The sequence below is a fragment of the Xanthomonas nasturtii genome, from assembly GCF_001660815.1.
Classification (GTDB): domain Bacteria; phylum Pseudomonadota; class Gammaproteobacteria; order Xanthomonadales; family Xanthomonadaceae; genus Xanthomonas; species Xanthomonas nasturtii.
In genome coordinates, this window is sequence record NZ_LYMI01000014.1 from 1 (window position 1) to 86,069 (window position 86,069).

At 65.3% G+C, this 86,069-nt stretch carries 55 protein-coding genes, 2 pseudogenes and 1 riboswitch; of the genes and pseudogenes, 25 read left to right on the plus strand and 32 right to left on the minus strand.

Annotated features, from left to right (window positions below; all coding sequences use genetic code 11):
• Positions 1–148: pseudogene (locus A7D16_RS22380) on the plus strand (IS110 family transposase); the annotation flags it as partial.
• Positions 149–561: 413 nt separating this feature from the next.
• The gene (locus A7D16_RS06850) at positions 562–1,884 is read left to right on the plus strand and encodes an L-fuconate dehydratase (protein WP_064631099.1); all 1,323 of its coding nucleotides are present in this window, start codon (positions 562–564) and stop codon (positions 1,882–1,884) included.
• Between the two features lie 304 nt (positions 1,885–2,188).
• Here the strand turns inward: A7D16_RS06850 and A7D16_RS06855 are convergent, their stop codons facing one another.
• Together A7D16_RS06855 and fucP are read right to left on the minus strand one after the other, a co-directional pair.
• Positions 2,189–2,548 (minus strand): L-fucose mutarotase, encoded by a 360-nt coding sequence (locus A7D16_RS06855; protein WP_064631101.1) that lies wholly within the window; start codon positions 2,546–2,548, stop codon positions 2,189–2,191.
• Positions 2,549–2,550: 2 nt separating this feature from the next.
• On the minus strand, positions 2,551–3,852 hold the full coding sequence (fucP, locus tag A7D16_RS06860; protein WP_064631103.1) for an L-fucose:H+ symporter permease: 1,302 nt from the start codon (positions 3,850–3,852) through the stop codon (positions 2,551–2,553).
• Between the two features lie 179 nt (positions 3,853–4,031).
• Between fucP and A7D16_RS06865 the strand changes: the two genes are divergently transcribed.
• Entirely contained in the window at positions 4,032–4,781 is a 750-nt protein-coding gene (locus A7D16_RS06865; RefSeq protein WP_064631105.1) for an IclR family transcriptional regulator, read from the plus strand.
• A 613-nt stretch (positions 4,782–5,394) separates the two neighbouring features.
• Positions 5,395–5,568, plus strand: a riboswitch (yybP-ykoY riboswitch).
• Between the two features lies 1 nt (position 5,569).
• Positions 5,570–6,151 carry a manganese efflux pump MntP gene (locus tag A7D16_RS06870; RefSeq protein WP_064631189.1) on the plus strand — a complete coding sequence of 194 codons (582 nt, stop codon included), beginning with the start codon at positions 5,570–5,572 and terminating at the stop codon, positions 6,149–6,151.
• A gap of 181 nt (positions 6,152–6,332) precedes the next feature.
• Here A7D16_RS06870 and A7D16_RS06875 read toward each other — a convergent pair whose 3' ends face one another.
• The 3 genes from A7D16_RS06875 to A7D16_RS06885 all read right to left on the minus strand — a co-directional run bounded on the left by A7D16_RS06875 (position 6,333) and on the right by A7D16_RS06885 (position 14,073).
• Positions 6,333–9,782, minus strand: coding sequence for a hybrid sensor histidine kinase/response regulator (locus A7D16_RS06875; RefSeq protein WP_064631107.1), 3,450 nt, complete (start codon positions 9,780–9,782; stop codon positions 6,333–6,335).
• A 506-nt stretch (positions 9,783–10,288) separates the two neighbouring features.
• Complete coding sequence (locus A7D16_RS06880; RefSeq protein ID WP_064631109.1) at positions 10,289–12,688, minus strand: GH36-type glycosyl hydrolase domain-containing protein; 2,400 nt, start codon at positions 12,686–12,688, stop codon at positions 10,289–10,291.
• A 2-nt stretch (positions 12,689–12,690) separates the two neighbouring features.
• Positions 12,691–14,073, minus strand: coding sequence for an MFS transporter (locus tag A7D16_RS06885; RefSeq protein WP_064631111.1), 1,383 nt, complete (start codon positions 14,071–14,073; stop codon positions 12,691–12,693).
• Positions 14,074–14,229: 156 nt separating this feature from the next.
• Here A7D16_RS06885 and A7D16_RS06890 point away from each other — a divergent pair, with 156 nt between their 5' ends.
• Together A7D16_RS06890 and A7D16_RS06895 are read left to right on the plus strand one after the other, a co-directional pair.
• Positions 14,230–14,814: a gluconokinase gene (locus tag A7D16_RS06890; RefSeq protein ID WP_064631113.1), complete on the plus strand. Its 585-nt coding sequence runs from the start codon at positions 14,230–14,232 to the stop codon at positions 14,812–14,814.
• A 695-nt stretch (positions 14,815–15,509) separates the two neighbouring features.
• Positions 15,510–17,243, plus strand: a complete 1,734-nt coding sequence (locus A7D16_RS06895; RefSeq protein WP_064631114.1) for an outer membrane protein assembly factor BamB family protein — start codon at positions 15,510–15,512, stop codon at positions 17,241–17,243.
• Positions 17,244–17,426: 183 nt separating this feature from the next.
• On the opposite strand, the gene A7D16_RS06900 is transcribed toward A7D16_RS06895, so the two are convergent.
• The 8 genes from A7D16_RS06900 to glyQ form a co-directional block, all read right to left on the minus strand.
• A complete protein-coding gene (locus A7D16_RS06900) occupies positions 17,427–17,654 on the minus strand; it encodes a hypothetical protein (protein ID WP_064631115.1) in 228 nt (75 codons plus the stop codon).
• The gene (locus tag A7D16_RS06905; RefSeq protein ID WP_064631191.1) at positions 17,635–18,084 is read right to left on the minus strand and encodes a hypothetical protein; all 450 of its coding nucleotides are present in this window, start codon (positions 18,082–18,084) and stop codon (positions 17,635–17,637) included. Before A7D16_RS06905 ends, A7D16_RS06900 begins: the two co-directional genes overlap by 20 nt.
• Before the next feature lie 10 nt (positions 18,085–18,094).
• Positions 18,095–18,523, minus strand: coding sequence for a hypothetical protein (locus A7D16_RS06910; protein WP_064631116.1), 429 nt, complete (start codon positions 18,521–18,523; stop codon positions 18,095–18,097).
• Between the two features lie 229 nt (positions 18,524–18,752).
• Positions 18,753–19,286, minus strand: coding sequence for a hypothetical protein (locus tag A7D16_RS06915; protein ID WP_064631117.1), 534 nt, complete (start codon positions 19,284–19,286; stop codon positions 18,753–18,755).
• A gap of 47 nt (positions 19,287–19,333) precedes the next feature.
• Entirely contained in the window at positions 19,334–23,188 is a 3,855-nt protein-coding gene (locus A7D16_RS06920; protein ID WP_064631119.1) for a translocation/assembly module TamB domain-containing protein, read from the minus strand.
• Positions 23,185–24,969 (minus strand): autotransporter assembly complex protein TamA, encoded by a 1,785-nt coding sequence (locus A7D16_RS06925; protein WP_161945024.1) that lies wholly within the window; start codon positions 24,967–24,969, stop codon positions 23,185–23,187. Before A7D16_RS06925 ends, A7D16_RS06920 begins: the two co-directional genes overlap by 4 nt.
• Before the next feature lie 349 nt (positions 24,970–25,318).
• Positions 25,319–27,583 carry a glycine--tRNA ligase subunit beta gene (glyS, locus tag A7D16_RS06930; protein ID WP_064631121.1) on the minus strand — a complete coding sequence of 755 codons (2,265 nt, stop codon included), beginning with the start codon at positions 27,581–27,583 and terminating at the stop codon, positions 25,319–25,321.
• A gap of 300 nt (positions 27,584–27,883) precedes the next feature.
• Positions 27,884–28,792, minus strand: a complete 909-nt coding sequence (glyQ, locus tag A7D16_RS06935; protein ID WP_064631123.1) for a glycine--tRNA ligase subunit alpha — start codon at positions 28,790–28,792, stop codon at positions 27,884–27,886.
• Positions 28,793–28,882: 90 nt separating this feature from the next.
• Here glyQ and A7D16_RS06940 point away from each other — a divergent pair, with 90 nt between their 5' ends.
• Positions 28,883–30,697 (plus strand): GspE/PulE family protein, encoded by a 1,815-nt coding sequence (locus A7D16_RS06940; protein WP_064631125.1) that lies wholly within the window; start codon positions 28,883–28,885, stop codon positions 30,695–30,697.
• 379 nt (positions 30,698–31,076) lie between these two features.
• Here A7D16_RS06940 and xopAD read toward each other — a convergent pair whose 3' ends face one another.
• Positions 31,077–39,647, minus strand: a complete 8,571-nt coding sequence (gene xopAD / locus A7D16_RS06945; RefSeq protein ID WP_153043139.1) for a XopAD/skwp family type III secretion system effector — start codon at positions 39,645–39,647, stop codon at positions 31,077–31,079.
• Between the two features lie 470 nt (positions 39,648–40,117).
• Here xopAD and A7D16_RS06950 point away from each other — a divergent pair, with 470 nt between their 5' ends.
• Together A7D16_RS06950 and A7D16_RS06955 are read left to right on the plus strand one after the other, a co-directional pair.
• Positions 40,118–40,870 (plus strand): glutamine amidotransferase, encoded by a 753-nt coding sequence (locus tag A7D16_RS06950; RefSeq protein WP_064631129.1) that lies wholly within the window; start codon positions 40,118–40,120, stop codon positions 40,868–40,870.
• Positions 40,871–40,929: 59 nt separating this feature from the next.
• The gene (locus A7D16_RS06955) at positions 40,930–41,829 is read left to right on the plus strand and encodes a BPSS1780 family membrane protein (protein WP_064631131.1); all 900 of its coding nucleotides are present in this window, start codon (positions 40,930–40,932) and stop codon (positions 41,827–41,829) included.
• Between the two features lie 148 nt (positions 41,830–41,977).
• On the opposite strand, the gene tatC is transcribed toward A7D16_RS06955, so the two are convergent.
• The 4 genes from tatC to A7D16_RS06975 form a co-directional block, all read right to left on the minus strand.
• The gene (tatC, locus tag A7D16_RS06960) at positions 41,978–42,733 is read right to left on the minus strand and encodes a twin-arginine translocase subunit TatC (protein WP_064631133.1); all 756 of its coding nucleotides are present in this window, start codon (positions 42,731–42,733) and stop codon (positions 41,978–41,980) included.
• Positions 42,730–43,341 (minus strand): Sec-independent protein translocase protein TatB, encoded by a 612-nt coding sequence (gene tatB / locus A7D16_RS06965; protein ID WP_064631135.1) that lies wholly within the window; start codon positions 43,339–43,341, stop codon positions 42,730–42,732. The genes tatC and tatB overlap by 4 nt, the downstream gene beginning before the upstream one ends.
• Positions 43,342–43,356: 15 nt before the next feature.
• Positions 43,357–43,584, minus strand: a complete 228-nt coding sequence (gene tatA / locus A7D16_RS06970; RefSeq protein ID WP_006449086.1) for a Sec-independent protein translocase subunit TatA — start codon at positions 43,582–43,584, stop codon at positions 43,357–43,359.
• Positions 43,585–43,656: 72 nt separating this feature from the next.
• Positions 43,657–44,565, minus strand: a complete 909-nt coding sequence (locus A7D16_RS06975; protein ID WP_064631137.1) for a lipid-binding SYLF domain-containing protein — start codon at positions 44,563–44,565, stop codon at positions 43,657–43,659.
• Positions 44,566–44,718: 153 nt separating this feature from the next.
• Between A7D16_RS06975 and hemH the strand changes: the two genes are divergently transcribed.
• Together hemH and A7D16_RS06985 are read left to right on the plus strand one after the other, a co-directional pair.
• A complete protein-coding gene (gene hemH / locus A7D16_RS06980; protein ID WP_064631139.1) occupies positions 44,719–45,684 on the plus strand; it encodes a ferrochelatase in 966 nt (321 codons plus the stop codon).
• Positions 45,681–46,547 carry an alpha/beta fold hydrolase gene (locus A7D16_RS06985; protein ID WP_082925748.1) on the plus strand — a complete coding sequence of 289 codons (867 nt, stop codon included), beginning with the start codon at positions 45,681–45,683 and terminating at the stop codon, positions 46,545–46,547. The genes hemH and A7D16_RS06985 overlap by 4 nt, the downstream gene beginning before the upstream one ends.
• Positions 46,548–46,999: 452 nt before the next feature.
• Here A7D16_RS06985 and A7D16_RS06990 read toward each other — a convergent pair whose 3' ends face one another.
• The 4 genes from A7D16_RS06990 to ttcA all read right to left on the minus strand — a co-directional run bounded on the left by A7D16_RS06990 (position 47,000) and on the right by ttcA (position 50,574).
• Positions 47,000–47,785, minus strand: a complete 786-nt coding sequence (locus tag A7D16_RS06990; RefSeq protein ID WP_064631144.1) for a YgjP family zinc-dependent metalloprotease — start codon at positions 47,783–47,785, stop codon at positions 47,000–47,002.
• A gap of 522 nt (positions 47,786–48,307) precedes the next feature.
• Positions 48,308–48,613, minus strand: coding sequence for a hypothetical protein (locus A7D16_RS23500; protein ID WP_161945025.1), 306 nt, complete (start codon positions 48,611–48,613; stop codon positions 48,308–48,310).
• A 74-nt stretch (positions 48,614–48,687) separates the two neighbouring features.
• Positions 48,688–49,593 carry a recombination-associated protein RdgC gene (locus tag A7D16_RS06995; RefSeq protein ID WP_064631146.1) on the minus strand — a complete coding sequence of 302 codons (906 nt, stop codon included), beginning with the start codon at positions 49,591–49,593 and terminating at the stop codon, positions 48,688–48,690.
• Between the two features lie 63 nt (positions 49,594–49,656).
• Positions 49,657–50,574 carry a tRNA 2-thiocytidine(32) synthetase TtcA gene (gene ttcA, locus A7D16_RS07000; protein WP_064631148.1) on the minus strand — a complete coding sequence of 306 codons (918 nt, stop codon included), beginning with the start codon at positions 50,572–50,574 and terminating at the stop codon, positions 49,657–49,659.
• A 624-nt stretch (positions 50,575–51,198) separates the two neighbouring features.
• Here ttcA and xylA point away from each other — a divergent pair.
• The gene (xylA, locus tag A7D16_RS07005) at positions 51,199–52,536 is read left to right on the plus strand and encodes a xylose isomerase (protein ID WP_064631150.1); all 1,338 of its coding nucleotides are present in this window, start codon (positions 51,199–51,201) and stop codon (positions 52,534–52,536) included.
• A 218-nt stretch (positions 52,537–52,754) separates the two neighbouring features.
• Here xylA and A7D16_RS07010 read toward each other — a convergent pair whose 3' ends face one another.
• Positions 52,755–53,822 (minus strand): LacI family DNA-binding transcriptional regulator, encoded by a 1,068-nt coding sequence (locus A7D16_RS07010; RefSeq protein ID WP_064631152.1) that lies wholly within the window; start codon positions 53,820–53,822, stop codon positions 52,755–52,757.
• A 176-nt stretch (positions 53,823–53,998) separates the two neighbouring features.
• Here A7D16_RS07010 and A7D16_RS07015 point away from each other — a divergent pair, with 176 nt between their 5' ends.
• The 6 genes from A7D16_RS07015 (at position 53,999) to A7D16_RS07040 (ending at position 65,380) form a co-directional block, all read left to right on the plus strand.
• Positions 53,999–56,194, plus strand: a complete 2,196-nt coding sequence (locus A7D16_RS07015) for an alpha-glucuronidase family glycosyl hydrolase (RefSeq protein WP_064631195.1) — start codon at positions 53,999–54,001, stop codon at positions 56,192–56,194.
• Positions 56,191–58,155 (plus strand): sialate O-acetylesterase, encoded by a 1,965-nt coding sequence (locus A7D16_RS07020; RefSeq protein WP_064631154.1) that lies wholly within the window; start codon positions 56,191–56,193, stop codon positions 58,153–58,155. Before A7D16_RS07015 ends, A7D16_RS07020 begins: the two co-directional genes overlap by 4 nt.
• A gap of 11 nt (positions 58,156–58,166) precedes the next feature.
• Positions 58,167–59,426 carry a D-mannonate dehydratase ManD gene (manD, locus tag A7D16_RS07025; protein WP_064631157.1) on the plus strand — a complete coding sequence of 420 codons (1,260 nt, stop codon included), beginning with the start codon at positions 58,167–58,169 and terminating at the stop codon, positions 59,424–59,426.
• Positions 59,426–61,120 carry a glycoside hydrolase family 43 protein gene (locus A7D16_RS07030; RefSeq protein WP_064631197.1) on the plus strand — a complete coding sequence of 565 codons (1,695 nt, stop codon included), beginning with the start codon at positions 59,426–59,428 and terminating at the stop codon, positions 61,118–61,120. The genes manD and A7D16_RS07030 overlap by 1 nt, the downstream gene beginning before the upstream one ends.
• A 2-nt stretch (positions 61,121–61,122) precedes the next feature.
• Positions 61,123–63,798, plus strand: coding sequence for a glycoside hydrolase family 3 protein (locus tag A7D16_RS07035; RefSeq protein ID WP_064631159.1), 2,676 nt, complete (start codon positions 61,123–61,125; stop codon positions 63,796–63,798).
• Between the two features lie 109 nt (positions 63,799–63,907).
• Positions 63,908–65,380: a mannitol dehydrogenase family protein gene (locus A7D16_RS07040; RefSeq protein ID WP_064631161.1), complete on the plus strand. Its 1,473-nt coding sequence runs from the start codon at positions 63,908–63,910 to the stop codon at positions 65,378–65,380.
• Positions 65,381–65,608: 228 nt separating this feature from the next.
• On the opposite strand, the gene A7D16_RS07045 is transcribed toward A7D16_RS07040, so the two are convergent.
• Complete coding sequence (locus A7D16_RS07045; RefSeq protein ID WP_095522293.1) at positions 65,609–65,965, minus strand: bleomycin resistance protein; 357 nt, start codon at positions 65,963–65,965, stop codon at positions 65,609–65,611.
• Positions 65,966–66,605: 640 nt separating this feature from the next.
• Positions 66,606–67,025, minus strand: coding sequence for a hypothetical protein (locus A7D16_RS07050; RefSeq protein ID WP_064631163.1), 420 nt, complete (start codon positions 67,023–67,025; stop codon positions 66,606–66,608).
• 214 nt (positions 67,026–67,239) lie between these two features.
• Between A7D16_RS07050 and A7D16_RS21375 the strand changes: the two genes are divergently transcribed.
• The 3 genes and pseudogenes from A7D16_RS21375 to A7D16_RS07060 all read left to right on the plus strand — a co-directional run.
• Positions 67,240–67,398: a DUF2256 domain-containing protein gene (locus tag A7D16_RS21375; RefSeq protein WP_082925751.1), complete on the plus strand. Its 159-nt coding sequence runs from the start codon at positions 67,240–67,242 to the stop codon at positions 67,396–67,398.
• Between the two features lie 330 nt (positions 67,399–67,728).
• Entirely contained in the window at positions 67,729–68,178 is a 450-nt protein-coding gene (locus A7D16_RS24325; RefSeq protein WP_064631165.1) for a hypothetical protein, read from the plus strand.
• Between the two features lie 320 nt (positions 68,179–68,498).
• Positions 68,499–69,377 (plus strand): annotated as a pseudogene (locus A7D16_RS07060) (Kelch repeat-containing protein); the annotation flags it as partial.
• Positions 69,378–69,460: 83 nt separating this feature from the next.
• Here A7D16_RS07060 and A7D16_RS07065 read toward each other — a convergent pair.
• The 6 genes from A7D16_RS07065 to A7D16_RS07090 all read right to left on the minus strand — a co-directional run bounded on the left by A7D16_RS07065 (position 69,461) and on the right by A7D16_RS07090 (position 78,404).
• Complete coding sequence (locus A7D16_RS07065) at positions 69,461–70,498, minus strand: SMP-30/gluconolactonase/LRE family protein (protein WP_064631167.1); 1,038 nt, start codon at positions 70,496–70,498, stop codon at positions 69,461–69,463.
• A 73-nt stretch (positions 70,499–70,571) separates the two neighbouring features.
• Positions 70,572–71,756, minus strand: coding sequence for an endo-1,4-beta-xylanase (locus tag A7D16_RS07070; protein WP_064631169.1), 1,185 nt, complete (start codon positions 71,754–71,756; stop codon positions 70,572–70,574).
• 50 nt (positions 71,757–71,806) lie between these two features.
• Positions 71,807–74,569 (minus strand): beta-galactosidase GalB, encoded by a 2,763-nt coding sequence (gene galB / locus A7D16_RS07075; RefSeq protein WP_064631172.1) that lies wholly within the window; start codon positions 74,567–74,569, stop codon positions 71,807–71,809.
• 41 nt (positions 74,570–74,610) lie between these two features.
• Positions 74,611–76,026 (minus strand): glucuronate isomerase, encoded by a 1,416-nt coding sequence (gene uxaC, locus A7D16_RS07080; RefSeq protein ID WP_064631174.1) that lies wholly within the window; start codon positions 76,024–76,026, stop codon positions 74,611–74,613.
• A 59-nt stretch (positions 76,027–76,085) separates the two neighbouring features.
• On the minus strand, positions 76,086–77,078 hold the full coding sequence (locus tag A7D16_RS07085; RefSeq protein WP_064631175.1) for an endo-1,4-beta-xylanase: 993 nt from the start codon (positions 77,076–77,078) through the stop codon (positions 76,086–76,088).
• Between the two features lie 9 nt (positions 77,079–77,087).
• Positions 77,088–78,404: an MFS transporter gene (locus A7D16_RS07090; protein ID WP_064631177.1), complete on the minus strand. Its 1,317-nt coding sequence runs from the start codon at positions 78,402–78,404 to the stop codon at positions 77,088–77,090.
• Between the two features lie 462 nt (positions 78,405–78,866).
• Between A7D16_RS07090 and A7D16_RS07095 the strand changes: the two genes are divergently transcribed.
• From A7D16_RS07095 to A7D16_RS07110, 4 genes are all read left to right on the plus strand, one after another.
• Positions 78,867–81,800 carry a TonB-dependent receptor gene (locus A7D16_RS07095; protein WP_064631179.1) on the plus strand — a complete coding sequence of 978 codons (2,934 nt, stop codon included), beginning with the start codon at positions 78,867–78,869 and terminating at the stop codon, positions 81,798–81,800.
• 241 nt (positions 81,801–82,041) lie between these two features.
• Complete coding sequence (locus A7D16_RS07100; RefSeq protein WP_064631181.1) at positions 82,042–83,529, plus strand: MFS transporter; 1,488 nt, start codon at positions 82,042–82,044, stop codon at positions 83,527–83,529.
• Between the two features lie 33 nt (positions 83,530–83,562).
• Positions 83,563–84,597, plus strand: a complete 1,035-nt coding sequence (locus A7D16_RS07105) for a glycoside hydrolase family 43 protein (RefSeq protein ID WP_064631183.1) — start codon at positions 83,563–83,565, stop codon at positions 84,595–84,597.
• A gap of 338 nt (positions 84,598–84,935) precedes the next feature.
• Positions 84,936–85,469 (plus strand): lipocalin family protein, encoded by a 534-nt coding sequence (locus A7D16_RS07110; RefSeq protein WP_064631185.1) that lies wholly within the window; start codon positions 84,936–84,938, stop codon positions 85,467–85,469.
• Positions 85,470–85,547: 78 nt separating this feature from the next.
• Here A7D16_RS07110 and A7D16_RS07115 read toward each other — a convergent pair whose 3' ends face one another.
• Positions 85,548–85,901 (minus strand): ribonuclease E inhibitor RraB, encoded by a 354-nt coding sequence (locus A7D16_RS07115; protein ID WP_064631187.1) that lies wholly within the window; start codon positions 85,899–85,901, stop codon positions 85,548–85,550.
• Positions 85,902–86,069 lie beyond the last annotated feature (168 nt).

Here is an 86,069-nt window from a genome sequence, read left to right on the forward strand (position 1 = left end):
CTTCAACCCGGCCCTGCGCGAGTTTTACCAGCGGCTACGCACGCAGGGCAAAGCGGGCAAGGTCGCCCTCGTGGCGGCGATGCGCAAATTATTGGTCATCCTCAACGCCAAGATGCGAGATCAACTGGCGGCTAGCGCCGCCAGTTGATCAAGACAGTTGCTCTCCCCTCGGGAGAGGGGTTGGGGTGAGGGTACGTAGCGATGTGTTCGAGCAGCTGTTCGCGATGTCCTTTGTTTTTAGGCCTGGCGTGTCGGCACGTGTGTCGATGTGTCATACGCATTTAAGCGGTGTGCGGGTACGTGGAACGTCCAGACGCTATAGCGCTTCGATGGCGATACGCAGTTGGTCGTTTAATCGATTCAGTGATTTGAGTTGCATCCGCTTGAATCACTGCAGCGCTTCAACATCTTCAGCGCTAAGCGTTCGTACCCTCACCCCAACCCCTCTCCCGGTGGGAGAGGGGCTCAAGCGCGCTTCACTGCTGGCGTTTTCTTAACCCGTAGTGCTTCCACCTATTTTATTCCGCCGTTTCACTTCCCGCTTCCATCGCCAGGACTTTCATGAGCACCATCATCGCCCTCGAGACCCACGACGTCCGCTTCCCCACTTCGCGCGAGCTCGATGGGTCGGACGCGATGAATCCGGATCCGGATTACTCCGCCGCCTATGTCGTGCTGCGCACCGATGCGCCGGATGACCTGGCCGGCTACGGCCTGGTGTTCACCATCGGCCGCGGCAACGATGTGCAGACCGCTGCGGTGGCCGCACTGGCCGAGCACGTGGTCGGCCTGCGCGTGGATGAGGTCATCGCCGACCTCGGCGCCTTCGCGCGCCGGCTCACCAACGATTCGCAGCTGCGCTGGCTGGGCCCGGAAAAGGGCGTCATGCACATGGCCATCGGCGCGGTGATCAATGCCGCCTGGGACCTGGCTGCACGCGCCGCGAAAAAACCGTTGTGGCGCTACATTGCCGAACTCACGCCCGAGCAGTTGGTCGACACCATCGACTTCCGCTACCTCACCGATGCGCTCACCCGCGACGAAGCGCTGAGCATGCTGCGCGCTGCCGAACCGCAGCGCGCGCAACGCATCGCGCAGTTGATCGAACAAGGCTACCCGGCCTACACCACCTCGCCCGGCTGGCTCGGTTATTCTGACGAAAAGCTGGTGCGGCTGGCCAAGGAAGCGGTGGCCGATGGCTTCCGCACCATCAAGCTCAAGGTCGGCGCCAACGTGCAGGACGACATCCGTCGCTGCCGCCTGGCACGCGAAGCGATCGGCCCGGACATCGCGATGGCAGTCGATGCCAATCAACGTTGGGACGTGGGCCCGGCGATCGACTGGATGCGCCAGCTGGCCGAATTCGACCTCGCCTGGATCGAAGAACCCACCAGCCCGGACGATGTGCTCGGCCACGCCGCCATCCGCAAGGGCATCACCCCGGTGCCGGTCTCCACCGGCGAGCACACCCAGAACCGCGTGGTGTTCAAGCAGCTGCTGCAGGCCGGCGCGGTGGACCTGATCCAGATCGACGCCGCCCGCGTGGGCGGGGTCAACGAAAACCTCGCCATCCTGCTGCTGGCTGCCAAGTTCAACGTGCGCGTCTTCCCGCACGCCGGCGGTGTCGGTCTGTGCGAGCTGGTGCAGCATCTGGCCATGGCCGATTTCGTCGCCATCACCGGCAAGATGGAAGACCGCGCGATCGAATTCGTCGACCACCTGCACCAGCACTTCCTCGACCCGGTGCGTATCCAGCACGGCCGCTATCTGGCACCCGAAGTTCCGGGTTTTTCCGCAGAAATGCATGCCGCCTCGATTGCGGAATTCAGCTATCCGCACGGACGTTTCTGGGTCGAAGACCTGGCTGCCAGCGCGAAAGGCTGAGCCTACGACCCCTCATCCGCCCTTCGGGCACCTTCTCCCGCGCGCGGGAGAAGGTGCCCGAAGGTCTGGGGATGCGCAGGCCGGCCATGGCCGGGCGGGATGGTGAGTCAGCAGGCTTGGCGCTGCGGGTCGGCGCTTCTGGGGCCAGGTCTTGGGCCTGGCGGAACAACGGGTGGCTGACACGCAGCCCGCTACAGACACCAAGCAGGTGGGGTGCATGGCGCAGACGCACCACCGCCCCGGTGCCAACGCCGAATACGCCCTTCTCCCGCCTGCGGGAGAAGGTGCGTATGAGGGCGCGGGCTCAGCGCTGCGCCTGGATCGCTTCGCTCAATGCAAAGATGCGCCCGGCCTCGCGCCACTTTTCTCCAGGCGCACTGCCCGGCAGCGCTTTCTGGAACCGCCACATCAGGTCTTCCCACGCCTGAATCCGTGGGTCGGCGGCATCGCGCGCCGCCTTGGCCCTAGGGTCGTAGTCGTCGCCGACGTCCATCAGCATCACCAGCCGGTCGCCACTGCGAAAGATCTCCAGCTCACGAATGCCGGCCTGCTGCAGCGAGGCCACCACCTCCGGCCACACCTTGCCGGGCTGATGCCAGCGCTCGTATTCGGCAATCAGCGCGGCATCGTCGTGCAGGTCCAGCACATAGCAAAGACGCGGCATGCTCAGGCTCCTGCAATTACAGGCGCAGCGCGACGTGCGCGCAACGCGAACACCAAAATCACCGCGAAGCAGGCGCCTGGCACGACCATCGCCCAATGGATGCCGGCCATGTCCGACACCGCGCCCATCACTGCGGTGAGCAGCGCGCCGCCAATGATGGACATCACCAGCAACGAGGACCCCAGCTTGCGGGCATCGTCATGCATGCCGTCCAGGCCCAACGCGAAGATGGTCGGAAACATCACCGACATGAACACGCTTGCAGCCACCAGCGCGTACAAGCCGGTCCAGCCCGGCAACGCGATGGCAACGGCGCACAACACCAGATTGATCGTGGCAAAACTGGCCAGCAATTTGGCCGGCGCCAGATAGCGCAACAGCGCAGTGCCCACGAAGCGCCCGGCCATGAACAACACCAGCGAAATGGTCAGATACGTGGCGGCGGTTTTTTCCGGCGTACCGGGAACGGCATCCTGCAGATAGCGGATCAGGTAGCTCCAGATGCCGACCTGCGCGCCCACGTAAAAGAACTGCGCCACCACCGAAAACACGAACAGCCGGTTACGCAGCAGTTCGCTGAAGCGGGCGCGCCTGGGTGCCACGCCGGCATCGGCCTCCGGCGCGCCGGTGGGGAAGCGCACCAGCGCGATCAGGATCGCCCATAGCACCACCACCACGCCGATGATCAGGTACGGCATCTGCACGGCCGACGATTCGGTGGCGAAGAATGCCTCGCGCGCCGCCGGCGCCATCGCCGCCAACTCGGCCGGGGTGTGCTCCACGCCGGAGAAGATGAAGTGCTGGCCCACCAGCACGCCAGTGATCGAGCCGAGCGGGTTGAATGCCTGCGCAAGGTTCAGCCGCCGCGCCGCGCCGTCGGCGGGCCCCAGCACGGTCACCAGCGGGTTGGCGGTGGTTTCCAGAAACGCAAGACCGCTGGCGATCACGAACAACGCCAGCAGGAACAGCCAATAGGTATGCACCTGCGCGGCCGGGTAAAACAAGAACGCCCCGCAGGCATACAGCAGCAAGCCGAGCACCACCGCGGCCTTGTAGCTGTAGCGGCGCATGAACATCGCCGCCGGCATCGCGAACACGAAATAGCCCATGTAGAAGGCGCTTTGCACCAATCCGGCCTGCAGGTCGGTCAGTTCGAAGGCCTTCTTGAACTGCTTGATCAGGATGTCGTTGAGGTTGTTGGCCATGCCCCATAAAAAGAACAGGCTGACGATCAACAACAGGGGAACCATGGCGGTACGCGCCAGGTTGCCGCGCGGTGACGCGGTAATGTCACTGTGATGCATGCGACCGATCCCCTCCCAAGGCTGTGGCGCTTGCGTTGCAATCCGGCGAGCGTACTGCGCACGCCGACGCCATGCAAATATAAAATCTTTGTTTATATTTGCACGCACAGCATCCCCCTGACCCCTGCCGCGCTGCCTGTACCCTGGCGCACCGCAGCCTTGCCTGGAGCCGCAAACGGATGAGCACCGAACCCGCCAAGTACCGGGCGCCTGCGTTGGACAAGGGCCTGGACATCCTCGAACTGCTGGCCCGCCAGGCCCAGCCGATGAGCATGGGCGCGATCTCGCAGGGCATCGGCCGTTCGCGCGGGGAGATCTTTCGCATGCTGCAGGTACTGGAAGAGCGCGGCTATCTCACCCGCGATGGCGAAGGCGACTATGTGCTGACCAACCGGCTGTTCATGCTCGGCATGCAGCAGCCGCAGGTGCAGAGCATCAGCGAAGCGGCCTTGCCGGTGATGCGTCGGCTGGCCGATGCGATCTATCAACCCTGCCACCTGGTGGCGCCGTCGGGCGACCAGATCGTGGTGATCGCGCAGATGGACGTGCCCAGCGACCTGGGCCTGGTGGTGCGCCCGGGCCACCGCCGCCCGTTGACGCATTCCAGCTCCGGGCTGGTGCTGTTCGCCTTCCAGCAGCCGGAGGTACAGGCACGCTGGCTGGACATGCTCGACGCCAGCGAGGTGCCGTTCGAGCGCGCGCAGTTCCTGGCCGCTGCCGCGCAGGCGCGCAACGATGGCTACGCCATGCAACCCAGCGAGGCGGTGGTGGGCGTGGTCGACCTGACCGCACCCATCCTGCAACGCGGCAGCGCCACCTATACGCTCACCGTGCCCTTCATCGCACGCCGCCCGGAACTGGTTGGCCCGCAAGCGGCCTTACAGGCCTTGTGTGCGGCCACTGCCGAGATTTCCGCCGCGTTGCTGTAGCCGCGGCGCGCGCCGGGAGTCCGATTCGGCGCGCTAGCAGCTTGCGTCGGCGCTGGTTGTTGCGGTTGCCCGCGTCTGGCGGCTGACTCCTGGTGTCTACCTGCTGCGCGGCTGGCCGTTCGCTTACAGCACTGCCTGATCATTCCGCCATGCTGCGATGGCAACCTGGGCATCGCACTCGACTCCACGGCTTCGCAAGCACCCCCTGCGACATCGCAAACCGCGCAAACCGAAGCGCTGGGGGAGATCGCTGCATCGTTGCTGGTGGCTGCATCGACGGCTTGAAAGTCGGCACCGAAGTGCTGGCTCTTGCACGCGCGGCCACACATGAAATGCCATCGTGCACTGCTTGCAGCACACCCCCACATCGGCGGCTTTTCCCGCGCTCATCGCTGCTTGCATCACCGGCATGAAATCCGTTCGTCACTATAGCCAAGGCTATCGCACGCCACATCGGTCCGTTGCGTGGACGTGTTTCCCCGGCTTTGACGCGTTTAAAAAGGCAAAAAACTCCATCAACCCGCGTCGCAATAGCCACGGCTATAAAGATCAGACCGACCTTCGCGTGCAGTGCAGACGCACCGAACGCTGCAATGCGTTGGTACACTGCGCGCCCCCTTGGGGAGTAGCCTGCTTTCGTCCATCGGAAGCGCCTGCATCAACATACTCGGCCGTTGCGCCGTGGTGCAGGCAACCAATCGTGGTTTGGCGAGACCAGCGGCATGCGCGCACAACAACGGTTGGCGCGGGCGCATGCCGGTGTGACCGTGCCCAACCCGAGAATGGCGATGTCCCCTTATTCCATTGTGTTGATCGGCTTTGCGATGTCCACCGATGCGTTTGCCGCAGCGATCGGCAAGGGCGCGGCGATGCGCAAGCCGCAGTGGCGCGATGCGCTGCGCGCGGGGCTGATTTTTGGCTGCATCGAAGCGATCACGCCCGTGATTGGCTGGCTGTTGGGCCGCGCCGCCTCCAGCCATTTGCAGGCGTTCGATCACTGGATCGCCTTCGGCCTGCTGGGCGCCCTGGGCGTGCACATGATCGTGGCCGGCCTGCGCGCCGATCCCGATGACGCCAACGACCAAGACGATGCGCCCAAGAAAAACGGCATGCTTGCACTGGCTGCCACCGGCTTTGCCACCAGCATCGATGCGATGGCAGTGGGCGTCAGCCTGGCGTTTCTCGATGTGCATATCGGCGTGGTGGCGGTGGTGGTGGGGTTGTGCACCTTCAGCATGGTCACCGCAGGCGTCATGCTGGGCCGCGTGCTCGGCAACCTGATTGGCAAGCGCGCCGAAATCCTCGGCGGTGTGATCCTGGTGATCGTCGGCAGCGTGATCCTGTACGAACACCTGCGCGGCGCGGCATAGCGCAAGGCTGTTTTGCGTAGGAGCGCGCTGGCGCGCGATGAAGCGTGATCGCTAAGCCCAATCGCGCGTTAGCGCGTTCCAACAATGCATGGCCTTGCTGTGCACGCGAAGAGGCATTGCCGCATTTTCAAGCAATGCCGCGTGCATCCTGCATCTCCCGGTGATGCACTCGATGCACCCGTCAGCGCTTCTTCGCATCGTGGTACGCACTCAAAAACGCGCGCAGCGAAGCCGGCTTCACCGGTTTGGTCAGCAGGCGGTAGCCGCGTTCGCGCGCAAGCTGCTTGAGCTCGTCGCGACCGTCGGCGGTGAGCAGGGCACCGGCGATCGGTGCGGTTGCCGCGGCCTGCACGGCGTCGAGCGTATCCAGGCCATCCAGGCGGTCGTGCAGGTGGTAATCCACCAGCATCACATCCGGTTGCTCGCGCGCGCAGGCCAGCGCCTGATCCACGGTGCTGGCGGTGATCACCTCCACCTGCCAGCGGCCGAACAGCGCGCGCATGCCATCGAGGATTTCGCGGTCGTTGTCCACGCATAGCACGCGCAGGCCGGCCAGCGACTCACCATTGGGCCGCACACGTGCGGCCGGCACCGGCAACAACGGCGCCACCGGCACCGGCGCCACGCGCGGCAACAGAATCGAGAACATGCTGCCGCAACCGACCTGGCTGCGCGCACTCAGATCGTGATCGAGCAGGCGCGAGATGCGTTGGCAGATCGACAAGCCCAACCCGAGGCCCTGCTCGCCCCAATCGAACGGCTGCTGATAGCGACGGAACTCTTCGAAGATCTGCCGCATGTGATGCTCGGGGATGCCCGGGCCGGTGTCCCACACCTGCAGTTCCACATGGTCGCCGCGCCCGCGCATGCCCAGCACGATGCGGCCCTGGCGCGTGTAACGCAGCGCATTGGCCAGGAAGTTCTGCATCACCCGACGCAGCAAACGGCGGTCGCTGCGCACCCAGATCGGCCGGCTATGCACCTGCAAACGCAAGCCGCGGCTGGACGCCACCGGCGCGTATTGCGCGGCCAATTCGTGCATCAGCGCGCTGGCATCAAAGTCTTCGACCGTAGGGCGCAGCCCGCCGGCGTCCAGCCGCGAGACGTCGAGCAGGCCGTCAAGCAATTCTTCGGCCGCACGCAGCGAGGCATCCACACGCTCGGCCAGGTGGCGCTGCTCTTCGTTGTGCTGATGGCTCTCGCGCAATGCGGACGCAAACAGCCGCGCGGCATTGAGCGGCTGCAGCACGTCGTGGCTGATGGCGGCCAGAAAGCGCGTCTTGGACTGCTGCGCCAGCTCGGCTTCACGTGAGCGATCAGCCACGCGTTGTTCCAGGTTTTCGTTGGCGTCCAGCAGCGCGCGCTCGGCGCGTTTGTAGTCGGTGATGTCGTTGTAACTGGTGACATAGCCGCCGCCGGGCAGCGCCTGGCCACGCATTTCGATCACCTTGCCGTCGCTGCGGGTGCGCTCGAACACATGTGGCGAGCCGGCACGCATGTGGCGGATACGGCGGTCGATCTGGTCTTCGATATCGCCTTCGCCCAACTCGCCACGCTCGGCGTTGTAGCGGATCAGGTCGGCCACCGGGCGGCCCACATACAACATGCCATCGGGATACCCGAACAGCTGCTGGTAGCGGCGATTCCACGCGGTCAGGCGCATTTCCGGGTCGACCACGCTGACCGCGGCGCTGATGTTTTCCAGCGTGGTAGAGAGAATCTCGCGATTGAAGCGCAGCTCCTGGCCGGCTTCGTCCAGCACCGCCACCACCTCGCCCAGTTCCATGCCCGAACCGCGCAACAGGCTGGTCAGCACCAGCCGTGCGGAGGCGGCACCGATCGATGCGGCCAGCAGGCGCTCGGTGAACTGCACCCAGGCGCGGTCGGCCACCACGGTCGGCTGCAGCTCGCGCTCCAGCAGCAAGGCCTGGTCGACGAAGGCGCGATGCGCATGCCGCTCACCCACCACGCGCTCGGCCAGGGCTTGCAGATCGGCCACGCGCACATGCCCAGGCCAGTCGCCAGCCACTGCCGGACGCTGCGCATATGGGTCCAGAAACGGTGCTGCACGCAGCCGCTCGTCCACACCCGGACGCCAGCGTGCGGAAACCAGCATCATCGCGCCGACGTTGATCAGCAGCGACCAGAACGTGCCGTGCGCCAGCGGGTCCCAGCCGCGCATGCCGAACAACTGCTGCGGCTGCAGCCACGCGATGCCGAATGGCCCGTCCGCCAGCCACTCCGGCTGCAGCCAGCCCGCATGCGTAGCCGCCGGCAGCAGCAGCGTATAGATCCAGGTCATGAAGCCGAGCACCATGCCGGTTTCCACGCCCTTACGGCTGGCACCGCGCCAATACAGCCCGCCGATCACGCCCGGCGCGAACTGCGCCACTGCCGCAAACGCCATCAAGCCATAGGCCGCCAGCGTGGTGCCGTTGGCCACGCTGCGGTGATAGCCGTAGGCGACCAGCGCCAGCAGCAAAATGGCGACGCGGCGGATCCACAGCACCCGCGAAGCCACCGCCGCCCGCGCATCGGCGCTGACGCGGCGGCGCAGCAGCACCGGCATCACCAGGTCGTTGCTGACCATGGTGGCCAGCGCGATGCTGGCCACGATCACCATGCCGGTGGCCGCCGAAAAACCGCCCACGTAAGCCACCAGCGCCAGCACCGTGTTGCCCTGGCTCAGCGGCAGCGCCAGCACCACCGCATCGTCCACCACCGCACTGCCCTTGCCGAACAGCGCGATGCCGGCCGAGGCGATCGGCACCACCATCGCCGAAATGATCACCAGGTACGCACCGAACAACCAGCGCGCGCGGCGGATGTCGCCGACATCGCTGCATTCCACCACCGCCACATGGAATTGCCGCGGCAGGCAGATCACCGCCAGAAAGCTCAGCAGCGTCTGCGAAATGAAGCCCACCGACGGCGTGTGTTCGAACAAGGTGCGCGCCGAATCGGCGATATGCAGCTGGTGGTCGCTCAACCACAGCCAGGCGAACAAGCCCACCGCCACGATGGCGATCAACTTGATCACCGACTCCAGCGCAATGGCCAGCATCATGCCGTGATGGTGTTCGGTGGCATCCACCTGGCGGGTGCCGAACAAGGTGGCGAACAAGGCCATCAACAGCGCCACATACAACGCCGGGTCGGCGAAGATGCCGCGCCCGGCACTGCTATGCCCGGTCAGCACCTCCAGGCTCATTGCCACCGCTTTGTACTGCAGCGCCAGGTACGGCACGATGCCGACCAACGCGATCACCGCCACCAATGCGGCCAGCCGCCGCGAGCGGCCATAGCGCGATGAAATGAAATCGGCGATGGACACGGTGTTTTCGGCCCGTGCGATCAGCGCCAGCCGCTCGATGATGCGCCAGCCGAACAGCAGCAACAGCAGCGGGCCGAGATAAATCGGCAGATAGCCGATGCCGTTGCGCACTGCCGAGCCCACTGCGCCGTAGAACGTCCACGACGAGCAGTACACCGCCAACGCCAGGCTGTAGACCGCCGGCCGCAGCCAGGGCCGGTCCGGATACATCGGCCGGCGGTCGCCCCACCACGCCACGCCAAACAGCAGCGCGGCGTAGCCGAGCGAAACCAGCAGCAGGATCCAGCTTGATACCAAGGTGCATTCCCAGGCGGTGCGATGCGAGCCTGGAGTTTACGCAGTGGAATTGGGGATTGGGGAATCGTGCCTGACTGCTTGGCGGAGGATGAGGCTCTGGAAGTTCCTGCCGTCTTGCAGGAGGCGTGGTGTCGTCATGTAGGCGGTCCGCGCTGCCGGGACGCCGGTGCTTTGAATCAGCCCCTGACCAGGGGCATCGGGCTGAGGGTCAAACGCTCCCCATCCGCCCTTCGGGTACCTTCCCCCGCGGGCGGGAGAAGGTACCGCGGTTGCGGTGTGCCACGCACCGGCCTGTCGCATATCCGGCCCACCAGGCCAGCCATGCGGCAGGAGGCGTCTGCCGCATGGCTGTACGAGATTGTGCACGGTCGGTCCACATGCACCGTTACGGTCGGGCGACGCTGCGCCGTTGTCGCGATCAGCCGATGATGCGGCGGCTACCCGGTGTTGGCCGCTCCCCTCTCCCGCCTGCGGGAAAGGGTGCCCGGAGGGCGGGTGAGGGCCGCTCAGCCCGGCAGCCGCACCTGCACCCGATACACCCGACCGGCGGTCACCGAGTGCACGTGCTGGTCCGCGCTGACCACGCCATCCACCAGCACCTCCGTCGCCACGCGTCCGGCTTCGCGCTGCAGCTGTACTTCGAACTGCGCACCACGGAACTGGCGCGTCACCTGCGCGTGCGGCCAATGCGACGGCAGCTGCGGGCGGATCGCCAGTGCGTCGCCCTCGCCGACCAGCCCGAACAAACCTTCCAGCACGCAGCGATACACCCACGCCACCGTGCCGGTGTTGAACAACTGGCTGGACCGCCCGGCGGTACGCGGGTACTGATGCCACGCGCCACGGTAGTAGTTGGGCAGCGACACCGGCAGATGGCCGCGTTGCAGCACGTCCTCGCGCGTCGGGCCCGGCAGCATCGCGCGCAGGATCTCCCACGCGCGGTCGGCCTCGCCGATCTGGTACAGGCTGTACAGGTAGAACGCCACCGCATGGTTGTAGACCGCCCCGTTCTCTGCCGCGCCCGGCCACTTCTGGGTCAACCGCCCCACGTCGTCGCGCATGTGGGTGTAGGCCGGCGCCAGCATCACCGGTCCATACGGCGTATGCAGCTGCTCGCGTACCGCCTCCAATAGCGCCGCGCGTTGCTGCGCATCCGCGGTGCCGGCCAGCAGCGCAAAACTCTGCGGATTGAGATAGATGCGCCCCTCCACATCCTCGGCGATGCCGAAACGCACACCGTCGTCGGTGATGCCGCGCGCATACCAGTTGCCGTCCCACAGCTCACGGTTGGCGTCGGCATTGACCGCGGCCACCGCCTGGCCAAATCTTTCCGCCTGTGCGCTGCGTCCGTGCGCAGCGCAGATGCTCGACCACAGCCGCAGCGCGTAAGCCGTCGCCACGGTCAGCCAGCCGGACACGCCCTTGCCGCGCCAGCCGACCATGTTCATCGGGTCGTTCCAGTCACCCTGGGCGATGAAGCTCAACCCGCGTGCATCGCGTGCGTCCAGCAACCATTGCATGGCCGCATCCAGCCGCTCGGCCACGGTGAGCGCCTGGCCGTCCTGCGTGCGGACCACTGCCTCCAGCACGCTGGCATCGCCGGTTTCGGCCAGATACGCGCTCAGGAAGATCGGCAACCACACGCAGTGGTCGGTATGCGGTACCTGGTTGATGTATTTGAGCTCGGCGCCTTCCACCAGCAGGATGCCGTCCGGCATCGCCCCGCTGGGTTCCTGCTGCGACAGCGCATGCAGCAGCGCCGCACGCGCGGTGGCCGGCTGCAGATAGGCCATGCCCATGTGGTCCTGCAGATAATTGCGCGTCTGCGGATCGGTGCTCAGGCGATTGACGTCGCCGTGATAGAACACCTGACGCGGCAGCCAATGGTTGACCAGGTTGTCCAACGCTGCATCCGGCGTGGCGATCTGCACGCAGCCATGGCCGGCCTGCAGGTACTGCGCATACTCACGCGCCGCTTGCGCAAAGCCTGCTTCCGACAGGTAGCGCGCACGCAGTGCGGCAATTTCTGCATCGTCCTTGGCCGGCCCGAATGCGAAGCGGTACACGCTGGCCGCATCGGCCTCCAGCTGCAGACGATATTGCAACGCGGCGGCCGGTGTTTCGTAATGCGCCTGGCTGTTGCCCAGCTGTTCGGCCTGGATGGCAGAGGGCGCATGCAACCCGCCCTCGCCTTCGAAGGCTAACTGCTGCGCGTCCCACGCTACCGGCGGCTGTTCGTGCAGCAGGAAGGTGCAGTCCTTGAAATCGCGCTGGCGAAAGTAGTCGTCCACTTTTTGATACGGCGCCACGCTACGGCAGACGATGCCGCCCAGCGCCGGCTCGTAGCCGCCGGCCTGATGCATCCAGGACATGTAACCCACCGGGAAATACACATATAGGCTCAGCCTGCGCGCGCGCCCGGAACCGTTGTGCACACGGCATTCCCACAGTTCCACCGCATCGTCGGTGGGCAGGGCCACGCACAGCTCCACCACGATGTCGTCATGCTGCACGCGCCAACGCACATCGTGCTTGCCCGCAGAAAATTCGAATGCCTGCGGCTGCGCGCGCACCGGCTCGTGCGGCACCGAGTACAGGGCACCGCTATCTTCATCCTTGAGATAGAAAAAGCGCCCGGGATGGTGCGCGTAATAAGGCTGTTCCGGCATCATGAAATTGCGCGCTTCCAGCACCGGCGCATGCGCGTACTTGGATGGCTCCGGCTGCATGAACTGGCCGGTGGCATAGCCACGGCAGGTGAGCTGCAACATCATGCGGCGGTTCCACAGGAAGCCGCCGGCAGTGGGCATGGCGGTGGGGCTGTAGAGCGCGTAGCGCGTGCCGTCGGCGCTGGGCGCCAGCAAGGTTGAAAGATCGTCGGACGCAGCAGTGGGCAGTGCAGACACAGTCAGGGGTGCTCCGGTTCGTCGCGCTTGCGCGCGGCCAGTTCAAGCTGGATGCGGCTCAACAAGCCATCGTCCAACGGATAGAAACGCATGGTCCAGGCGGCAAGCAGCGCGACCACACCGGGGATCACCGTCAGCAGCAGCACGATGCCGGTCAACGACCCGCTGGACTGCGCGCTGTTGGCCACATAGCCCATGCCGGCCAGAACCCAGGCGATACCGGCCGAGGCGAGCGCGCCGCCAAGCTTCTGCGAAAACGTGGCCGCCGCAAACGTCATCGCGGTCGCACGCCGGCCGGTGCGCCATTCGGTGTAGTCGGCGCTGTCGGCATACATCGAAAACGCCAACGGCGACTTCGGCCCCAATGCAAGGCCGATCAACATGTTCAACCCGAAGATCGCCCACACCGCATCGGCAGGCACGAAGTACATCGCACAGCTCAGCAGGCCAACGATCACCATCAGCCCGCACATCAGCTGGCGCTTGTCCCAGCGCCGGGTCAGCAGCGGCGTGATCGCCGCACCCACACCCAACGCCACCGAATAGCAGCCCAGGAACAGGCCGACCAGATCCGGGCGCTGCACGTAATACTTGAGGTAGTACACGCCCGAACCGCCGCGCATGGTGATGGTGATCATGATGATCAGCGACAGCACGAACAGCACGCACCACGGCTTGTTCTGCAACAGGTCGGCGATATCGCGGCGCACCGGCGTGCGTTGTTGCGGCGGCGGCTGCACGCGCTCGCGCGTGGTCAGGGCCACACCGACGAACAGCGCCACCGCGATGGCGCCATACAGCATCATCGTGCGCTGCCAGCCCAGCGCATCGTTGCCGCCGCCGAACCAGCGCACCAGATCCATCGTGAAGTAATTGACCAGCGTGGTGCCCGCAAACGCGCCGATGAAACGCAGGCTGATCAGCCCGGTACGCTGCTGGCTGTCGGCGGTGATCACGCCCGACAACGCCGAGTAGGGAATGCTCACCACCGTGTAGGCCAGCATCATCACCAGGAAGGTGATCGTGGCCCACACCATGCGGCCGGTCTGATCCAGCTCCGGTGTGGTGTAGGCAAGCACGCCGGTCAGCGCCATTGGTATCGCGCCCCACAACAGATATGGGCGGAACTTGCCCCAGCGGCTGCGGGTGCGGTCGGCGATGGCGCCCATGGCCGGGTCGGCGATCGCATCGGCGATCTTGGTCAACAAAATCATCGTGCCGACCGCAGCAGCCGGCAGGTGCAGGGTGTCGGTGTAGAAGATCAGCAGAAATGCCGAGATGTTGGCCCAATAGAGATTCAGGCCCAGATCGCCGGCGCCGTAGCCGAGCTTTTCGCGCCAGCGCAGGGGCGCCGATGCGGGAGACGTTGCGGGTGGTGACGTCATCGGCAGACCTTCGCATGCGTTGTACCCGGCCGGGCACGCCGTTACGCTGGGTGCCCGCTCACCTGGCAAGGAGCGCCGACGCTACACCACGCATCGGCTGCCGCCAACGTGAATCCGCTCGAATGCCGAATCTACCCAGAGATATAACCTGACGTGATGGACACCGCTGCACATGCCACGCCCGCGTCCGCTTCGCCGCTTGCCATCGTGGTGATGGGCGTCTCGGGCAGCGGCAAGACCACCATTGCGCAGGCCCTGGCAGCGCATCACGGCTTCCGGTTTCTGGATGCCGACGACTATCACAGCGTGGCCGCGCGCGCGCAGATGGCTGCCGGCCAGCCGCTTACCGACGCACTGCGTTTGCCGTGGGTGGAGCTGCTCTCGGCCACCTTGCGCGACTGCGTGCAGGCCGGCGAATCGGTGGTGCTGGCGTTCTCCGGTTTGCGCGCGACGCACCGTCAGTTGCTGCGTGGCAGCGGCGTGCCGATGCGCTTCGTGTTCCTGCATGCGGCCCCGCACGTGATCGCCGCCCGCCTGAGCGCGCGCGCCGGCCACTTCATGCCACCCACGCTGCTCGACAGCCAGCTGCAGACGCTGGAGCTTCCGCTGGACGAAGCGGATGTGGTGTCGGTGGACGTGGATGCCAGCGTGCCCGCAGTGGTGCAGGACGCGATCACGCAGCTGGCATCGATCGGTCCCGCTGCGGTGCAACACGCATCGCGCGCATCGGAACGCGTGTGAGTGGGTAGGCGCGATTGTCGCGTGAGGCATGAGGTGATTGCCGCCTAGTGTGCGGTACGAGTGTTTGCCCCTCGATACGCTTACTGGGTGCGATGTGCGATGTGAGGGTGCCGCTCCTGCTTTACGTTTGGCAACACCCTTCTCCCTGCGGGAGAAGGTGCCCCGAAGGGGCGGATGAGGGTACGGGCCACGCCTGCATGACCCATCCCACTGCAATCGCACACTCACGCGACACTCTTGCCACTACGCAGCCCGATCACGCATAGCGCCCAGCCCGCAAACCCCTTCGACGCAGCCGCAGAGCGCACTGAACCCGGCCACCTGCACAGCACACCAGCCTCATATCGCGCATCTCCCGCCACGCCTGAATCGCCGCAGCGCCACCTCCGCAAGGTTGCGCAAAATTTCCTGGTTACTTCTTGCAAACCACCGCATACCACGCAGATGCAGGCCAAATCGCACGAATCATTTTTTCTATCGCTGCCCCAGCAGATAGTGATGAATCATCACCATTTGTGCGAATAGCGAACACGATGAACGCAATTTTTCCGAGCTGGTTGCACCAGATGCAAACGGACCCGACCGCTCTCTGAATGCAGCGCCGTGCAGGTGTTGCGCGGTCAACTCAATCGTCCATCTTCGTTCGGCAGATCCGGGGGGATCCAGCGCTTCCTTCCATCTATGGACATGCCGTGATGACCAATTCCAAACGCCGTTTGCGGTTCCGCAGTTTGACGCTCGTTCCCTGCCTGCTGGTCAGTGCAGTGGCTTTCGCCCAGTCTGGCGCCACAACCGCGCAACAGCCGGTGTCGTCCCTGGATACCCAGGCGTTCGCGCGCTCCGGCGAAGTTTGGCGCAGCTTCGGCAGCAACCTCCCCTTCGCCAGCCCCAGCAGCTGGCCCACCGCCGGTGGCGGCTACTTCAATTCGCGCTTCGCTCCGGGTGAGTGGAAGATCAATCGCACCACCGTCAAAGGCCTCAAGCCGGCCTGGACGCTGACCACCACCGGCGACATCTCGGCCACGCCGAGCGTGGAAGGCGGCACCCTGTATGTGCCCGACTGGGGCGGCACCCTGTATAGCGTGGACACTCAGACCGGCAAGCCGAACTGGCAGGCCAAGTTGTCCGACTACACAGGCAACGCCGCCTCGGTGACGCGCAATACCCCGGCCATCAGTGCCAAGAGCATCATCGTCGGCGACCAAGCTGCAGGCACCGTACTGGCGCTCGACAAGAAGACCGGCAAGCTGCTGTGGTCGAGCACCGTCGAAGCCAACCCGCAGGCCCGCATCACTTCCTCGCCGGTGATCTACGGCAACCGCATCTACGTGGGCATCTCCTCCGGCGACTGGGGCAACCTGGACCCCACTCACACCTTCAGTTTCCGTGGCAGCGTGGTGGCGCTGGATCTGAACACCGGCAAGAAGGTGTGGCAGTTCTACAACGTGCCGGAGGGCTATAACGGTGCCGCGGTGTGGGGCCAGGTGGCCATCGATCCGATCAGCCGCCGCCTGTATTTCGGCACCGGCAACAACTACAGCGTTCCGGCCAATGTGGCCAATTGCGTGGCCAACATGCGCGCTTATCACAACGGTCCGGGAACGCCGATACGCGACGAACTCAACTGCATGGCACCGGACAACTATGTCGATTCAGTGATTTCACTGAATCTCGATAGCGGCAAGCTGGTCTGGGCCGATCGCGTCCAGGGCTATGACGCCTGGAACCTGTCCTGCATCGCAGCACCCACCAACGGGCTTTGCCCGAACACGGTGTACAAGGACCTGACCGGTCCGGATTACGACTTCAGCGGCGCCGGCGTCAACCTGTTCACCGTGCAGCGCAACGGCCGGTCGCAGCAACTGATCGGTGCCGGGCAGAAGAGCGGCATCTACTGGGCCTTCGACGCCAGAACCGGCGCCAGGGTGTGGTCCACCCAGGTCGGGCCGGGAGGCACCACCGGCGGCGTCGAATGGGGCACCGCGTTCGATCCGTACAAATCGCAGGTCTATGTGGCCATCAACAACAGTTCCAATGCCACCTATACGCTGGGCCCGGACAACACCGTCAGCCACAACGGTGGATCGTGGGCGGCGTTGGACGCAGCCACCGGCAAGATCAAGTGGCAGGTCAAGGTACCCGGCATCAACCGCGTCAATCCAACCGTACCTGCTGGCGGCCAGGGCTCGCTGACCGTGTCGCCGAACCTGCTGTATGCCGGTTCGATGGCCGGCAACATGGTCGCCCTCGACACCGATACCGGCGCCACGCTGTGGAACTACGAGGCCACCGGCTCGGTGATCAGCTCGCCCGCGATTGCGAACGGTGCGCTTTACTGGGGCGCCGGCTACGGCCGCTTCAACTTCGGCACGGCTGCAAGCAGCAACCAGCTGATCAAGTTCGTGCCGGACAGCAGCGCGGCCAAGTAAGCGTCAACGCAAGTGATCTGCGTTGAATGAGGCGTAGTCACGGCAGAGCGACGGCGCCACCTTCGGGTGGCGTCGTTGTGTGTGAGGTTGCCAGGGCCCTGACGCAGGATGCGGTGGACTGCCGATGCCTGCGCGCCGGTTGGCGCGGCGGCAATGACTTACATCGGAATCCCGTGCAAACCGCTACAACCGCGTAACCTGGCACAGCCGGATCTGCCCAGCCTCCAGCCCATGCGCCTCGGCCGCGCGACGGCGCAATGCGCACACCAGTCCGGCGGCATCCAACTCACCCTCGGCAGGTACCTCCACGCTGTGGGCGAGTTGCCCCCACAGCACCGGCCGACCATCGCAATAGCCTTCGTAGTCGGCGAAGTAATGCAGCTGGCGCGGCTCAGGTACCGACGTGGACATCGCCCTGAATCTCCGTGCAGCCCAGATGTTCCAACGCGATTTCCAGCCCCAGCAGATAGCTCTGCGCGCAGTAACAACGCACCGTGGCGATGCATTCGCCAAGACCCGCCGGCAGGCAACGCTCCGGCCGATCGGCACTGTCGTCGTGCGTTTCCACATAGGGATAGCGCAACGATGCCAGCACCCGATGCAGCCGCACGCTGTCCACGCAACTTCCCGGATCAATCAACGCGATTTCCATCCGCGCCTGACCGGCCACGCGCAAGGCATCCAGCAATTCCTGCTCCGAGCTACAAGCCCGCAGCGCCACCGTCCTGCCCGCATCCGCGGCACACTGCACCAGCTGCCGGATGACGGCCCGCGGCAATGGCTGCGGCCCGCGCACCAACGGCATCGCCGCCTCCGGCCCACGCAAGATCATGATCGACATGGCATGCTCCTCAGGCAGCAACGCACAATGGCGCGTGCAACGACGGCAGGCAGCGCGCAGCAATGCCCAGCGACATCGCATACGCACGCGGCGCATCGTGCGGCGTGATCACCACCGCCAACGGCGCGTGCTGCGCATGCAGCCACGGCTCCAGTTCCTGATCGGCATCGGTATGCAGCTCGATATACGGCGTAGGCAATGCATCCACGGCAACGCGCAAGGCCTTCGCACAACTGCGCTCAGACAACGGTAGATCGCCCGAATCCAGCAACACCAGCTCCACCTCGGCATTGCCACCGGCCGCATGCAACTCGGCGATCAAGCTCTCCACATCGGCACACGCCAACGTGCGCAATGCACGGCCAGCACACTCAGGCAACAGCATCGGCACCAACGGCGCCGGACCAGCCTGAGGACCTTGCAAAATCAGGATACACATCGTGTTTGGCTCAACGCACCACTGTGCGGGAGTGCCAAGGTAGGCTTGGGGTGCGTAAAGGGGCTAGGCACGCGCCGAAGTGCTGGCATAAAGAGTGAGTAAAACGTATGGAAACCGACGCATGTCGGCCGGTCTCCCACCCTCCAAGAAAGGGCAAACTTAGTAGCGCTAAAGCTCGATCACGGCGTGCAACAACGGCCTTTTCCTGGGCTTGAACAAGCCTAAAGCATTACGCTGTTTGATTGAGACACCCCCTTTCGGCCAGATATCCAAGCATCCATCCGTACAAAAGGCCGGCAGTGATTTTGAAGTCCCAAATTGGATCACCTTCTCCAAACTGACGCTTGCCGCTACCTGTGCTGTAGAGCTCAATCGCGCTCACCATGACGCTGGGGACACTCGCAAATAGCACCTCGCGCACAGCATCTACTTTTTCGGCAAATCTGGAAACATCTTCGCGTTTAAGCTGATGGCCGAGCCTATGCCCTAGTTTATTTCGCAGTCCATTTAACTCAAGCGCCGCTAGTCCCATCTCCACTGGCATGCCAAATGCAGTGGCGAGCTGAACTTTGTGAGAAAAGTTCTGAGGCACCGTGATTATCTTTGCGATTTCGGTCGTTATTGACGAATTTAACAGTACAGCCAGCAACTCCTCAACATGAAGATGGAGACGAAGTACGCAGCCGATAATATCTTCAGTCTCGAGGGCCCTGACAAATTCGTCTTGAGAAGAGGGCCCGATAAAATCTGCAGTAGTTATCATTAGTTGTCCTTCGCGCTCTTGCCGTACTCGCTCTTCTGGACCGGAAGCTACTTCTCCCGCCGCCAGTTCACCGACCCCTTGGTCTCCACCGTGCTCGATTCGGCTTCCACGTCGAAGCCGCGGCTGAGCAGGTATTTCAGCGTCAGCACCGAGCCGCCGCCGATCATCGAGACACCGTAGCCGACGTACAACTTGGGCGAGAGATATTTGCCGAAGCCCACCACCGAGCCCAGGGTGCTGGATTGGCTGACGCCGGCTTCGTCCAGGCCGAGCTTGGCGCCAATCTGCGAGGCGATCAGGCTGCTGCCGGCCGACAGTGCCGCCGAGGCGGCGCTGACCTGCTGGGTTTCGTCGCTGCTGGCGGTGGACAGCCCGCGGCCAAGCACCAGGTAGGAAAGTGCTTCGGATTGCGACATGGCCGGCTCGGACCACACATCGGCGCGCGGCGATTCGGCGCGGCCACTGACGTCGATGCCGGCGGTGACATCGCCGATCTTGCGTTCGGCGCGCAGGCTCACGCGCGGGTCGGAGACGATGTTGTTGTTCCAGGTCAACTGGCCGCGGCTGATGGTCAGATCCTGGCCATAGGCCTTGTAGCGGCCACGCACATCCAGCCCGCCGTTGGCCGTCATTTCGCGCCCCGGGCGCGCGCGGATCTGCATCTGCCCGCTCAGCCCCCCCTTCAGGCCGAAGCCGCTCATGTTGACCTTGTCGCCGAGCACGATGGCCAGGTCCATATCCAGCGGCGAGGCCGGCGTTTCTTCCGGATCCACCGGATCCAGTACCACCACGTCCTCGGACACCGAGGTGCCGCGGTCCAGCCGCTCCAGATCGATGTCGGCTTCGGGCACGGTGACCTTGCCGCGCAGCTGCATGGTGTTGTCGGTGATACCGAACTGCATGTCCGGGTTGGCGATGATGCGCAGCTCGCTGGTGTTGTAGGCCAGCACATTCTGCCCGCGGATATTGAGCAGCAACGGCGTGCTGGTGCCGAACCACGACAGGCCGCCGTCGATATTCAGCGTGCCCTCGCCGGATCTGGCCGAGGCGGTGATCTTGGCCGAACCATCGGGCAGCGCGTCGAAACGGCCCTTGCCCTCGCTCAAGGTCAAACCCATCGACGGGTATTCGGCAGTGAAATCGCTCAGGGTGGCATCGCCGCCGAGCAGCGGCTTGTCGCGGGTGCCGCGCAGGCTTACATGGCCTTCGACCAGACCCTTGGGTCGCACCACGTCAGCCACGACCAACTCCAGCCAGTACAGCCGCGACATGTTGAGATACAACTCGCCGTTGAGCGGCGCATACGCATCCCAGCCAGTGTTGAACTTGGCATCCACAAAGCCCGCGCCCTGGAAGCCGATACCGAGCTTGGCCTGGATCTGCTGCTGGGTGAAATCGGCCTGCACGCTGAATTGGTCGTAGCGCAGCGACTCGCCGCGATTGGGATTGCCGGCCACCGCGGCGTAGCGGGTTTCGCCGAGGCGGATGCCGCCCTCCGGCGAGGCGATGCGCAGGCTGCCTTCCCAGGCATTGCCGCGCGGCTTGAAGCTGCCGTCCAGCGACAGCTCGCCGCGCAGATAGATCTGCCGGCCTTCCTGCTTGGGCAACCACGGTTGCACCAGCGCCAGCGGCAATGCGTCGCCGTGGACCACCATGCCCTCACGCGGCCAGTTGGCGCTGGCGCATAACGCGCCGCCGGTGGCCGCGCCCAGGCAGGTATCGGACAAGGTAAATGCGGCGCCATCGGTGCTGAACTGCGCCGGCTGGCGCAGCGCCCAGGCATCGCCCTTGGACGGGGCGATCCGCAGCGTGGCGAGCTGGCCCTGCCAGCGCTCGCCATTGCGGCGCACATCACCCTGCAAGGCGACGCTGGCCATGCTGTTGGCGATCTCTGCATCAAGCCGCAGCGCTTCCACCGCGCCGCGCGCCTGCACGCGCACGCTGTCCAGCACCACGCCGGCTTCGATCGCGGTGCCCTGCAAGGCCAGTTGCCCGTCGCTGCCGCGCCACGGCAGCCGCCCACGCAGACTGATGCTCTGCGCGCTATAGGTGTTCCAACGCAGGCCGTTGCCGGCGATGTCGGCGGTGATGTCCGGCGCATCGCGCTTGCCGCTGACCTGCAGTTGCCCGCGCACGGTGCCGGTGGCCCCAGGCAGCGCGTCGTCCAGTTGCAGCGGCTGCAGCTGTGCGGCGATGTCCAGCTGGTCGCCGACCTTGCCCTTGGCAGTGATGCGGCTATTGCCCAGCGCCAGCTGCAGTTCGCCCTCGCCCTGCTCACCGCGCAAGGCGAACTTGCCATTGGCCGACAGTGCGCGCTGGCGCAGCTGGCCGGTCAGGGTCGGAATATCCGCGGTGGCCTCGAAGCCCGGCGACACGCCGCCGGCCGGTGCCGGCAACTGCCGGCCCTTGGAAGCGACGTTGCCAGAGAGATTGCCGTTCCAGCCCGGCGCAAAATAGCCCGGGTCGAACTTGGCCAGCTGAGCGGTGACATCCCATTGCAGTTCCGGTGCCCAGCCCACCTCGCCGGTGACATCCAGCGAGCCGCCCGGCGTCTTGGCCTGCACCTGCTTGAGCTGCGCGCGTTGGTCGTTGCCGCGGCTATCGAACACCAGCGCGGCCTGTTGGCCGTCGCGCTCCAGCGTGGCGCGGCCGATCGCCGCCCAGGCCTTCAAGGTGCCGGCAACGCCCAGGCGCGCCTCTTTCAACTCCACCGGCACCAGCGGTGCATCCGGGGTGGCCGGGTCTGGCGTCGGGGTGAAGCGCAGGCCACTGGCATTGACGGCAAAACGGAAACTCGGATTCTGGGTATCGCGGAAGTCGGCGGTGCCGCGCAGTTGCGTGCGGCCTTCGAAGGTGTCGATCACCAGCGGTTCGACGGTCAGTACCTGATCGGCCAGGCTGATATGCGACGGCTGCAGGGTGGCGCTCAACTCGCCCTGTTTGACGCTGCCCTGCAGGTCGGCGTTGCCGCCCTTGCCGGAGGCGGTCAGGTTCAATGCGATCGGCGTGGCCGGCGCGCTGGCCGCGCCATCGGCAGCCGGAATCAACAGCGAGGTATCCAATGCCTCGGTGACGGCCTTGAACGCCCAGGTCGGGTCGTCGCGGCCGGTGAACACCAGGCTGGCGTGCAGCGGTGCCGGCGCGCGGCCGGCGATGGCCACTTCCATCTTGTCCAGATCGCCGCGTGCCACCAGCCCCAGGCTGGCCGGCGTGCGCCCGCGTGCGGCCGGCAGCACCGCGGTGGCGGTGAGGTCGGCGCGGTAATCGTCGTTGGGGATGTAGTCGCCATGCAGGCGGAAATCGCCCATGTCGGTGTCGACCACCAGATCGCGCGTGCGCAGCTCGCCGGTGGCCACTTCCAGGCCACCCTGCACGGTGTGCAGCACGATCATCGGCTGCTGCAGCTGGGTGATGCGCAGGTTCTGCACATCGATCTTGTCGGCCTGGATCGCCAGCGGCACGTTGATCTGCGGCAGCGACTCGGGCCAGCTGGGCAAGGTGAACGGTTCGTCGCTCTTGCCGAGGTTCAAGGTGGCGTTGCTGACCTGCACCGCATCCAGTTGCAGCTTGCGGCCGAGCAGCGGGCGCAGGTCCGGTTCCAGATACACGCGCTCGGCGGTGAAGTGGATGTCCTGATACTTGAAGTCGACATCGCGCAAGGTCAGCGGGCCGGCCACCGGGCCTTCGACCTTGCCGTAGGTGAAGGTGGCGCCGACCGGCAGGCGCGCCACGACCTGCGCCAGCAACACATCGCGCCCGGCCACGGTCTGCAGCAACCAATACACCGCGATCAAGGCCAGCAGCACCAGGCCCAGCACGGTCAGGCCCGAGCCCACCCAGAACCGGCGCCGGCGATAGAAGCGCGCGCGGCGCGGTGCAGGGGTTGGCGTGGGTGCGCTCACAGGTTGGCCCCGATATCGATGTAGAGCTGGAACTGCGAGTCGGGGTCATTCAAACCATGCGCGATATCCACGCGCACCGGGCCCACCGGCGAGCGCCACCGCAAGCCGAAGCCGATACCGGTGTGCCAATCGGGCGTGTCGTCGAAGGCGCTACCGCTGTCGACGAACACCGCCCCGCCCCACGGGCCGCCCTTGAGGTAATGCTCGTACTCGGCACTCGCGGTGACCGCGTTCTTGGCACCCAGCGCGAATTCGTCCGGCTTGGGCGTGCGTGGGCCGACTTCGCGGAACGCATAACCGCGAATGCTGTTGGCGCCGCCGGCAAAGAAGCGCAGGCTCGGCGGCATCGCCACCAGATCGCTGGTCCAGGTGGTGCCGCCTTCGCCGCGCAGGATCACCCGCCCGTTGTCGCCGGCACCCAGAAACCAGCGCAGCTGGCCGTAGACCTGGCCGAAGTTGGTATCCGAGCCGGCGCCTTCGGCACCGCCGCGGATGAACGCCTGCCCGGACACACCACTGCGCGGAAACAGGCGGTCGTCGACGTTGACGTAGTTCACCTGCAACTGCGGATAGACCAGCGTGGAGGTTTCGTACACCGCGCCTTCGAAATCGTCGCCACTGCTGAAACGCCAGCGCTCGCGCAAGGCGTTGATGGAGGCGATCGCGCTCCAGCGCTCGTTGATCTGGCCGCTGCGGCTGCCGGTGAGCTTGACGTTGCGCAGGTCGATGTATTCGGTCTGTTCGTCATACAACCGCGCCGAGGCCGTATACCAGCCGTCCAGCCAGCGAAACGCCGGCACCCGGTAACTGGTGGTCAGGCTCTTGCGGTTCTGCGCGTAGTCCAGCTGCGTGTCCATCTTGTGGCCGCGCGAATTGACGTAACGTCGCTCCACGCCGCCGCGCACACCGGCGCCGCTCTCGCTGCCGTAGCTCAGACCGGAGGTATAGACGGTGCGCTTGGCGCGGGTGAGCTTGACCTCGACCGGCACGCGGCCATCGGCGTCGGCTTCTTCGGGCTTGGGCTGGATATCGATGGTGCTGAAGTAATCCAGCTTGGTCAGCGACTCGCGCAGGCGATCCAGCTTGCCTTCATGGTAGTAACTGCCCTCGTCCCAGTACACCAGCGGCTCGAACAGGCCGGGGCGGAAGTAGTCGTAGTCGAAGCGCACCTTGCCCATGTCGTAGCGGCGGCCGCTGTCCCAGTTCAGATCGATATCGGCGGCGTGCTCTGCGCGCGTCACCGCAACGCGGCGCTGGGTGAAATCGGCATCGAAGTAACCGCGCTCGGCCAGACGCCGGGTGATGCGCACCTTGCTGGCTTCATATTGCGGATGACTGAAGACCTGGCCTTCGCGCGGTTCGAACTGCTTGAGATCCTGGCCCAGGTAACGGTCCTGCTCGGCCCAGCCGGTGATGGAGATATGCGACTGCCGCACGCGTACCGGTTCGCCGCGCTCCACGGTGATCACCACCGTCACCTTGTCGCCGGTGCGCGGTGCGGCCAGCTCGATGGTTGGCGAGTAATAGCCAAAGGGCTCCAGCGCTTCGCGCGTCTGCCGCTCCGCCTGGGCCAGCAGGTACTCCAATCGCGACTCGCCCTGCTCCTTGCCCACGGCCTCGTACAGAGACAGGGAGACCTGGATGTTCTCGATCATCTCCGCGTCGGCGCCGCCGTCCAAGCCCTTGATTTCGATCTTGTCGATGGTTGCCCGGGCGAAGACAGGGCCGGCCAGGATGCACAAAAGCAAGAGAACGGGGCGAACCCGGAAAATGAATCGCATTGGCGCAGGATACCGGGAGGACCGCGAAGGTCTGTTAATGGGGCGTCTAGGGGTCGAGAGTGCCATGTCCCCTGTCACGTGCGCATGCACATTCACGCACATGTCGTTGGCCAAACGAGATCGCAGTCCTTGAGCGTGCATGGACGTCGGGAGGCAATCCCCTCACAGGGCCGACAGACCCGTAGAGGTCGACCTGATGCAACGTTTTCCTTTACCGGGAGGATGAGGCATCCATGCATCGTGTCGCACCACGGCGGCACCGCTGCGGCGCACCACTGATGAATCGGTCAGGCGCGGATATCACGGGCCGGTGCGTGACGGCGGCAAGGGCCGTCACGCCCATCGTCAATCAACTGGACAGATGCTCGATGGCGGCAACGCTGCCGAGACGGTCGCCGAGCTTCTTCAGCAAGGCCAGTCGGTTGGCGCGCAGTTGCGGGTCTTCGGCATTGACCATCACGCCATCGAAGAAGGCATCCACCTGCGGGCGCAGGCGGGCCAGGCGGGCCAGCACGGCGACGTAGTCGTGGCGATGCAGCGCATCGCCGGTGTCGCCGATGGCCGCTTCCACGGCTTCGGCCAGGGCTTCTTCGGCCGGTTCGCGCAGCAGGCTGGTGTCGATGTCGCCGGGGATGTCGCCCTCGACCTTGCGCAGGATATTGCGGATGCGCTTGTTGGCGGCGGCCAGGGCTGCGGCTTCGGGCAGCGTGGCGAAGATGCCGATCGCATCGATGCGGCGGTCGAAGTCGTAGAGGGAACCGTGGGTTGCGCCCGGGTGCGCTCCTACGAGCCCCGTAGGAGCGCCCTCGGGCGCGACCGAGAACAGTGCGGCGACCGCATTGAAGTGGGTTGCCGGCACACCTTTGTCGGCGTAATAGCCGCGTAGGCGGTCGAGGATGAAGTCGAAGATTTCATGAGTGCTGGACAACCACTTCGCTTCAAACTCTTTCTGCTCGGGCAATTTATCGAGTAATTTTTCGGTGTTAAAACTAATTCCCATCGACGACATATCACTTGAGAGGGGTTCTGCCTTAACCAGAAAATCAACAGATCGCTTTCTGGTAGCTGCTAGCTCAGCATTGATAACCGCAGTGAGCACGCACTGTTTTAGGTTGAGATCAAACCCACTCTCAATCACCGTCCGCGCCAACCCCAGCGCATTACGCCGCAGCGCAAACGGGTCCTTGTTGCCGGTCGGCTTCAGCCCGGCCGCAAACCCACCGGCCAGCGTGTCCAGCCGCTCGGCGATCGCCAGTACCTTGCCCAGCGGCGACAGTGCGATGTCGTCGCCGGCAAAACGTGGTTGGTAGGCCTCGTCGATGGCCAGCGAAATCTCGCTCGGCTCGCCAGCGGCCTTGGCGTAGTGACGCCCGGCGATGCCCTGCAATTCCGGGAATTCGTTGACCATGCGCGATTGCAGGTCGTTCTTGGCCAGTTCCGCAGCGCGCCGGGCCTGCACCGGGTCGGCACCCACCTGCGGCGCAATCGCCTCGGCCAGTGCCGCCACGCGCGCGACCTTGTCGGCCACGCTGCCCAGCTTGGCCTGATACGTGACAGTAGCCAGGCCTGCGCCCATCGCTTCCAGCCCCTGCTTGAGGTCTTCGTCGAAGAAGAACTTGGCATCGGCAAAACGCGGGCGGATCACGCGCTCGTAGCCCTTGGCCACTTCGGCCACGTTCCGGGATTCGATATTGGCGATGCCGATGAACTGCTCGGTCAACTTGCCACCGTCATCCAGCACCGGGAAGAACTTCTGGTTGATCTCCATGGTTTCGATCAGCGCTTCCTGCGGCACCGCCAGGAAATCGCGCTCGAAACTGCACAGCACCGCCGACGGCCATTCGACCAGGTTGACCACCTGCTCCAGGTTGTCGTCGCTGATGCGCGCACTGCCGCCGGCCTGTTTGGCGGCCGCTTGCACTTCTTCGACGATGCGGGAGCGGCGCGCGTCGGCGTCCACCAGCACATGCGCTGCGCGTAGCGCGTCGATGTAGTCGCCCGGCGCAGCCAACGACACCGCGCCTTCATGCATGAAGCGGTGCCCGCGCGTCACGCGATCGCCGCGCACGCCCAGCAATTCGGCCGGAATCACCTCGTTACCGAACAACAACACCAGCCACTGCACCGGCCGTGCGAAGGCGTACTCGTGCGCGCCCCAGCGCATCGGCTTGGGGATCGGCATGGCAGCGATGGCTTCGCGCAGGATGTCGGGCAGCAACGCGGCAGTGCGCGCGCCCGGCGTCACCGCGCGATGCACGAAGCGCTCGCCCTTGGCGTCGCTGGTGCGCTCCAGCGCGGTCCAGTCGATGCCGGCTTTTGCCGCAAATCCAGCCAGCGCCTTGGTCGGCTTGCCTTCGGCATCCAGCGCGATAGTGAGATACGGCCCAAGCACTTCGGAGCGCTGCTCCGGCTGCTCGGTCGCCACGCCCGGCAGCAGCACCGCCAGCCGGCGCGGCGTGGACAACGGTTTGGCATCGCCGCGGGTGACCGCGATACCGCGCTTTTCCAGCCCGGCCAGCACACCGTCGAAGAAAGCCTGCGCCAGGCCCGGCAGCGCCCTGACCGGCAGCTCTTCGGTGCCCAGTTCGATCAGCAGGGGAAGTTGTTCGCTCATGTCAGGTGGACCTTGTGCATTGTTCCCTTCTCCCGTCGGGAGAAGGTGCCCCGAAGGGGCGGATGAGGGTACGGGCGAAGCTCTGTGGAGTTTGAGTGCATGAGGGCTGCGCCTCCGTCCCCTCACCCCAACCCCTCTCCCGACGGGAGAGGGGCTTGTTGCTTCCTTCTCCCACCGGGAGAAGGTGCCCCGAAAGGGGCGGATGAGGGTACGGGCGAAGCCCATGGAGTTTGGATGCAAGAGAGCTGCGCCTCCGTACCCTCACCCCAACCCCTCTCCCGGCGGGAGAGGGGCGTTGCGTTACTTCTTTACCCCGGGAAAGCCCAGCTTCTCGCGCTGCGCGTAATACGCCTGCGCCACGCCCTGGGCCAGCGCGCGTACCCGCAGGATGTAGCGCTGGCGTTCGGTCACGCTGATGGCGCGGCGCGCGTCCAGCAGGTTGAACGCGTGGCTGGCCTTGGTCACCTGCTCGTACGCCGGCAGCGGCAGGCCCACCTCGACCAACTGCTTGGCTTCGGCTTCGCAGGCATCGAAGCGATGGAACAGCTCGGCCACATTGGCGTGCTCGAAGTTGTAGGTGCTCTGCTCCACCTCGTTCTGGTGGTAAACATCGCCATACGTCACCGCAGCGCCATCCGGGCCGTAGGTCCACACCAGGTCGTAGACGTTGTCGCAGCTCTGCAGATACATGCACAACCGTTCCAACCCGTAGGTGATCTCGCCCAGCACCGGCTTGCACTCCAGGCCGCCAGCCTGCTGAAAGTAGGTGAACTGGGTCACCTCCATGCCGTTGAGCCAGACCTCCCAGCCCAGGCCCCATGCGCCGAGCGTGGGCGATTCCCAGTTGTCTTCGACAAAGCGCAGGTCGTGCACCAGCGGGTCGATGCCCAGCGCCTTGAGCGAGCCCAGGTACAGGTCCTGGATGTTGTCCGGGTTGGGCTTCATCGCCACCTGGTACTGGTAGTAGCGCTGCAGGCGGTTGGGATTTTCGCCGTAGCGGCCATCGGTGGGACGGCGCGAAGGTTGCACGTAGGCCGCATTCCACGGCTCCGGCCCCAGCGCGCGCAGGAAGGTGGCCGGATGGAACGTGCCTGCGCCCACTTCCAGGTCCAGCGGCTGGATCAGCACGCAGCCCTGCTCGGCCCAGTACTGGTTGAGGGTCTGGATCAGGCCCTGAAAAGTGATTGGAACGCGCCGGGAATCGGACATGCAGCAAAGGCCGTGCGGAAGGGGTGCGCTAGTATACCGGCCGACCCGTAGCGCTTTGCTGCGGAGCACCGCTGCAGGGGACCAACACGCATGGAACAGCGGCGCACCGCCGATCCGGATAACGCCGTGGCACTGCTGCCGCGCGGCCGGCTGATGTTCGACCCGGTGGCCGCTGCCCTGCTCGCCGATGGCATGGTGGTGCCGCACGAACACGAGCGTGTGCAGTTCTCCGCGGCCGGCGCGCGCACTGCCAGCGACGTGCATCCGCTGGTGCTGCTGGCCAATCTGAAGTTGCATGCCGCGCAGCCGCCGGCCGGTGAACTCGGGCTGGAACGGCTCACCGAGTGGCTGGCCACCCGCACCGGCCTGCGCTATCTACGTATCGATCCCACGCGCATCGATGTGGCCGCGGTCACCGGCGTGGTCTCGCATGCCTATGCGCGCCGCCACCGCATCCTGCCGCTGGCGCTGGATGCCGAACGGGTGCTGATCGCCACCAGCGAGCCGCTGGCGCTGGAATGGCTGGCCGACGTGCAGCACTTGAGCCGGCGCCGCATCGAGCTGGCGCTGATCAACCCGCTGGATCTGCATCGCTACACGATGGAGTTCTTCGGCGTGACCCAGTCGGTACGCGGCGCGCGCGGCGATGCGCGCAGCACCGAGTCGAACGCGGGCCTGCCCAGCTTCGAGCAATTGGTGGAGCTGGGCCGCGCCGGCGACGTCAATGCCGACGATCACCACATCGTGCATATCGTCGACTGGCTGCTGCAATACGCCTACGAGCAGCGGGCCAGCGACATCCATCTGGAGCCGCGCCGCGAGGCCGGGCGCATGCGCTTCCGCATCGATGGCGTGCTGCACAAGGTGCTGGAAGTGCCGCCGTCGGTGATGACTGCCGTGGTCAGCCGCATCAAGGTCCTAGGCCGCATGGACCTGGCCGAACGCCGCCGCCCGCAGGACGGCCGCATCAAGACCCGCTCGCCGGGCGGGCGCGAGGTGGAAATGCGTCTGTCCACCATGCCCACCGCGTTCGGCGAAAAATGCGTGATGCGCATCTTCGACCCGGATTCGGCGTTCAAGAGCATCGAGCAACTCGGTTTCAGCCCCGAAGAAGCCGCCGGCTGGAGCGCGCTGGTCGAGCGACCGCACGGCATCGTGCTGGTCACCGGCCCGACCGGTTCGGGCAAGACCACCACGCTGTATTCCACGCTCAAGCGCCTGGCCACGCCGGACGTGAACGTGTGCAGCGTGGAAGACCCGATCGAGATGATCGCGCCGGAATTCAACCAGATGCAGGTGCAGCAGAACATCGACCTGGATTTTGCCAGCGGCGTGCGCACGCTGCTGCGGCAGGACCCGGACATCATCATGATCGGCGAAATCCGCGACCTGGAAACTGCGCAGATGGCGGTGCAGGCTTCGCTCACCGGGCACCTGGTGTTGTCCACGCTGCACACCAACGATGCTGCCTCGGCGATCACCCGCCTGCTCGACCTGGGCGTGCCGCATTACCTGGTGGCCTCCACGCTCAACGGCGTGCTGGCGCAGCGGCTGGTGCGCACCCTGTGCGTGCACTGCAAGCGCCCGCACACGCTCAGCGACGACGCGTGGGCGGCCATCCGCGAGCCGGGCGAAGCGCTGCCGGAGGTGCTCAACGTGCACGCCCCGGTCGGCTGCCTGGAATGCCGCCGCACCGGCTATCTGGGCCGCGTGGGCCTGTACGAATTGCTTCCGGTCACCCCGCGCTTGCGCAGCCTGATACGCGCCGACACCGATCTGGCCAGCTTCAGCCACGCCGCCCGCGGCGAAGGCCTGCGCACCCTGCGCCGCACCGGCCTGGAAAAGGTCGCCGCCGGGCTGACCACGGTGGAAGAAGTGCTGTCGGTATTGCCGCCGCGGGAGTGAGCGGATCCTCCGTGCTGCTTGGGCGTGGTTGGCGACCGGCACGCGCGTGCATGATCGGAGGATTCTCGAGGCCGCAAGGCATCGAGGGTCGGAGGATTGAGTAGAGAATTTTTTGCGCACAGTGGGACCGATCCCTGCCGATCGCCCGTTTTCGCTCAGGCACGTTGTCGGTGGGCACGCACGCAGAAGCGTGCCCGGTTTCCACGCCGTTTTCGTACGCCGAGGGCTCGATCGCGATGACGGCGACAGACGCACGCGCTCGATGTTGCCGCACCAGTGCAACTCGGCGCTCATGCCGTCATGGTGGAGACGCCATCTGGCCCGCAGCTCGATCTTTCCAACTGTCGCACTTGTCCACGTTCCGGAAGATGGATTGGCCTCATGCACGCGCTCCCAGACGCCCGACCCCGGTGGGTTTGCGCACCTTGGCGGTCATCTCGTGCATGGCCTTTTGGTGCGCTGCGATCTCCTGCGTCAGTTTTGCCTGCCTGACCGGATCGGGTTGAGGTTTTTGCTGCTCCTTGGCCAGCCTGCTCTGCGCCAACTGCATCCGCTTGTAAGGCAGGTGCGTTTGCGCCTTGGCGTTGAAACTCTCGGCCGTGTGGAACTGCACTTCAAACGCGTAGCCCTCGGCGTCGGTGAAGCTGGCATTGATGCCCCGGTAGGTGCCGTCTCCCGAGGTGAAGTAATTTTTCAGGTTCACGCACGTGATTCCTTGCCGACGCAGTGCGTCCTGTGCCGCCAGCACCTTGATCACGAAACCCTCGGACGGCAGCTCAAGCGCATAGCGCAGCGCATCGCCCACGCTCTGCACGGCCTGTTCGGCAGTCATGCCGGCGCGCAGATGGTGCCGGATCTTGTCCTTGATCGAGGCGACCGATTTCTGGAACGGGGCCTGTTGCACCTGCTCGATCCGACCCTGCTTGGCGTCGTAGCGCACGTTGCCCCAGAGCCGCGCGCCCAAGCCTTCGGCCAGCGTGTCGAGCACAGGGGTCAGCGCCGCTTGCTTGCTTGCGGCGGTGTCGAACACACCGGATGCCGACGATGGGTCTGCAATGCCGGCAGTCTGCTCGGCGCCGGGCGTGGGCGTCGCGCTTGGCAACGCCGGCACGGTCTCTTCCTGCCAGTTGTCGATCTCCTCGCATCCTGGCGGCGAGGCCACGCGCTTGAAGGCCTCCAGTGCAGGCGCCTGCAAGGTGCGTTGCTCGGCCCGCGACGCACCGCCAACCGCCAGCGCATGGGCGCGCTTGTACAGATCGTGGAAGCGCTCCTTGAGCGCGAAGGTCTCCGGCGTGTGGAACTGGATCTCCCACAGTGCACCCTCCGGGCTGCGCAGCGTGACGTTGATGGCCTTGAAGACTGGCGGGTAATCGGTGAATTGATTGGTCAGCTTGACCCGTGCATGGCCCTGATCGTCCAGCGCAGCCAGCGTGGCGCGCAGACCGGTGGTGAAGTCCTGCGGTTCCAGCACCACGCTGTAGCGCAGCGCATCGTTGACGCCCGCCGCCGCTTCTTCCAGCGTCTGCTTTTTCAGTGCCACCCGCTGCTTGAGCTTTTCCTGCAACGAGCCGTAGGACTTCAGTTGATGCTGCATGCCGGCCAGTTGCCCACCATGGCGGGCGGCAATGCGCTGCAGCATGTCGGTGACCTGCGGCTCCATCTGGCGAGCGCGCCCGAGCAAGGCCTGTGCCTCAGCCGCAATGTCCTGCGGCTGCACGGCGCGCAGCCGCTCGGCCGGCGGCTGCGAGCGGGCGATCCAGCCGGCCTGCTGTAGCGCCTCGAGCGCGTCTTCCATGACGCCAGCGGCCATCGATGGCATGCGCTGCAGCAGCAGCTTGGTCTGTTCGGGATCGAAGCGCCCGTCCTGCATGGCCCGGGCGGTCGCCCTGCTGTATGGCGGGACGCGGACCCGCTCTGCGAAGCTGCGCTCGGACCGTTCGCAGGCCTCCACGATCTTGGCGAACAACGCCGTGCCGGTGTCGGACTTCAGCGCATCGGTGCCGACCTTGATGGCAATGGTGAACAGGTTGCGCATGGTCAGTTCCGGCTCGCCGGGGACCAGCCCGGGTTGCCCATCCGGAAACTGCGCATGCGATAGCCGGCACACCGGGTAGTTGTCCAGGATGGCGTGGATGCGCGCCTGCACGCCAGAGGCGGCCGCGTAGGCCTTGGCCAGGCCGGGAAACGCCTCGGCCAAGGCCTCGGGCAACGCCGGCGCGGCGCTGTCGGCGGCCGAGCCCGTCTCAAGCGCAAGCAGCTGCGCGTGCAGCAATGCGGCCGCTTCCCGCGCTTCGGGCAGATGCGCGCGCTCGATCGCATCGCGCGCCTGCACGCGCAGCGTGGCCAACACCACTGGATCGCGGGCCGGCTCTTCGAGCAGCTCGCGCAAACCGTTGCGCAACTCGCGCTCGATGCCATCGTAGGTGCCGAACATCATGTCGCGCGCCATCGCTTCACGCAGCGCGTCCGGTTGCGCCATGAAACGCGACGCCAGCGTGGCCGCCGCCGAGGTGATGCGCTGACCGCGCTTGAGGGACATGATCTCCGACAGCCGCCCGGGCTGGTAGTGGCCGGTGACCGGCTCGATGGCCGGCGTGGCCGTCTTCGGCGGCTTGAAGGACTGTTGCCGGCCGCGCAGGGCCTGGCGATCCACCATCACCCGCGAAATCAGCGCCGCCAGCTTGGGGTAGCCTGCGTAGACAAACGCGTCGTCGCCGTCGGTATCCATGTTGCGTTTGCGCAACTCGTCAATCGGCAGTGCGCCCAGGCGCCCAGGCTCCACGATGTCCTTGAGCCGCAGGCTGCCGGTGCTGAGGATGTCGCGCGGCAAGGCACCGCGGTCGCGGCCGCTCGTCCAGCACGACAGCGTCTTCAGATCTTCCTTGGAGCAGGCCAGGTCGGTGTCGCTGAACGCGGCCGGCCACTGCTGCTCGGGCACCACCACCAGCATGCCCTTGCTGTGCAGCATCTGCGGATCGGCGCCGGAACGATCATCGAAACCGGTGTAGCTGTACTGGATGCCGAAGCACCGCGAGAGGAACGCGGCGGTGGCGTCGCCCTTGGCCACGGTGGCGATGCGTTGCTCCGGCACCGGCAGCAGATTCTCCTTGTCGTAGGGGGGCTTGCCGAGCAGCAGCGGGCCGCCGGCCAGGTCGAAGGCCTGACTGCGCTGCAGCGGCAGATGCACCTTGTCGTCGGCCGAAGGCACCGCCCGCACCCGCTGCCCCTGGTAGCCGCCGCTGATCAGCGGCCGGTAGACCCACAACGGGTCATCGCCCGTCGGCTCCAGTGTCTGCAGCCGGTCCTGCATCGCCGCGTGCGCCTCTTCCAGTGCCGCCGCATCGCGCGGGTAATGGTGCAGCGCCTGCGCTGGCATCAGCGAAGGGCCCTTGTCCTTGGCCACCAGCTCGCGCTGCTCCTCGGTGGCCTGGTTCGCCTGCACTGCGTGCCAGGCATCGTAGTGCTTGCGGAAGGCCGGAATGGACAAGGCCGCCTCCAGTTTCAGGAAACCGCAGCCATCGTTGGGGCACAGCGCCAGGGCAGTGCCATCCACCGCCAACGGCTTGAACGGATGCGCAGGGCCCTCGACGTCATCGAACACGCCCAGGCGCAGCGTGCCCTCCACGACATGGTCACTGGGCACCATCTCCAGCAGCGAGCGCTGCATGCGCGACCAGTCCTCGCGTTGCGGAGCGAGCTTGGCGGCCAGCTGCATCAGGCTGCTGCCCGGGGCGGTGTCGGCATAGCGGAATGCCGGCAACAGCGACGCTGACTCCTTGCGTTGGGAAATCACCAGACTGCTGCTACCGGATTTGCTGCGCGCGGCGCGGCTGCCGCCGAACAGGTCCAAGCGCCAGGGCTCGCCGTTGTAGTTGAACGTCCGCGCGAGCATGAAGGTCGATATGTCACCAGGCAATTGCACCTCCACCAGCGGCAGCCCGGTCAGGCGTGCAAACAGCGAGTACGGCTTGTCCGATTCGGACCGATTGGTCGACAGCTCCTTGCCCACCAGATCGACCACCACATGGGTCGTGCTGCCGCGGCCGGGCGCCGGCGCCACCGGCCGACCGGGAACCGTGGACATGCTCAAGCGCCCACTGTCCAGGTCGAAGCGGGTCGGTGGATGGGCCTGGGTGATCGTCGGCGCGTCCTTGGCCATGCGCAGGTCCAGGGCGTCGAACACCTGCTCGCCGGCCTCGATCTGCGCGATCAGGTTCCAGCTCATCTCGCCGAGGTCCACCTCGATCGCCTCGCGCGTGCGCTCCAGCGTCAGGTCCACCCACTTCACCAGCTCGTCGCGGCGCTGGCGCAGCTGCTTGCGCGGGCCGTCAAGATGGCGCGCTTTCCATTGCCGGCTCACCACCGCGTAGGCCTTGAGCACCTGGTAGAAGGTCAGCGCCGGGCAGCGTGTTGCATGTTCTTCGATGTCGGCCGACGCGCCCTTCTCGCCGCCACGCAGATAAAGGTCGATCTTGCGTGCGACGATGGGCTGCAACGCATCGAACACACGCAATGCCTGGCCCCGATGGCGGGGCCTGAGCTCCGGACTGCGGATCAGCGGCAACAGTCCCATGCACAGGCTGCCGATCCCCTCAAGGCTGGCCTGGCGTAATCCATCGTCCCCGATGAGGGCCGACACCCGCTCCAGCGCCGGCTCCCCCAGCGGACGCATCTGGCGTTGCAGCCCCGCCGATGCAAGGGCCTTGAAGAGCACGCCGATTTCGGCGGCCGAGGCGGACGCAAACCGCTCGCGGTGCAGGTCGAGGTGGCCGGCCATCGCCTGCAGCTTGGCGATACCCAACGTCCGGAACGGCTCATCGTCCTCATCGTCTAGGTGCAGCAGCCGGGACATCGCGTTGGCCATCACCGCGATCCCACGCATCTGGAACTGCCGCCACGGCTGCTCGGCCGAGCCTGCGCGCTCGGCGAGCAGCACGAATGCCGAGTGGCACACCGGCCTGGCGAGACATTTGCTCAGCGCGTTGAGCGCGATGGCCACGCCTTGCGCGTCCAGGGCCTTGCGCAAGCCGGGCTCGTTGGCCAGCTTCGCAGCCAACAGGTCGGTGGCTGTCTCGCAGGCCGGGGAGCCGGGCCATTTGCTCAGGGCGTTGAGCGCTTGGGTCGCGTCGATAGGGCCGAAGCCCTTGCGCAAGTCCGGATCGTCGGTCAGCCGCGCGACCAGCGCCATGGCGGCGGCTGCACAGCTCTCGTCGGCGGGCCATTTGCTCATGGCGCCGAGCGCATTGGCAATGCCTTGCGGGTCCAGGGCATGGCGTAACCCGGGATCGTCGGCCAGCCGCGCGGCGAGCGCGTAGACCGCGTCGCCACAGACCGGCGTGTCGGGCCATTTGCTCAGGGCGTTGAGCACTAGGGGCACGCCGGAAAAGTCGAGGGCCCCGCACAACTCGGGGTCGTTGGTCAGCCGCTCGGCCAGCGCGTGGGCCGCGTCGCCACAGACCGGCGTGTCGGGCCATTTGCTCAGGGCGTTGAGCACTAGGGGCACGCTGGAAAAGTCGAGGGCCCCGCACAACTCGGGGTCGTTGGTCAGCCGCTCGGCCAGCGCGTGGACCGCGTCACCACAGAACGGCGTGTCGGGCCATTTGCTCAGGGCGTTGAGCACGGTCGCCACGCCATGCGGGGTCAGGGCCTGGCGTAACTCCAGATCGTCGGCCAGCCGCCCGGCCAGCGCACTGGCGGCAGCCGCACAGACAGGCGTGCCGAACCACTTGCTCAGGGCGTTGAGCACGCTCGCCACGTGGTGGGGCTCCAGGGATTTGCACAGCCGGGGCTCGTTGGCCAGCCGCTTGGCCAGCGCGCTGACGGCGGCCCCACAGATTGGCGTGTCGGACCACTTGCTCAGGGCATAGAGCACGCTTGCCACGCCTTGCGGGTCCAGCCCCTGGACCAACCCAGGGTCGTCGGCCAGCCGCTCGGCCAGCGCGCGGGCGGCTGCCGCACACACCTGGTTGTCCGGCCATTTGCTCAGGGCATGGAGCGCGTTGGCCACCTCTTGCGGCTTGAGCGCTTGGCGCACATCGGGCTCGGATGCCAGCCGCGCGGCCAATGCGTTGACCGCGTCGCCACAGACCGTCGTGTCGGGCCATTTGCTCAGGGCGTTGAGCGTGATGGCCAAGGCTTGCGGGTCCAGGGCGTTACGCAACCCAGGATCGTCGACCAGTCGTGCGGCCAGTGCACTGGCCGCCGTAGCACAATCTTCGTTGTCGGGCCATTTGCTCAGGGCGTTGAGTCCGGTGGCCACGTCAAATGGATTGAAGGCCGTGCGTAACTCCGGATCGTCGGCCAGCCGGCCGGCCAGCGCATTGGCGGCGGCCGCACAGTCCGCTTTGTCGGGCCATTTGCTCAAGGCATTCAACGCATTGGCCACGTCCAGTGAATTGAAGGCAGTGCGCAACAGGCCATCGTCGACGACGCGCCTGGCTAGCGCACTGGCGGCTTCGGCACAGGCCTGGTTGTTTGGCCATTTGCTCAAGGCATTCAACGCGTTGGTCAGGTCTACCGCGTTGAGTGCCTCGCGCAAGCCGGGGTCGTCGGCCAGGCGCTCGGCCAGCGCGCTGACGGCCTCGGCGCAATCGGCCATGTCGGGCCATTTGCATAGGGCGTTGAGCGCGGCGATCACGCTTTGCGGGTGGAGCGCCGTGCGCAAATCGGGCTCGCATGCCAGCCGCTGGGCCAGTGCGCTGGTGGCGGCCGCACAGCTCGCATTGTCGGACCACTTGCTCAAGGCTTTGAGCGCGACGGCCATCAGCAGCGGGTCGAGCGCCGCGCACACAGCAGGATCGGTGAGCCGCTTGGCCAGCGCGCTGCCGGCGGACGCGCAGACCTCGTTGTCAGGCCATTTGCTCAGGGCATGGAGCGCGGTGACCACTTCTTGCGGCTTCAGGGCGTCGCACACATCGGGCTCGCATGCCAGCCGCGCGGCCAGCGCGCTGCCGGCGGACGCACACACCTGGTCGTCGGGCCATTTGCTCACGGCACCCAGCGCTTGGGTCAGGTTGATCGCGTCGAGGGCCGTACACAACTCCGGCTCATGGGCCAGCCGCCAGGCCAACGCACTGACGGCCTGCCCACAGATCGGCGTATCGGGCCATTTGCTCAACGCGTTGAGCACGTTCGCCACGCCTTGGCGGTCCAGGGCCTGGCGCAACTCGGGATCGTCGACCAACCGCTCGGCCAGCGCACTGGCGGCCTCTGCGCAGACCGGCGTATCGGGCCATTTGCTCAGGGCGTTAAGTACGTTGGACACGCCTTGCGGGTACAAGTCTTCGCGCAGCTCGGGATCGTCTGCGAGCTGCCTGGCGAGCGCAGCGACGGCGGCCGCACCGACCGCGTCGTCGGGCCATTTGCTCAGGGCGTTGAGCACATTGGACACGCCTTGCCCATGCAAGGCCGCGCACAACGCGGGCTTGTCGGTCAGCCGCCCGGCCAGCACGCTTGCGGCGGCCGCACAGACCAGCGAAATGGGCCATTTGCTCAGGGCGTTGAGCGCTTGCGCCACGTTGATGGGATCCAGAGCCGCGCACAACGCGGGCTCGTCGGTCAGCCGCTCGGCCAGCACACTGGCGGCGGCCGCACAGACCGGAGAATTGGGCCATTTGCTCAGGGCATTGAGCGCATTGGTCAGTTCTTGCGGACTGAGGTCCTCGCGCAACTCGGGTTCGTCGGCCAGCCGCTCGGCCAGCGCGCCGACGGCGGCTCCACAGACCGACGTGTCGGGCCATTTGCTCAGGGCGTTGAGCGTGGTTGCCACGCCCTGGGCATCCATCGTATGACGCAAGCGGTTGTCGCTTGCAACACGCGCGGCGAGCCGATGCGCCGCGACCTGGCAATCCGGATGATCGGACCACTTGCTGAAGGTATTGAGTGCCAGGCTGATCTGCTGCCCATTCAGAGACTGCCAGGCGTGGTCATCACGCAGCAGGTGACGTGCCACACGCGCCACCGCGCGTTCACACCGACCGCTGTCGATATTTTTTGCGAAGGCGTTCAGGAGCAGAACGGACGGGTAGCTACCCAGCCCCAAAAGATCATCGGCCTGATCGACTTGCCCTGCGATCCACGCGATTGCCTCCATGCACGCGGGCTGGTGCGGGTGCTTGCTCAGCTTGTTGCCCACATGCGCCAGCTGCGTTAGCGATGTGCCTTCGAACCACCCGGTCTGGTAGAGGTACTGCGCTGCAAGCTCGGTGCAACGATCGAGATCGCGGGATGGCGTTACCCCCCTGCCGCGCCGTGCATTGGCAACCAGCTGAAGGTATTTGTCGAGCCGACTGGCGTTGACTTGCGCATGCAAACTCTCTTCCAGGAAGGGCAACGCCATCCCGCCACGCATGCGATCGGCCAGCTCGTTGTCGCATGCCATCGATACGCACAGGCCGGCGTTGTGGTTCCGCCCGATTCCGTGAGGCTCGCTCAACTGTCGCCGCTGTTGCTGTCGCTGCGCCTGTAGCCGTTTTTGTGCCGCCACGTCCAGATGATCTTCGGCCCTGCGCAGTTCGGCTGTCAGCCGCGTGCCATGGCCTGAGCGCTTTGACTGGCGATCGGGTTCTTGCTCTTCGCGCGAGCGTTTTCCTACGATTCGCTCGGGTTGCCGCTCGGTCGGTCGAAAATTTTCCCTTGTTTCCAAACCATGCTGCGTCGGTCGTTGGGGCCGACGATGCGATGAAGAGGCGCCGACGTCGGCGCTCACCTTGTCGGGGTACCGCTCGGTTTTAATGCGCTCGTTTTTTACGGCCGGGGGCTGCCTGTCGCGCGTCGACGCTCCTCGGTCATCCGACTCCATCCTCCGCCGTTTTCTAGGCGGCAGTTCAAGGGGTTGATGCGTGCCGCTGGTGCTGGCCGCTGCCTGATCCTTCGTTAGCCTGGGCTTTTCTTCAGGAGCGTAAGGCGAGTTTGTGCGGAATGCAGTTGGATGGGTGGCATGGGTTTTCATGCCCAAAATTTTTAGTCAACCTGCCCGCGAGCGACTTGTTCGATACGAAGTATCGACGACGTGTGCGACGCGCGCTGCGTATTGGACAAGTGGCTCCCAGCACATTGCATGGATGAACGCCTGGGATGCAGCACGCCGGCACGGTGACGTGCTCCGCAGCCGTCAAGCACAGTGTGTTGATTGCTATGCACGATTCGACGTTTTTCCATATCAATCCAGCCGAACCTTGCGTCAACCTGACCACAGCGACGGCACCAAGGCCCTGTCAGTCCAGTCATGCGCTTTTCTGCCGATATATACGGCGTGCCACCGTCGGCAACGCCCGTCACCACCACCGCCAACCAGCTGCGAGGGAATCAGGACATGTCATTCGGCAATGACCCGCAGCACGCGTCCTGGAGTGCCGCTTGAAAAAAACACGCCCCTGCCGCCTACAATCGGGGGCATCTGTCGTGTCCGGGTCTTCGCGCATGTCTGTTTTGCCGTTCCTGATCATCGAAACCGGGCACCCCGTGCCGGAGATGAAGCGCTACGGCCGTTTTCCGCACTGGATCCGGGTGGCGGCCGGGCTGGCCGAGCAGGAAACCGTGGCCATCGACGTCGCCAATGGCGACCCTCTGCCGGACCCCGCCGGCTTTGCCGGCGCCATTGTCAGTGGCTCGGCCGCGTTCGTCACCGACCGCGCCGACTGGAGCGAACGCAGTGCCGAATGGCTGCGTACCGCCGCCCATCAGGGCATGCCGCTGCTGGGCATCTGCTACGGGCACCAGTTGCTGGCGCACGCGCTCGGCGGTGAGGTCGACTACAACCCGGCCGGGCGCGAATCGGGCACCGTCGCGCTGGAACTGCACCCGCCGGCCGAGCAAGACCCTTTGTTTGCAGGCCTTCCGGCGCAGTTTCCGGCCCATGCCACGCATCTGCAGACGGTGGTGCGCGCACCGGACGGCGCCGTCGTGCTGGCGCATTCGCAGCAGGACCGCTGCCACGCATTCCGTTGGGGCCGGGCCACCTGGGGCGTGCAGTTCCACCCCGAATTTGCCACCCACCACATGCGCGGCTATGTCCGTGCGCGTGCCGAATGCATCGCCCGCCATGGCCGTTGCGCCCGCACGGTCGCCCGCGAGGTCACCGCCGCACCGGTCGCCCGCAAGCTGCTGCGCCGGTTCGTGCACCACGCACGCGGCATGCAAACAGTGCACGCTCATTCCGCCGCGCACACATAAAAGCAGCGATAATCGCGGTACGCCGGATGGTCCGGCGCGCGTATCGATTCGGAATGGGAATGAGCGAAATTCGCAAGGTGCCGGCATCTGCCGGCGCAGAATGGCTGTTGACCGGTTTCTCGCTGTTGAAGCGGGCGCCGCTGGCGCTTGGCTCGCTGGGGGTGATCTGGAGCGTGGCCGCCTCGCTGGTGGTGTCGCTGTCGCTGCTGGTCCCGCTGCTGGGCTCGGCACTGCAGTTCCTGCTGGTGCTGGCCGGCCCGTTATTCATGGGCGGCATGTTGTGGGCGATTCGCGAGGTCGACGAAGGCCGCATCGCCAAACCATCGCATCTGCTGCACGGCCTGCAGGATGGCCGCGCGCCGCATCTGCTGGTATCGCTGCTGCCGCAGCTGATTGCCGGCCTGCTGCTGGGCGTGCTGCTGCTGGCGATGATCGGTGCCAGCGGGCTGCAGCAGCTGGCGGAGGTGATGAACAAGATCAACCAGATCAGCCAGTCCGGTGCGCAGCCGGACCCGGTGCAGATCGAGCAACTGGCCGCCAGCCTGCCGGCCGGGCGCATCCTGCTGTGGCTGCTGCTGACCATCGCCACCTTTGCGGCGATGACGCTGGCGCTGTTCGTGATGCCGCCGCAGGTGATGTTCGACCGCAGCACCGGCGGCCACGCGCTGCGCGAAAGCCTGCGCGCCAGTCTGCATAACCTGCCGGCGATGCTGGTGTTCTTCGTGCTCGCCTTCATCGCCATCTTTGCGATCTATTTTGCGGTGATGATCGTCGCCCTGATCGTCGGCCTGGTCGCCGGCCAGACCGTGGCGATGTGGCTGGCCCAGCTGCTGCTGATGGCGGTGCTGATGCCGGTGTTCGCCGGCTCGGTCTACGCCGCCTGGAAGCAGATGTTCAGCCACGAAGGCGCCGTCGCTCAGCCCACTCCGCCCTCGCGCCCGGATGTGTTTGCGGCTTGAGCCAGGCTGGCATTGCCGATCCCTGATAAAAAAGCCGCTCGAATGAGCGGCTTTTTTGTTTTTCCAGGGTGAATGGTGGAGCCCTGCCGACGCCAGATTCTCGTGTTTAGGGCATCGGCCACGGCATCAAGAACATCACCTCTATCCCTCAGCCAGCAGCGTTGGACGCAGTATCCTTCGGCCCCACAGCCCGCGAGGCGATGATGCCCAGCTCGTAGAGCAGGCACATCGGGATGGCCAGCATCAGCTGCGAGACCACGTCCGGTGGGGTGAGCACGGCGGCCAGGATGAAGATGCCGACGATGGCGTAGCCGCGGCCTTCGCTGAGCTGTTTCGGCGTGACCCAGCCCAGCAGCACCAGGATCACCAGCGCCACCGGCAATTCGAAACTCGCGCCGAAGGCGAAGAAGATCGCCAACACGAAATCCAGGTAGGAATTGGCGTCCGGGGTAATGGCGATCACGTCCGGCTTGAACGTGGTCAGGAAGTGGAACACCGCCGGCAACACCAGGAAATACGCGAACGCGCAGCCGATGTAGAACAGCGCCACCGCCGAGGCCAGCAGTGGGAATGCCAGTTTCTTTTCGCGCTGATACAAACCCGGCGCCACGAATGCCCAGGCCTGGTACAGCAGCCACGGCACGCTGAAAAACACCGCTACGAAAAAGGTCAGCTTGAGCGGGGCGAAGAACGCGCCGGCCGGGTTCATCGCGATCATCGTCTGCCCCAGCGGCAGCTGCGAGACCAGCGGCGCGGCCAGCCACGAATAGATCGCCCGCGAGAACGGCAGCAAGGCCAGCAACACCACGCCCAGGCCGATCAGCGCGCGGACCAGGCGGGCGCGTAATTCGATCAGATGCTCGATCAGACTGCTTTCGGCCTGTGCGTCGTCGAACAGGCTCACGGCTGTTTCTCCTGGATCTTGGTAGGCGCAGCAGGTGTGCCCACATCGACTGGCGCGACGCCTGCCGACGCAGGCGCGCTGGTGAGATGCGCGGCATGCGGCGCCGGCACTCGCGTGTCGTGGGGAGCCGGGACCGGGGTTTGATGCGGCGCAGGCGCAATGGGTTGAGCCTGCGCAATCACCGGCGCGGTGTGTGCAGTTCCTGCCGCATCCGTTGCGCCTGCTGCCGTATCGATAGCAGGACTGGAAGATAAGTCTGCATGCGCCAGTTCCAGCGGCGTTGCCACCGGCGTGGCGCTGCTGCGGATATCGATATCGCGGCCGACATCGTCGTGCAGCGCGCGGGCGCCCTGCTCCAGGTGCTGCTGCTTGTTGCGCAACTGGTCTTCGGCCTCGCGCAGCGAGGTCTGCACGTCCTGCAGGCTGCGCTTGAGCTCTTCGGCTTCCAGCTCACGCTCCAGTTCCTGCTTGACCGAATCCCATTGCATGCGCGCGCGGCGCACCCACAATCCGGCAAACCGGGCCGCCTTGGGCAGACGCTCGGGACCGAGCACCACCAGGGCGACGACCGCAATGAGCGTCAGTTCGCCAACACCTATGTCAAACACCGACGCCGCTCCGGATCAGCGCGCGTCGCGGTCGCGTTCGGCTTGCGCCTCACGCGCCTGCTCGGCCGTGCGTGCGTCGTCGCCAAGCTTTGCGGCCGGCTTGTCGTCGTCGTGCATGCCTTTCTTGAATTCCTTGACCGCGCTGCCGAGATCCTTGGCACCGCTGGTGAGCCGCTTGGTACCGAACACCAGCAACACGATCACCAGCACGATCAGCCAGTGCCAAATGCTGAAACCGCCCATGATCTGCTCGCTTGCTGAAAAGAAGGAAGACGCAGGATACCCCAGCGCACCGCGCAGGGGGATGACAGCGGTTTAGCGGTTGCCGTCCAGCGATTCGGTGCGAATTTCGCCATCGGAGACCGGCTGGAATCCCTGTTGCGGCGGCGGCGTGGTGCTGGGCTGCATCGGTACCGTGCTGGCCTCGCTGGCCGGCGGCGGGGCCGATTGCGCTGCCGGGGCGGCGCTAGCCGCGCGCGCCGGCGGCGGCGGCGGGGTCTCGCCGCTGTCGCTGTCGCCATCGCTGGTGCGATTGGCGCGCGCGATGTAGGTGACTTCTTCCAGCCTGTCGCGGAAGGCGATCACATCGGTGGACGGGCGCTCGTTGGTGCGGCCTTCGAAGATCATGCGCGGGGTGGCGCCGCTGCCGTAGGCGTTGAGGTCGGCGGCATCGTCGATCTGCAGCACCGCGCCATCCAGCGCCACGCCGGCGAACAGGCCGCGGGCACGCGACCACGACCAGATTTCTGCCTTGAGCTGGCCATCGGTGGCGGCCGCGGCGTTGCGGCCCACCGGGCCTGCGGCCACGCCGGCATCGGCGCCGAGGGTGAACTTGCCGTTGACGATGTTGTCCAGGCTGCGGTCGTTGCGGAACACCAGCACCACGTCAGACGACTGCACGCCGGCCTGGAAGCCGATGCTGCCGCCGGTGAGCTTGACGAACACCGGCTGCGACCAGCTGCCGTCGGCGTTCTTCATCGACATCACACCGTGCCCGCGGCGGCCGCCGATCACCAGGCCGGCCTTGAGCGTGTCGGGGATGACCACGATGGCGCGCGCCTCGTCGAGCAGCTTGTCCGGGATGGACTGCTCGGGGATCTTCATGATCTCGTTGAGCACCCGCACCGCATTACGTGCGCGCTGGTCTTCTTCCGGGCCGGCGACGGCGTGGCCGGCGGCGAAGGTCAGCGACAACAACAGGGCCAGGCGCGACAAACGAGGCATGACAAGCTCCAAGGGATATTCCGTCAAAGATAGCAATGCCGCGACGGTAGTGCTGGCGCAATGAATCGGTGGTGAGCGCAAACCGGGTAGAAGGCGCGACCGATCGTCGCCATTGGTGCAGTGTTCTCGGCAGTTCTGCCCGGCTCTGCCAGAATGGCACGCATGAACACCACTCCTGATACCGCCCTGCTGGTCGTCAACCTCGGCACCCCCGAATCGCCGACCGCCCCGGCCGTGCGCCGCTACCTGGCCGAGTTTCTCAGCGACCGCCGCGTGGTCGCGATTCCGCCACTGTTCTGGAAGCCGCTGCTGTACGGGGTGATCCTGCCGATCCGCGGGCCCAAATCGGCCGAAAAATACGCCAAGGTGTGGCTGCCGGACGGTTCGCCGCTGGCGGTGTACACGCGCCGCCTGGCCGAAGGCCTGAAAACGGTGATGCCCGATTGGCATGTGGAATGGGCCATGCGCTACGGCGAGCCGGCGTTGCGCAAGACGCTGGATGGGCTGCGCGCGCGCGGCATCAAGCGCATCGTGGTGTTGCCGCTGTACCCGCAGTACTCCACCACCACCACCGCCTCGATCCAGGACGTGGTGGATGCCTGGCGCCCGAGCGCGCCGGAGATTGCGGTGGAGGTCATCCAGGACTACTGCGAAGACGCCGGTTGGGTGGCGGCGATCGCCGACTCCATCCGCGCGCATTGGCAGGTGCATGGGCGCAGCGAGAAGCTGATGTTCTCCTTCCATGGCCTGCCGCAGCGCGTGGCCAATGCCGGCGACCCGTATCCGCAGCAGTGCGAGCGCAGTGCGCAGGCGATTGTGGCGGCACTGGGCCTGGGCGCGGACGAATGGCAGATGGGCTACCAGTCGCGCTTCGGCGCCGAACGCTGGTTGCAACCCTACGCCGAACCGACCTTATGGGCATTGGCCGAAGGCGGCGTGCGCAGTTTCGATCTGGTGTGCCCCGGCTTTGCCACCGACTGCCTGGAAACGCTGGAAGAAGTGGCGCTGGGTTTTGCCGAAACGCTGGCCGAACGTGGCGCCACGCTCAGCTATATCCCCTGCCTCAACGCCAGCGATGCGCATGCCCAGGCACTGGCGGCCGTGGCGCGTCGCGCGTGAGGTTGGAGCCGTTTGCGTGCGAGCTGGCCATTGGCCGGGTTACCGGACTGCGCAACCCGGATCACGGCGCGCGCCGGGTGCTGGCCCTGCATGGCTGGCTCGATAACGCCGCCAGCTTCGTACCGCTGAGCGCGCATCTGCACGCGCAGGAGCTGGATCTGGTGTTGCTGGATCTGCCCGGCCATGGCCACAGTGCGTGGCTGCCGGTGGGCGCCGAGTACACGCTCAGCAGCGCGATCCACAACCTGTTGCAGGTGGCCGATGCGTTGGGCTGGGACCGCTTCACGTTGTTGGGCCATTCGCTCGGTGGCGGCGTCGCCAGCCTGATGGCCGCCGCCGCGCCGGAACGCATCGAGGCGCTGGTGGTCATCGAGGCGCTGGGCGCCCTGGCCGAGCCGGTGGAGAGCATGGCCGAACGCTTGCGCGATTCGGTACGTTCCACGCGCACCCTGCCGCAGCGGCCGCTGCGGGTGTTCGCCTCGATGGAGGCACCGGTGCGCGCACGCATGATGGCCAACCAGCTCACCGAACCGGCCGCACGGCTGTTGGTGGAACGCGGCCTGCGCGTGGTGGAAGGCGGCTATAGCTGGTGCACCGACCCACGCCTGACCCTGCCCACCGCCATCCGGATGACCGAGGCGCAGATCGACGCGGTGCTGGCTTCCATCGTGTGCCCAACCCAGGCGATCTTCGCCACGCCGGCGCAACCGTATTTCTCCGATACGCTGCGCGACCACCGCGTGGCGATGGTGCTCGACGCGCGCCTGGCGCTGCTGCCGGGCACGCACCATGTGCACATGGAAACGCCGCAAGCGGTGGCGGCGGTGATCAATGGGTTCTTGCAGGCGTTGCCGAACGCGTGATGCACGCATGCACAGCATGCACAGCATGCAGGTGAACTAGACCAATGGCAGATGCAGCCCGTGTCGTCATCGCACTTGAATCGTTCGATTCGTGGCATGCGCCGTGGGCATTTATCGCAGCGGTGCGCGCGGCTCCACACCTGGACGCGGATGATCGCGCCCTGTTGGAACAGGTATGGGCGGCTGCGTGTGACGCAGATCACTGGATGTCGGCTTGCACGCCGGATGCGGGCGTTGCGGCCGCTGAAAGCGCCTTAGCAAACGGTTTTACCTGGTTGTCACCGTTGGCCTGCCGACAACTTGCCAGGGCTGCGTCGTACGAGTGGCGCTAGCCGTTCCGTCGCCGCGCGTCTGGCCGCCGCGGAATTACCGCGTCAATTACCACTGCCGCAATCAAGCGCGTGCCACTGCTGAATAGACGCCTCACCGAAACGGCTCACGCTACGGGTGCGTCACTCGGCGTGCAGCAACCGCCGCAGCTGCGCCTTGAGCTGGCGGCCGTGTTCGTGGAAGTAGCTGCGCTCGTCGCGCCAGGTGGGGAAGCGCTGTTCCACTTCGGCCCAAAAAGCGGCCGAGTGGTTGGCCTGCAGCAGGTGGCAGAGCTCGTGCACCAGCACGTACTCGAAGGCGGAGGAGCGGCCGAGCACCAGTGCCAGATCCAATGCCATCGAGCCATCCGGGGCGAGCGAGCCCCACTGCGAGGACATCACCTTCAAACGCAGCAGTGCCGGTGCGCGCGGCAGGCCGGGCAGGTAGGTGGGCAACCAGCGGCCGACATCGGCGCGGGCTTGCGCTTCATAGAATTCCTTCAGGGTGCGGCGTAGACCGGCATCGCCCAGGCGGGTGGGCACATAAAACTGCGCGCCGTCATCGGTGATGTCGATGCGTGCGTAGCGCCCTTCGTGCCAGCTCAGCGGCAGCAGTGCACCGCGCAACGGCAGCAGCCCCGGCACGCCGCGTACGAGCGCAGGAAAGGCATCGACCTGTTGATAGCGGGACAACTGCGTGCTCAGCCACTCCAGGTGCGCATGCAGAAAGCGTTCGCCGGAGATCAGGCTTGCGCGCAGCGGCAAGGTCAACCGCGCGCCGCGTTCGTCGACGCTGAGTTTGATGCGTCGCGCACGCGGGTCGCGCACGCGCAGGACGTCGATGTCGCGGCCTTCCAGTTGCACGCGCACGCAGTCGCGTTCGACAACCTGCGAGGGCGGCGCAATCAGGCGGCGGACGGGCTTGAACATGCGCACAGGATAGCGCTGCGATGTGTCAGGTGGTGCGACGGCGCATGTGATGCATTCGATGTTGGCGCGAATTAGAGCGACTCACCAAACGGCCACGCCCACTGGCAGATGGGCGCAGCCGAATTGGGTGGATCTGCGGCCTGGCTGCGTGGCACTGCCTTCCACCGCACGACACCCCGCGAGTACATCCTTCACGAAGGTAGCCGACGAACGTCCCTGTGCGGTGTCCTCGCCGCTTGCGGGAGCGTTGGCGGCACGGATGCAGTCAACGAGCCGTCATGGACGGGTTTTACGGCGTGTCCCGCGAGCGGTAAGGGCCGCGCACTCGACGTCTTTGCGCTTGCTGCAGGGCCCTTTCCCGCCCACCATCGCAGGACACGCCGTGAATCCGTCCATGGAGGCTCTGGCGCGGCATCCATGCCGCTCAAGGTCCCGCGACGGTGAGCGGGCAAGGACCAGTCGAGTTGGTTGGTGCGTACAGTTTTAAAAAACGTGGCCCGCAAACTGTCTGATGCTGTGATTTCATTCTTCAATGAAGTCATCAGCAAATCGTCTGGTGCGTTGATTTAGTTCTTCAAATGAAGCCACCAGCCAACTGTCTGGTGCGGTGTCCTCGCCGATTGCGGGACCGTTGGCGGCATGGATGCTGCCATCGAGCCGCCATGGACGGGTTAACGGCGTGTCCCGCGAGCGGTGAGGGCACCGCGCACTCGACGTCTTTGCGTTTGCTGCGAGGCCCTTGCCGATTGCGGGACCGTTGGCGGCGTGGATGCTGCCATCGAGCCGCCATGGACGGTTCACGGTGTGTCCCGTAAGTGATGAAGGCATCTCGCCCTCGACTCACCGCTTTTAACTCGCGTATTCAATCCCGGATGACAATGCCGCCACAGGTCGAAACCTGGTTACTCCGCCTTGCTGAGCTTCAGCGCGGTTTCCAGCAACAGGAACAGCCGGCGGATTTCGGCGCTCATCAGCGTAAAGCGTGCGTCGAGTTCGGCGCGGGCGCCGTCGTCTTCGCTGTGTTCGAGCTGGTCCAGGGCGCCGTCGAGGAACTTGAGCTTGCGGATCACCAGGTCGTCCCCGAGCACGAAGGAGAGGTTGTCGTCCAGCACCAGCGCCAGCTTGGTGACCTGCTTGCCGGCTTCCAGGTGCTTGTCGATCTCGTCGCCGCGCAGTTCCTGGTGCTGGCACTTGACCACCGCGCCGCCTTCGATGGGGTCCTTCATCTCGCACTCTTCGCCCAGGCTCAGGCCTTCGGGCAAGGGCTCGCCGGCGATCCAGCCGGTGAGGATGGCGCGCGGGGCGACTTCGGCATTGAGCGGCAGCGCCGGGAAGCTGCCGAGCGCGCCGCGGATCTCGCTCATCACGTTCTCGCCGCTCTTGCGGCTGGAGCTGTTGACCGCGATGTAACCGTGCTGCAGATCCAGGATGGCGTCGGTGCGCGAACTCTTGACGAAGGCGCGCGGCAGCAGCTCATGAATCAGGTCGTCCTTGAGGCGCTTGCGGGCCTTGCCACCGGGGCGGCGGCCCTCTTTTTCTTCGATCTCGGCGACCTTGCGCTCGAGCAGATCGTTGACCACCGCGCCGGGCAGGATCTTGTCCTCGCCACCGACGGTGAGCCACAGGAAATCTTCCAGGCGGTGCGAGAGCACGTCCTGCTCGTCGCGGCCGAATGGCGAAATGAAACCGCGCGAACTCATTTCCAGCGGGCCGACCGGCTTGAGCTGCACGGGCGGCAACAAGGTGTCGATCTGCGAAAAATCCAGGGTGGTTGGAAAGCGGAACAGGGTGAGATTGCGAAAGAACATGCGTTGGACCGAATGAAGAAAAACGTGGAGGGTGGAAGACTGCCGGCAGCCGGATCGGCCGCGTCAGTCGCTGTCGTGTGTGGCGTCGCCGGCGGCCAGCCATGCGGTGGAATCGGGATCAGGAACGGCCGGCGCATCGCCGCTGCGGCCCAGCGCCAGGAAATCGAACAGCGTGCGGTCGGCCAGCTGCTCGGGGCGCACATCGCCCAGGGCGCGCGCAATCTGCTCCACGCGCCCGGGCTGTTCGCGATCCCACTGCTGCAGCATGCGGCCGACCTGCTGGCGCTGCAGGTTTTCCTGGCTGCCGCACAGGTTGCACGGAATGATCGGGAACTGCCGTGCCTGCGCATAGGCGGCAATGTCGGCTTCGCGCACGTAGGCCAGCGGGCGGATCACCACATGCGCACCGTCGTCGCTGCGCAGCGCGGGCGCCATCGCCGCCAGCCGCGCATGGTGAAACAGGTTCATGAAAAACGTGGCCACGATGTCGTCGCGGTGATGGCCCAGCGCGATCTTGGTCACGCCATGCTTCTGTGCATAGGCATACAGCGCGCCACGCCGCAGCCGCGAGCACAGCGAACACATGGTCTTGCCGGCCGGAATCACCCGGCTGACCACCGAATAGGTGTCCTGCTCGACGATGTCGAACGGCACGCCCAGCCCGCGCAGGTAGGCCGGCAGTACATGGGCGGGAAAGTCCGGCTGCTTCTGGTCCAGATTGACCGCCACCAGGCTGAACGGCACCGGCGCCTTGCGCTGCAATTGCAGCAGTATGTCCAGCAGGGTGTAGCTGTCCTTGCCGCCGGACAGGCAGACCATGATCTTGTCGCCGCGGGCGATCATGCCGAAATCCGCAATCGCCTGGCCCACCTGGCGCTGCAGGCGTTTTCCCAGGCGCAGCTGCTCACGCTGCAGCCGCTGGCGCGGGTCGCGCGGCGCAGGGTCGGCCAGGGGTTGTGGCAGCGGCAGGACAGCGGTCATAAGCCGGCCATTGTAGCTGCCGGGACTGGCGGGCGACCGGGTTGGCCGCGTGTGGGGCTGCGGGCCGGCGGCGGCCTTCTGACTGCGTTTACTTTGATGCGGAATGGCGCACTCGCCGCTGCGACGGCGCTGGCCGATGCAGACCTGTTTTTTGCGGGCGTTCTCCCGTGGTCGTTGCAGCGCAATCACTTGCCCTGGCTGGCGCACCCGCTGGCAACATCATGGCCTGCGTACGCGGCCGATACCTGCACGGCGCGTCGGCCGCACGCCATGCTTGCGATGGTTGCGCGCCGGCTAACGCCTGCGCGGCCGGTGCCGCAGCACAGTCCGCATCTCGCAGCGCAGCAAGCCTTTCGGCGGCGGGCTGGGTACAGTCGGCAGGTCGCTTCACCTGGGATCGGCATGGCATGTTCGGCTTCGCTACGGTGCGCGGCTTTTTTCAGTCGCAGTTGTGGTAGCGCTAACATTTTTTGGCGTGATGCAGATGGCAATCGCGTGGACGCATCGGCAACACGCGCTGGCGCACCCGGCGCGTGGCGATGGCCCACACGCGGCTGCGCTGATGCCGATGTCCCGGTGTGACGCTTATCGCTTCTTCCCTCCCCTGCTGCAGGAGTTCACCCCATGAGCAACACCGTTTACATCGGCGCCAAGGAATATTTCCCCGGCATCGGCAAGATCGGCTTCGAAGGCCGCGACTCCGACAACCCGCTCGCGTTCAAGGTCTACGACGCCAACAAGCAGATCGGCGACAAGACCATGGCCGAGCATCTGCGCTTTGCCGTGGCCTACTGGCACAGCTTCTGCGGCAACGGCGCCGATCCGTTCGGCCCGGGCACGCGTGCGTATCCGTGGGATATCGGCAACAGCGCGCTCGATCGTGCCGAAGCCAAGGCCGATGCCGCGTTCGAATTCTTCACCAAGCTCGGCGTGCCGTATTACTGCTTCCACGACATCGACCTGTCGCCGGATGCCGACGATATTGGCGAGTACGAAAGCAACCTCAAGCACATGGTGGGCATCGCCAAGCAGCGCCAGGCCGACACCGGCGTCAAGCTGCTGTGGGGCACCGCCAACCTGTTCTCGCATCCGCGCTACATGAATGGTGCGTCCACCAACCCGGACTTCAATGTGGTGGCGCGTGCCGCGGTGCAGGTCAAGGCCGCGATCGATGCCACCGTTGAATTGGGCGGCGAAAACTACGTGTTCTGGGGTGGCCGCGAAGGCTATGCGTGTTTGCACAACACCCAGATGAAGCGCGAGCAGGACAACATGGCGCGCTTCCTCACCCTGGCACGCGACTACGGCCGCGCGATCGGCTTCACCGGCAACTTCCTGATCGAGCCCAAGCCCATGGAGCCGATGAAGCACCAGTACGACTTCGACAGCGCCACAGTGATCGGTTTCCTGCGTCAGCATAGCCTGGACCAGGATTTCAAACTCAATATCGAAGCCAACCACGCCACGCTGTCCGGTCATAGCTTCGAGCACGACCTGCAGGTCGCCTCCGATGCCGGCCTGCTGGGCAGCATCGATGCCAACCGCGGCAATCCGCAGAACGGCTGGGACACCGACCAGTTCCCGACCGACCTGTACGACACCGTCGGCGCGATGCTGGTGGTGCTGCGCCAGGGCGGGCTGGCACCGGGCGGGTTGAATTTCGATGCCAAGGTGCGGCGCGAATCGTCCGACCCGCAGGATCTGTTCCTGGCGCATATCGGTGGCATGGACGCGTTCGCACGCGGGCTGGAGGTGGCCAACGCATTGCTGACGTCTTCGCCGTTGGAGCAGTGGCGCGCCGAGCGTTACGCCAGCTTCGACAACGGCGCCGGTGCAGACTTTGCCAACGGCACCAGCACGCTGGTGGATGTGGCCAAGCACGCCGCCGGCAATGCGCCCAAGCAACTCAGCGGCCGCCAGGAAGCCTACGAAAACCTGATCAATCAGTATCTGATGCGTTGATCGTTGCCACACGCGCTCTCGTCACGAGGCGCGTGTGCAATGCATGCCTGCATTGCGGCGGCGCACTGCAACGGCGCGACCAACTGCAACGGCTGCCAAGGTGGCGCGGTCATCGGAAGGGGAGTGCGCTGACGAGAGCGATGCATGCGCACCACAGACAGAGGTTTGGCAATTGACCGCGTCTTCCCTGTAGCGATGCAGTGGCGAGGTAGACGAATTTACTCGGCCGTATCGACGGGTGTCGGTGCGGCCACCGAATCCCGCTTGACCAGCAGGTGCGCGACCACATGATCGACCATCTTCGCCGTGCGCTCCTTGGCGCGAATCGTCTTCAACAGGATGTCCAGCGCGGCGTCGGCCATGGCGGCGATGGGCTGCTGCACAGTGGTGAGTTCGGGCCACACCGCAGTGGCGGCAGAGGTGTCGTCGAACCCAACCACCGACAGATCGCGCGGCACATCCAGCCCGCGCCGGTGCGCGACCGAGATGGCCGCTGCGGCCATGTCGTCGTTACTGGCGAAGATGGCGCTGGGGCGGCGTTTGCGCGCCAGCAATTTTTCGGCGGCAACCAGGCCGGATTTGTAGGTGTAATCGCCCGGCTGCACCAGATGCCGATCCAGGCGCAGACCGGCGTCGGCCAAGGCCGCCTGAAACCCTTCGAAGCGTCGCGTGCTGGCCGACAGATTCGGATGCCCGGCGATATAGCCGATGCGCGTATGCCCCTGTTCGATCAGGTGTTCGGTGATCTCCTTGGCGGCAGCGAATTCGTCGATGCGCACGCAGGCCACGTCCGGGCTGAAATGGTTGGAAGCCACTGCCACCACCGGCACCTTGGCGCGTACCAGCTCCAAAACCGCGGCCCTGGATTCGCACAACGGCGGCGGCAGGATCACGCCGGCAACGCCTTTGGCGAGCTTGCGTGCCGCCTTGCGTTCGGCTTCGGCATCCAGGTCGTCCCAGCAGTCGATCACCAGCTGGATCGACGTGCGCGAGGCAACCCGCAACACGCCCAGCAACAACTCGCGCAAATACGCGCCACTGGGGTCGCTGTAGATCAACGCAATCCGCGTGCTCTGCGCGGCCGCCAATGCGCTGGCGGCAAGGTTGGGCGTGTAACCGAGTTTGTCGACCGCGCGCATGACCCGTTCGCGGGTGGCATCGCGCACGCTGCCGGTGTTGTTGACCACGCGCGAGACCGTCATCGGCGACACTTTCGCCAGCGCCGCCACCTCGTCGATGGTGGTCGCGCGACTGGTGCGGCGGACCGATTTCCTGACCTTCTCCAAGCGTGGCCTCTTCAAGTGCGTGCGAACGTTGCGGGATGCAGCGGCGTTGTCGCGATAACGCGAATGCCGGGTGCAGGCATGACGGTGCGAGCCATGGTACCGGGAAGCAGGCAGAGCGGCGATACGCGCCTGCTTGCAAGCGCAACGCTGAGGCAGGCCGCATGAGCGGGGCTGGAATAAAACGGCAGGGTGCCTGGATCGGTGCATTCCCGCTGCAGTGGCTGATGTGGCTGGCGCTGCTGTGCGGCGGGCTGTTGGCCACCGCCAGCGCGCGTGCAGAGGACGGCTACGACCTATGGTTGCGCTACCAACCGCTGGCCAATGCCGGGCAACTGCGCGACAGCGCAAGCGAATTGGTCATCGTTGGTGAGTCGCCCACCCTGCATGCGGCACGCGATGAACTGGAGCGTGGCTTGCAGGGATTGGTGGGAAACACACCGCCACGCGTGGACGCAGTGACGCGCGATGGCGCGCTGATGCTGGGCGCCGCCCGCGCGCCGCAGATTGCGGCTTTACAGCTCGATACACGGCAGTTGGGCCGCGAGGCCTATCTGATCCGCAGTGTCCGTGTGGATGGCAAGCGCGCCACGGTCATCGTCGGCGGCAGCGATATCGGTGTTTTGTACGGCACGTTCCACCTGTTGCGTCTGCTGCAAACCGGCCAGCAGATTGCCGCACTGGATCTGCGCGAATCGCCGCGCCTGCAGCTGCGCATGCTCAATCATTGGGACAATCTCGATGGTGTGGTGGAACGTGGTTATGCCGGCGCCTCGCTGTGGAACTGGCAGACACTGCCCGGCTACCTGGATCCGCGTTACACCGACTACGCGCGCGCCAATGCCTCGCTGGGCATCAATGGAACCGTGCTCAACAACGTCAATGCCAAGGCGTGGAGCCTGACGCCGCAGTATCTGGACAAGGCTGCGGCACTGGCGCGGGTGTTTCGTCCCTATGGCATTCGCGTGTTTCTCAGTGCGCGCTTCAGTGCGCCAGTCGAGATCGGTGGTTTGAAAACCGCCGACCCACTGGACCCGCAAGTGCAGCGCTGGTGGCGCGACACCGCCGACGCCATCTATGCGCGCATTCCCGATTTTGGCGGGTTTCTGGTCAAGGCCAATTCCGAAGGCCAGCCCGGGCCGCAGGACTATGGACGCAGCCACGCCGATGGCGCAAACCTGCTGGCCGATGCGCTGGCGCCGCATGGCGGGGTGGTGATGTGGCGCGCCTTCGTCTATTCGCATGAGCAGCCGGACGACCGTGCCAAACAGGCGTACAGCGAATTCGTGCCGCTGGATGGCGCCTTTCGCGGCAACGTGATCGTGCAGGTGAAAAACGGCGCCATCGACTTCCAGCCACGCGAGCCGTTTCACCCGTTGTTCGGCGCGATGCGCAAGACGCCGCTGATGCCGGAGTTCCAGATCACCAAGGAATACCTGGGCTTTTCCACGCATCTGGCCTACCTGGGCACGCTGTTTTCCGAAACCTTGCAGGCCGACACCTATGCACGCGGCAAGGGCTCGACGGTGGCGAAGACGGTGGATGGCAGCCTGTTCAACGATGCAAAACGCACACGGCTGACCGGCATTGCCGGCGTGGCCAATATCGGCTCCGACCGCAACTGGAGCGGCTCGATCTTCGATCAGGCCAATTGGTATGCCTATGGGCGGCTGGCCTGGGACCCGCAACTGTCGCCACAGGCGATTGCGCAGGACTGGGCGCGCATGACGTTTTCCAACGAGCCGGCGGTGGTCGAACCGGTGGTCGGCATGCTGCTGCGTTCGCGCGAGGCGGTGGTGGAGTACATGACCCCGCTCGGCCTGCATCACCTGATGGGGCGCGGCCACCATTACGGGCCGGCGCCGTGGGATGCCGGCAGCGAACGGCCGGACTGGGACCCGGTGTATTACCACCGCGCCGACCGCAACGGGATTGGCTTCGACCGCAGCGCCAGCGGCAGCAATGCCGTGGCGCAATATGCGCCGCCAGTGGCGCGCGTGTTCGGCGATGCGCAGCGCGTGCCGGAACAGTTGTTGCTGTGGTTCCATCATGTGCCGTGGGATCACCGCATGGCCTCTGGCAGGCCGCTGTGGGACGAGTTGGTCTGGCGGTACGACCATGGCGTGGCCGAGGTGGCTGCGATGCGCACCACCTGGCAAGGCCTGGCCGGCAAGATCGATGCGCCGCGCTACGCGCAAGTGGACGCTTTCCTGGCGATCCAGCAGCGCGAGGCGCAGTGGTGGCGCGATGCCAGCATTGCTTATTTTCAGAGCGTGTCCGGGCGCCCGCTGCCTGCCGGCGTGGCACCGCCAGCGCATCCGTTGGCGTATTACCAGGCACTGACATTTCCGTACGCACCGGGGAATCCGAAGTGAGCGCATGCCGGCTGAACGTGTTGATCGCCGCGTTATCGGCGTTGCTGCTGCCGCAACTGGGAAGCGCTGCAGATGCACCGCTGCTGCATCCCGTTTTCCAGGACCATGCGGTGCTGCAGCGCGATGCGCCGATTCGCCTGTGGGGCGATGCGGCGCCGGGCGCGCGTGTCACGGTGCAACTGGAGACGGCGCAGGTGCAGGTTCGCGCAGACCGGCAAGGGCATTGGCAGGCGCGCCTGCCCGCGCATGCGGCCGGCGGCCCGTACCGCCTGAAGGCCAGCACTGCCAACGGGGTGGTGCAACAGATCGACGATATTTTGATCGGCGATGTATGGCTGTGTTCGGGGCAATCGAACATGGAGCTGCAGGTACATCGCACGCTGGATGCGCGCAGCGAGATTGCCGACGCCGACCACCCCAACATCCGCATGTTCAAGGTGCCGGCGCAATCCAGCCCCACCCCGCAACGTGGCTTCGGTGGCGTTGCAACGTGGCAGCGCACCACGCCTGAGACAGTGAAAGAGTTTTCTGCCGCGTGTTACTACTTCGCGCGTGAGTTGCAGAAGCGTGTCGATGTGCCGATGGGCTTGATCAACGCCTCGTGGGGCGGCTCGCAGCTGCAGGCCTGGATCGGCGACGCGCCATTGCGTGCGGCCGGCGACGATGGCCCGGCACTGGACGTGCTGGCACGTTACGCAACCGACCCGGTGGCTGCCGCGCCGCAGTGGGCCGCGCTGTGGGAAGCCTGGTGGCATGCGCATGGCGAAGGCGAACCGTGGCAGCCGGATGCGCCCGGCGACTGGCAGAACGCGCCGCCGGCACTGGGCGCATGGGACGACTGGGGCGTGCCGCAGCTGGTCGGCTTCAACGGCATGGTGTGGTACCGCACCAGCGTCGAACTGACACCGGCACAGGCCGCCCAGGACGCCACGTTGTTACTGGGCCCGGTGGACGAGCTGGACCAGACCTGGGTCAACGGGCGCGGCGTGGGCAGCAGCTACGGTGCGGACCAGCCGCGTCGCTACACACTGCCGCGTGGGCGGCTGCATGCCGGGCGCAACAGCATCGTGCTCAATGTGCTAAATACCTATCGGCGCGGCGGTGTGTTGGGCGATGCGCAATCGCGCGCACTGCAGTTTGCCGATGGCAGCACGCTGGCGCTGGATGCGCCCTGGCAATACCGCATCGTGCCGCAGGCAGTGGGCTCGCCACCGCGGGCGCCGTGGTCGTCGGCTGCCGGGCTCACCACCTTGTACAACGGCATGATCGCGCCACTGGGGCAGCTGGGCCTGCGTGGGGTGCTGTGGTACCAGGGCGAATCCAATGCCGGCGATGCGGCACATTACCCGGCCTTGCTCAACGCATGGCAGCGCGACTGGCGACAGCGCTTCGGTGCGCAATTGCCGCTGCTGGTGGTGCAGCTGGCCAATTACGGCACCCCGCCCACCCAACCGGCCGAAAGCGGTTGGGCGCAATTGCGCGAGGCGCAGCGGCGCTTCGTTGCCGACGATGCACACGCCGGCTTGGCGGTGGCGATCGATATCGGCGACCGCTACGACATCCATCCGGCCAACAAGCAGGAGCTGGGCCGGCGCCTGGCGCGTGCAGCGCGGCATGTGGTGTATGGCGAGGCGATTGCGCCGTCCGGCCCGGTGTCGCGCAGTGCCCATCGTGCGGGCGAGGACGTGCGCATCGGCTTCGACGCTGTCGACACCACGCTGCTGAGTTATGGCGCCGACGCGCCGATCGGCTTTGAGCTATGCGGCGAGGCTGCCGGCACCTGCCGCTATGCCAGCGCCACGCTGTCCGGGCGCGAGATCCAGCTGCGTGTTCCCGCCGGCCTGCAGGCCACACGCGTGCGCTACTGCTGGGCCGACAGCCCGGTGTGCACGCTGTACGACCGCAGCGGCCTGCCGGCCGGCCCGTTCGAACTTCCCGTCACCGCCACCCCTTCCCCCTGAGCGAGATCACGATGTCACAGACTCCCGACTCCCCTGCACCGCTGCAAGGTTCCGCCCGCGACCGCGAGATCGTCGAAGCGCGCGTCATCGTCAGCTGCCCCGGGCGCAATTTCGTCACCTTGAAGATCCGCACGCGCTCGGGCATCACCGGGCTGGGCGATGCCACGCTCAACGGGCGCGAATTGGCGGTGGCGGCGTACCTGCAGGAACACCTGGTGCCCAACCTGATCGGCCGCGATGCCGGGCGCATCGAGGACATCTGGCAGTTCTTCTACCGCGGTGCGTACTGGCGGCGCGGGCCGGTGACGATGAGCGCGATTGCCGCAGTGGATGTGGCGTTGTGGGACATCCTGGGCAAGATGGCCGGCATGCCGCTGTATCAATTGCTTGGCGGGCGCTCGCGCGAAGGCGCGCTGGTGTACGGCCACGCCAATGGCCGCGATATCGCCGAAACCAGCGATGAGGTAGGCCGCTTCCGCGAGATGGGCTTTATCGCCATCCGCGCGCAATGCGGCGTGCCCGGCATCAAGAAGACCTACGGCATTTCTGTCGGTGGCAAGCCCTACGAGCCGGCCGAAAGCGAGCTGCCCACCGAAACCGTGTGGTCCACGCCGCGCTATCTTAGTGTGGTGCCCAAGTTGTTCGAACAATTGCGCAGCGATCACGGCGATGAGATCGAGCTGCTGCACGATGCGCACCACCGGCTCACCCCGATCGAAGCCGCGCGCCTGGGCCGCGACCTGGAGCCATACCGGTTGTTCTGGCTGGAAGACGCCACCCCGGCGGAAAACCAGCGCGCATTCGAGATCATTCGCCAGCACACCGTGACACCGCTGGCAGTGGGCGAGGTGTTCAACTCGATCTGGGACTGCAAGCACCTGATCGAGCAGCAACTGATCGACTACATCCGCACCACCATTGTGCATGCCGGCGGCATCACCCACGTGCGCCGGCTGGCCGATTTCGCCGCGCTGCACCAGGTGCGTACCGGCTTCCACGGCGCCACCGATCTGTCGCCGGTGTGCATGGGCGCGGCGTTGCACTTCGACACCTGGGTGCCCAACTTCGGCATCCAGGAATACATGTTCCATTCCGACGAAGCCAACGCAGTGTTCCCGCACGACTACGTATTTCGCGACGGGCGCTTGCACTGCGGCGAAACCCCCGGGCATGGCGTGGACATCGACGAGGAGCTGGCAGCCAAGTATCCGTATGTGCCCAAACAGTTGCCGGTGGCGCGGCTGGAAGACGGCGCGATGTGGGACTGGTGATGCGCCCGCTTCCCGCGATCTGGGGGGCAGTACTGATGGCCTTGGCGGCGCCTGCAGGTGCGCAGGCGCCAGCGTCTGCCGATGTCGCCTTCGATTGGTTCGACTACCGCGGCGACGATGCGGTGTTCGCCACGCCGCTGCCGGCCGGCCATTACCGCAATCCGGTGCTGGCTGGCTTCTATCCGGACCCCAGCATCACCCGCGTCGGCGAGCGCTATTACCTGGTCAATTCCACGTTTGCGTATTTCCCCGCGATCCCGGTATTCGAAAGCAGCGATCTTGTGCACTGGACACAGATCGGCAATGTGGTCGAGCGCCGCGAGCAACTGGATTACGACGGGCTGGGCGTGTCGCGCGGCATGTTCGCCGCCAGCATCCGCCATCACGCCGGGCGCTTTTACGTGGTGGGCACCTCGGTCGATAGCGGGGGCAATTTCATCGCCAGTGCCAGCGACCCGGCGGGCCCGTGGTCGGCGTTGACCTGGCTACCCAGCATCGATGGGATCGACCCGTCCTTGTTCTTCGACACCGATGGCAGCGCGTATCTGCTCAACAACGGCCCACCGCAAGGCACGCCGTTGTACGAAGGCCATCGTGCGATCTGGATGCAGCGTTTCGACCTCGCCACCAAGCAACCGGTTGGCCCGCGCAAGGTGCTGCTCAATGGCGGTGTGGATCTGGCCAGCAAGCCGATCTGGATCGAGGGCCCGCACCTGTATCAACGCGACGGGTGGTACTACCTTTCCTGCGCCGAGGGCGGCACCGGGCCGCAGCACTCACAGGTGGTGTTGCGTAGCCGCAACGTGTGGGGGCCGTATGCGCCCGCACCGAACAACCCCATCCTGACCCAACGCGATCTGCCGGCCGCGCGTGCGCACCCGATCAGCAATGCCGGCCACGTGGACCTGGTGGACACGCCCGATGGGCAGTGGTGGGCGGTGTTTTTGGCCAGCCGCCCGTACGCCGGCGATCGCTACAACACCGGGCGCGAAACGTTTTTGCTGCCGGTGCAGTGGCGCGATGGCTGGCCGTCGATCTTGCCGGCGGGCCAGCCGATTCCCTACATCGCCCAGGCGCCCACCGGGGCGAAAACAGCACGTGTCACGCAGCCGCCGTTGTCGGGCAACTTCACCTGGCATGACGACTTCGACAACGCCACGCTGCAGCGCGAGTGGCTGAGCGTGCGCGTGCCCAGGGGTGAGCTGGCCGATCTGCGCACGCGTGCAGGCTGGTTGACGCTGCATGCCGGCACGCAGGGGCTGGACAGCGCCGGCACACCGGCCTTCCTCGCACGCCGCCAGCAACACACGCGCTTTACGGCAAGCACGGCGCTGGATGTGCCCGTGCGGGCAGGCGTCAGTGCGGGGCTGGCCGCGTTTCAACATTCCAACGCGTGGTATGCACTCGGCGTGCGTCGCGATGGCGATGCGCTGCGGGTGTTCCTGGACAAGCGCGATGGCGCCACCACCACCACGCTTGCACAGACCCGCATTCCGGCAACCGCACAGCTGCGCCTGCAGATCAGCGGCGATGGCGGCGCGTACAGCTTCGCCTTCGACGCCGATGGCCGCGGCTGGCAATCGCTCCGCCGCAACGACGATGCCGGCTTTCTCAGTACCGAACAGGCGGGCGGCTTCGTCGGCAGCATGATCGGGCCGTTCGCCAAAACGCACACCGACCGCCAACAGGACTGACCATGCCCTCCTACCCGCCCGCCCGTTTCCGCTCGCTTGCGCACGGCGTCCTGCTTGTACTGGCGTGCGCCACAGGCGCTGCCCAGGCCGCCACACCACCGCCGTACCTGGACACGCAACGCAGCTTCGACGCGCGCGCCGCCGATCTGGTGGCGCGCATGACGCTGGAAGAAAAAGCCGCGCAGATGCAGAACGCCGCGCCCGCCATCGCGCGCCTGCAGGTGCCGGCCTACGATTGGTGGAACGAAGCGCTGCACGGCGTGGCGCGTGCCGGCGGTGCCACGGTGTTTCCGCAGGCGATCGGGCTGGCGGCCACCTTCGACACCCCGTTGATGGCCGAGGTGGCCACCGCCATCGGCGACGAAGCGCGCGCCAAGCATCATGCATTTCTGGCGCGCGGCGAACACAAGCGCTATCAGGGGCTCACGTTCTGGTCGCCGAACATCAACATCTTCCGCGACCCGCGCTGGGGCCGCGGGCAGGAAACCTACGGCGAAGACCCGTTTCTCACCGCACGCATGGGCGTGACCTTCGTGCAGGGCCTGCAGGCGCAGCAGGGGCCGTACCGCAAGCTCGATGCCACCGCCAAGCACTTCGCCGTGCACAGCGGCCCGGAGGCAGACCGCCATCACTTCGATGTACACCCCAGCGAGCGTGATCTCTACGAGACCTATCTGCCGGCGTTTCAGGCCCTGGTACAGGAGGGCAAGGTTGCTGCGGTGATGGGCGCCTATAACCGCGTCAATGGCGAATCCGCCTCGGCCAGCACGCGGCTGGAAGGCATCCTGCGCCGCGATTGGGGTTTCGACGGATACATCGTCAGCGACTGCGCCGCCATCCGCGACATCTGGCAGAACCACAAGATCGTGCCCACGCCCGAAGCGGCGGCCGCACTCGGCGTCAAACACGGCACCGACCTGGATTGCGGCGACACCTACGCCGCGTTGCCGGCGGCGGTGCGTGCCGGCTTGATCGACGAGGCCAGCATCGATACCTCGCTCAAGCGCCTGATGACCACGCGCATGCGCCTGGGCATGTTCGACCCGCCGGCCAGCGTGCCGTGGGCGCAGATTCCCGCATCGGCGAATCAATCGCCGCAACACGACGCATTGGCGCGCCGCACCGCACGCGAATCGCTGGTGTTGCTGAAAAACGACGGCGTGTTGCCGCTCAAACCCACGCTCAAGCGCATTGCCGTGGTCGGCCCCACCGCCGACGACCCGATGTCGCTGCTGGGTAACTACTACGGCACGCCCGCCGCACCGGTCACCATCCTGCAAGGCATCCGCGATGCCGCACCGCAGGCGCAGGTGGTCTATGCGCGCGGCAGCGATCTGGTGGAAGGACGCGAAGACCCCAACGCTGCCGCACCGATCGAATCGCGCTATTTGCGCCCGGCGGCCGGTGCCACGCAGAACGGCCTGACCGGCGACTATTTCAATGGCCGCGCCCTGGCCGGCCGGCCGGTGCTGACCCGCATCGACCCGCGCATCGCCTTCCGCTGGGACCGCAACGCGCCCACCGACGATGCGGTTGGCCGTGGCGAACTGCAGCCCGACCGCGCGCTTGGCAAGGACGATTTCAGCGTGCGCTGGCATGGCCAGTTGCTGCCGCCGGTTTCGGGCACGTACGACCTGCAGATTGCCGCCGACGATGGCGTGCGCCTGTACCTGGACGGTAAGTTGCTCGTCGATCAATGGAGCGATGCACCACGCATGCGCGGCGGCAATGCCAGCGTGGCGCTGGAGGGCGGCAAAGCCTACGACCTGCGTGTGGAGTATTACGAAGCCACCCGCGATGCCGGGGTGCGCCTGGCCTGGCGCATGCCCGGCGCCACACCGCCGCTGCAGGAAGCGGTGGACGCCGCGCGCGATGCCGAGGTGGTGGTGTTCGTCGGCGGCCTCACCGGCGATGTCGAGGGCGAAGAAATGGACGTCAATTACCCCGGCTTTGCCGGTGGCGACCGCACCGACACGCGCTTGCCCAAGCCGCAGCGCGAGCTGCTGCAGGCGCTGCAGGCCACCGGCACGCCGGTGGTGGTGGTGCTGACCACCGGCTCGGCGCTGGCCATCGACTGGGCCCAGCAACACGTGCCCGCCATCCTGCTGGCCTGGTACCCCGGCCAGCGCGGCGGCAGTGCGGTGGGCGATGTGCTGTTCGGCCAGGCCAGCCCCGGTGGCCGCCTGCCGATCACCTTCTACAAGGAAGACGAGCGCCTGCCGGCCTTCGACGACTACGCCATGCGCGGGCGTACCTATCGCTACTTCGCCGGCAAGCCGCTGTATCCATTCGGGCATGGCTTGTCGTATACGCAGTTTGCTTATTCCACCGTGCAGCTTGATCGCAAAACCGCGGCTGCCGACGGCACGCTCACGGCAACGGTCACGTTGAAGAACACCGGCCAACGCGCAGGCGATGAAGTGGTGCAGCTGTATCTGCAGCCGCTGAAGCCACAACGCGAACGCGCCATCAAGGAACTACGCGGCTTTCAACGCATCACGCTGCAGCCGGGCGAGCAACGCCAGGTGCGCTTCACCATCACGGCGCAGGACGCGCTGCGCATCTATGACGACCAGCGCAAGGCGTACACCGTGGATCCGGGCGCCTATGAGGTGCAGATCGGCGCCTCCAGCAGCGACATCCGCAGCAAGCAACGCTTCACCGTCACCGACAAGTAATCGCGCCCCCAGAAGCCGCCGTGAAAAGCCCCTCTCCCTCCGGGAGAGGGGTTGGGGTGAGGGTACGGCCACCAAGCAAACCCGCAGCACCCCACGATTAAAAAAAACCATGCCAATCCCCACGCTCTCCATCCCAGCACTCGCTCACCTACCCACCACCGTTCTCACCCCAAGCTACACCCCAAAACACACCACCATCGGCATCGTGCATCTGGGCGCAGGCGCCTTCCATCGTGCCCACCAGGCCGTCTATATCGACGACCTACTCGCCGAAGACCCCACCTGGGCCATCTGCGCCGTCTCCTTGCATAGCCCGCGCGTGCGCGATGCGCTGCGTCCGCAAGACGGGCTCTACACCCTCGCCTTGCTCGACGAACACCCGCAGCTGCGCATCATCGGCGCCATCCGCGAGCTACTCTGCGCGGCCGACGAACAACCTGCTGTGCTCGCACGCCTGGCCGACCCTGCAGTGCGCCTGGTCACGCTGACCGTCACCGAAAAAGGCTATTGCTTGGCCGGCGACACGCTCGACCTGGCGCATCCCGACATCGCCCACGATATCGCCCACCCCGCAGCCCCACGCAGTGCCATCGGCTACCTCGTCGCCGGGCTGCAGCAGCGCATGCACGACGGCACCGCGCCATTCACTGTGCTCAGCTGCGACAACCTGGCCGACAATGGCACGCTGCTGCAGCGCGCCGTGGTGCGGCTTGCGGAACACAATGACCGCGCGCTCGCGGCGTGGATCGCGCAACACGCAGCCTTCCCGCGCTCGATGGTGGACAGCATCACGCCCGCCACCGATGACGCGCTGCGTGCGCACGTGCAAGACCAGCTCGGTGTGCACGACGCCTGGCCGATCCAGCGCGAGCGTTATAGCCAGTGGGTGATCGAAGATCGTTTCTGCAACGGCCGCCCTGCATTCGAACGCGCAGGCGTCACCCTGAGCGAGGACATCGCCGGCTATGCGCGCGCCAAGCTGCGCCTGCTCAACGCGCCGCATTCCGCGCTGGCGTATCTCGGCAGCCTGCTCAACCTGGAGACGGTGGCCGACGCCATGGGTCACCCTGAACTTGCGGCTTTCGTCGAGACGCTGATGCGCGATGACATCGCGCCCACCCTGCAGCCGATGCCAGGCTTCGACCCACGGCACTACAGCGACGCCATCCTGGCGCGCTTCCGCAACCCCGCCATCCGCCACCTGCTCGCCCAGATCGCCTGGGACGGCTCGCAGAAGCTCCCGGTACGCCTGCTCGGCACGATCGGCGATGCCCTCGCTGCCGGCCAACCGATCCAGCGCCTATGCCTGCCGGTTGCCGCGTGGCTGCACTTCATTCGCAGGCAGGCACACGAGGGCGTGCCGTTGGTCGACCCGTTGCGCGATGCACTCGGCGCACTTGGACGCACCGCAACCGGCGACGCAAGCCATGACGTTGCTGTATTCCTGACGCTGGAGGCCGTGTTCGGATCGTTGTCCGCAGACCCGCGCTTCTGCGGGGCGCTGCAGACGGCTTACGCGACCCTTGGCACTGCGACCCCGAATGAGGTGGCGCAGTTACTTGGTTCGCTACATGGCGCGTAGGGCCATGCCGTCAACGATGTTCGGTGACAAAGCAAAGAGGTCACGTGCAGCGTGAAAACGCTGACGGATTTCGGTCTACAGCGCGCCTTGTGTGGTTCGGGCATCCACAGCACATCGGGGTTGATCGGAGTGCACTCAACAAGACGTATCGTTTCGTCGGTCGTTGCAACCCAATGGGCTGCGATGAATGCTTCTGCATTGCATCTGTTTTGCTGGCGCAACCGAACGTCATCCAGACGCGATCACCTGCCCGATCCGAATCAGATTGCCGCTCTCATCCACAATAGCGAATTCGCGCATGCCCCAGGGCTTGTCGCCAACCGGATCGAGCCGGGGAATGCCTAGCGCCGGCAGCGTAGCGACGTTCATTGCTGCGTGGAGGGCGTCCGCATCGCCCACGCGGATGTAACAGCCTGCATAGCAGGCAGCCGGATCCAGGTCCGGATGCGCGAAGAAGTGTAGCTCCACATCGCCACGTTGCAGGATTGCGTAGCCCGCATCATGCGGATGCGCATCGCCGACAAAGCCGAGCCGCCGATAGAACGCCACGGTCTGCGCGATCGAGCGGCTGGGCACTGTTGGAATGGTTTACGCGTTCGTGTTGATGCCGGCTTCCATCACCAACCTCAATAGATGTCAGGGCTTCAGAGTCGCGACGAACCTCGCGAGCAGTCGTGAGGCACGTGTGGCCGGCACGCTAATAGGCGGACCGTACACTTGCAACATGCCAACTCCATGCGTCGGCCACAACGTACTGGCGGTTACGCAATCGCTTAGTTAGTCGCACTTGAACAGACCGCAGTCTGCAGAGCGGAACAGCGCCAGCTGCGTACACTGGCAACAATCGCTGCACAACCGGATTGCCTGGCATACCAAGCCGGCGCAAATAGCCGCAACTATAGGCGCTAAAAGCATAGCCCAACGCCCGCAACAGCTGACCGCCCCACCGCATGCAACCCTCGCGCCAGCCCGGCACGAATCTTCCCATCACTACCGCGCCACACTGGCCTGCCAACAACGTAAGCAAACACGTCGATGCCAATCGTGACCAGCACCGGCACCAACGCTGCAAGTTTCGGATTCGACGCGAGACATGCAATACCACCGCCGTCAGAACGAAGATCATTTTGCGATTCCACCTTGTTCGCCACATGTCTACATTCCCTTTGGGTTGCAACTTCGTCGACACAGGCGTCATCAAGAAACCGGGCAGGTGGCCGCCGGATCAAATCGTTTGCGGTTGCTTGCTGCTACGCATTTCTGAAAGACGCATCAGCACAAGGACCAGCAGGGCCACAAAGCTCAGCTCCCAGACGTAGAACGCTGCACCCACCTGGTCGATGATCACTTCGTGCCCGGCTTCGTTTTTTAGATAGCGGGTGGCGCGAAAGGTGTCCATGCCGATCAGGCAGGCCGCAAACAGCAGTCCCGATGCCATTCTATAAAATTTGACGAAGTAACAGAGCCAGGCGCCAAAGAACAGCAGATTGCTCACCCATGCAATACATTGGCCGTCCAGTATCTGGATCCAGCCAAACAACAGGATGATCAGGCCACCTACTTGATCCGCGCCCCCGTGCAGTGCAGGAAGACACAGCGCAACAACGTAAAGAAGTGCCGACGCGATCAGCAAAAATGATTTCACGAACGTCCTTGTTTGAGAGGGGGAACATGTGTCGCGCAGCGTGTTCTGGTATCCCGGGCGTGTTATCAACCTGCTGCCCCAGCACTATAACAAAGCAAGACTGCATCCACGCCTTGCTCGGCCGTGCTTTGTCGCACACGGATTTCCGCATTGCGCATGCTATGACATGCTGGCGTCCCACAGTAGCGACACGTCTTTCAGATTCCCCGACCAAATGGCGACACGTAAAAAACAGGATCTTCCGGAGAAGGTGTGCATACAATGCGGCCGGCCATTTCGTTGGCGCAAGAAGTGGGAGCGCGTGTGGGATGAGGTGAAGTACTGCTCTGACCGCTGCAGGGGCGAGAGCAAGCGCCAGCGCCCTGCTCCGTAGCCGGCACTTGCTCGGCGCAGGCTGCTTACCTGCAGGCCGCTGACGCATGCACGCACTCGCCTGCGTGCAGCTTGCGCTTCCGCTGGGATTTGCCGATGCCGTTATTTCTTTCCTGCGCCGTTCTTCGGGGCGCCGTTCTTCGGGGCGCTTGGCTTGGTGGCGCGTTTGGTCGTGCCGCGCTTGCTGGCCACCGCCATGTTATCCACCAGGTTCGGGTAAGGGCGGCCAGCCGCTTTGGCGCGTTTGCGGGCCTGGGTCTTTTGCGCCGCAGACAGCGGCTTGGCGCGCGCGGCGCCCTTCGGGTTTGATTGATTCCAGGGTGCCGAATTCTTGCTTGCAGCCTTTGTTGCAGTGCTTGCAACGGAGGCACTCTTCTTCGCCGCACCGCGCTTGGCCGGCGCCTTTTTGGTCGTGGGTCTCTTTGTAGCGGTTTTCTTTGTTGCGGTTTTCTTTGCGGTCTTCTTGGATGCCTTTCTTGCAACTGGCGACGACGCAGCATTTTTGATGGAGGCACGTCCGGCCGCAGCCTTTTTCGTCGCGCTCTTCTTGACCGCGGTCTTTTTCGCCACCGACTTCGTTGCGGGCTGTGTTGTCGCCACTTTTTTGGCTGCGGCCTTTTTGACCGCGCTCTTTTTTGCACTTCCCTTCTTTGTTGCGGTCTTCTTTGACCCATCTCCAGTTTCAGCACCCTTCTTGGGGGTTACGTCCTGCAGACGCTGGTACAGACGGGCTGCCCAACGTTGGCCCGCATCGCCACCCCAGAGCAGCCAGGCGATGTAGCCGGCCGACGGTGCCTTGGCGTCCGCCCAGCCCTTGCCGTTCTTGTCGACACTGTGCCGTGCGAAGTACAAGTACATGCGGCGAATGGTTTGAGCGGACAGCGCCTTTTGCGCAGACAGATCGCGCGCACGCGCCACACCGATCGCGGTACCACCACGGCCATGCTGCTGGCGCAACTTCAACCCGCGCGCCGCCGCCTGCGCAACGTTTTTGGGTGGCGACAGATCAATCGTATGAGATGTGGCGGTGCGCGGCATGCGGTGCTCTCGGTGTCCAAGGGTAGCCGGTAGTGTTCGCATGCAGCGAGCTAATCTGCGTGAAGGCACGAGAATAGCCTGGTGGCTATCGGCGAGCAGCTCTATCTGATCGGTGGGCGCGGCCAGCGGCCACTGGACATCTACGACACCCGAACGCAGCGTTGGTCGCAAGGCAGTGCGCCCCCGCTGATGGTCAGCCATGCGCAGGCAGTGGTGGTGTCGGGCAAGCTGTATTTTGTGGGCGGGTTCACCGGCGACTACCCGGAAGAAGCCTCGCTGAGCCACCTGCTGATCTATGACCCGCAGACCGACACCTGGCAAGTGGGGCCGGAAATTTCCGCGCACCGTCGGCGTGGCGCGGCTGGCGCGGTTGCGCATGATGGCGTGCTGTATCTGGTGGGCGGCAACACGCGCGGGCACATGAGCGGCTATGTGCCGTGGCTGGACGCCTTCGATACCAAGACCCAGCAATGGACGCAGCTGGCCGATGCCCCGCATGCGCGCGATCATTTTCATGCAGCAGTGATCGACGGCAAACTGTATGCGGCAGGTGGGCGCCGGTCAGCGCATGAAAGCGGCAACACGCTGGCGCAGACGATTCCGGAAGTGGACATCTACGACATCAAGCGCGGCACCTGGTCGGTGGCGCAGGCGGCGTTACCGACGCAGCGTGCCGGCGCCGCTGCCATCGCTCGCAAGGGCCAGCTGCTGATCATCGGCGGCGAGAGCATGCGCCAGGTCAAGGCGCACGACGAAGTGGAGGCCTACGACCCGCACGCAGCCGTGTGGACCACGCTGGCTGCGCTGCCGCAGGGGCGACATGGCACGCAAGCCGCAACTATCGATGGGCGGCTTTATCTCGCTGCGGGCAGCGCCAACCGTGGCGGCGGGCCGGAGCTGGACGACCTGCTGATGCTGGATGCAAAGACGTTGGCAGAGTAGTCGGTGGCGCATCGAAGGCTCGGACATCGCTGATGCGGATGCATGCGAACGCAACCAAGTTGCGCGCGCATGTGTTGGATGCATCAACGTACGAACTGCAACCCCAGCGCCTTCACCCGCACCCGCGTCAGCATCGCGTGCGAGGTCATGTACAGGGTGTGGCCATCGTTGCCGAACGCGCAGTTGGAGACCGCCTCGCCGGTGGCAATCCGGCCTAGCCGCTTGCCGGCTGCATCGAACACGATCACGCCACCGGGGCCGGTGGCGAACAGCGTACCGTCCGCGGCCACGGCCATGCCGTCGGGCAAGCCGGGGACGTCTTTGGCCATCAGGTCGGAGGCATCGGCGAACACGCGCTTGCCGGTGACCGCGCCTTGCGCATCGAGTGTGTAGGCCATCCAGATCGGGCGCTTCGGATCGGAGTTGGAGACGTACAGGGTGCGCGCATCCGGCGAGAGCGCGATGCCGTTGGGGAAGCTCAAGCTGTCGTCCAGCAGGTGCACGCTGCCATCGGTGTCCAGGCGATAGACGCCGTTGAAACGCAGCTCCTTGACCGGCGATTGATCCAGGTCCTTCAACCCGTACGGCGGGTCGGTGAAGAACACCACGCCATCGTTGCGCCGCACGACATCGTTGGGGCTGTTGAAGCGGTGGCCTTCGAAAGCGGTCGCAAGCGGGGCTTTCTTGCGCGTGACCGGGTCGAGCCTGGCCAGGATGCGGGTGCCGGAGTCTGCAAGCAGCACACTGCCGTCGGGCTCGGCATACAGGCCATTGGCGCCGGCTTCGCGCAGCGTGGGCAGCTCCGGGCCGGTGTAGCCGGAAGGCGACAGCAAGACCGACAGGCCGGCCTCTTCGGACCAGCGATACAGCTTGTTTTCCGGTACATCGGTGAACAGCAGATAGCCGCCGTTGCGCACCCATGCCGGGCCTTCGGACCAGGTGAAGCCTTCGGTGAGCTTTTCGATGCGTGCATCGCTTGCGACCACAGCACCGAAGCTGCGGTCGAATGTCTGCAACTGGCCGATGGCAGGGAAACGCGGCGTCGGTGGGGTCTGCTTGGTGCAGGCAGCAAGCACCGCCAGCAAGGGCACGGCCAACAGCAGATAAGGCGGCAAGCGCATCGGTCAGTCCTGTCTCAAGGTGCGGGCATGATGCCATCATGCGTGTGCAGGCTGCTGCGCGGGTTGGCGGCCGCTAGCGGACGTCGCTCGCCGCCGGCACCGCCAGCACCGCATCCAGCGCCGGTTTGGGCTGATGATTGCGGTCGAACAGCAGCGGATAGTTGCTGCGGCCAGGCACGGGGTAATCGTTCTTCCACGACATGGCATCGCTCACGCCCCACACGCTGACGCGCGTGAGTTTGTCGCGCTTGCGCCAGAACAGTGCGAACAATTCGGCGTAGCGGTCGCGCAGTTGCGCCTGCACATCGGCAGGCAGGCCATCGCGATACGGGTCGAGGAAGCGCTTGAATTCCGGCAGTTGAAACTGTTTGTGCGCCATGCCGCTGCCGATGACCTGGCCTTCCTTGGTGAGCGGCAGCACGTCGATGTCCAGCTCGGTGATCATGACCTTGACGCCAAGCGCGGCGTACGCATCGATGGCGTCTTCGATATCGCGCAGGCTGGGGTAATTCAGGCCCCAATGACCCTGCATGCCCACGCCATCGACGCGGATACCGGCCTGCTGCAGCATTCTGACCATGCGCACGATGCCATCGCGCTTGGCAGGCCGCCATGCATTGAAGTCGTTGTAGTAGAGCTGTGCATCGGGCGCGTAGCGCTGCGCAAAGCTGAAGGCATTGCGCACCACCGTGTCGCCGTCGCCAATGCGCTGCACCCAGTTGGTCGAGCGGTAGCTGCCGTCTTCGTCGATGATTTCGTTGACCACGTCCCAGGCTTGCACCTTGCCCGTATAGCGCCCGGCCACCGTTTGGATATGTGCGCGCATGCGCTCCAGCTGTTGTGCAGGCGTATTGGGTTGACCATCGGCGGTGGTGAAAAACCATTCCGGCGTCTGGTTGTGCCAGACCAGGGTGTGGCCGACCACGAACTGCTGGTTGCGTTGTGCGTAGGCCACGAACGCGTCAGCGGCACTGAAATCGAACACGCCGCGCTGTGGTGCGAGCACTTCGGCCTTCATCACGTTCTCTGCGGTGACGGCATTGAAGTGGCAGGCCACCAGCGCGGCAGATGCGGCGTCGTGGCCGGAGACGATCTCGGCATTGACCGCGGTACCGAGCAGAAAGCCATCTGCATATGCATGCTTGAGCGAGGTGCCAGCGGTGCCGCACGCGGCCAAAGCCTGCGCCGTGAGCAACCCACTCACGCACGCCACAAGCAGTGCCAGGCATCTGCTGCGGCGAACGCCTTGATTGTGCATGGCAGAAGCTCCGTTGAGGTGCCGCAGGGTTCGATTGCACTGTATCGCCATCACTGCACCACCAGCTGTGTCTGTGCGCTTTGCAAGGTGTCCGATTCCACGTGCACGGTGATCGTGCCGCGCGCCCCGGTTTTCGCACGCACAATCGCCAGGCATAGCCCGTTGAACGCGTTGCGTTGCGAGGAGGCGAACACTTCCAGGTTGGTGGGATCGCCGTTGTCGGTGGCCACCAGTTCGCCGGGGCCGTCGATGCGGAAACGCAGGCGGTCGCCGGCGGTCGGTGCAGGACGTCCCTCGCGGTCGAGCAGGCGCACGCTGACAAAGCTCAGGTCCTGTCCGTCGCCACGGATGTTGCTGCGGTCCGGCGTCAGCTGCATGCGTGCGGCGGGGCCTGCGGTGTGCACGCGCTCGCTCGCCCACGGCTTGCCGTGCTTGTACGCCTGCACGCGCAGTTCGCCGGGCTGGTACACCACCGCGTCCCAGCGTAGCCGGTACTGCAGCGGTGCCTTGCGCTGGCGCCCCTGCGAGATGCCGTTGACGAAGAGCTCGGCCTCGTCGCCGGAGGTAAACACATGCACGGGCGTGACCTGTCCTTCGCGCCCTGGCCAGCTCCAATGCGGCAACAGATGCGCCACCGGCACCTCTGGCCGCCAGCGCGATTGATACAGCCAGTAGCGGTCCTTGGGAAAACCGGCCAGATCGAAAATACCGGAGTACGAACTGCGCGAACTGTAGTAAGGCGTGGGTTCGCCCAGGTAATCGAAACCGGTCCAGACGAACTCGCCGGCGACATAGGGGTGCCGATCCAACGCGGCGAACACCTTGTCGGCGCTGGAGCCGAAATCCACCGCATGCAGCTCGTAGGCGCTGACCTGATGCGCCACAGGGTCGCCCCCACGGCCATCGCGTACCGGTGCGCTGTTGTCCGGCGTGACCGGAAATAGATACACGCCGCGGCTGCTCAGTGCCGATGCGGTCTCGCTGCTGAGGATGGCCTTGTGCGGAAACCGCGCATGAAACGCCGGATACTGCGGCTGTTTGCGAATGCGCTCGGTGCCTTCGAACTCGGGCGCATCGCGAATACCTTTGCCTTGGTAATTGAGGCTGATGACATCCAGCGCAGCCGGTAGCGGCATCTCGGGCGAGGCGTAGTTCATCGCCACCGTGGCCGGGCGTGTCGGGTCTTCCTCATGCACGATGGCGTGCAGCGTGCGTGCGATCGCTGCGCCCTGTTCGCCGGTGTATTGCTCGCCGACCTCGTTACCCACGCTCCACAGCACCACCGAAGGATGGTTGCGGTCGCGCCGCAGCATCGCGCGCAGATCCGGCTCGTGCCACTGCGCAAATACCAGATGGAAATCCAGCGGGGTCTTCTTCATCTCCCAGCTGTCGAACACTTCATCCACCACCAGCAGGCCCATGCGGTCGGTGAGCTCCAGCAACTCCGGTGCAGGCGGGTTATGGCTCATGCGAACGGCGTTGGCACCCATCTGCTGCAGCAATTGCAGTTGGCGCTCGGCCGCGCGCACGTTGAACGCCGCGCCGAGTGCGCCCAGGTCGTGATGGTTGTTCACCCCACGGATCGGCACATGTTCGCCGTTGATCAGTAGCCCCTTGTCGGCATCGAAGACGATGCTGCGGATGCCGAAGCGGGTTTCGTAACGGTCCACCACACGCCCGTGCTGGCTGACCTCGGTGATGGCCACATAGCGATGCGGTTGCTGTGTGGGTGGCGGCCCCCACAGACGCGGCGCCTGGATGCGGGCGCTGCCTTGCACGCGCGCGGAGCCATCGGCAGGCACGCTGACCGGCTGTGCTGGAATGCGCGCGACCGGCGCGCCGCTGGGCGTGCCGCTTGCATCGTCGAGCAGATAGATCGCCGTGTTCACCTGCGCCTGTGCCGCGCTGCGCGCTGTATTGTCCAGCGTCACCGCCAGCTGCACCTGCGCAACATCCGACGCCACCTGCGGCGTGGTCAGCTGCGTGCCCCACTGGGCGATATGCAATGGCGCCGCTTTGGTCAGCCACACATTGCGATACAGTCCGCCACCGGGATACCAGCGCGCAGACTCGGGCGGGTTATCCAGGCGAATGGCCAGTTGATTGCGCTTGCCCGCAATGGCGTACGGGGTCAGGTCCACGCGCCAGGAGCTGTAGCCGTACGGCCAGCCGCCGACAAGTTTGCCGTTGAGCCAGACCGTGGCGTACGCCATCGCGCCATCGAGATCCAGAAACAGCGCGCGGCCGCGATCGCTGGCCGGGATGTCCAGGCTCTTGCGATACCAGCCGATGCCCCAGCTCGGCAACCGCCCCATGCCACCGTACGGCCCATCGGCCAGGAACGGCCCGGCAATGGCCCAGTCATGCGGCAGGTCTACGGTTTCCCATGCGCTGTCGTCGAAGTGCGGCTGCACGTAAGCCACCGTGCTGCCCGGGTTGCCCGGTGGGCGTGTGTGCCGCTGGGCCGGATCTGCGATCAAGCCGTTGGCGGTGGGCAGGATCCACGGTTTGAGCACGCGCACGGCCGCCGTATCGACGTGCTGCGCCTGTTCGGGTTGCGCATCGGCCACCTTGCCGTCTTCGCTGCGTATCACCTGTGGGCGTACCGCGTAATCCAGGGTTTCCTGGTTGCCGGGCGGGTCGCCACGCTGAAAGCGCCACTGCGCGTTGAGCGATATACGTTCGCGCGGGGTATCGGCGCTGGCGTGTGGTGCGGCCGCTGCGGGCAATGCGGGCAATGCGGGCAATGCGATGCAGAGCCAGGCAAGCGCTGCGCAGGCGCGTCGCGCGTGGTGCGCGAACAGGTGCCGCATCGTGCCGGTGCCAGCAGCGCTGCAAAGCCTTTCGCGCCGCTTCACAACCTGTACGCCTGCTTGGGCAGGCGATATGCCAGATCGATCGCCACCTCGAGCGCCTCGTCCTCTTCCAGCCGATGCTCGGCCACCAGTTTGGCGAGGAAGGCGCTATCCACACGCCGCGCCACATCGTGCCGCGCCGGAATGGACAGGAACGCGCGCGTGTCGTCGTTGAAACCCACGGTGTTGTAGAAACCGGCGCTGGCCAGGGTCTGTTCGCGAAAGCGCCACATGCCTTCCGGCGCGTCATGGAACCACCACGCCGGGCCGAGCAGCAGCGATGGGTAATGCCCGGCCAACGGCGCCAGTTCGCGGCTGTAGCTGGTCTCGTCCAGGGTGAACACGATCAAGCGCAAGCGCGGGTCGTTGCCGTAGCGATCCAGCAATGGCTTCAACGCATGCACGTAATCGGTGCGCATCGGAATATCGGCGCCCTTGTCGCGCCCGTAGGTGTCGAACACCTGCCGGTTGTGATTGCGAAAACAGCCCGGATGCAGCTGCATCACCAAACCATCGTCCAGGCTCATTGCCGCCATTTCGGTCAGGACCTGTGCGCGGAACAGCTCGGCCTGCTCCGGCGTTGCAGCACCGCGCACCACCGTGTCGAACAGGCGCTGCGCCTCGGCCGGCGACAGATCTGCGGTGGCGGCGCTGGGGTGCCCATGATCGGTCGAGGTGGCACCGTGCGCAGCGAAGAACGCACGCCGTTGCCGGTGCGCACGCAGATAGCCGGGCCAGCTCAGCACGTCCTCACCGGTGAGCGCGCCGAACTGCTGCAATGCACCGGCAAAGTGTTCGTGTTCCGGGTCCACCACCGGGTCGGGGCGATACGCAGTCACCACCCGTCCCTGCCAGCCGCTGGCGGCAATGGCCGCATGGTGCTGCAGCGGATCCAGCGGCGATTCGGTGGTGGCGATCACCTCGATGTTGAAGCGCTCGAAGAGCGCACGCGGGCGAAAGCCCGGCGTCTGCAGCGCAGCAGTGATGTGGTCGTAGTAGTGATCGGCGGTGCCGGCATCGAGCCGGATGCGCAGATCGAACACGTTGTGGAACACATGATTGAGCCACAGCGCCGACGGGGTGCCACGCAACAACGTGTAGTGCTCGGCAAACACACGCCACGCCGCACGCGGGTCCACTGCTGCGCGCGTGCCATCGGCGCGTGGGATGCCCAGCGCATCCAGGCCGATGCCCTGGCTGTACAACATGCGGAACACGTAGTGGTCCGGCACCAGCAACAACTCGGTGGCGTTGGCGAACGGCGCATTGCCGGCGAACCACGCCGGGTCGGTGTGGCCATGCGGGCTGATGATCGGCAGGTTGGCGATCTGCGCGTACAGCCTGCGGGCGATTGCACGCGTGCCGGGGTCGGCAGGCAACAGGCGGTCGTCGTGCAGCGTCAGGGGTGAGGGCATTGGCATGAGTCAGGACACCGGGCAAAAACGTGTGTGGGCGCTGCGCGTTGCAAGAGCAGTCATGGCGCAGGCGTGCCGGGGTGCGCAGCCACGTAATCACGCAGCCACGCCAGCGCGGGCCGCTCGCTGCCATTGGCGCGAATCAGATATGCCGCTTCCTTGTCCCGCCACAGACCGGGCCGAAACCCCCACAACGTGATGCCATGCACTGCCGGGTGTTCCCAGAACACCGGAAACACGCGTTGATAGTCGGCCAGCTGCTGCGCATCGGTGGGCCCGTCCAGATCGAACTCGGTGATGTAGATCGGCAGGCCGGTGGCGGCCAGCGCATCCAGATTGTCGCGATGTACCGACATCGCCACGTTCGGCGTGGTCTCGAAGGCATGCTCCTGTACGCCGATGGCGTCGATCAGGTGCTCGCGCTGCAGCAGCCGTACGATCTGCAGATATTTCTGCGTGGCCTGCGTGCTGTTGGTGATGCTGTAGTCGTTGATCATCAGCTTGGTTTGCGGAAAGTGCTGACGCGCAAGCCGAAACGACTGCAGCACCCATTCCCAACCGCTATCGCCGTTTCCGCCCAGTGCCTGCAGGTAGTTGCCGCCGCCGGTATCGGCCTTGCTTGGCGGGTCGTTGAGCGGTTCGTTCACCACTTCCAGCAGCGCGATGTCCGGGTAGCGCTGCGCAACGGCGGCAAACCATTGCTCGATCTCGCGACGCTGCTCGGCCGGCCGCAAGGTCTTGATCCACTCCGGCTGCTGGTTGCCCCACACCATCACATGCATCTGGAACGGCAGGCCGTTGGCCTGCGCGAACCGGTAGGCGGCGTCGAGCGTGCTCCAGTCCATCTGGTCGCGCACCGCCTCCACGGTGCCCCATTTGCCGCCATTCTCCGGGGTGAGCTTGTTCCAGTACTGCACAAACCCGGGCGCCTGTTGCGGGGCATAGGCACTGCCCAGAAACTTGGATGCACCGGCCGCCAACGGCGCGGCCTGCGCGGTCGGTGCGTGGCTTGCCGCCAACAACACGGCCAGGGTGAACAGGCGCAGATGCATGATGATTCCTCAGGACGAAGAAGGCGTTGCAGTGGTTGCCGGCAGCTGCGCCGGGTCCAGTCGCGGCACCAGAGAGTGCACCACTGCCAGCGCCAGCAGATAGGCCGATCCTGCCATCAGGAACACCGGCACATAACTTCCGGTCGCCTGTAGCAAAAAGCCGATGAAGGTGGCAATGAGCATGCCGCCCACCGCCCCGGCAAACCCGCCGATGCCCACCACGGTAGCCACCGCATGCCGCGGAAACATGTCCGAAGGCAGCGTAAACAGGTTGGCCGACCAGCCCTGGTGCGCAGCCGTGGCCAGGCCGATCAGCGCCACCGCCAGCCACAGGTTGTCGGCACGCGCGGCAAACACGATGGGCACGACCGAAATCGCGCAGATCAGCATCGCGGTCTTGCGTGCGCGGTTGACGCTCCAGCCGCGCGCGATGAAACGCCCGGCCACCCATCCACCGGCAATGCTGCCGATATCGGCCAGCACGAAGATCACAATCAGTGGCGCGCCCAACTGCAACAGGCTCAGGCCGTATTCGGCGTGCAGGAACTTCGGCAACCAGAACAGGAAGAACCACCAGATCGGGTCAGTGATGAGCTTGCCCAGCACAAATGCCCAGGCTTGGCGATGGCGCAGCACCTGCAACCACGACAGCCGGCGTTGCACCGGCTCATGCGCATCGCTGCGGATATGCGCCAGCTCTGCGGCCGACAACCCGGGTTGTTGCTCGGGCGGGTGATAACTGAACCACCACACCGCCAACCAGGCGGCACTGAGCACCCCGGTGAACAGGAATGCCGCCTGCCAGCCCCAGGCGGTGGCGATCAACGGCACCAGCAATGGCGCAACGATGGCACCGATATTGGAGCCGGAATTGAAGATGCCGGTGGCCAGCGCACGCTCGCGGCGCGGGAACCACTCGGCCACGGTCTTGAGCGCTGCGGGAAAATTGCCGGATTCGCCAAGGCCCAGAAAAAACCGCGCAATCGCAAAGCCAAGCACGCTGGTAGCCAACGCATGCCCCATCGCCGCAAGGCTCCAGATACCGATCGCCATGGCATAGCCAAGCCGGGTGCCGAAGCGGTCGATCACCGCACCGCTGCACAGCAAGCCCAGCGCATACGCCGCCTGGAATGCGGTGACGATGTAGCCGTACTGGATTTCGTTCCAGCCGATCTGCGTCTGCAGGAACGGCGCCAGCACGCCCAGCACCTGGCGGTCCACATAATTGATGGTGGTGGCCGCCAGCAGCAAGGCGCAAACGCGCCAGCGCACCCGGCCCAGCCGTGCCGACGCAGCGGCAGGCGCAACGGTGGGCAGCTCGCTCATGCGTGTGGCCTGCACCACCGCAGCGGATCGCCTGCGGCCTGCACAGGTTGCACGGCGCTGTGCATGCGTAAGCCAGCCAGCTGCCAGCCGGGCGCATCGCTGCCGCGTTGTTCGGTTCGATTCATCGGCCACTGCACCTGCACGAAGGTGGCCTTGCGCCACGGGTGATAGCGCTACCATTACCACGGCATTGCGATAAATCCATCGCGCAGTGCAGCACTGCGCCACCGTATGCAGGCGCTTGGGCGCTGGTTTCCGCGCCCGCGCCGGCTGCTTGCGGCCATGCCCACGCACCTATGCTGCCCTGCAGCGTGATGTTCCGAATTTGGTAGCGCTAACATCCAGCGCACTGATCGTCCGTCTCCCCCATCGCACCATCGTCGCGCCGCTCACCGGCAGCGGCACTCCCTGCGCAGGGGCGATGCGTAGGACATCTGCTCACCTGTTAGGGAAGGGATTACGGTGAAGAACAGCTACGCACGTACCGCGTTGTCCTGCGCGTTGGGGTCCATCCTGCTGGGCATGGCCAGCACCGCCGCCTGGGCACAATCCACCGACGCCGACAGCGCCGCGCAAACGCCACCGGCCGCTGCCGGCAACGCCGATGCAGTGACCCAGCTGGACACCGTCACCGTCTCCGGCTACCGACGCAGCATCCAGTTTTCCACCGACGCCAAGCGCGATTCGGTGGGCTTTGCCGACACCGTGTTTGCCGAAGACATCGGCAAGTTTCCGGACATGAATATCGCCGAGTCGCTCAACCGCATTCCCGGTGTGCAGCTGGCGCGCGACGTCAACGGCGAAGGCCTCAACATCGCCATCCGCGGCCTGGGCACCAGCTTCACCAAGACCACGCTCAACGGCGCCAGCATCGCCACCGCTTCGATCGGCTTGAATGCGCAGAACCAGAATCGCGAAGTCGATCTGAACCTGTTTCCCACCGAATTCTTCACCCAGCTCACGGTGAGCAAGACGCCCACCGCCAGCATGCTCGAAGGCGGCGTCTCCGGTGTGGTGGACATGCGCAGCGCGCGTCCGTTCGATCGCCCCGGTGTGCACTTCACCTATCAGGCGCAGGCCGACTGGAACAGCACCAGCGAAAAGACCACTCCGCGTGGTGCGTTCATGGGCAGCTGGACCAATGAAGCAGGCACGCTCGGCGCGTTGTTCGGCGTGGCGTCGGTGCGCAGCAAGCTCGGCGTGCGCGGCTTCGAGAGCGTGGGCTGGACCAACCCCGGCCTGACCTACACCCAGTGCGGTCTCACCCCGCCCGCGGGCACGCCGGCCACCAATCAACCGGCCGCCTGCAACGTCAATGGCGGCGGCAACTGGCGCATTCCCGACCGCGTGCCGGCCACCGCCGGCAGCGGCCTCACCACCGGCGAAACCATCGACGCGGCGTGGCTGCTGGAACGCAACCCGGGCCTGAGCATCGACCAGATCAGCGATGCCTTGATTCCGCGATTAGGCCGCCAGGTCTACATGAATGGCGATCGCGACCGCGATGCCTCGGTGATGTCGCTGGAATGGCGCCCCTCCGACAGCATGCATTTCTACCTGGATACGCTGTATTCCGAAGCCAAGCGCACCACCGAGCGGATCAGCATGAATCTGATCGGCCGCAACGGCAACATGATTCCACTCGGCATGCAGCTGGACCAGAACAACGTGGTCACCAGCGCCACCTTTGCCAATGCGCAGTACTTTCTGGAAGCGCGCCCGTACCGCGAAGAGGTCAAGTTCTGGAGCGTCAATCCCGGCGCGGAACTGCTGTTCGGTGCCGAGCAGGACATCAAGCTCAATGTGCAGGCCAATGCCACGCGCAGCTGGCTGGACCGCGAATCGCCCAGCATCCTGGTGACCTCGCCGTTCACCACCGTGGACTATCGCAACCAGGGCGGCGACCGCCCCTCGATCAGCAGCCCGCTGGATCTCAACGACCCCAACCTGGGCTGGGGCTGGAACGGTGGCCGGGTCAATATCCAGAACGAAAAGCGCATCACCGAAACGCGTGGCGGCCGCGCCGACCTGCAGTTCGGCGAAGACAAGCGCAACATCAAGATCGGCGCCGCCTACGACCAGGCCGAGCGCACCATTCGCGGCTTCGACAACAGCGTGGCGTGGGAACAGGTGGTGTGCCGCGGCGGTGGCGGCAACGTGTGCAACGGCGGGCCTGGCTCGGCGATACCGAATTCGGCACTGGCCGGCTATTTGCGGCCAGGCCCGGACGGCTTCATCACCGCCGATTTCGGCCGCTTCCTGCGCGACACCAACTATTACCCACTGCGCGATTCCGCACCGGAAACCAACTCCGCCAACACTGGCGCTTCGGCCGGCGGCATTCGCGAGAAGAACCTGGGTTTCTACATCGAAACCAATGCCGAAACCGAAGTGTGGAACCGCACGCTGCGCTTCAACGCCGGCGTGCGTTACGTCACCACCGACCAGACCATCACCGGCCCGGTCACCATCAACGGCATCCGCCGCGTGCAGGTGCTGGATTCGGATTACAAGGAAACCCTGCCCTCGTTCAACGCCGCCTGGGATGTGGCCGACAACGTGGTGCTGCGCCTGTCCAGCTCGCGCACGCTCACCCGGCCGGATCCGAGCGCGATGTTGCCCAACACCAACTTCAGCGACCCCTCCGCGCAGACCGCAACCCAGGGCAATCCGAACCTGGCGCCGTACCTGTCCACCAATGTGGATTTTGGCGGCGAGTGGTACACCGGCGGCGAGGGTTATGTGGGCCTGACGCTGTTCAACAAGCGCATCAGCGGCTTCACCGTCAATGGCGTGCGGCGCATTCCGTTCAACGACCTGGGCGTGCCGTACGAGAGCCTGCTGCCGATCCAGCAGGCCGGGCTGGACCAGCGCGGTGGCCCGAACGCCGCCACGGTCGATGTGCAGACCCAGGTCAATGCCGATGGCGTGCTCAACATCCGCGGCACCGAAGCGATCTGGGTGCAGCCGCTGGACAAGCTGGTCGACGGCATGGGCTTCAGCGTGAACTACACCCATGTCACCCAATCCTCCGAAGGCGAAGGCATTCCGGCAGTGGCGGTCGGCGTGGCGCCGAACCTGTGGAACGGCACCGTGTACTGGGAGAAGAACGCCGCCTCGGTGCGCCTGTCCTACACCTGGAACGACGACATGGTGATCTCCGGCGCCAATCAGAACGGCATCCCGTACGCACGCCTCAACGCCGATGCACGCGGCCAGCTGGATCTGTCGGCCAGCTATGCGCTGGACTGGCTGCCGTCCAAGCCGCAAATCACCCTCAACGTCACCAACATCACCGACGAGCCGCTGCGCACCACCTACGCCTGGCCCAACGCCACCTACGATCTGTACGAGCCCGGGCGCACGGTGATGCTCGGCATCCGCGGTACGTTCTGAGCGTGCGCATCGCCATGACGACGCAGATGCCGGGCCGATGCGGCCGCGCCACCGCACGCGCGTGGCCTTGCCGCATGCTCCGCGCAGCGCGCGCCGTCGCCCCCTCCCTGGCGACGGCGCGCACGGTTTTGCTGGACACTTCAGCCGCCATGCCTGCTGCCGCGATCCGGATGGGTCGCGGTCAGCAGCATGGCGCGCGCCGCGGCGTTTTCCGCAGCATTCTTCGAGCCCGCCTCACCTCATGAACGATCGGTCACAGCAGCTCTCCGTGCGCGAAAAGATCGGCTACAGCCTGGGCGACCTGGCGGCCAATCTGATCTTCCAGACGCTGGTCACCTTCCTGGCGTTCTTCTATACCGATGTGTTCCGCATCCCGGCGAGCGCGGCGGCCACGTTGATCTTCGTGGTCGGCCTGCTCGGCGCGTTCGTGTTCACGCCCATCATCGGCATCCTGGCCGATCGCACCCGTACCCGCTGGGGCAAGTTCCGCCCGTGGATCCTGTGGACGGCACTGCCGTTCGGCGCATTGTCGCTGGCGGCGTTCAACACGCCCGACCTGGGCGAGCACGGCAAGATCACCTACGCCTTCGCCACCTACACCTTGCTGATGCTGGTCTACGTGGCCAACAACCTGCCGTATTCGGCGTTGAGCGGCGTGCTCACCGGCAGCATGGAGCAGCGCAACAGCCTGTCTGCGTATCGTTTTCTGGCGGTGACCTTCGCGCAGTTCATCATCCAGGTGTTGCTGCTGCCGCTGGTGCTGATCCTGGGCAATGGCGACAAGGCGCAAGGATTCCGCAACACCATGGCGCTGTTCGCGGCAGTCGGCACGCTGTGCTTTCTGATCACCTTTTTCACCACCCGCGAGCGCGTGCTGCCGATCGCCGAACAACGCAGCAGCGTGCGCCAGGACCTCACCGACCTGGTGCGCAACAAACCCTGGCTGGTGATGCTGGCACTGACGATTTTGGTCTTCATCAATCTCGCCATGAAGGGCGGGATGTACATCTACTACTTCAAGTATTACCTCGACGCCGGTGCGCTGACCCACTTTCTCGACGCAGCAGGATTCAACCGCTTCATTGCTGCCATCAACAGCGTGCTGACCGGCGCCGGCATGAGCGCCTTGCAATGGCCGCAGGACGCACCGACCTCGGCCTTCAGCGTGTTCAGTGCCGGCGGCATCGTGGCGATGATCGTGGGCATCGGTTTTTCCAAACGTCTGGCCGACCGCTACGGTAAGCGCAACGTCTTCGGCGGCGCGCTGCTGATTTCCACGCTGTTTTTGCTGGCGTTCTACGTGTATCCGCCAAATGCGATTGGCTGGGTATTCGCCTCCTACGTGCTGCACGGCTTTTTCTACGGCATCACCATCCCGCTGCTGTGGGCGATGATTGCCGACGTGGCCGATTACTCGGAGTGGAAGAACCACCGCCGCGCCACTGCGATTATTTTTTCGGCAATGTTGTGCGGCCTGAAGATCGGCCTGAGCGTGGGCGGCGCGCTGGTCGCCGGCATCCTGGCGTTTTACGGCTATGACGCAGCACTGCCGCAGCAGAGCGCGGCGGTCACCGACGGCATCCGCCTGGCGATCAGCGTGTATGCGTCCCTCCCTTTCCTGCTCGGCACCGCGCTGCTGGCGCTGTACGAAATCGACAAACCGCTGGAAACCCGCATCGAACACGAACTGGGCGTGCGCCGTCAGGCCGTTCCATCCGCTTCGCCGTGATGTCTCTCTCCCACCTCATTCACAGGTACGCGCATGTCCGATGAACTGGAAGCCGCTGCATTGCAGGCGCTGACGCGCACCGCCATTTCCGCACCGCTGGTCACGCACCTCTACACCGCCGACCCGTCCGCACATGTGTTCGACGGCGCGTTGTACATCTATCCCTCGCACGACATCGATGCCGGCGTGGCCTTCAGCGACGACGGCTCGCATTTCGACATGGCCGACTACCACGTCTTTCGCATGGCGCATCCGCACGCGCCTGTGGAAGACCTAGGGCAGGTCCTGCATGTCCGCGACGTGCCTTGGGCACAGCGCCAGATGTGGGCACCGGATGCGGCGCAACGCAACGGCAAGACCTACCTGTATTTCCCGGCAAAACGCGCCGACGGCATCTTCCAGATCGGCGTTGCGGTAGGCGACCAGCCGCAAGGCCCGTTCGTCGCCGAACCCGAACCGATCGACGGCAGCTACTCGATCGACCCGGCCGTGTTCGCCGACGACGATGGCACGCATTACCTGTATTTCGGCGGCATCTGGGGCGGCCAGCTGCAGCACTACCGCAACAACGCTTACGCAGATACGCATCAGGAACCGGTGGGCGACGCGCCCGCACTCGGCCCGCGCGTGGCGCGCCTCCATGACAGCATGACCGAACTGGCCGAGCCCACCCGCGAGATCGTCATCTTCGACGAACACGGCGCCCCGCTTTGCGCCGACGACCACGCCCGCCGCTTCTTCGAAGGCCCCTGGGTCCATCGTCACGCCGGCCGCTATTACCTGTCGTATTCCACCGGCGACACCCATCGGATCTGCTACGCCACCAGCGATTCACCCTACGGACCCTTCGTCTATCAAGGCGTGCTGCTCGCACCGGTGGTCGGCTGGACCACGCATCACTCCATCTGCGCCTTTGACGGCCAGTGGTATCTGTTCTATCACGATGCCAGCCTGTCGCAGGGCCAGACGCACCTGCGCAGCATCAAGATGACACCGCTGCAGCACGATGCCGATGGCAGGATCGCCACGATTTACCCCTACGGCGCCGATGCGGTGTCGCCTTGGTGAGGCGCCATTGGGTAACTGCCTGCCGGGTTGCATCAAGCCCGTCATCGCTCGACCGCTGTCACTGAACGAGGCGGGCTGTTACCGCTGCGGTTTCAAGGCACGTCGTGATTCTCACTGCGACTTCTTGGACCTAGCGCAAACGGCTCCCTAGTCGAACATTTCTTTGCATGCGCAACGCCTACCTCTGGCGCTTCAACGCCGCCATGCTGTGGCGAGCGCGACCGTCATGTCCTGCCAACGACTGTGGCGCCAAGCCGGCACTGCACCACATGAGGTTGCATCCGGACGCACCGCAACTCCGTAGGTTCCTGCATCTGCCCTTTGAGTTGGAGAGTGCCATGCCACGTCGTTCGATGCTGTTGTTGCTGACGCTCGTGGTCTGGGGGAGTGCAAGCGGCAGCGAAGCGGGCTCCGCCCTGCCCCGCGCAGATAGCGTCGACGTGCCACGCTTCATGGGCGATTGGTATGTGATCGCACACATTCCCACCCGGCCCGAGCGCAAGGCCTATGACGCGGTGGAGAGCTATGCGCTGCGGCCGGACGGCCGCATCCAGACCACCTTCACCTTCCGCAAGGGCAGCTTCCAGGCGCCGCTCAAGTCCATGCATCCAGTCGGCCAGGTTGCAGAGGACGGCAATGGCGCGCTGTGGAGCATGCAGTTCCTTTGGCCGTTCAAGGCCGAGTACGTGATCGCTTGGTTGGATCCAGGCTATACACAGACCATCGTGGCGCGTAGCAAGCGCGACTACGTCTGGTACATGGCACGCACCCCGCAGGTGTCCGATGTCGACTATCAGCAGGCTGTCCAACGCATCGCCGCCATGGGCTATGACGTGTCGCAGCTGCGCCGCGTACCGCAGTCGCAGCACTGATGCGGTAACGCGGTAAGGGTGCAACGAGCTCAGCGATGCCGATGACTGCGCATCGCCACCTCTCGCACACTGGCTGCGTCAGGCGTCCTTGTCATTCACGGAAAACTCCCAGCCGTCATTCAAGCCACCCAGGGGCTTGGCCTCCGTTGCCAACTCTTCCTCGAATGCACAAATCGCCTTGTACGTCGGCACCATGGTCGGATACACGGTGACATCCATCGGAAACGCCGTGTTTTCCGGGTAATGGCAGCAACGCACCTTTTGCTCGAAGCGCAGCATCGTCACCGAAAACGCCAATGCCGACTCCTTCGTGGGGAAGACCACGGAGAACGCAATCTCGCGCGGCGTCGAAACATCCACCCCTTGCTGGGCGATGTGCCAAAGGGTGTCGCCGTTATCGTCGTTAGGATACATATCCGGATTTCGTTGCATGGGGGCTTCTGTTTTTTGGGCCCATGGGCCGAGGAGGAATTCTAGTGCACTGAATCCGAGGAATCGGATGTGATGCGTCGAGTTGGATCAGCGAAGGTCCATTTCAGCGGTTTTGGGTTTTTGTTGTACTGGCGGATGTAGCGCATGAGCTTCTTATCGAGGTCTTTG

Coding starts and splice junctions, on each gene's coding strand:
- A7D16_RS06850 (WP_064631099.1), top strand. CDS start 562: ATGAGCACCATCATCGCCCTCGAGACCCACGACGTCCGCTTCCCCACT.
- A7D16_RS06855 (WP_064631101.1), bottom strand. CDS start 2,548: ATGCCGCGTCTTTGCTATGTGCTGGACCTGCACGACGATGCCGCGCTG.
- fucP (WP_064631103.1), bottom strand. CDS start 3,852: ATGCATCACAGTGACATTACCGCGTCACCGCGCGGCAACCTGGCGCGT.
- A7D16_RS06865 (WP_064631105.1), top strand. CDS start 4,032: ATGAGCACCGAACCCGCCAAGTACCGGGCGCCTGCGTTGGACAAGGGC.
- A7D16_RS06870 (WP_064631189.1), top strand. CDS start 5,570: ATGTCCCCTTATTCCATTGTGTTGATCGGCTTTGCGATGTCCACCGAT.
- A7D16_RS06885 (WP_064631111.1), bottom strand. CDS start 14,073: ATGACGTCACCACCCGCAACGTCTCCCGCATCGGCGCCCCTGCGCTGG.
- A7D16_RS06890 (WP_064631113.1), top strand. CDS start 14,230: ATGGACACCGCTGCACATGCCACGCCCGCGTCCGCTTCGCCGCTTGCC.
- A7D16_RS06895 (WP_064631114.1), top strand. CDS start 15,510: ATGACCAATTCCAAACGCCGTTTGCGGTTCCGCAGTTTGACGCTCGTT.
- A7D16_RS06900 (WP_064631115.1), bottom strand. CDS start 17,654: ATGTCCACGTCGGTACCTGAGCCGCGCCAGCTGCATTACTTCGCCGAC.
- A7D16_RS06905 (WP_064631191.1), bottom strand. CDS start 18,084: ATGTCGATCATGATCTTGCGTGGGCCGGAGGCGGCGATGCCGTTGGTG.
- A7D16_RS06910 (WP_064631116.1), bottom strand. CDS start 18,523: ATGTGTATCCTGATTTTGCAAGGTCCTCAGGCTGGTCCGGCGCCGTTG.
- A7D16_RS06915 (WP_064631117.1), bottom strand. CDS start 19,286: ATGATAACTACTGCAGATTTTATCGGGCCCTCTTCTCAAGACGAATTT.
- A7D16_RS06925 (WP_161945024.1), bottom strand. CDS start 24,969: ATGCGATTCATTTTCCGGGTTCGCCCCGTTCTCTTGCTTTTGTGCATC.
- glyS (WP_064631121.1), bottom strand. CDS start 27,583: ATGAGCGAACAACTTCCCCTGCTGATCGAACTGGGCACCGAAGAGCTG.
- glyQ (WP_064631123.1), bottom strand. CDS start 28,792: ATGTCCGATTCCCGGCGCGTTCCAATCACTTTTCAGGGCCTGATCCAG.
- A7D16_RS06940 (WP_064631125.1), top strand. CDS start 28,883: ATGGAACAGCGGCGCACCGCCGATCCGGATAACGCCGTGGCACTGCTG.
- xopAD (WP_153043139.1), bottom strand. CDS start 39,647: ATGAAAACCCATGCCACCCATCCAACTGCATTCCGCACAAACTCGCCT.
- A7D16_RS06950 (WP_064631129.1), top strand. CDS start 40,118: ATGTCTGTTTTGCCGTTCCTGATCATCGAAACCGGGCACCCCGTGCCG.
- A7D16_RS06955 (WP_064631131.1), top strand. CDS start 40,930: ATGAGCGAAATTCGCAAGGTGCCGGCATCTGCCGGCGCAGAATGGCTG.
- tatA (WP_006449086.1), bottom strand. CDS start 43,584: ATGGGCGGTTTCAGCATTTGGCACTGGCTGATCGTGCTGGTGATCGTG.
- A7D16_RS06975 (WP_064631137.1), bottom strand. CDS start 44,565: ATGCCTCGTTTGTCGCGCCTGGCCCTGTTGTTGTCGCTGACCTTCGCC.
- hemH (WP_064631139.1), top strand. CDS start 44,719: ATGGCACGCATGAACACCACTCCTGATACCGCCCTGCTGGTCGTCAAC.
- A7D16_RS06990 (WP_064631144.1), bottom strand. CDS start 47,785: ATGTTCAAGCCCGTCCGCCGCCTGATTGCGCCGCCCTCGCAGGTTGTC.
- A7D16_RS23500 (WP_161945025.1), bottom strand. CDS start 48,613: ATGCCTTCATCACTTACGGGACACACCGTGAACCGTCCATGGCGGCTC.
- A7D16_RS06995 (WP_064631146.1), bottom strand. CDS start 49,593: ATGTTCTTTCGCAATCTCACCCTGTTCCGCTTTCCAACCACCCTGGAT.
- ttcA (WP_064631148.1), bottom strand. CDS start 50,574: ATGACCGCTGTCCTGCCGCTGCCACAACCCCTGGCCGACCCTGCGCCG.
- xylA (WP_064631150.1), top strand. CDS start 51,199: ATGAGCAACACCGTTTACATCGGCGCCAAGGAATATTTCCCCGGCATC.
- manD (WP_064631157.1), top strand. CDS start 58,167: ATGTCACAGACTCCCGACTCCCCTGCACCGCTGCAAGGTTCCGCCCGC.
- A7D16_RS07030 (WP_064631197.1), top strand. CDS start 59,426: ATGCGCCCGCTTCCCGCGATCTGGGGGGCAGTACTGATGGCCTTGGCG.
- A7D16_RS07035 (WP_064631159.1), top strand. CDS start 61,123: ATGCCCTCCTACCCGCCCGCCCGTTTCCGCTCGCTTGCGCACGGCGTC.
- A7D16_RS07040 (WP_064631161.1), top strand. CDS start 63,908: ATGCCAATCCCCACGCTCTCCATCCCAGCACTCGCTCACCTACCCACC.
- A7D16_RS21375 (WP_082925751.1), top strand. CDS start 67,240: ATGGCGACACGTAAAAAACAGGATCTTCCGGAGAAGGTGTGCATACAA.
- A7D16_RS07065 (WP_064631167.1), bottom strand. CDS start 70,498: ATGCGCTTGCCGCCTTATCTGCTGTTGGCCGTGCCCTTGCTGGCGGTG.
- A7D16_RS07070 (WP_064631169.1), bottom strand. CDS start 71,756: ATGCACAATCAAGGCGTTCGCCGCAGCAGATGCCTGGCACTGCTTGTG.
- galB (WP_064631172.1), bottom strand. CDS start 74,569: ATGCGGCACCTGTTCGCGCACCACGCGCGACGCGCCTGCGCAGCGCTT.
- uxaC (WP_064631174.1), bottom strand. CDS start 76,026: ATGCCCTCACCCCTGACGCTGCACGACGACCGCCTGTTGCCTGCCGAC.
- A7D16_RS07085 (WP_064631175.1), bottom strand. CDS start 77,078: ATGCATCTGCGCCTGTTCACCCTGGCCGTGTTGTTGGCGGCAAGCCAC.
- A7D16_RS07090 (WP_064631177.1), bottom strand. CDS start 78,404: ATGAGCGAGCTGCCCACCGTTGCGCCTGCCGCTGCGTCGGCACGGCTG.
- A7D16_RS07100 (WP_064631181.1), top strand. CDS start 82,042: ATGAACGATCGGTCACAGCAGCTCTCCGTGCGCGAAAAGATCGGCTAC.
- A7D16_RS07105 (WP_064631183.1), top strand. CDS start 83,563: ATGTCCGATGAACTGGAAGCCGCTGCATTGCAGGCGCTGACGCGCACC.
- A7D16_RS07110 (WP_064631185.1), top strand. CDS start 84,936: ATGCCACGTCGTTCGATGCTGTTGTTGCTGACGCTCGTGGTCTGGGGG.
- A7D16_RS07115 (WP_064631187.1), bottom strand. CDS start 85,901: ATGCAACGAAATCCGGATATGTATCCTAACGACGATAACGGCGACACC.